Origin of the sequence: Chryseobacterium jejuense (genome assembly GCF_017877355.1) — a bacterium.
GTDB classification, from domain to species: Bacteria; Bacteroidota; Bacteroidia; order Flavobacteriales; family Weeksellaceae; genus Chryseobacterium; species Chryseobacterium jejuense_A.
Window position 1 is genome coordinate 57,672 of record NZ_JAGIPR010000005.1, and the last position, 115,343, is coordinate 173,014.

At 35.6% G+C, this 115,343-nt stretch carries 102 protein-coding genes and 5 tRNA genes (2 of these 107 cut by a window edge); 44 read left to right on the plus strand and 63 right to left on the minus strand.

What is annotated here, in order from left to right; all coding sequences use genetic code 11:
* Nucleotides 1-137, minus strand: partial view of an alpha/beta fold hydrolase gene (locus J2772_RS11500; RefSeq protein ID WP_209916743.1) — the 5' end (the start) only. Its footprint begins 625 nt before the window's first position; 137 of the gene's 762 nt are visible here — the first part of the coding sequence; its start codon is at nt 135-137; its stop codon lies off the left edge, out of view.
* A gap of 272 nt (nt 138-409) precedes the next feature.
* Here J2772_RS11500 and mraZ point away from each other — a divergent pair, with 272 nt between their 5' ends.
* The 16 genes from mraZ (at nt 410) to J2772_RS11580 (ending at nt 19,834) form a co-directional block, all read left to right on the plus strand.
* Entirely contained in the window at nt 410-868 is a 459-nt protein-coding gene (gene mraZ, locus J2772_RS11505; protein ID WP_045492316.1) for a division/cell wall cluster transcriptional repressor MraZ, read from the plus strand.
* A 47-nt stretch (nt 869-915) separates the two neighbouring features.
* Nucleotides 916-1,809 carry a 16S rRNA (cytosine(1402)-N(4))-methyltransferase RsmH gene (gene rsmH / locus J2772_RS11510; RefSeq protein ID WP_209916744.1) on the plus strand — a complete coding sequence of 298 codons (894 nt, stop codon included), beginning with the start codon at nt 916-918 and terminating at the stop codon, nt 1,807-1,809.
* Nucleotides 1,810-1,861: 52 nt separating this feature from the next.
* On the plus strand, nt 1,862-2,227 hold the full coding sequence (locus J2772_RS11515; protein WP_027372881.1) for an FtsL-like putative cell division protein: 366 nt from the start codon (nt 1,862-1,864) through the stop codon (nt 2,225-2,227).
* Nucleotides 2,211-4,202 carry a penicillin-binding transpeptidase domain-containing protein gene (locus tag J2772_RS11520; protein ID WP_209916746.1) on the plus strand — a complete coding sequence of 664 codons (1,992 nt, stop codon included), beginning with the start codon at nt 2,211-2,213 and terminating at the stop codon, nt 4,200-4,202. Before J2772_RS11515 ends, J2772_RS11520 begins: the two co-directional genes overlap by 17 nt.
* A 62-nt stretch (nt 4,203-4,264) precedes the next feature.
* Complete coding sequence (locus J2772_RS11525; RefSeq protein ID WP_209916747.1) at nt 4,265-5,725, plus strand: UDP-N-acetylmuramoyl-L-alanyl-D-glutamate--2,6-diaminopimelate ligase; 1,461 nt, start codon at nt 4,265-4,267, stop codon at nt 5,723-5,725.
* An 18-nt stretch (nt 5,726-5,743) separates the two neighbouring features.
* Nucleotides 5,744-6,985 carry a phospho-N-acetylmuramoyl-pentapeptide-transferase gene (gene mraY, locus J2772_RS11530; protein WP_160139016.1) on the plus strand — a complete coding sequence of 414 codons (1,242 nt, stop codon included), beginning with the start codon at nt 5,744-5,746 and terminating at the stop codon, nt 6,983-6,985.
* A 64-nt stretch (nt 6,986-7,049) separates the two neighbouring features.
* Nucleotides 7,050-8,375: a UDP-N-acetylmuramoyl-L-alanine--D-glutamate ligase gene (murD, locus tag J2772_RS11535; protein ID WP_209916750.1), complete on the plus strand. Its 1,326-nt coding sequence runs from the start codon at nt 7,050-7,052 to the stop codon at nt 8,373-8,375.
* Nucleotides 8,376-8,440: 65 nt separating this feature from the next.
* Nucleotides 8,441-9,679, plus strand: a complete 1,239-nt coding sequence (locus J2772_RS11540; protein WP_209917323.1) for an FtsW/RodA/SpoVE family cell cycle protein — start codon at nt 8,441-8,443, stop codon at nt 9,677-9,679.
* A gap of 59 nt (nt 9,680-9,738) precedes the next feature.
* Nucleotides 9,739-10,839: an undecaprenyldiphospho-muramoylpentapeptide beta-N-acetylglucosaminyltransferase gene (gene murG, locus J2772_RS11545; RefSeq protein WP_209916752.1), complete on the plus strand. Its 1,101-nt coding sequence runs from the start codon at nt 9,739-9,741 to the stop codon at nt 10,837-10,839.
* 105 nt (nt 10,840-10,944) lie between these two features.
* On the plus strand, nt 10,945-12,303 hold the full coding sequence (gene murC / locus J2772_RS11550; RefSeq protein WP_209916754.1) for a UDP-N-acetylmuramate--L-alanine ligase: 1,359 nt from the start codon (nt 10,945-10,947) through the stop codon (nt 12,301-12,303).
* Between the two features lie 65 nt (nt 12,304-12,368).
* Nucleotides 12,369-13,346 carry a cell division protein FtsQ/DivIB gene (locus tag J2772_RS11555; RefSeq protein ID WP_209916756.1) on the plus strand — a complete coding sequence of 326 codons (978 nt, stop codon included), beginning with the start codon at nt 12,369-12,371 and terminating at the stop codon, nt 13,344-13,346.
* An 85-nt stretch (nt 13,347-13,431) separates the two neighbouring features.
* Entirely contained in the window at nt 13,432-14,817 is a 1,386-nt protein-coding gene (gene ftsA, locus J2772_RS11560; RefSeq protein WP_209916758.1) for a cell division protein FtsA, read from the plus strand.
* Nucleotides 14,818-14,908: 91 nt separating this feature from the next.
* Nucleotides 14,909-16,813, plus strand: a complete 1,905-nt coding sequence (gene ftsZ, locus J2772_RS11565) for a cell division protein FtsZ (RefSeq protein ID WP_209916760.1) — start codon at nt 14,909-14,911, stop codon at nt 16,811-16,813.
* A gap of 95 nt (nt 16,814-16,908) precedes the next feature.
* Nucleotides 16,909-17,355 carry a GatB/YqeY domain-containing protein gene (locus J2772_RS11570; protein ID WP_209916762.1) on the plus strand — a complete coding sequence of 149 codons (447 nt, stop codon included), beginning with the start codon at nt 16,909-16,911 and terminating at the stop codon, nt 17,353-17,355.
* A 448-nt stretch (nt 17,356-17,803) separates the two neighbouring features.
* Nucleotides 17,804-18,214, plus strand: a complete 411-nt coding sequence (locus J2772_RS11575; RefSeq protein WP_045492287.1) for a BrxA/BrxB family bacilliredoxin — start codon at nt 17,804-17,806, stop codon at nt 18,212-18,214.
* A gap of 105 nt (nt 18,215-18,319) precedes the next feature.
* Nucleotides 18,320-19,834, plus strand: a complete 1,515-nt coding sequence (locus tag J2772_RS11580; RefSeq protein ID WP_209916764.1) for a GH3 auxin-responsive promoter family protein — start codon at nt 18,320-18,322, stop codon at nt 19,832-19,834.
* A 192-nt stretch (nt 19,835-20,026) separates the two neighbouring features.
* On the opposite strand, the gene J2772_RS11585 is transcribed toward J2772_RS11580, so the two are convergent.
* The 10 genes from J2772_RS11585 to J2772_RS11630 all read right to left on the minus strand — a co-directional run bounded on the left by J2772_RS11585 (nt 20,027) and on the right by J2772_RS11630 (nt 29,329).
* Entirely contained in the window at nt 20,027-20,440 is a 414-nt protein-coding gene (locus J2772_RS11585; RefSeq protein ID WP_209916766.1) for a hypothetical protein, read from the minus strand.
* Between the two features lie 30 nt (nt 20,441-20,470).
* The gene (locus J2772_RS11590) at nt 20,471-20,830 is read right to left on the minus strand and encodes a hypothetical protein (RefSeq protein ID WP_209916767.1); all 360 of its coding nucleotides are present in this window, start codon (nt 20,828-20,830) and stop codon (nt 20,471-20,473) included.
* 4 nt (nt 20,831-20,834) lie between these two features.
* Nucleotides 20,835-21,806: an endonuclease/exonuclease/phosphatase family protein gene (locus J2772_RS11595; protein ID WP_209916769.1), complete on the minus strand. Its 972-nt coding sequence runs from the start codon at nt 21,804-21,806 to the stop codon at nt 20,835-20,837.
* A gap of 73 nt (nt 21,807-21,879) precedes the next feature.
* Nucleotides 21,880-22,881, minus strand: a complete 1,002-nt coding sequence (locus tag J2772_RS11600; protein WP_209916771.1) for an endonuclease/exonuclease/phosphatase family protein — start codon at nt 22,879-22,881, stop codon at nt 21,880-21,882.
* Nucleotides 22,882-22,890: 9 nt separating this feature from the next.
* Nucleotides 22,891-23,619 (minus strand): rhomboid family intramembrane serine protease, encoded by a 729-nt coding sequence (locus tag J2772_RS11605; RefSeq protein ID WP_209916772.1) that lies wholly within the window; start codon nt 23,617-23,619, stop codon nt 22,891-22,893.
* 5 nt (nt 23,620-23,624) lie between these two features.
* Nucleotides 23,625-25,415 carry a DNA mismatch repair endonuclease MutL gene (gene mutL, locus J2772_RS11610; RefSeq protein ID WP_209916774.1) on the minus strand — a complete coding sequence of 597 codons (1,791 nt, stop codon included), beginning with the start codon at nt 25,413-25,415 and terminating at the stop codon, nt 23,625-23,627.
* Between the two features lie 246 nt (nt 25,416-25,661).
* Nucleotides 25,662-26,489 (minus strand): YoaK family protein, encoded by an 828-nt coding sequence (locus J2772_RS11615; protein WP_209916776.1) that lies wholly within the window; start codon nt 26,487-26,489, stop codon nt 25,662-25,664.
* A gap of 29 nt (nt 26,490-26,518) precedes the next feature.
* Entirely contained in the window at nt 26,519-27,013 is a 495-nt protein-coding gene (locus J2772_RS11620) for a hypothetical protein (RefSeq protein ID WP_209916778.1), read from the minus strand.
* A gap of 204 nt (nt 27,014-27,217) precedes the next feature.
* The gene (locus J2772_RS11625) at nt 27,218-28,618 is read right to left on the minus strand and encodes a sensor histidine kinase (RefSeq protein ID WP_209916780.1); all 1,401 of its coding nucleotides are present in this window, start codon (nt 28,616-28,618) and stop codon (nt 27,218-27,220) included.
* Between the two features lie 3 nt (nt 28,619-28,621).
* Nucleotides 28,622-29,329, minus strand: coding sequence for a response regulator transcription factor (locus J2772_RS11630; RefSeq protein WP_209916781.1), 708 nt, complete (start codon nt 29,327-29,329; stop codon nt 28,622-28,624).
* Between the two features lie 161 nt (nt 29,330-29,490).
* Between J2772_RS11630 and J2772_RS11635 the strand changes: the two genes are divergently transcribed.
* The 6 genes from J2772_RS11635 (at nt 29,491) to J2772_RS11660 (ending at nt 38,885) form a co-directional block, all read left to right on the plus strand.
* Nucleotides 29,491-30,060 (plus strand): helix-turn-helix domain-containing protein, encoded by a 570-nt coding sequence (locus J2772_RS11635; protein WP_209916783.1) that lies wholly within the window; start codon nt 29,491-29,493, stop codon nt 30,058-30,060.
* Between the two features lie 478 nt (nt 30,061-30,538).
* Nucleotides 30,539-33,364 (plus strand): TonB-dependent receptor, encoded by a 2,826-nt coding sequence (locus tag J2772_RS11640; RefSeq protein WP_209916785.1) that lies wholly within the window; start codon nt 30,539-30,541, stop codon nt 33,362-33,364.
* Between the two features lie 9 nt (nt 33,365-33,373).
* Complete coding sequence (locus tag J2772_RS11645) at nt 33,374-34,672, plus strand: DUF5690 family protein (protein ID WP_209916787.1); 1,299 nt, start codon at nt 33,374-33,376, stop codon at nt 34,670-34,672.
* 11 nt (nt 34,673-34,683) lie between these two features.
* Complete coding sequence (locus J2772_RS11650) at nt 34,684-35,838, plus strand: TIGR03364 family FAD-dependent oxidoreductase (protein WP_209916790.1); 1,155 nt, start codon at nt 34,684-34,686, stop codon at nt 35,836-35,838.
* Between the two features lie 6 nt (nt 35,839-35,844).
* Nucleotides 35,845-36,513, plus strand: a complete 669-nt coding sequence (locus J2772_RS11655) for an HAD-IA family hydrolase (RefSeq protein WP_209916792.1) — start codon at nt 35,845-35,847, stop codon at nt 36,511-36,513.
* Nucleotides 36,514-37,031: 518 nt separating this feature from the next.
* Complete coding sequence (locus J2772_RS11660) at nt 37,032-38,885, plus strand: alkaline phosphatase family protein (protein ID WP_209916794.1); 1,854 nt, start codon at nt 37,032-37,034, stop codon at nt 38,883-38,885.
* A gap of 75 nt (nt 38,886-38,960) precedes the next feature.
* Here the strand turns inward: J2772_RS11660 and J2772_RS11665 are convergent, their stop codons facing one another.
* From J2772_RS11665 to J2772_RS11675, 3 genes are read right to left on the minus strand one after another with little or no spacing between them, the layout of a single operon-like run.
* The gene (locus tag J2772_RS11665) at nt 38,961-39,440 is read right to left on the minus strand and encodes a GNAT family N-acetyltransferase (protein WP_209916796.1); all 480 of its coding nucleotides are present in this window, start codon (nt 39,438-39,440) and stop codon (nt 38,961-38,963) included.
* 13 nt (nt 39,441-39,453) lie between these two features.
* Nucleotides 39,454-40,869, minus strand: a complete 1,416-nt coding sequence (locus J2772_RS11670; protein ID WP_209916798.1) for a PLP-dependent aminotransferase family protein — start codon at nt 40,867-40,869, stop codon at nt 39,454-39,456.
* A 43-nt stretch (nt 40,870-40,912) separates the two neighbouring features.
* Nucleotides 40,913-41,278 carry a hypothetical protein gene (locus J2772_RS11675; RefSeq protein WP_209916800.1) on the minus strand — a complete coding sequence of 122 codons (366 nt, stop codon included), beginning with the start codon at nt 41,276-41,278 and terminating at the stop codon, nt 40,913-40,915.
* 186 nt (nt 41,279-41,464) lie between these two features.
* Between J2772_RS11675 and J2772_RS11680 the strand changes: the two genes are divergently transcribed.
* Nucleotides 41,465-42,076, plus strand: coding sequence for a helix-turn-helix domain-containing protein (locus tag J2772_RS11680; protein WP_209916802.1), 612 nt, complete (start codon nt 41,465-41,467; stop codon nt 42,074-42,076).
* Between the two features lie 153 nt (nt 42,077-42,229).
* Here the strand turns inward: J2772_RS11680 and J2772_RS11685 are convergent.
* The 5 genes from J2772_RS11685 to J2772_RS11705 form a co-directional block, all read right to left on the minus strand.
* Nucleotides 42,230-42,313, minus strand: a tRNA-Leu gene (locus tag J2772_RS11685).
* 52 nt (nt 42,314-42,365) lie between these two features.
* Nucleotides 42,366-42,447 (minus strand) — tRNA-Leu (locus tag J2772_RS11690).
* Nucleotides 42,448-42,571: 124 nt separating this feature from the next.
* Nucleotides 42,572-42,655 (minus strand) — tRNA-Leu (locus tag J2772_RS11695).
* A gap of 6 nt (nt 42,656-42,661) precedes the next feature.
* Nucleotides 42,662-42,737, minus strand: a tRNA-Gly gene (locus tag J2772_RS11700).
* Nucleotides 42,738-42,741: 4 nt separating this feature from the next.
* Nucleotides 42,742-42,823 (minus strand) — tRNA-Leu (locus J2772_RS11705).
* A 179-nt stretch (nt 42,824-43,002) separates the two neighbouring features.
* Between J2772_RS11705 and J2772_RS11710 the strand changes: the two genes are divergently transcribed.
* The 3 genes from J2772_RS11710 to J2772_RS11720 all read left to right on the plus strand — a co-directional run bounded on the left by J2772_RS11710 (nt 43,003) and on the right by J2772_RS11720 (nt 44,961).
* Nucleotides 43,003-43,380, plus strand: a complete 378-nt coding sequence (locus tag J2772_RS11710) for a DUF3127 domain-containing protein (RefSeq protein ID WP_045492249.1) — start codon at nt 43,003-43,005, stop codon at nt 43,378-43,380.
* Between the two features lie 62 nt (nt 43,381-43,442).
* A complete protein-coding gene (gene aat / locus J2772_RS11715) occupies nt 43,443-44,096 on the plus strand; it encodes a leucyl/phenylalanyl-tRNA--protein transferase (protein ID WP_209916804.1) in 654 nt (217 codons plus the stop codon).
* Nucleotides 44,083-44,961: a DMT family transporter gene (locus tag J2772_RS11720; RefSeq protein ID WP_209916806.1), complete on the plus strand. Its 879-nt coding sequence runs from the start codon at nt 44,083-44,085 to the stop codon at nt 44,959-44,961. The genes aat and J2772_RS11720 overlap by 14 nt, the downstream gene beginning before the upstream one ends.
* A 213-nt stretch (nt 44,962-45,174) precedes the next feature.
* On the opposite strand, the gene J2772_RS11725 is transcribed toward J2772_RS11720, so the two are convergent.
* The 5 genes from J2772_RS11725 to J2772_RS11745 form a co-directional block, all read right to left on the minus strand.
* The gene (locus J2772_RS11725; RefSeq protein ID WP_209916808.1) at nt 45,175-46,557 is read right to left on the minus strand and encodes a tetratricopeptide repeat protein; all 1,383 of its coding nucleotides are present in this window, start codon (nt 46,555-46,557) and stop codon (nt 45,175-45,177) included.
* 209 nt (nt 46,558-46,766) lie between these two features.
* Nucleotides 46,767-47,738 carry a zinc-binding alcohol dehydrogenase family protein gene (locus J2772_RS11730; RefSeq protein ID WP_209916810.1) on the minus strand — a complete coding sequence of 324 codons (972 nt, stop codon included), beginning with the start codon at nt 47,736-47,738 and terminating at the stop codon, nt 46,767-46,769.
* Between the two features lie 348 nt (nt 47,739-48,086).
* On the minus strand, nt 48,087-48,668 hold the full coding sequence (locus J2772_RS11735; RefSeq protein ID WP_209916812.1) for a Crp/Fnr family transcriptional regulator: 582 nt from the start codon (nt 48,666-48,668) through the stop codon (nt 48,087-48,089).
* Nucleotides 48,669-48,712: 44 nt separating this feature from the next.
* Entirely contained in the window at nt 48,713-50,095 is a 1,383-nt protein-coding gene (glmM, locus tag J2772_RS11740; protein ID WP_209916818.1) for a phosphoglucosamine mutase, read from the minus strand.
* 69 nt (nt 50,096-50,164) lie between these two features.
* A complete protein-coding gene (locus J2772_RS11745) occupies nt 50,165-51,178 on the minus strand; it encodes a DUF4421 family protein (protein ID WP_209916820.1) in 1,014 nt (337 codons plus the stop codon).
* A gap of 537 nt (nt 51,179-51,715) precedes the next feature.
* On the opposite strand from J2772_RS11745, the gene J2772_RS11750 reads away from it, so the two are divergent.
* Nucleotides 51,716-53,221 (plus strand): T9SS type A sorting domain-containing protein, encoded by a 1,506-nt coding sequence (locus J2772_RS11750; RefSeq protein WP_209916822.1) that lies wholly within the window; start codon nt 51,716-51,718, stop codon nt 53,219-53,221.
* A 304-nt stretch (nt 53,222-53,525) separates the two neighbouring features.
* Here J2772_RS11750 and feoB read toward each other — a convergent pair whose 3' ends face one another.
* The 3 genes from feoB to J2772_RS11765 form a co-directional block, all read right to left on the minus strand.
* Nucleotides 53,526-55,559, minus strand: coding sequence for a ferrous iron transport protein B (gene feoB / locus J2772_RS11755; RefSeq protein WP_209916824.1), 2,034 nt, complete (start codon nt 55,557-55,559; stop codon nt 53,526-53,528).
* A complete protein-coding gene (locus J2772_RS11760; RefSeq protein ID WP_209916826.1) occupies nt 55,559-55,813 on the minus strand; it encodes a ferrous iron transport protein A in 255 nt (84 codons plus the stop codon). Before J2772_RS11760 ends, feoB begins: the two co-directional genes overlap by 1 nt.
* 134 nt (nt 55,814-55,947) lie before the next feature.
* Nucleotides 55,948-56,847: a GLPGLI family protein gene (locus J2772_RS11765; RefSeq protein ID WP_209916828.1), complete on the minus strand. Its 900-nt coding sequence runs from the start codon at nt 56,845-56,847 to the stop codon at nt 55,948-55,950.
* A gap of 201 nt (nt 56,848-57,048) precedes the next feature.
* Here J2772_RS11765 and J2772_RS11770 point away from each other — a divergent pair, with 201 nt between their 5' ends.
* Nucleotides 57,049-57,546, plus strand: a complete 498-nt coding sequence (locus tag J2772_RS11770; protein WP_209916830.1) for a DinB family protein — start codon at nt 57,049-57,051, stop codon at nt 57,544-57,546.
* A gap of 54 nt (nt 57,547-57,600) precedes the next feature.
* Here J2772_RS11770 and J2772_RS11775 read toward each other — a convergent pair whose 3' ends face one another.
* The gene (locus tag J2772_RS11775) at nt 57,601-60,378 is read right to left on the minus strand and encodes a carboxypeptidase regulatory-like domain-containing protein (RefSeq protein WP_209916832.1); all 2,778 of its coding nucleotides are present in this window, start codon (nt 60,376-60,378) and stop codon (nt 57,601-57,603) included.
* 667 nt (nt 60,379-61,045) lie between these two features.
* Between J2772_RS11775 and J2772_RS11780 the strand changes: the two genes are divergently transcribed.
* Nucleotides 61,046-61,927: a cupin-like domain-containing protein gene (locus tag J2772_RS11780; protein WP_209916834.1), complete on the plus strand. Its 882-nt coding sequence runs from the start codon at nt 61,046-61,048 to the stop codon at nt 61,925-61,927.
* 61 nt (nt 61,928-61,988) lie between these two features.
* Here J2772_RS11780 and J2772_RS11785 read toward each other — a convergent pair whose 3' ends face one another.
* The gene (locus J2772_RS11785) at nt 61,989-63,713 is read right to left on the minus strand and encodes a hypothetical protein (protein ID WP_209917325.1); all 1,725 of its coding nucleotides are present in this window, start codon (nt 63,711-63,713) and stop codon (nt 61,989-61,991) included.
* 107 nt (nt 63,714-63,820) lie between these two features.
* Nucleotides 63,821-64,078, minus strand: a complete 258-nt coding sequence (locus J2772_RS11790; RefSeq protein ID WP_209916836.1) for a hypothetical protein — start codon at nt 64,076-64,078, stop codon at nt 63,821-63,823.
* Between the two features lie 138 nt (nt 64,079-64,216).
* Between J2772_RS11790 and J2772_RS11795 the strand changes: the two genes are divergently transcribed.
* Nucleotides 64,217-64,768: an SMI1/KNR4 family protein gene (locus J2772_RS11795; RefSeq protein ID WP_209916838.1), complete on the plus strand. Its 552-nt coding sequence runs from the start codon at nt 64,217-64,219 to the stop codon at nt 64,766-64,768.
* Between the two features lie 249 nt (nt 64,769-65,017).
* Here J2772_RS11795 and J2772_RS11800 read toward each other — a convergent pair whose 3' ends face one another.
* The 13 genes from J2772_RS11800 to J2772_RS11860 all read right to left on the minus strand — a co-directional run bounded on the left by J2772_RS11800 (nt 65,018) and on the right by J2772_RS11860 (nt 73,897).
* Nucleotides 65,018-65,764: a metallophosphoesterase family protein gene (locus J2772_RS11800; RefSeq protein ID WP_209916840.1), complete on the minus strand. Its 747-nt coding sequence runs from the start codon at nt 65,762-65,764 to the stop codon at nt 65,018-65,020.
* Between the two features lie 79 nt (nt 65,765-65,843).
* On the minus strand, nt 65,844-66,386 hold the full coding sequence (locus tag J2772_RS11805; RefSeq protein WP_209916842.1) for an RNA 2'-phosphotransferase: 543 nt from the start codon (nt 66,384-66,386) through the stop codon (nt 65,844-65,846).
* A 17-nt stretch (nt 66,387-66,403) separates the two neighbouring features.
* A complete protein-coding gene (locus J2772_RS11810; protein WP_209916844.1) occupies nt 66,404-66,883 on the minus strand; it encodes a hypothetical protein in 480 nt (159 codons plus the stop codon).
* Nucleotides 66,884-66,910: 27 nt separating this feature from the next.
* The gene (locus tag J2772_RS11815; protein WP_209916846.1) at nt 66,911-67,597 is read right to left on the minus strand and encodes an SIR2 family NAD-dependent protein deacylase; all 687 of its coding nucleotides are present in this window, start codon (nt 67,595-67,597) and stop codon (nt 66,911-66,913) included.
* A gap of 63 nt (nt 67,598-67,660) precedes the next feature.
* Nucleotides 67,661-68,176 (minus strand): O-acetyl-ADP-ribose deacetylase, encoded by a 516-nt coding sequence (locus J2772_RS11820; protein ID WP_209916848.1) that lies wholly within the window; start codon nt 68,174-68,176, stop codon nt 67,661-67,663.
* A 67-nt stretch (nt 68,177-68,243) separates the two neighbouring features.
* Entirely contained in the window at nt 68,244-68,672 is a 429-nt protein-coding gene (locus tag J2772_RS11825) for an ADP-ribosylation/crystallin J1 (protein WP_209916850.1), read from the minus strand.
* A gap of 10 nt (nt 68,673-68,682) precedes the next feature.
* On the minus strand, nt 68,683-69,279 hold the full coding sequence (locus J2772_RS11830; RefSeq protein ID WP_209916852.1) for a DUF4291 domain-containing protein: 597 nt from the start codon (nt 69,277-69,279) through the stop codon (nt 68,683-68,685).
* A gap of 80 nt (nt 69,280-69,359) precedes the next feature.
* The gene (locus tag J2772_RS11835) at nt 69,360-70,430 is read right to left on the minus strand and encodes an adenylosuccinate synthetase (protein ID WP_209916853.1); all 1,071 of its coding nucleotides are present in this window, start codon (nt 70,428-70,430) and stop codon (nt 69,360-69,362) included.
* Between the two features lie 44 nt (nt 70,431-70,474).
* A complete protein-coding gene (locus J2772_RS11840; protein WP_209916855.1) occupies nt 70,475-71,329 on the minus strand; it encodes a hypothetical protein in 855 nt (284 codons plus the stop codon).
* A gap of 2 nt (nt 71,330-71,331) precedes the next feature.
* Entirely contained in the window at nt 71,332-71,667 is a 336-nt protein-coding gene (locus J2772_RS11845; RefSeq protein WP_209916857.1) for a hypothetical protein, read from the minus strand.
* Nucleotides 71,668-71,735: 68 nt separating this feature from the next.
* Entirely contained in the window at nt 71,736-72,281 is a 546-nt protein-coding gene (locus J2772_RS11850) for a prolyl hydroxylase family protein (RefSeq protein ID WP_209916859.1), read from the minus strand.
* 31 nt (nt 72,282-72,312) lie between these two features.
* A complete protein-coding gene (locus J2772_RS11855; RefSeq protein ID WP_209916860.1) occupies nt 72,313-72,855 on the minus strand; it encodes an NADAR family protein in 543 nt (180 codons plus the stop codon).
* A 346-nt stretch (nt 72,856-73,201) separates the two neighbouring features.
* Nucleotides 73,202-73,897 carry an NUDIX hydrolase gene (locus tag J2772_RS11860; RefSeq protein WP_209916867.1) on the minus strand — a complete coding sequence of 232 codons (696 nt, stop codon included), beginning with the start codon at nt 73,895-73,897 and terminating at the stop codon, nt 73,202-73,204.
* A gap of 171 nt (nt 73,898-74,068) precedes the next feature.
* On the opposite strand from J2772_RS11860, the gene J2772_RS11865 reads away from it, so the two are divergent.
* Together J2772_RS11865 and J2772_RS11870 are read left to right on the plus strand one after the other, a co-directional pair.
* Nucleotides 74,069-76,240, plus strand: coding sequence for a glycosyl hydrolase family 28-related protein (locus J2772_RS11865; RefSeq protein WP_209916869.1), 2,172 nt, complete (start codon nt 74,069-74,071; stop codon nt 76,238-76,240).
* Between the two features lie 143 nt (nt 76,241-76,383).
* Nucleotides 76,384-77,028 carry a DUF1579 domain-containing protein gene (locus tag J2772_RS11870; protein ID WP_209916871.1) on the plus strand — a complete coding sequence of 215 codons (645 nt, stop codon included), beginning with the start codon at nt 76,384-76,386 and terminating at the stop codon, nt 77,026-77,028.
* Between the two features lie 53 nt (nt 77,029-77,081).
* On the opposite strand, the gene lepA is transcribed toward J2772_RS11870, so the two are convergent.
* From lepA to J2772_RS11895, 5 genes are all read right to left on the minus strand, one after another.
* Nucleotides 77,082-78,878, minus strand: a complete 1,797-nt coding sequence (gene lepA, locus J2772_RS11875) for a translation elongation factor 4 (protein ID WP_209916879.1) — start codon at nt 78,876-78,878, stop codon at nt 77,082-77,084.
* A gap of 128 nt (nt 78,879-79,006) precedes the next feature.
* The gene (locus J2772_RS11880) at nt 79,007-80,023 is read right to left on the minus strand and encodes a hypothetical protein (RefSeq protein ID WP_209916880.1); all 1,017 of its coding nucleotides are present in this window, start codon (nt 80,021-80,023) and stop codon (nt 79,007-79,009) included.
* 100 nt (nt 80,024-80,123) lie between these two features.
* Nucleotides 80,124-80,639, minus strand: coding sequence for a hypothetical protein (locus J2772_RS11885; protein ID WP_129058895.1), 516 nt, complete (start codon nt 80,637-80,639; stop codon nt 80,124-80,126).
* Between the two features lie 9 nt (nt 80,640-80,648).
* Complete coding sequence (locus J2772_RS11890) at nt 80,649-81,197, minus strand: hypothetical protein (protein ID WP_209916882.1); 549 nt, start codon at nt 81,195-81,197, stop codon at nt 80,649-80,651.
* 17 nt (nt 81,198-81,214) lie between these two features.
* Nucleotides 81,215-81,766, minus strand: coding sequence for an RNA polymerase sigma factor (locus J2772_RS11895; RefSeq protein ID WP_209916884.1), 552 nt, complete (start codon nt 81,764-81,766; stop codon nt 81,215-81,217).
* 182 nt (nt 81,767-81,948) lie between these two features.
* Between J2772_RS11895 and J2772_RS11900 the strand changes: the two genes are divergently transcribed.
* From J2772_RS11900 to J2772_RS11915, 4 genes are all read left to right on the plus strand, one after another.
* Nucleotides 81,949-82,701 (plus strand): Rossmann-like and DUF2520 domain-containing protein, encoded by a 753-nt coding sequence (locus J2772_RS11900; protein WP_209916891.1) that lies wholly within the window; start codon nt 81,949-81,951, stop codon nt 82,699-82,701.
* Nucleotides 82,691-83,209, plus strand: a complete 519-nt coding sequence (locus J2772_RS11905) for a KdsC family phosphatase (protein WP_209916894.1) — start codon at nt 82,691-82,693, stop codon at nt 83,207-83,209. Before J2772_RS11900 ends, J2772_RS11905 begins: the two co-directional genes overlap by 11 nt.
* Nucleotides 83,210-83,217: 8 nt before the next feature.
* Complete coding sequence (locus J2772_RS11910; protein WP_209916896.1) at nt 83,218-83,781, plus strand: Maf family protein; 564 nt, start codon at nt 83,218-83,220, stop codon at nt 83,779-83,781.
* Nucleotides 83,782-83,929: 148 nt separating this feature from the next.
* The gene (locus J2772_RS11915; RefSeq protein WP_209916898.1) at nt 83,930-86,527 is read left to right on the plus strand and encodes a tetratricopeptide repeat protein; all 2,598 of its coding nucleotides are present in this window, start codon (nt 83,930-83,932) and stop codon (nt 86,525-86,527) included.
* Between the two features lie 65 nt (nt 86,528-86,592).
* On the opposite strand, the gene tsaB is transcribed toward J2772_RS11915, so the two are convergent.
* From tsaB to rpiB, 7 genes are all read right to left on the minus strand, one after another.
* On the minus strand, nt 86,593-87,267 hold the full coding sequence (gene tsaB, locus J2772_RS11920) for a tRNA (adenosine(37)-N6)-threonylcarbamoyltransferase complex dimerization subunit type 1 TsaB (protein WP_209916901.1): 675 nt from the start codon (nt 87,265-87,267) through the stop codon (nt 86,593-86,595).
* An 87-nt stretch (nt 87,268-87,354) separates the two neighbouring features.
* Entirely contained in the window at nt 87,355-88,104 is a 750-nt protein-coding gene (locus J2772_RS11925) for an SDR family NAD(P)-dependent oxidoreductase (protein WP_209916903.1), read from the minus strand.
* A gap of 123 nt (nt 88,105-88,227) precedes the next feature.
* A complete protein-coding gene (locus J2772_RS11930; protein WP_209916905.1) occupies nt 88,228-88,599 on the minus strand; it encodes a YraN family protein in 372 nt (123 codons plus the stop codon).
* 40 nt (nt 88,600-88,639) lie between these two features.
* Nucleotides 88,640-89,569, minus strand: coding sequence for an LD-carboxypeptidase (locus tag J2772_RS11935; protein WP_209916907.1), 930 nt, complete (start codon nt 89,567-89,569; stop codon nt 88,640-88,642).
* Nucleotides 89,566-90,252: a LysE family translocator gene (locus J2772_RS11940; RefSeq protein ID WP_209916910.1), complete on the minus strand. Its 687-nt coding sequence runs from the start codon at nt 90,250-90,252 to the stop codon at nt 89,566-89,568. The genes J2772_RS11935 and J2772_RS11940 overlap by 4 nt, the downstream gene beginning before the upstream one ends.
* Before the next feature lie 283 nt (nt 90,253-90,535).
* On the minus strand, nt 90,536-92,689 hold the full coding sequence (rnr, locus tag J2772_RS11945) for a ribonuclease R (RefSeq protein WP_209916912.1): 2,154 nt from the start codon (nt 92,687-92,689) through the stop codon (nt 90,536-90,538).
* Nucleotides 92,690-93,222: 533 nt separating this feature from the next.
* Complete coding sequence (rpiB, locus tag J2772_RS11950; RefSeq protein WP_066695165.1) at nt 93,223-93,657, minus strand: ribose 5-phosphate isomerase B; 435 nt, start codon at nt 93,655-93,657, stop codon at nt 93,223-93,225.
* 643 nt (nt 93,658-94,300) lie between these two features.
* Here rpiB and J2772_RS11955 point away from each other — a divergent pair.
* Entirely contained in the window at nt 94,301-95,491 is a 1,191-nt protein-coding gene (locus J2772_RS11955; RefSeq protein WP_209916914.1) for a phosphoglycerate kinase, read from the plus strand.
* 1,973 nt (nt 95,492-97,464) lie between these two features.
* On the opposite strand, the gene J2772_RS11960 is transcribed toward J2772_RS11955, so the two are convergent.
* The 6 genes from J2772_RS11960 to J2772_RS11985 form a co-directional block, all read right to left on the minus strand.
* Entirely contained in the window at nt 97,465-98,286 is an 822-nt protein-coding gene (locus tag J2772_RS11960; protein WP_209916916.1) for a class I SAM-dependent methyltransferase, read from the minus strand.
* Between the two features lie 282 nt (nt 98,287-98,568).
* Nucleotides 98,569-100,431, minus strand: a complete 1,863-nt coding sequence (mnmG, locus tag J2772_RS11965) for a tRNA uridine-5-carboxymethylaminomethyl(34) synthesis enzyme MnmG (protein ID WP_209916918.1) — start codon at nt 100,429-100,431, stop codon at nt 98,569-98,571.
* A 145-nt stretch (nt 100,432-100,576) separates the two neighbouring features.
* Nucleotides 100,577-100,996 (minus strand): rRNA maturation RNase YbeY, encoded by a 420-nt coding sequence (gene ybeY / locus J2772_RS11970; RefSeq protein WP_209916926.1) that lies wholly within the window; start codon nt 100,994-100,996, stop codon nt 100,577-100,579.
* 4 nt (nt 100,997-101,000) lie between these two features.
* Nucleotides 101,001-103,157, minus strand: coding sequence for a patatin-like phospholipase family protein (locus tag J2772_RS11975; RefSeq protein WP_209916928.1), 2,157 nt, complete (start codon nt 103,155-103,157; stop codon nt 101,001-101,003).
* A 2-nt stretch (nt 103,158-103,159) separates the two neighbouring features.
* Nucleotides 103,160-105,604 (minus strand): bifunctional UDP-N-acetylmuramoyl-tripeptide:D-alanyl-D-alanine ligase/alanine racemase, encoded by a 2,445-nt coding sequence (locus J2772_RS11980; protein ID WP_209916930.1) that lies wholly within the window; start codon nt 105,602-105,604, stop codon nt 103,160-103,162.
* 184 nt (nt 105,605-105,788) lie between these two features.
* Complete coding sequence (locus tag J2772_RS11985) at nt 105,789-106,376, minus strand: thymidine kinase (RefSeq protein WP_209916932.1); 588 nt, start codon at nt 106,374-106,376, stop codon at nt 105,789-105,791.
* Nucleotides 106,377-106,437: 61 nt separating this feature from the next.
* On the opposite strand from J2772_RS11985, the gene J2772_RS11990 reads away from it, so the two are divergent.
* The 4 genes from J2772_RS11990 (at nt 106,438) to fabG (ending at nt 111,029) form a co-directional block, all read left to right on the plus strand.
* Nucleotides 106,438-107,919, plus strand: coding sequence for a hypothetical protein (locus J2772_RS11990; protein ID WP_209916934.1), 1,482 nt, complete (start codon nt 106,438-106,440; stop codon nt 107,917-107,919).
* Nucleotides 107,920-107,921: 2 nt separating this feature from the next.
* Nucleotides 107,922-108,596 carry a 16S rRNA (cytidine(1402)-2'-O)-methyltransferase gene (gene rsmI, locus J2772_RS11995; protein WP_209916936.1) on the plus strand — a complete coding sequence of 225 codons (675 nt, stop codon included), beginning with the start codon at nt 107,922-107,924 and terminating at the stop codon, nt 108,594-108,596.
* A 7-nt stretch (nt 108,597-108,603) separates the two neighbouring features.
* Nucleotides 108,604-110,115 carry a WG repeat-containing protein gene (locus J2772_RS12000; protein ID WP_209916938.1) on the plus strand — a complete coding sequence of 504 codons (1,512 nt, stop codon included), beginning with the start codon at nt 108,604-108,606 and terminating at the stop codon, nt 110,113-110,115.
* Between the two features lie 170 nt (nt 110,116-110,285).
* Nucleotides 110,286-111,029 carry a 3-oxoacyl-[acyl-carrier-protein] reductase gene (gene fabG / locus J2772_RS12005; protein WP_045492138.1) on the plus strand — a complete coding sequence of 248 codons (744 nt, stop codon included), beginning with the start codon at nt 110,286-110,288 and terminating at the stop codon, nt 111,027-111,029.
* A gap of 94 nt (nt 111,030-111,123) precedes the next feature.
* On the opposite strand, the gene J2772_RS12010 is transcribed toward fabG, so the two are convergent.
* Complete coding sequence (locus J2772_RS12010) at nt 111,124-112,161, minus strand: GMP reductase (RefSeq protein ID WP_209916939.1); 1,038 nt, start codon at nt 112,159-112,161, stop codon at nt 111,124-111,126.
* A 61-nt stretch (nt 112,162-112,222) separates the two neighbouring features.
* On the opposite strand from J2772_RS12010, the gene J2772_RS12015 reads away from it, so the two are divergent.
* The 3 genes from J2772_RS12015 to J2772_RS12025 are packed head-to-tail and all read left to right on the plus strand — an operon-like array spanning nt 112,223 to nt 114,624.
* Nucleotides 112,223-112,978, plus strand: a complete 756-nt coding sequence (locus tag J2772_RS12015) for a prolipoprotein diacylglyceryl transferase (protein ID WP_209916941.1) — start codon at nt 112,223-112,225, stop codon at nt 112,976-112,978.
* Nucleotides 112,975-113,202, plus strand: a complete 228-nt coding sequence (locus tag J2772_RS12020; RefSeq protein ID WP_209916943.1) for a hypothetical protein — start codon at nt 112,975-112,977, stop codon at nt 113,200-113,202. Before J2772_RS12015 ends, J2772_RS12020 begins: the two co-directional genes overlap by 4 nt.
* Nucleotides 113,203-113,220: 18 nt before the next feature.
* The gene (locus J2772_RS12025) at nt 113,221-114,624 is read left to right on the plus strand and encodes a radical SAM protein (RefSeq protein WP_209916945.1); all 1,404 of its coding nucleotides are present in this window, start codon (nt 113,221-113,223) and stop codon (nt 114,622-114,624) included.
* A 145-nt stretch (nt 114,625-114,769) separates the two neighbouring features.
* On the opposite strand, the gene surE is transcribed toward J2772_RS12025, so the two are convergent.
* Nucleotides 114,770-115,343 carry the 3' portion of a 5'/3'-nucleotidase SurE gene (gene surE, locus J2772_RS12030; RefSeq protein ID WP_209916947.1) on the minus strand. Its footprint extends 215 nt past the window's final position, so 574 of the gene's 789 nt are visible here — the last part of the coding sequence; the start codon falls outside the window, past its right edge; its stop codon occupies nt 114,770-114,772.

A 115,343-nucleotide genomic window follows, 5' to 3' on the forward strand; every position in this document is an offset into this window, starting at 1 on the left:
CCTCTATCCGAAAAAAAATCTACCATTTTATCGAAATTACTCAAACCACCCATTAACCCGTGCAACAGCACTAATGGACGTCCTTCCCCAGCCTCTACATAGGAATATTTCTTTTCTTTTTTTGTACTAAATATCATATAATGCCTTAATAAAGCCTTGCAAAAATACAAATTAAACCTCAAAAATATTTTGATTATCCTAATTTAAGATAAAAATAATATAATATTCCCCTTTTTAACTTTTTTTTTCAAAATCGCTTTATTATGGCTTAAATAACAGTTTTAACAACCGTCTACATATCAATTAATTACATTCTTAGAGCTCAATCTTTAATAAAACTTATTAACATTGAGTCAAAAAGTGGGAAAAAGTGGGAAATTTTGGAAATTATTATATAAATTTGTCCCAAATGAAAAATTTCATTGGGACATATGAGTGTAAAATTGACGATAAAGGCCGCTTAAAAGTTCCTTCATCTTTAATTAAACAGATGGAAAACTTCGACGATAAGGCGTTTGTAGTCAAAAGATCTGTGTTCCAACCCTGTCTGGAAGTCTATCCAATGAATGCATGGGATAAACTGATGGGCAAAATTAATAAACTGAACAGATTCATAAAAAAGAATGCTGATTTCATACGAATGTTTACGGCAGGAGTAAAAACAGTAGAACTGGACAATGCGGGGAGATTACAAATATCTAAAGACCTGATGACTTTTTCAAATCTTCAGAAAGATGTAGTAATCACCAGCGCAGGAGAACTTTTCGAAATTTGGGATAAAGAAGCCTATGAACAGGTAATTTCAACCAATGAAACTGATTTTGCCAGCCTCGCCGAGGATGTAATGGGCTCTTTTGACGAAGAATAACTGTAAAGGTTATTAAAGATTTTATGTAATAAAAAACACAATTAAGCATGTATCATAACCCCGTTTTGTTGAAGCAGAGTGTAGATGATTTGGTGACGAATCCTGACGGAATCTATGTGGACTGCACCTTTGGAGGTGGTGGCCACTCAAGAGAGATTTTGAGCAGACTTTCTGACAAAGGAAAACTGTTCAGCTTCGATCAGGATCTGGATGCGCTTAAAAATACAATTGATGATCCCAGATTTACATTGGTAAATCAGAATTTCAGATTTCTGGAAAATTCTTTACTGATGTATGGAATATCACAGATTGATGGTGTTTTGGCAGACTTAGGAGTTTCATCCCACCAGTTTGATGAAGCAGACAGAGGCTTCTCTACAAGAAGCAACGCTCCTTTGGACATGAGAATGAATGTGATGCAGAATCTTGATGCCAAAAGAGTAATTAATGAATATGGTGAAGAAGAGCTTGCAGATATTTTTTATCACTATGGAGAACTAAGAGAAGCAAGAAAACTGGCAAGGGATATTGTTCATCACAGAAAAACAAAAAGTATAGAAACCACTGAGGATTTGAAAAAGCTGTTCAGCTATCTTCCACCTCATAAAGTGAATAAATTCTATGCACAACTTTTTCAGGCTGTAAGAATAGAAGTAAATCAGGAACTTGAAGTATTAAAAGAAATGCTGGTTCAGGCTTACAATGTTTTAAAACCGGAAGGAAGATTAGTAGTAATCTCTTACCACTCTTTAGAAGACCGTTTGGTAAAAAGGTTCCTGAAAAACGGAATGTTCGAAGGAGAACCGGAAAGAGATATCTACGGAAATTATAAAAAGGCATTCGAGTTGGTGAAGAGCAAAGCAATCATTCCGGACGATCAGGAGATTGAAGAAAACTCAAGAGCAAGAAGTGCAAAAATGAGAACAGGAATTAAAGTATAAATGATAAAAGATAATTGATATTTTTTATCATTAATGAATTATAAGCAAAGCTTTGGCAAAAAGAACAACAAATCGCCCTCAGAAAAGACTCACTTTTATAGACATTATAAAAGGAAACTTTCTGAATCGTGATGAGATCAAAATACATTACAAGTATTTTCTCCTGTTGTTTATCTTGATGATGGCCATGATTTACAGTAATCATCTCGTCAACAAGAAAATTAAAATTGTAAACGCCTTAAAGGAAGAAACAGAAGAATACAAATCGAGAAACGCTTACGCCCAGAGTAAGCTAATCAAAGTGAAAATGGAATCAGAACTGGGGAAAGAGGTTGCGCGGGACTCTTTGATGACCCTCGAAAACCATCCTCATAAATTGCTAATAAAACTGGACAGTACAGATGCAAAAGCAAAATGAATACGACAACAAACGTAAAAAAACGTTACGATGGGGCTACCTCTTTGCAGTGGTAGCTTTGTGCGTGTTTGTAATGTTCTTGGCAAGGATTGTAATCCTTCAGAATACCAATGTTCAGGAAATTAAAGATGATTACATTAATAAAAATTATCGTGAAGCAACTCTAAAGGCTGCCCGTGGTAATTTATTTGCTTCCGATGGATCTATTTTAGCCACAACCGTGATGCGCTACGATATCTATCTTGACTTCAAAACGATGAAAGATACGATCTACAGCAATAACATCGGAGCATTAACAGATTCACTGAGCAAAATGTTCGGAAAGTCCAGAGGAGAGTTCAGACAAAAATTCGACGAACAGAAGAAAAAGAAAAACCAATATTATACCCTGGTAAAAGGACTTGATTTTGACCAATACGACAGAATCAGACAATTTCCAATCTTCAAAAGAGGTAAAAATAAAGGCGGATTCATTGTAGACAGAAACTACAAAAGAGAACTTGCAACCTCAGAAATTGGTGCCGGAACCATTGGTATGGATAACGGAGAACTGAAATCCGGATTGGAAGGAGCTTTCTCAAAGTATTTAACAGGTACTGATGGGAAAAGATTAGAACAAAGAATCAACTCTTCCCAATGGAAACCTATCGACTTCTGGAAAGTTCAGGAACCCATTGATGGAGAAGATGTATATACAACCTTAGATCTTAGAATTCAAGACATTGCACACTCTGCATTACAGAAGCAGCTAATCCATTACGAAGCCAAACACGGAACTGTAGTTGTGATGGAAGTAGAAACCGGAAAAGTGCGTGCCTTGGTTAACTTAAGAAGAACCGAATCAGGAGAATACGAAGATTCTTACAACTATGCGTTAAAAGATAATATCGAGCCGGGATCCACATTCAAAACCATTTCGCTTTTAGCAGCAATGGATGATGGATTCATCGATGAAAATTCAACGGTAAACGTAGGAAACGGAGTTTGGACCTATGCAAAACAAAGAATTTCTGATGGACACGGTGGAGGCACTTATGACATTAGTGATGTTTTAGCCAAATCCAGTAACGTAGGAACAGCGAAGCTCATCACAAAATTCTATGCTGAAAAACCGCAAATCTTCCTTGACCATTTGAAACGTTGGAAATTATTCGACAAAATGGATATCGAGCTTCCGGGAATCACAAAACCGAAGATCGTAACCCCAGAAAATAAAAGATGGAATGCCGCAACCCTAGCCTCTATCTCTTACGGATACTCTTCAAACATTAACCTGCTGCAGCTGGCAACATTCTACAACGGTGTAGCTAACGGAGGTAAAATGCTTAAGCCATTATTCATCGATAAGATCATGAAAGACGGAAAGGTAATGTACAATGCAAAACCTGAAGTAATGGTAAACAAAATGGCATCTGAGAAAGCAATCAAAATGATGACCAGTGCATTAACCAAGGCCGTAGAAAAAGGAACAGGACGAAGCATTTTCACTCCTAACCTTAAAATGGCAGGAAAAACAGGAACCGCAAGATTTGAATACTGGCTTCCCGGCCCAATGAAATATCGTGCATCATTCGCAGGATTTTATCCGGCTGATGCTCCAAAATATACATGTTATGTAATGGTGAGCGAGCCTAATACCTCCATTGGATTCTACGGAGGCCCGGTAGCAGCACCGGTATTTAAGGAAATAGCAGGAAAAACCTTCCTGAAAACACCGCAAAACATTGAAAAAGAAATGCTCGTAGACAAAAAGGTAAACCTGAGCAAAATGGTTGAGCCTAATGTAAAAGTAGCAGTCAATGATAAGCAAATGCCTAATGTAGTAGGATTGATTGGTAAAAACGTCATCCCACAATTGGAAAACTTAGGATACCGTGTCAATTTTAAAGGAGTTGGACGAATTAAAGAACAGTTCCCGTTAGAAGGCACAACAATCAGTAAGAACCAGAGAATATATTTATCTCTACAGAATTAGAAAAAACAGAGTCCCAAAGGGACGATTTAAGCCGAAATAGGATAAAGTCCTATTGATAAAAAATGATAATAACAGAATTAGTAAACAGAATCCCAGTAGTAGAAATCCACGGTGATAACAATCGTGAGGTATCCGAATTGGTGTTCGACAGCAGAAAGGTTACAGAAAACGCTCTTTACATTGCTATAAGAGGAACAGTGGTGGATGGACACTCATTCATTGCATCTTCTATTGAAAAAGGAGCAACAACAATTGTTTGTGAAGAATTCCCTGAAACGCTGGCAGAAAACGTAACTTATATCAAAGTGAAAGACTCTGCTAAAGCTTTAGGTCATCTTGCATCTAACTTCTATGGAAACCCTTCTCAGAAACTAAAACTGATAGGTGTTACAGGAACCAACGGAAAAACCTCTGTTTCTACTCTGCTTTTTGACGTATTCAAGAATTTAGGATATGATTCTGCTTTATTATCAACGGTTGAAATCAGAATTGGAGAAGAAATTATTCCAGCAACTCATACCACTCCGGATGTTATTACCATCAATAAAATTTTGGCTGAAGCAGTTGAGAAAGGATGTGAATTTGCATTCATGGAGGTAAGTTCACACGGAATTGCTCAAAACAGAATCGAAGGGTTACACTTCAAAGTTGCAGGATTTACCAATCTTACCCACGATCATTTAGATTACCACAAAACATTCGAAGAATACTTAAAAACGAAAAAAAGATTCTTTGACGAATTAGAAGATACAGCCATTGCTATCACCAATGCAGATGACAAAAATGGTAATGTCATGCTTCAGAATACAAAGGCTAAAAAAAAGTCTTACGCTTTGAAAACAATGGCAGACTACCACGGAAAATTATTGGAAGTGGATTTCAACGGAATGCTGCTGAACTTCAACGGAAAAGAGTTCTGGACAACATTGACAGGAAAATTCAATGTGTACAACCTATTGCTGGTTTTTGGAATTGCGGAAGAGCTTGGATTTGAGCAAGATGTCATTCTTCAGGCCATCAGTAAGTTAAAAAGAGTTTCCGGAAGATTTGAAACCTTTAAATCCGATGGCGGAATCTTCTTTATTGTAGACTATGCACACACTCCGGATGCCTTAGAAAACATACTGGACAGCATTAATGATATCAGAACCAAAAACGAAAGATTAATCACAGTTTTCGGTTGCGGAGGAGACAGAGATCACTCCAAGAGACCTGAAATGGGAAATATTGCCACCAAAAAATCAACATTGGCAATCATCACTTCAGATAACCCGAGAACAGAAGATCCAGGACAGATCATCAAGGAAATAGAAGCAGGTGTTGAACCTCAGAACTTCAGCAAATACACTTCAATTCCGGACAGAAAAGAAGCCATCAAAATGGCTATAAAATTTGCAGAACCTAAAGATATTGTTCTCGTAGCCGGAAAAGGACACGAAAACTATCAGGATATCAATGGGGTAAAACATCATTTTGATGACAAAGAAGTAATTAATGAGCTTTGGAAATTAATGAGCAAATAATTATTAACAATTGAAACTATGCTATACTATCTATACGAATATCTAACCGACCATGGAATTCACGTTCCGGGATTAGGAATGTTGAAATACATCTCCTTCCGTGCCGGAATGGCAGTATTGTTCTCTTTAATTATTGCTCTAGTCTACGGAAAAAGAGTCATCAACTATCTGAGAACAAAACAGATGGGTGAATTAGTCCGTGACCTTGGATTAGACGGCCAGAAACAAAAAGAAGGAACTCCTACAATGGGCGGGCTTATCATTATTTTGGCTACTATTATTCCCGTATTGCTTTTTACAAGAATTACGAACGTATATATTGTCTTACTTCTCGTTTCAATGTTTTGGATGGGAGCCATTGGCTTCCTGGATGATTATTTAAAGAAAATAAAGAAAAATAAAGACGGATTAAGTGGTAAATTCAAGATTGTAGGACAGGTTGGTCTAGGCTTAATTGTCGGCATTACAATGTATTTCCATCCGGACATCACCGTTAAAAGAAAATATGCAGATGCAAAAGTGGTGAACAGAAATAACGTAGAGCAAAACTTCATGCCTACAGAAAAAATCACAGTTTCTACAGTACCATTCGCAAAGAACAATGAGTTTGATTATAGCGGAATCCTGTTTTGGATGAATGAAAAAGATGCCCACGAATGGGCATGGATTGTCTTTATCCCTATTGTAATCTTCATTGTAACAGCCGTTTCAAACGGAGCCAATATCACCGATGGGATTGATGGGCTCGCTGCAGGAACCAGTGCCATAATACTGCTTACTCTTGCCCTTTTCGCCTACCTTTCAGGGAACATCATCTTTGCAGACTATCTCAATATCATGTTCCTTCCAAATATGGGTGAAACCACCATTTTTGCCGTCGCAATGGTAGGAGCCGTAATAGGGTTCTTCTGGTATAATACTTATCCTGCCCAGGTTTTTATGGGAGATACAGGAAGTTTGATGCTGGGAGGAGTAATTGCCGTTTTGGCCATTATTTTAAGAAAAGAATTGTTGATTCCTGTTCTATGCGGAATCTTCCTGATCGAAAACCTGTCTGTAATGCTTCAGGTTATCGTTTTCAAATACAGAAAGAAAAAATATGGGCTGGAATATGCCCAAAACAATAGACTATTCAAAATGTCACCATTACACCACCATTATCAGAAAGAAGGATTTCATGAAAGTAAAATCGTAAACAGAATGATTATTATCGGTGTAATACTGGCAATCGTTTGTCTGATCACCTTAAAAATGAGATAAAACTTAATTTAAAAATTGAAAGATTTAAACACTGAAGATCTTTTAATCATTAAATCAAAATAATATGAAAATAGTTGTTTTAGGAGGAGGAGAAAGCGGGTGTGGAGCTGCTTATTTGGCCAAAAAGAAAGGTCTGGAAGTATTTCTTTCAGATAAAGGAGCCATTAAAGATAACTATAAGCAGTTTCTTACCGAAAATGGAATTGAATTTGAAGAAGGAAACCACGATGAAGAAAGGATTTTAAATGCCGATTGGATCGTAAAAAGCCCGGGAATTCCGAAAAAGGCAGAGATCATCCACAAAATTCATGAAAAAGGAATCAGACTTTCCTCTGAAATTGAATTCGCTTCTGAATTTACAGATGCAAAGATTATTGCCATTACAGGAAGCAACGGAAAAACCACCACCACTTCCTTAATCTACTACATCCTGAAAAATGACGGATTAAACGTAGGGTTAGGAGGAAACATAGGATATAGCTTTGCAAAACAGGTTGCAGATGAAAACCATGAATATTATGTATTGGAAGTAAGCTCTTTCCAGTTAGATGATATTCAGAACTTCAGACCTTATATTTCTTTATTATTGAATCTGTCTCAGGATCACCTGGATCAGTACAACTACAACTATGAAGAATATGCATTGGCAAAATTCAGAATAACTGAAAATCAGGAAAATGACAACTTCTTCATCTACAATAAAGATGATGAAATGAGCAAAAGCCTGCTTGAAAAATTAGAAATAAAAGCGAAGATGATTCCTTTCTCCACAAAGGAACAACTGCCAGAGGGAGGTTTTGTAAACGACGATCAGATTGTGGTAAAAATGAAGGATGAATTCTCGATGAAAGTTGAAGAATTATCCCTACTTGGGAATCACAATGTAGCCAACAGCTTAGCCGCTTCTATAGCGGGTAAGATATTGAAGATCAATAATGAAAGCATAAGACATTCATTAATGACATTCCAGGCCGTAGAACACAGACTGGAATTCGTAACTGAAACGGATGGAGTAAAATACATTAATGACAGTAAAGCAACGAATGTGAACGCCACCTACTATGCTTTGGAAAGTATGAAAACACCGACCGTATGGATTGTTGGTGGATTAGATAAAGGAAATGACTATACCGAAATAGAAGATTTAGTCAAAAGAAAAGTAAAGGCAATTGTTTGTCTTGGAATTGACAATAAGAAGATCATAGATTTCTTCAAAGATAAAAAGGAGTTTATTTATGACACTTCAAGCATGGAAGAAGCGGTGAAAATATCAAAATCACTGGCTAAAAAAGGAGATACCGTTCTACTTTCTCCATGTTGCGCAAGCTTTGATTTATTCAAAAGCTATGAAGACAGAGGACGTCAGTTTAAAGAACAGGTATTAAAGTAAAAATGTAAAATGTCAGTTGTACAAAGTGGATGACACTTTATACAAAAAACATCAATACAAAACATATGGACGAGCAGAATACAGAAACCAGATTTGAATTTCTAAAGGGCGATAAAGTACTTTGGATGGTCATTCTTGTGATCTCCATTTTCTCTATTTTCCCTGTTTACTCTGCAAGTTCAAACCTGGAGTATATTGTGAATAACGGAACCACAACCGGTCACGTTATCAAACATATGTTCTTCGTAGTCCTGGGATTAGCAATTATGAGACTTGTGGGAACAATAAAATATGAATACATCGGAAAGCTCAGCAGTATCCTGCTCGGCCTGATGATCGTTCTATTGATTGTTACCATGTTTACCGGACAGACCATTGATGGGGCCAGTGCTTCCAGATGGCTGAAAATTCCGGGAACACCCATCTCATTCCAGCCTTCATCATTTGCCTTCCTGATGTTAATTATCTATTTATGCAGATATCTAACTAAGAAGATCACAAGAGAAAGACTTCCGATAGAGAACATCATGTATATTTTCGGACCAATTCTTCTTGTTTTTGTATTGGTGGCAAAAGATAACGGTTCTACAGCTTTAATGATTCTGATGGTTTCAGTAGTTGTTCTGGTTATCGGACAGTTACATTGGAAGTACATCGCAGGCTTTATTTCAGCCTCATTTGTAGCCATTGTATTCTTTCTGTTAATTGCACTGAATACAAACATGATCGGAGGAAACCGTGTTCACACATGGATGAGCCGTATTGAAACATTTACATCAAGTAAAGCAAAATCAGCAGATATTGATGATGAAAGTGTAAAAGCCAAGAACTATCAGGTAATGCAGGCCAAAGCAGCCATCGTACACGGCGGAATTACCGGAATGGGACCTGGAAAAAGTGCATTAAAACAAATGCTTCCACAATCTGCCTCTGACTTTATTTTCGCGGTAATTGTAGAAGAATATGGAGTAATTGGAGCCGCATTTTTGATCAGTCTCTATCTGATTATGATGATAAGGATTGTAATGATTGCCAGTAAAATGCCCGCATTCTTTGGATCATTGCTGGTGCTCAGTCTCGGAGTAATGATTTTTATACAGCTATCGGTAAATATTGCTGTCGCTGTCAATCTGATCCCGGTAACAGGTCAGCCGTTACCATTGATAAGTTACGGAGGAACCTCCATGTTGGTAACCTATTTACAACTAGGAATTATCTTAAATATAAGCTCCAGAATTCAGATTTACGATGAAGAAGGAATGGGCAAAAAACAAAGCATAGCAGAAATAAACGATATCGCATAAACCAAAAGAGTCCCAAAGGGACGATTTAACAAAAATCGGACGCAGTCCTATTAATTAAAATGAACAAAAAACTAAAAATACTACTATCAGGCGGAGGAACAGGAGGACACATCTTCCCTGCCATTGCCATCGCTGATGAAATCAAGAAAAGGTTTCCAGATGCAGAATTTTTGTTCATTGGAGCCAACGGAAAAATGGAAATGGAAAAAGTTCCACAAGCCGGTTACAAAATTGAAGGAATTGATATCGCCGGAATAGACAGAGGAAACCTATTATCCAACCTAGGACTTCCTTTCAAGATTCTAAAAAGTTTAAACAGATCAAAAGCGATTATCAAAGACTTTAAACCGGACGTTGCTATAGGAACAGGAGGGTTTGCAAGTGGACCCGCTTTATATGAAGCTACCAAATTAGGAGTGCCGGTCTTTATTCAGGAACAGAATGCTCATGCGGGAGTTACTAATAAGATTTTAAGCAAAGCAGCCAAAGCCATCTTTACAGCCTATCCAAAAGTAGCAGGCTTTCCGGTAGAAAAGATCAAGTTTCTGGGAAATCCAATCCGTTCTGTTATTATTTCAGGAATGCAGGAAACGGCTCAGGCAAAACAAAAAATGGGATTAAATAAAGATAAACTTACTATTTTATCGGTGGGTGGATCTTTAGGATCCAGAACATTGAATAATGCTTGGAAGTCTCATTTAAAACAAATTGTAGACAAAGATTATCAGCTGATCTGGCAGACAGGAAAGCTTGATTATAAAGATATTTTAGAAGAAACAAAAGATACTGATACCAGAAATATTCAGATCCGTGAATTCATAAAAGACATGGAACTTGCTTATTCTGCAGCAGATATCATCGTTTCAAGAGCCGGAGCCATTGCCATTTCAGAGCTGGCAGTAGCACAAAAGCCGGTATTATTGGTTCCTTTCCCTTTTGCAGCGGAAGACCATCAAACCAAAAATGCCATGAATCTGGTTGAAAAAAATGCAGCCAGAATGGTAAAAGACTCTGAAATGCAGGAAAAATTCTGGAATACATTATCAGAAATCTGCGAAAATGAAAGTGTGAGAAAAGAAATGTCCGACAATCTGAAATATTTTGCAAAGCCAGATGCTACAAAAGAGATTGTAGATGAGATATTTAAAATCATAAGATAAATGTGTAAAATTTGTCATTCTGAACGAAACATAGTGAAGTGAAGAATCTCTATTATCGAGATTCCTCGTTCCTCGGAATGACAAAATGAAAATTATTAATAAGTAATGAAGAATTTAGAAACATATCAAAACTTTTACTTCGTTGGAATCGGAGGTATAGGAATGAGTGCATTAGCACGCTATTTCCATGCTTCCGGAAAAAAAGTATTGGGTTACGATAAAACCAACACCAAGCTTACTCAAAATCTGATGAAAGAAGGAATCGATATTGTTTTCGAAGATCTTATTGATGAAAGGGTTACCTCCCTTCAAAAAGAAGATACATTGATCATTTACACGCCTGCGATCAAAACACTTGGTATTTTAGATTACTTCAATCAAAATCAGTTTGAAGTGTTGAAACGTGCAAAAGTATTAGGATTAATCACGGAAAATACAAACTGCATCGCAGTAGCAGGAACCCACGGTAAAACAACCACCTCTACGCTTGTTTCTCACTTATGCAAAGAAGCTGATTTACCATTCTCATGCTTTTTAGGAGGCATCTCTGAGAACTTTAAATCGAACTTCCTATATAATGGTTCCACGTATTCAGTAGTAGAAGCAGATGAATATGACAGAAGCTTCCTGAACCTTTTTCCAGATTGGGCAGTAGTTACTTCAACCGATGCAGACCATCTGGATATTTATGGTGATAAAAGCCATATTGAAGAAGGTTTCAGACAATTTGCAGCCTTAGTTCCTGAAGACAAACAGCTATTCGTAAGAAAAGGCATTGAAATCGGAAGAGGACATCAAACCTACGCTGTAAATGAAAAAGCTGATTACTATTCTGATAACCTGAGAATGGATCATGATAAAATTTATTTTGACTTCCATACTCCAACAGAAACAATAAAAGATTTTGTTTGGGAAATCCCGGGAATTCATAATGTGGAAAATGCAACAGTAGCATTAGCAATTTTACACAATTTGGGCGCAGATTTTGATACGCTGAAAAAGGCAATTGCCAATTTTAAGGGAATTAAAAGAAGATATACCAAGCATTTTTACGAAAATGGTAAAATTTATATAGATGATTATGCTCATCATCCAACAGAAATTAATGCGGTAATGGGCTCTATCAAAACATTTTATCCTGATAAAAAATTATTAGTGGTCTTCCAGCCACACTTGTTCAGCAGAACAAGAGATTTTGTAGATGGATTTGCTGAAAGCTTGAGCAATGCAGACGAGTTGATTCTTTTGGATATTTATCCGGCAAGAGAACTTCAGGAAAATTTTGAAGGAGTTACTTCAAACTGGCTGTTGGAAAAAGTAACATTAGATAAAAAAGAAGTCTCCACTTTATCCAATGCTTTTGAAAAAATAAAACAAAAGGATTTTGATATCCTTCTCACTGTAGGTGCCGGAAATATAGATACCCTATACGACCCTATCTGCGAATGGATGGCGAAAATTTAGATATAAACGCAGCGTACGCAAAGCAAGAACATAAAATTTGTTCGTAAAGGTGTTTAAAGAAAAATATGAAAAATAAGTACAGAATATTAAAAATTGTTATCACGGTAATCATCCTTGGATTGTTACTGAGTTTCTCCTTGAAGAGATTCGGCGGCCAAAAGATTACAGATAATAAGATTTCTGTAAAAATGAATGAAAAAACTCCCGTTTACTTTGTTGATGAAAAAGACATCAGAGAGATTGTAAAAAAGGAGAACCCATCAGGAAAAGTGGGAGATCTTAACATACCGGCTTTAGAGAAAAAGATTAACTCACTTCCTGCTGTAGACAGTGCCAATGTCTATCTGAACTTAAATGGAAAATTGAATCTGGATATCAAACAGAGAGTCCCGGTGTTCAGGCTCAATAAGGAAGGAAAAGACTTTTATGTGGACGAAAAAGGAGTTGAATTTCCTATTTCAAGGACCTATTCCCACCCATGTATGCTGGTTACAGGAAATGTACAGCCGGATGAATATGAAAAACTGGCAGACCTGGTTGGAAAAATTGATAAAGACGACTTCAGTAAGAAATTCTTCATTGGAATTTCAAAAAGTAAAGACAGCTACAATCTCCTCACCAGTGAAGGAAACTACAGAGTGGAACTTGGAGACCTGGAGAATATTGACTTTAAAGTAAAAGGATTTAAAACCTTTGTAGAAAAATACCTGGTTTATCAGGATCCTCAAAAATACAGCATGGTTTCTGTAAAATACCAGAACCAGATTGTGACCACTCTCAATCCACACTTCAAGGAAAACGACAGTATCCTGAAGGCTGGTAAATTAGAAATGGCAAAAGCTCCGGCACTTACAGCTGCAGCTAAAAAGACGGATGTAAAACCAAAGATTGCAGAAGTTAAAAAAACAAGCTCAACTCCGGCAAAACCGAAAGAGAGCACAAAACCTAAAACACAGGTAAAGGAAGTAAAGAAAACAGAGAAAAAAACAACGGCCCCGGCACAGTCCAAGCCAAAGCCGAAACCAAAGGTGAAAATAGAATAAAAAACAGTTCCGAAAGGACAATTTAACACAAAGCAGGACTTATTCCTGCATGGAAAAAGTAGAAAAAAATCAAATCGATATAAAAATGGAAAATCAAGAGTATTCAGTAGGTCTGGACATCGGGACAACAAAGATAGTCGCGATTGTCGGAAGAAGGAATGCACACGGGAAAATAGAAGTTCTCGGTGTAGGAAAAGCTAAAAGTCTTGGTGTTCATAAAGGTATTGTGAATAATATTTCACAAACTATTAATTCAATCAAGGCTGCAGTATCCGAGGCACAATCCAGTGCCGGGGTTCCTATCCGCAAAGTTACGGTAGGTATTGCAGGAAAACACATACGTTCTCTGCAGCACTCCGATTATATTATGCGTGAACATCCGGATAAATTCATCACAGATGATGATATTGAAGCATTAAAAGATCAGGTCAAGAAGCTGGTTATGCTTCCTGGAGAAGAAATTATCCATGTACTTCCACAAGAATATAAAGTAGATTCCGAAGGCGAAATTCAAGAGCCTGTCGGAATGCACGGAAAACGTTTAGAGGCCAACTTCCACGTTGTAGTCGGGCAAATGGGAAGTATCAGAAATATTGCAAGATGCGTTCGCGAAGCCGGATTAGAAATGGAAGCCCTTACTTTAGAACCATTAGCCTCTTCAGAAGCTGTTCTTACCAAAGAAGAAAAAGAAGCTGGAGTAGCTATTGTAGACATTGGAGGTGGTACCACAGATATTGCCATCTTCAAAGACAATATCATCCGTCATACCTGCGTAATCCCTTACGGAGGTGGTATTATTACGGAAGATATCAAAGAAGGATGCTCCATTATTGAAAAACATGCTGAACAATTGAAAGTAAAATTCGGTTCGGCTGTTCCCGAATTGGAAAAAGACAGTACTTTTGTAACAATTCCGGGACTTCATGGGCGACCAGATAAAGAAATTTCTTTAAAAACCCTTGCTCAGATCATCAATGCAAGAGTAGAAGAAGTTTTGGAAATGGTTAATACCGAGCTTAAAGCTTACGGAGCCTTTGAACAGAAGAAAAAATTGATTGCAGGAATCGTTCTTACAGGTGGTGGATCAAACCTTAAACACCTTAGACAGCTGGCCAACTATACCACAGGTTTTGACAGCAGAATTGGTTTTGCAAATGAATATATCGCCAACGATAAAAATCAGTACCTGAAAGGCCCTGAATTTGCTACGTCTATTGGGTTATTGATGGAGAGTTTGAAGATCAGGGATAAAAAACAGACTGTTGATGATATAGAAGAAGCTGTAAAAGAGCAAACTAAGCCCGAAGCAGCTCTTGTACAGGCAGAAACTGTTCAACCTATTCAGCAGACTGCGGCTACTGTTCAGGAACAGCAAACTGCTGATGAAAGACAGGAAAACAGAAAAGCGAAGTTGACCTTCGGGCAGTCGCTTATGGAAAAAGTAAAAAAATTCTTTGAAGAAGTAGAGTAAATTATAAATGGTGAATGATAAGCGATAAACGATCTTTTCCTTATCAATTATCATCAGTCAATTATCAATTATAATTATTAAAAGTATAGTTATGGAAAATATAGGTACACAAGGATTTTCATTTGACCTACCAAAAGGAAATTCATCCATCATAAAAGTAATCGGTGTAGGAGGCGGAGGAAACAACGCATTAAAGCACATGTATGAAAAAGGGATCCACGGTGTTGATTTCGTGATCTGTAATACAGACGCTCAGACCCTGGATAATAACCCTGTTGCCAATAAAGTTCAACTGGGAACTTCTATTACAGAAGGTCTTGGAGCTGGTGCTGATCCTGAAGTAGGAGAAAAATCGGCAATTGAAAGTATTGAAGATATTAAAGCTGCTATGGGACAGAACACAAAAATGGTGTTCATCACTGCCGGAATGGGTGGTGGTACAGGTACCGGAGCCGCACCTGTTATTGCTAAAGTAGCAAAAGACATGGGAATCTTAACTGTAGGTATTGTTACCGTACCTTTCAGCTTCGAAGGAAAAAGAAGATTGGAACAAGCCGAAAACGGACTTGACAAATTAAAAAATAATGTTGATTCATTAATTGTAATCAACAATGATAAACTGAGACAGCAATTTGGAAACCTTGGATTCAAACAGGGATTCTCTAAAGCGGATGAAGTGCTAGCTAATGCCGCTAAAGGAATGGCAGAAGTTATTACAGGTTACTTTGATGTAAACATTGACTTTAGAGATGCTAAATCTGTACTTCAGAACTCTGGTACTGCTCTAATGTCTACCGGTACAGCTTCAGGTGAAAATAAAGCTGAAGAAGCGGTAAGAAAAGCATTGGATTCTCCGCTATTGAATGACAATAAAATTACAGGTGCTAAAAATGTACTATTGTTGATAAGAAGTGGTGCAGAAGAAGTTACCATGGATGAAATCGGTATCATTATGGACCACATCCAGAAAGAAGCTGGAAATACAGCTGATATTATTTTCGGGGTGGGTGCTGATGAAGAACTGGGAGATGCAGTAAGCGTACTTGTTATTGCTACAGGATTCTCTAATGACAATAAGAAATTTTCAGGTCCTACAGAAAAGATCAGAATCAGTCTTAATGATAATTTAGAGTCCCCTAAATCTTCTCCTTTTAAAACAAGAGAAGAAAGAGAATCTGCTCCTGAAGTAACTCATGATTTCGGCGGAAAAAGCCTTTTCAGATTGGATGACGAAGACCACGACACTCCGTTCAACGTGACTTCTGCCGAAAAAAAAATGATTATTGAGGAAGAAGGAATCAGAACAGAAATAAAATTCTTTGATAAAGAAGAAAGTACAGTCAACTCTCCTGAACAAGGATGGAGAAAAGAAGATGAGCAGGAAGAATACAGCTTACTTTCTATTGAAGAAGAGGAAGAAGATCCAAACGATTTGGAAATTCAGTCTTTCTCATTTGATTTCGACAATAAAAAAGAAGAACCTCAGTCTGGGAATGTTTTCAACAACAGTTCTTCACAGGAAAAACCGGTTGAATTCAATTTCTTCGTTAATGAGCCTATCAGAAATGAGCCTAAGACAGATTACGGACAACCTAAAGCGGAATTTAATGCTCCGGCAAGTGCAGTAGCAGAACCCGCTCAGAAAATCGAAACCTTCTATCAAAAAGAGGAGCCAAAAACGGAAACAAGATCTACTTTTGAAACCAAAACAGAAATTGAAACTCCGAAAACTGAAGAATCAGAATTCACTTTCGTGAACAAAACGATCGATCAGGACAGAATTATAGAAAGAAGAAATAAATTAAAAGAATTCAATTCCCGTTATCAAAGCTTTGACAGCACAAGTGAATTCGAATCTATTCCTGCTTTCAAGAGAAAAAACATCTCTATTGACGGAACCAATCCATCAGATCAAAATATCAACACGTATATGTCTGACAACAATGGTTCTATGCAGATCAGAGAAAACAGGTTTTTAAATAAAGACGTAGACTAAAATAATGTAACAATGTACCAATCTAATAATGGAACAATTCTGTACATTTTATAATTGGTACATTGATACACTGTTACATTGGTAAATTAATTAAAATGAGTTTAGAAAATATAATAAGCGAAGCAATAAAAACAGCGATGAGAGAGAAAGACAGAGTTGCTTTAGACTCTCTTCGTGCTGTAAAATCTCAAATTCTTCTTTTACAAACAGAAGCCAGAGGTGCTGAAGTTTCTGCAGAACAGGAAATTGCCATTCTTCAGAGAATGATTAAGCAACGTAAAGATTCTTTTGAGCAGTTTTCTGCCCAAGGAAGACAGGACCTTGCAGAAGTGGAAGAAGCACAGATGAAAGTCATTGAAAAGTTTTTACCTAAACAGCTTTCTGCAGAAGAACTAGAAATAGAAATTAAAAACATTATTTCAGAAACCGGAGCTGAATCTATTAAAGATTTAGGAAAGGTAATGGGAGCTGCCTCAAAAGCATTAGCCGGAAAATCAGATGGAAAAAGCATTTCTGAGATGGTTAAAAAGCTTCTTTCATAATGTGATCCGGGTTCTGGAGTTCTGGTTTATTCCAACTCTCATAACACGCATCTCATTCCATAACTAAGGATATACAACCTTTGCATATCGATTTGATTAAGAAGCCCGGGACTTTTTGAGTCTCGGGCTTCATTTTTTTGGATATTAAAGTCTGTTGATTCAAAAAACTTTAAAAAAGAGTTTAGTTACGATCATATTTCAGATAGTATTAAGTGATTGATTGCTTGAGGGAAAGCCTTAAATGTTTTTTTCATGGTCGTTTGTTTTTCAGAATCATTTCAAATTTAATAAAAATATTTGATTATTCCTAATTTTAATTCACCCTTTTACGAATATTGTTATATTATTAATATTCAGTTAATTTTATATACCTAAACCTTTCATAGTTATTATATATTGAACAAACGTAAAGAATTGCTTAACTTTGTAGCGATAAAAAACAAAATATATGTATCCAACAGATTTAGTAATGCCTATGAAGGCTGAACTTACAGATAAAGGTTTCCAGGATTTAACAACTCCTGCTCAGGTAGAAGGTGCTTTGAAGCAGTCTGGAACTACATTATTAGTCATCAACTCTGTATGCGGATGTGCTGCAGGTGCTGCAAGACCGGGAGTAGTTTACTCTTTAACCGGAGACAAAAAGCCAGATCATTTAACAACTGTATTTGCAGGTTTTGATACTGAGGCTGTAGTAGAAGCAAGAAAACACCTTGCTCCATTCCCACCAAGTTCTCCTTGCGTAGCACTTTTCAAAGACGGAGAATTAGTTCACATGCTGGAAAGACACCACATTGAAGGAAATCCTGCAGGAGCAATCGCTGCAAACCTTCAGGCTGCTTATGATGAGTACTGCTAAGAAACAATAAACTAGATACTAAACCGTTACAAATTTTGTAACGGTTTTTTTATTTAACCCAACAAAAAATTCTCTAAACATTCAAATATCATTATATTTGTTGGAATGGCAACCAAGGCACTTTTTAATACTGTAGTCAACTGGTTCATCCGTCAAAGGATAGACCAGATTCAGAATTTCATGGATCATCCCATCGAAACTCAGAAGGGTATATTGTTTTCTCAACTGTTTCATGCGGAAGATACGGAATATGGTAAACTACATGGATTTAACTCTATTTCAAGCTATCAGGACTTTAAAAATAAAGTTCCTATTGTTACCTACGAAGAAATGGAGCCCTATATTGAAAAAGCAAGACAGGGACAAAAAGATGTAAGCTGGCCGGGACTGATTAAGCATTTCGCTAAGTCCTCCGGAACAACCAATGCTAAAAGCAAATTCATCCCTATTTCTGCAGAAAGCCTTGAATACTGTCACATGAAGGCCGGAAAAGACATGGTTTCCATTTATGCCAATAACCACCCGGAAAACCAGCTTTTTAATTATAAGAATTTACGTTTAGGTGGAAGTTCTGAGCTATATGCAGATTTTAACACAAAATTTGGAGATTTATCTGCTATTTTAATTGATAACCTCCCATTTTGGGTAGAAATTACCACCACTCCAAGTAAGAAGGTTTCCTTGATGGGTGAATGGGAAAGCAAGCTTAAAGCCATCACATCAGAAGTGAAAAATGAAGATGTGGGAAGCATACTTGGGGTACCCAGCTGGATGATGGTTCTTCTGCAAAAGGTATTGAATGAGACCAATGTTGACAATATTTCAGAGCTATGGCCTAATCTGGAGGTGTTTTTTCACGGCGGAATCAGTTTTAAACCCTACAGGGAGCAATACCGCAAGATCATCGGAAAAAACATCAATTACTATGAAATTTACAATGCTTCGGAAGGCTTCTTCGGAATACAGGACAGATCCAACAGCGATGAAATGCTTCTGATGCTTGATTATGGCATTTTCTATGAATTTATTCCAATGGATCAGTTCCATTTTTCCAATCCTAAAGTGGTAAGCCTTGAGGATGTGGAAATCGGGAAAAATTATGCCATGGTTATCACTACCAATGGTGGATTATGGAGATACCTGATTGGTGATACGGTGATATTTACCTCTACCAACCCTTTCAGAATAAAAATAACAGGAAGAACAAAGCATTATATCAATGCTTTTGGAGAAGAATTAATGATTACCAATGTAGAATCTGCCCTATCTAAAGCCTGTGAACTCACCGGTGCACAAATTACAGATTTTACCGGCGCTCCCGTCTTTATGAAGGAAAATGAAAGTGGTGCTCATGAATGGATCTTTGAGTTCAGCCAGTATCCTGATAACCTGGATAGCTTTGTTGATGCTTTTGACCAACATTTAAAGAAAATCAATTCAGATTATGAAGCGAAAAGGTACAATAATATAACGCTTAGAAGACCAATCGTTCATATCGCCAAAGATAATCTGTTTTATCATTGGCTGGAATCCAAGGGAAAGCTTGGTGGCCAGAATAAAGTACCTAGATTGAGTAATGACCGGGAATATATAGACCCGCTGTTAGAACTTAATAAATAATAGGAAAGGAAGATGGAGGCTGGAAGATGGAAGTTCTTGCAGTCTTTACAGAAATTCTATTGTGTAATGGTACTGAGAAATAAAACATACAGGGACTAAAGTTAGATAAAGGTGAAGCTTCCCAACTTCCCTCTTCTAATTTCCAACACCAATAAAAAAAACCGCAGTTGAAATCAGCTGCGGGTTTTTGTTTTATTTACTTAAATCTTCTTTTAATTTTTTAGCGGCGTCTTCTACTTTCGCAGCGCCTTTTCTTGCGGCATCTTTTGCATCCTTCCCTGCTTCCTGGGCTCCGGTTTTAATGTCTTTTCCTACTTTATCAAGATCTTGCTTTGTCTTATCTGCCGTAGCATCAATCTTATCTTTAGCATTTTGAGCGGCATTATCTATCTTATTTCCAGCCTGATCTAGCTTTGCATCAACTTTTTCTTTAGCTTCATTCACTTTTGCTGAATCAACAATGTGAGGAGATGTTTCAGAAACCGTTGTGGTTGTGGTAGTAACAGTTCCGTCTGCATTCTCTACCTGTTCTGTCTTTGTTGTGGATTTTGTGCAGGCAACCGCGAATACTGAAATCACTATTGCTGCAAGAATTTGCTTTTTCATATTGTATATTTTAAAAGATGTTTTTTTGATTTATTCTGTTTTGGTTGCAGGGGAAGATGGAGTTTCAGAAGTTTTCTTCTTTTCAGCATCTGCTTTTTTCTTTTCTTCCTCCTCTTTCTTTTTATTTTCTTTCTCCAGCTCCGCTTTAAGTTTCTGCTCTTCCTCCAAGGCCTTTTTAGCTTGTTTTACAGAGTCCAGATACTGGGGTGAAGACATTCTGATCTTGCGCGCAATATCTACGGAAACGGCACCATTAGAGAAAGAATCAACAGCCATTGTATCATAATGAATTTTCAGATCCTGTTCTGCCCCAAATCCTGGAGATTCCTTCTTGGAACAAGCCGTTAAAAGGAGTACAAAAATGAAAATTGCAGACAATAAATTTTTCATGGAACTAATTTAGCAGAAATTCTGCAATTACAGGATAGTGATCCGATAATTTCACAGACTGATCTACTTTATAGCTTAGCGGAATAATTGATTTTGAACTGAAAATATAATCAATTCTTAAAGGAATCTTATAATCATGAAAACTGGAAGCACTTCCCTTTCCTGCTGTTAAAAATGCATCCTGAAGGTCTTTTCCCAAACTATAATATTCATATGAATTAGGAACTGAATTAAAATCTCCAGCTACAATAACCGGATAAGGAGAAAAATCAATCGCTTTTCTGATCTTTTTAATTTGATCTTCATGAGCCTGAAAAGTAGGAATCATGCGCGAAAGAAGGGTAGAAACATTTCCAATTCCCATGGCGTCCAGTTTTGTAAACATAGTTTTCTGAAGTCGGAAAGGCTCCAGGTAAACATTTACAATTCTGATGATCTTTCCATTGATGTCTACATCTGCATAGAAAGAATTCCCTCTTGAATTATCTTCTATGATTTCTGCCTGTCTTAGAATTTTGTGTTTTGTTTTTAGAATTACAGAAGGATATTTTACAAGATCCTGTCTTAAAGCACGGTTGGTATCTTTTTCCTGTACCAGAATGATATCCGGATCCTGCTCTTTGATGTAGTTTTTCACTTTATCCCATCCGTAATCCCCATATTTTACATTAAAAGTAAGAACCTTGATGTCCCGTATTGTTTTAACGTTATCGGATTTTGGGGAAAAATTAACCCATCTTCTAATCGGATTATAAAAAAGCAATGTTCCCAATGCAAAGGCAATAGCAATTTTGTTTCTTTTGAAAATCCATACCAAAGTAAGAAGAATGTGTGCAGATATCAGATAGGGAAAACCAAGAGAAAGTAAATTAAGGTTCCCCAAAATATTAGGTGGAACCCATGCATTTCCCAATGTGCATAGCAGTAAAACAGCAATAGCAATATGTATAAATAGTAATATCTGATTCGACTTCATGAAAAACATTCTTGGTACCCGTTTCTTTAAGCAAAAACCCTACCAAGCAGTCAACCTTTAACTATTTTTATGATTATTTATCACTAATTGAAAGCTCAGAAATGACCGGATAATGATCTGAAATACTGACAGAACGGTCAACAACATAGGAAATAGCCTTCAATGATTTTGAATAAAAAACATAGTCTATTCTGATTGGGAATTTATAATCATGAAAACTGGTTGCACTTCCTCTTCCTGCTGTCATGAATGCATCTTCAAGACCTTCTGACAAGTAATAATATTCGTAAGAATTGGGAACCGAATTAAAATCTCCGGTTACAATAACAGGATATGGCGAATTTTCCACCCCTTGACGGATTTTCTTTACCTGATCCTCGTGTATTTTGAAAGTAGGAATTAATTTTTTTACAACGCCTTTTACTTTTCGCTCATTAGCTTCCGTATCTCCATCAAGCTTAACCATCTTCTTTTCAAACTGGAAAGGATAAAGGTAGACATCAACAAATCTATAGGTTTTACCTTTTATTTCAATATCTGCCTGAAGACCGCTTGGCAGGGTTACAACCTCATTTTCAGAAAAAATTAATTTTTCATTAGATAGGTTATGTTTCGTCAGAATAGTTAAAAAACCGTTCGATTTAGTTCTATTATAGCCTTTAAGCGTAGGATATTCCATGCCTCCATCTTCCTGCAAAAGGATAACATCTGCATCTTGGTCTTTGAGATAGTTTAAAACCTCATCCTTGCCCATAAGTCCCGCTTTTATATTGAAAGATACAACCTTTATAGCTCCGGAGCTTTCTTTCTTCTCTGAAGAGAAATTGACCCATCGTTTTACGGGATTAATAAATGCCAGCCCCACAAACATGAATACAAACGCTCTTTTTTTCCAGCTGAATACCCAAAATACCGTTAAAACAATATAAAGGCTCATAAGAACAGGAAATCCTAAAGAAAGCAGATTAAACCACGGAAATATTTTAGGCGGGATATAGTCATTCAATAGTGAACCTAGTAATAGGAACAGAATTCCTATATGCAGGATCAATAGTATAAGTCGGAAGATTTTCACAGGAAATGATTAATTGAATCTATATAAATGCTTTTTCCAGCTTATTGCCAACAGCCAGCCTACCAAAGCCCCTCCTACGTGAGCTAAGTGAGCAATTCCACCACCATTTCCGGAAATTCCCAGATATACAGAAACCACAATAACGATTGGTAAAAGGTATTTTACTTTTATCGGAACCGGAATAAACATAATCCCGATTTTTGAATCGGGATATAATGTGGCAAAAGCAGCTACCACTCCGAAAATAGCTCCGGAAGCGCCCACCATAGGGGTTGCTACAATTCCTTTTAAACTATCCAGTAATTCTTTCTGCTTCAGAATAGCATCTGCATTTCCGGCAAACTGTACACTTGCTCCGGACAAATAAGCATCTACATTAAATCCTAACTGTTGTAATTCGCTGGAAAGCTGCTGAGCTTCAACAAAATTCCACAAATTGAACAGAAAGAAGGCTCCCAAACCACTTAAAAAATATAGTATCAGATATTTTTTTTCTCCTAATGTTTGCTCCAGAATCGGCCCAAAACTAAAGAGCGTCATCATATTGAACAAAATATGCATGATACTTCCATGCATAAACATGTGAGTAATCACCTGCCATGAATGGAAGAAAGGAGAAAAAGGGTAAAAACCGGCAAGATAACCGATAACCTGATTCCCCATTAAAGAGGTAACAATAAATACGATCACATTGATAATGATAATATTCCTTGTAATTGGCGGTATATTGTTAAACATATTTTTTAAAATTTGTTTTTAAAATCATTAAACGGAACTTCATAGAAGCATCTTTTCCCATCTGGTAAAAATTCAGGAAATCCTAGTGCTGTAAAGTCTTTAATTACCTGCTCCGCATCTTTTTTATATATAAAGTCAAATCTTGATTTCGACTGCATTTTACTCCATTGATTGTGGTAATAATGCATGAATTCATCTTCTGTTTTATAATCCAGGATCTCGAAAAGGTTTTCCAGGAACTTCATGGCCTGTGTTTCCTTTAATCCTTCCGGAAGTGAATCAATTCTCAATACACTTTCATGAGCAATTTTCATGTCAAACCCAAGCTCTGGAAGATATTTTTTGATGGATTCATATTTACTTTTCTCAATCTCATTCATATGATATTCCAGAGAAAATAAGAGTGCGTGACTGTTTGTACTTGTATTTGATTTCCTGGTAGATTTATTATTTTCCGAAACCAACAATCTGTGCATTCTTCCTAAATCAAGCATCAAGGTAACATCTCCTTTATTGAACAGCCAGTATCCGTTTGGTAGTCTCATCAGATCCTCATCAAAGTCTTCATCTTCAAACAGATTGATCTTTGAAGGCTCTGCCGTAATATTCTGATGATACATTTCCGTAAGGTTCTGAATTTCTTCAGGATGTACTACATTCTTTTCTTCTAAAAAAGGGTTATAATCCCTGTCTACAATAATTTCAGGCATTTTAATAACACCACCACCGTTGCCCTTGCTTGGGATGGGTTTATTCATCATCTCATCCAATTCCGGATCTCTGTCGAAATCAAGGCTTGGAGAAACATTATAGATTCCCAGCGACCTCTTGATTGTAGAGCGAAGTAACGCGAAAATAAGGTGTTCATCTTCAAATTTCACTTCTGTTTTCTGCGGATGAATATTGACATCAATTTTCTCCGGGTCAAGCTCCAGATAAAGGAAAAATGACGGAACATATCCCGGTTGAAGCAGCCCTTCAAAGGCTTCCTGCACCGCTTTATTGAAATATGGACTCCTGAAATATCTTCCGTTAACAAAAAGGAACTGTTCACCTCTAGCTTTTTTAGCACCTTCAGGTTTAGCAACAAATCCGTGAAGTTTACACCAGATGATGTCTTCCTTGATAGGAATCAAAAGCGGTTGTAATTTTCTTCCGAAAACATCTACAATACGCTGCATCTGACTCCCTTTTCTTAATCTGAAAACAGCTTCATCATCATGAAACAGAGAAAACTCTAATCCTTCATGCGCTAATGCAACACGTTGAAATTCATCAATGACATGTCTGAATTCAATATTGTTGTTTTTCAGAAACTTTCTTCTGGCAGGAACATTATAAAAAAGATTCTTTACCAGAAAGTTTGATCCTTCAGCAGTCTGAACGGGATCCTGAAACTGAAAAACTCCTCCTTCAATATATATGTTGGTTCCAATGGAAGCCTCCCTTTGCTTTGTTCTCAGCTCTACCTGTGAAACAGCAGCAATAGAAGCCAGTGCTTCACCACGAAACCCTTTTGTTGCGATCTTAAAGATATCTTCCGTTCCTCTGATCTTAGAGGTAGCATGTCTTTCAAACGCTAGTCTGGCATCTGTATCAGACATTCCTTTTCCGTCATCTACGACTTGAATAAGGTTTTTGCCGGAATCCCTGATAATCAGTTCAATCTTTGTTGCATCTGCATCTATAGCGTTTTCCAAAAGTTCCTTCACGATGGATGCAGGTCTCTGCACCACCTCTCCTGCCGCAATTTGGTTGGCTACATGATCCGGTAAAAGCTGAATAATATCTGACATAAAAACGTAAATCAACTTACAAAAATAGTCAATGAAAATGGGAATTAAAACATTAAAAACGGGAATTAATATTTAATTATCAACATTTCAACAATACAGCTTTCTGCAAATTCTGCTCCAAACTGTTTGTGATATTAGCTTTCAAAGAGAACAATCCCCTATTGTTTTTATACCAATAGAGGATTGAACCAGCTAGTTTATACAAAAAATTAATAGTGATATTTACCCTGCACCAGGTATCTAATCCTAGTCTTCAAAGACCAGTTTTCTATTCTTTTTACTTTTAGGAATCCCATGGATCTTCTCATACAGATAAGCCAAAAGGTTCGGTTTTTTATAAATTCTGTTGTATCTGTACTTTGTATTGAAGTGCCTTACATGAATTTTATAAGCATCATATCCAATCACAATCATAAGACATATACTGATAACATAGAATACTCTAAATTCCAGATAGTAATAGGTTAATCCTGAGAATACAGCACCTAATACATAAGCTACCATAATACTCATGAGCAACTTTGCTCTTCCAATTAATTCCCCGTTTTTTCTGTATTTCTTTTGAGTAAACATGGAAACCAGAATTCCTAAATCAGTAGTTGTTCCCGTAAGGTGGGTAGTTTTAACGGAGAAGTTGGAAATACTGGCCGTTAAACCATTTTGCAACCCTGTGGCAAAAAGCATTACTGCTACTAAAACTTCCGTTTCTGCCAATGTTTTCTGATAATATAATTGCCCGTATACTCCTACTCCAAACAGACATAATATTTCCAATACCAGAGGCATTGCATGAGCAAAATACTTACTTTTCTTATTGAAATTAATCACTATGAAGTTGGACAGAAAACTTCCGAAGAAGAATAAAAAGATCCAGCTGCCCATTATTGCCACCTGAGACCAGTTTCCTTTACTGATTTCTGCAGCCAAAATTGCATAGTGACCTGTTACGTTTGATGTAAAAGAGAGAAATATAAGTAGGGATGCAATATTTATAGTACCTGCCGTAAAGGCAGTCAGCGTCCCCAACCTGATATTGTCTCCCAATGTTCTGCTGTTACTATAATTTCTTAACATTTTTTATCTTTTTTAAATTGTAATGATTATTAGACCTCTACAAAGATCTCTGCCAGTCTTCCTCTTTCCGGAAGTCTTTCTCTGATCTCAAAGGTGATTTCCACAGACTGAAGCTCTTTGCATTTTTTAATGTAAGGAACAAGGTCAAATTTTCCTTTACCTTTACTTTTAATAGAGGTAGAATAATAAGCCTCTTCAATATTATGGGCCTCTACATATTGGTTGAAGGTTCTCTGAAAACTCCCTGTGAAGATGTCGCAGACAATTTTATTAACTAGATGAGGGTATTTATTCCTAATGATTTCATAGCCGTCGCAGAACTCTACAGGCCTGATCTTGTTGAAAACCGTTGTCTTAGTATTGAATAAAAGATCTCTGATAGAATCTCCTGAATCATATCCTGAAACCAGAAGGATGTTATATTGGTTCTGATCTTCAGAAGTGTCTTTTTCTCTCAGTACTTTTTTCAATATGTTTAATGACTCAAGAGAGTAATCTGTTGCAATTAAAATTGTTTTAGCCATGTTCTTATTATTTTGTATTGTGTTTATCTTTTTTGATGATACAAAACTAGAACGGTCAGATTAGAAGTTCTTTGGAATAGAATTAAAATGTCATTAAAGAGATTAAAATGAGATTAGAAAATTGTTAACGGGTATTAATATGAAGAATAAAAAATCCTCAGAAAGCATTTGAAAAATAGAATTAACAAATTGATAATGTAAACATTACACTTCTTTCTGTGTACTGTAAAAGTTAGGAAAACGCATCTGTACTGTAGTTCCCTGATGTTCATTGGATGTCACAATCAGTTCTCCATGATGCATTCTTACAATGTTTCTTGCCAATGGAAGCCCTATTCCATAGCCTTCGTAATTATTGGTATTGGAAGCTCTGAAAAAAGGATCATAAATCTTGTTCATCTCCCGTTCCGGAATTCCGATCCCGTTATCTTTTATAATAATATAAACATCAGCATCAGTAGCACCAAGAGAAACTTTAACCTGCTGGAAATTAGAATATTTACAGCCATTACTGATGATATTAGCAACAGCGAGATGCAGAAGCTGCTCGTTACCCTGTACTTTTAATTTTTTAGGATTATCCGGAAGCATACTGATATCCAGATAAATATTATTTCTGGAATCAATTTTTCTCAGGGTTTCAATAACATCCCAAAGTAACTGATCCATTCTTACTTTATCCATTTTCTGGATCTTACCATCGAATCCGGTCTGGGCAATCATTAAAAGTGCCTTGATCTTTTTATCAAGCTTTTCAGCCTCATCCAGAATAATTTCCAGGGTTTCTTTATATTCTTCCGGTGTTCTGCTGATGGAAAGGGCAACATCCGCCTCTCCCATAATTGAAGTTAAAGGAGTTCGCAACTCGTGAGAAACATTTCCGATCAAATGGTTTTGGGTCTCAAAAGAGGTTTCAATACGGTTGAGCATGTCATTAAAAGTATCTACCAGCTCATTCAGCTCCTTATTGTCTGGTTGAGACTCTAATCGAAGGTGAAGGTTTTCAGAACTGATCTCTTTTACTTTTCCTGTAATTTTAAGAATAGGCTTAAAGAGTGTTTTCGACAGATAGAATGAGAAAATCATACTGAAGAACAGTGAAAGCACAATACAGGTAAGCAGTGTTCTTTTCAGGAACCCAAGGTAATAGATTACATAATGGTTTTTGGCGGAAGCAATAGCAATATAATCTTTATCATCATACTTAAAGCTCTGCCCAATATAATAGAATTCTTTATCGTTATAGTTGTCTTCTCCCTTTTTAAGGATGTTTTTAAAGAAATAATCAGGAATATGAACTTCCTGAGAAATTTTCTTAAAATTAGAATCCGTTGGAACGGCAAAAACATAGTCTTTTTCCATTGGAAGCTCTTCGTCATTCAGACTGCTGAGAATATAGTTTTCCGGAAGATCCAGATGATCTTTACTTTTTTCTATCTGAACAATAGTAGCCGTACGGATCTTTAAAAGTTCATAGAATCTCTGATGGGAAAAATTAACAATTGAAAAGTAAACCAAACCACTGAACAGCAATATAATGGCGGTAAAAACCAACATTAAAAGCACCATTGTTTTGGTCTGATTTGTAATCACTTTGTTAAACATTTATTATGCTTTTTTCAGAACGTAACCCATTCCTATCACGGTGTGAATCAATTTATTATCATCTCTGTCATCTAATTTCTTTCTTAGATAATTCACGTAGACATCTACCACGTTGGTTCCCAGTTCATAGTTTACTCCCCAGACAGCATCAAGTATTTCAGCTCTGGAAATCACTTTTTCAGGGTTATTAAGGAAGTAAAGCAATAACTTATATTCTGTAGAAGTGAGTGTAATTTCTTCTCCGGCGCGGGTTACCTTTTTCGTATAATCATTTACTGTTAAATCCGAGAATTGAAATACATGCTCATTATCAGGCTCCGGCTCCGTAATTTCCTGTGGAACTTTATTGTGGCTTCTTCTCAGTAAAGATTTTACACGGGCCACCAGTTCAATAAATTTGAAAGGCTTCACCAGATAGTCATCTCCACCACTTTCTAATCCCAGAACAATGTTTTCAGAAGTTCCCAAAGCTGTTAAGAATAAAATCGGAACACTCTGATTCGTTTTCCTGATCTCCTTACATACATCCAATCCGTTCATTTCCGGAAGCATAATATCTAAAATCACCAAATCGAAATCATTACCCTGCACCAGCTGCACACCGGTACGCCCGTCAAAAGCCACGGAAATTTCATATCCGTTTTCCTGAAGTCCTTTTTTAATGAAAGACACTACACTGGTTTCGTCTTCGATGAGAATTATTTTTTTCATAAATGAAATAAGGAGTTTTACAAAAATAGGGAAATTTTATTGGGATGGGCAAACCCGGAATCTCCTTCAGTCTTCTTATCATTTTACCTTTTTGTGAATTACTCTTTTTACCATACAACCTATAAAGAATAATATTACCTTTGCTTTTCATTGAATACAGCATGAATGACTTTTTAATAGGAATCGGAAAGAGATTAAAGGATATCAGAAAAAAGAATAATCTAACCATTCACGAACTGGCTTTCAGAGCTAATGTAAGTAATGGTCTTGTTTCCCGTATCGAAAATGGAAGAACAATTCCTTCACTTCCTGTTTTACTGGATCTTATTCAATCTTTGGATATTGATGCAAGCTATTTCTTTGAAGGAGTAGAGAAAAAATCCAATGCAAAATTCATTTATGTTCCTAAGGAAAGTCAACAGGTTATAGAGAAAGAAGTTGAAGCCGAAGGCTTTAAATACATGCATATCTTCAGCAAAAGTCTTCATTCTTTAGGTTTTGAAGCAGCATTACTTACGCTTGAACCCAATTCTAAAAGGGAAAAAGTAATTACAGATGCCTGGGAATTCAAGTATATCCTTAAGGGAGAAGTAAAATACATTATTGATAATGAGGAAGTCATCATGAAAGAAGGAGATTCTTTATATTTTAATGGAAAGTTTCCGCACGTTCCGGTAAGCATCAGTAATGAAAGCTGTGTGATGCTTGTTCTTTATTTTTACACCGCTTAGTCTCTCATTAGACAAAGTTTTTAGCCACTAATGCACGAATGATTTCTATGTGCCTATGTGGTGACATCTAATTTTTTAAACCACATAGATACATAGTTTTAAGAATGATGTATTAAAATTCAGAATTAAAACATTCACTTTCTCATAAACATTCCGCTTTCCTTTTATTAAAAAAGTTTACTATTTGTAAACTTTTAGTCTTATCATTTCTGTTTAAAATGAACGATATGTTAATCAAAAATCTCATTTAAACTGAAAATTACACTTTAAAAAATTAAGTTTTAATCCATTTATAACAATCTACAAATAAAGGATTTATTAAAAAACTATAGCCCTTCTTTTTCATATCAATAAAAATTCAGAAAGTAAAATTTGGGTAATAAATAGCCTCGATTTGTTAATCAATACTTAATACAAAATATTTATATATATTAAAATTATTAGCTTGATTTGCATAAAAAATTTAATATATGTAAAAATGAAAACAAATTTAGAGAAAATACTTACCCTTGCTTCTGTCTGTCTCGTCACTTTTGTTTCAGCACAAAAGCAGTTAATTATAGGAACTGTTCTTGACGACAGCCAGCCGCTTCCCGGCGCAATCGTCAAAATAAAAGGTTCATCCAAAAGTATAACCACGGATGTTGATGGAAAATTTACCATCAATGACATCAAGGAAGGAGAATATAGTTTACAGATCAGCTATATTGGTTATACTACTACTGATATCACCGTTAATTTAAAAACTGATGAAACTACAGATCTTGGAACAATAAAACTTTCACAACCCAGAAAGAATATTGACGAAGTTGTTGTTACCGGAACTTTAAAAAATACAGAGGCAAGAGCCTTAAACTTGCAGAAAAATGCCATTAACATCACCAATGTTATCGCTTCAGACGGAATCGGAAAACTTCCGGACAGAAATGCTGCAGAAACCGTACAGCGTGTGCAGGGAGTTTCTATTGAAAGAGATCAGGGAGAGGGAAGATTTGTTTCTCTAAGGGGACTTCCTCCATTCTGGGCCTCTACCACCATCAATGGGAACAGGCTTCCTACTGCCGAAGAAGAAACCACTTCAAGGGCTACTGCTTTTGACTTTTTCCCAACGGAGCTTATTTCTTACGTTCATGTCAACAAATCCTTTACTCCTGATCTTGAAGCAGATGGAATTGGCGGCGGAGTTAACTTTATTACCAAAACTCCCCCTATGAAAACGGAGTTTAAAGCCACATTAGGAAGTGGTTACAATGCTAAAGCAGATAAAGGAGTTTATAACATCGGCTTATTATATGGAGGGAGAACAAAGAATAAAAAATTTGGATATTTATTCAATTTTGCACATTTCATCAGAAACTGGTCTACGGATAATTTTGAAGCAAGGAGAAGTGGTGATGAAGGAGTTTTCAGAATGGAACTTCGTGATTATAACGGAGTAAGAAAGACAACCGGAATTAATGCTGCATTTGAGTATGTGCTTTCCCCCAAAAACATCTTATATCTGAAAGGAATGTATGGTACGTTGTCTGATGATGAAACGCATTACAAACACAGAGTAAGATTTGATAAGTTCAGTTCGGCCAACAATACAGCCAGAGTAGAACTTCAGAACATCCACAACTTATTGATTACAGAGCTTACTTCAGTTTCATTAGGTGGAGTTCATAATTTAAATAAAGGAAAAATTGACTGGGATTTATCCTATTATGACAATCAGTTTAAGTATGGTAATATTCCTGATAAACAGAATAATTCTTATTATGTAATTAAATACACCCAATCCGGAGTAGGCATTAATCCAGATTATATGTCTGATCGTGGAAATGGTCCAAGAGCTTATTGGAAAGCTGATGGCGGAAAATTAGATTACAAAAATCCTGATGCTTTATTTGGTTTCTACAGCAATCCAGACTTTAAAATGGATGCTACTCAGATGAAGTTTACCGATCTTGAATTTTACAAGGTTTTCGTACAAGAAAAGGATAAAATTGTAGCCGCTTTCAATCATGAGATCAATACCTCTGATAAACTGACCTTAAAATATGGTTTCAAATACAGAGATAAAGAGCGTAATGCCAAATTCTCTGATATTTTCTACAACTGGAGCAATGGAACCGCTCCTCTACTATCTGACTACGCTCAATTTATTACCACTCAGCCGAATGGTAGAAAGTATTTAAGCGAAATGAGCGCTCATATAGGAAACACATTCGGGCCTGTACTTTCTACGGGAGGAATGAACCAATTCTGGTATGACAATCGGGGAAAACTGAAAATCAATACTGCTGATTCTGAGTCGCTAGAATATAATAAAGCGCTGGGAAGAAACTTTGATGTTTTTGAAAAGCATGCTGATGCTTATGGAATGGCAACCTACAAACTGAATGATAAGATTACCCTTTTAGGAGGAATCAGACTTTCCAATACCAATACAAAGGTAAAAGGATATAATGTGATCGATGATGTGCTGACTCCTGTTGAACACACCAAAAATTACTTGGCCGTTCTTCCTATGCTTCATTTGAAATATACCTTAAATGATAAGACTAATCTTCGTTTTGCCGCAACCAGAACTTTTTCAAGACCTAATTTCGGAGATCTGACACCCGGTGGAACTTATAGTGAAGCGGATAATGAATTCAAAGGCGGAAATCCTAATCTTAATCCAACCTATTCATTGAATTTTGACCTGATGGGAGAATATTATTTCTCAAATGTCGGGATCCTGAGTGGTGGTGTTTTCTATAAATCCATTATAGACCCTATTTTCCAGGATTCTTTCATCGGAGAATATAATGGAATGAACGGAGTACAGTTTTCTGCTCCTAACAACGGAAATGCAGCATGGTTAGGTGGTATTGAATTAGGGATCAACAAAAGGTTTGATTTCTTACCAGGTTTCTTACAATATTTCGGGGCCCAGGTGAATGCCACTTTCATGACTTCTGAAATGGAAAAACCAAGCGGAAGAAAGGTAGCGCTTCCTTACCAGGCTAAAGAACTATATAACGTACAGTTATTCTTCGAGAAAAAAGGCTTCAATGCCAGAATTGCATACAACTATAAAGGAAAATATGCTGTAGAATATGCTGAGGACGACATCAATGATTCTTACTACGGAAAATACAGCAGTCTAGATTTCGGAGGATCTTATCAGTTTACCAAAAACATAGGGCTGTATATGGATATCAACAACATCCTGAACAAACCTCTGATCTACCACTTCGGGAAAAGCGAAGACCGTCCTGAACAGGTAGAATACTACGGAGTAAGATGTAACCTTGGAATAAAACTGAACTTCTAAACCATCACCATGGCCAGAACCATCAATAAAAAAACAGTAATAACCCTGAAGGCTGCTTTTGCCGCCTTCGGAGTTTACTTTTGCATGTACGGTTTCAGAAAACCATTTACGGTAGCCTCTTTTGAAGGACTCTCCTATTTCGGGGTTGATTATAAAATCCTTATTATCATTGCACAGGCTGTAGGCTATTTTATTTCCAAGTTTATCGGAATTCAATTTATTTCTGAATTAAAACCAGCAAAAAGACTGATTTACCTATTCTCCTTTATTGCTATGGCAGAGTTTTCTTTATTAGGATTCGCGGTAGTACCAGCTCCTTACAACATTCTTTTCATGTTTCTGAATGGTATTCCGTTAGGGATGATCTGGGGCATTGTCTTTTCATACATTGAAGGCCGCAAAACAACAGAAATCATAGGGCTTTTCCTTTGTTCAAGCTTTGTGGTTTCTTCAGGGTTTACAAAGTCTGTAGGAAAGTTTCTGATGGATACTTTTCCCATTTCAGAGTTCTGGATGCCTTTTTCAGCGGGAATGATTTTTATTATTCCGTTAATTCTTTTTGGACTTCTATTGGAAAAAATTCCAAAGCCCAATGAAGAGGATATAATGCTTAAAAGCAAAAGACAACCGTTAAATGGAGCTGAAAGAAAGGCTCTTGTTCAGCAGTTCTTTGTTCCCATTGTATGCATTATTTTTCTCTACATCTGCCTTACTGTTTTAAGGGATTTCAGAGATAATTTCAACCGGGAAATCTGGGATGGACTTCATTTTCGTTTTGACAGTTCTATTTTTACCCTGACTGAGATTCCCATTGCTATTATGGTTCTTCTGATCCTGAGCTTTATGGTGAAAGTAAAAAACAACAAAAAGGCTTTTGCTTATTATCATTACATTCTTTTTGCAGGAATTCTGACAGTAGGACTTTCCACTTATTTATTCCAACAGAATGTTTTATCTCCTTTCCTATGGATGACCGTTTCCGGTTTCGGAATGTACATCTGCTATATTCCGTTTAATGGAATTTACTTTGACAGAATGATTGCTGCATTTGATATTAAAGGAAATGTAGGATTCCTGATCTATATTGTAGATTCTTTCGGATATCTGGGAAGCGTTTTAATTCTGCTTTATAAAAACTTCGGTTCGGCTCAGACTTCATGGCTTCATTTTTATATCAGCCTGAATTATATTATCACCATCTGTGTTTTAATCCTTTCAATTATTGCTTTTCTGGCTTTCAGAAAGAAGGCAAAACCTAATTCAAATTCTAATCAATACATCAATTTCGATACTTCGAAAATCTTATAAATTATAGTACAATGAAAACAAAATTTGATTTACTCGTTGTGGGAGGCGGAATTTTAGGAACATTCCATGCGTATCATGCCCTGAAGAGAAATCTGAAAGTAGCGTTACTGGAAAGAAGCTCTATCCCCCAAGGTGCCACCGTACGAAATTTCGGACAGGTAGTTCCTTCCGGAATGGATCTTAAATGGCAAAATTTCGGAAGAGAAAGTCTCGCAATATATAATGAACTTCATGCTCAGGCAGATCTTACCATCAGACAAAACGGATCTGTGTACATTGCATCCAATGATGAGGAACTTCAGCTTATTGAAGAGCTGTATGAGATCAACAAAAACAATGATTATGAATCTGTTTTATTATCCAAAAGCGACTGCATCAAGAATTTTGACGGCCTCCGTTCCGATTATTGTAAAGGCGGATTGTTCTTTCCACAGGAACTTTCTGTAGATTCTGCAGATATGATTGTAAAACTTCACAAGCTTTTACAGGAAAAAATGGGGTTACAGATCATTTATAATACGACGGTTGTTGAAACCCATGAAGATGATCAAAAATGTATCGCTATCACAGCAGACGGAGAAGAATATACAGCTTCTAAGATCATTATTTGTGGCGGCCATGAGTTCAAAACTTTATACCCTAACATATTCAATGATAGTGACTTGGAAGTGAGTAAACTTCAGATGCTTCAAACCAAACCTCAGGGAATTTATTCTCTTCAGGGAAATATTCTGACAGGGCTTTCAATCAGACGATATGAGTCATTTAGTGAGTGTCCTTCTTTCCAGAAAATCAAATCGTTAGAAGATCCGAATTCATTTGAGAAGAAATTTGGGGTTCACATCCTGTTCAAGCAGGCATTAGACGGATCCATTATTCTTGGAGATTCTCATGAATATGCAGATGCCAAGAATACGGATGATCTTGGCTTTGATTTAAATATGGAAATTGATGAATTCATGATTCATGAAGCAAAGAAAATCATCGATTTACCAACTTATGAAATCCAGAGAAGATGGTTTGGAGTATACTCCCAGTGTAAAACAAAGGACATTTTTGAATACAGTCCGTCTCCGAATATTCATATTGTAACAGGCATCGGTGGAAAAGGAATGACAGGAAGCGGTGGCTTCTCTAAGTTTAACATAGACAAAATTTACGCATAAATTTCAATGAAAAATATAGAATTATTGGTTCTGGATATGGCCGGAACTACAGTGGATGAAGATAATGTAGTGTATAAAACCTTAACTGAAGCTGTTAATAAGCATGGATATCAGGTAAGTCTTGAGCAGGTTCTTACCACTTGTGCCGGAATGGAAAAACTGGAGGCTATCACTAGCTTATTAAAAGATATCGATGGAAATGAATCTGATGCTCCCATTATTTTTGAAAACTTCTCCGGGAAATTGAAGTATGCTTATCAGAATCTTGAGGTAAAACCTATCAACGGAACAGAAGATTTTCTCCTTAAAATGATAGCCCAGCATAAAAAAGTGGTACTTAACACGGGCTATACCTCTGAAATTGCTCAACAGCTTTTAGATAAACTGCAATGGAAAGAGAATGTACATTTCGATGCCTTAATCACCGCTGATGATGTTTCGGAAAGCAGGCCAAGCCCGGAAATGATTCATCTGGCCATGAAAAAATTCAATATTATGGAACCTGAAAAGGTTTTAAAAGCCGGAGATTCTGTGATTGATATTGAAGAGGGAAAAAATGCAGGCTGCGGATTGACTATTGCTGTACTTTCCGGAGCCCAGAACAGATCAGAACTGGAAAAGGCCGAACCTGATTATATTTTTAATACTATTTCTGAGGCTGAAAATATTCTTTAAATACTTGCTTTATACTTTGACACAAATGTTTTTACCAGGCATTTGTGTTTTTTTTAAGCCACCCCGTCAAATCTTCGATTTGCCACCCCTCTGCAGGAAGGAATTATCTCTCTCTTGACTGAATATTCACCTATCTACTCTGTCATTCTGAACACAGACAAAAGGTCTGCGAGCGTAGTTCAGAGATGGAGTGAAGAATCTCAAGTATTTTTAAGGTTAATCAACAATCGAAGAATGACATTTTTTGAATATTTGTCAACTTTAAAATTCTCAACAATTCTTAATTACACTTCTGCATGTATAGTCTTTTGCTCAAAAGCAACAAAAGAATTAAAACATTCATATACTTACAGTTAAAAACCAAATTCATTTCTCATATTTCATCTTCAAAACAATTTTTTAATTATCAAATAATTAATTTTCAGTTCACAAATGTTTATAAATAGTAAATTAAATTTACAATTATTAAAAAATAAATTACTATTTGTAAACTTTTACTTTCAAAACCCTTTTATCCTATGAAAACAAAACTATTCTCAATGGCTGTTGTAATGAGCTGTTTCCTTGGAGCTCAAACTAAAAAAGTCCTTTTTATTGGTATTGATGGATGCCGGGCAGATGTCATGATGTCTACCAACACTCCTAATATCAAAAGCCTTATCAGTCAATCCATTTATTCTCTCGATGGTTTATGTGCTGCCACAACCTGGAGCGGAAATGGCTGGAGTACCATGCTTACTGGTGTATGGCACACCAAACACAATGTACAGGACAATAATTTCACTAATCCAAACTATGCGAATTATCCTGACTTTCTAACCAGAGCGGAGAGTCACAACCCTAATCTGAGAACCATTTCACTCGCTCATTGGGCTCCTGTAAATGATAAAATTATCAAGAATGCAGATGTAAAAACCAATCTGGCAACCGATCTTGCGGTAAAAAATGCAGCGGTAAATGCTTTACAGAATGATAATCCGGATATTCTGTTCATAGATTTTGATGATGTAGACCATGCAGGACATTCTTACGGGTTCTCTTCTGCTGTTCCGCAGTATGTTTCATCTATTCAGACTACTGATACTTATATTGGTGAGATTGTAAATGCTATGAAAAACAGAGCAACCTACAATAATGAGGATTGGCTGGTAGTTTTAACAACAGATCATGGTGCTGTAGACAGTTCTCATGGTGGCGGAAACCTTTCTGAGCGAAATATCTTTACCATCTACTCTAACCCCGGATTTACCCCTCAACAAATCAGTAAAACAGTTCTTGAATCTAATAAAACCTTTAACCAATTTAATCTTCCTTCAGGAGCTTATGCAAAACCTGCTAACCAGACTTCATTCAACTTTGGAGCAAATCAGGATTTTACAATTGAATTTTGGGTAAAGCCTAATGCGGCTTACACCAGTGATCCCGTATTTCTTGGAAATAAGAACTGGAATAATGGAAAAAATAAAGGAATTATCTTCTCGGGATATTCCGGGCAGGCTTTTAAAATGAATATTGCAGATGGTACCAACCGTATTGATCTTGTAGGTGGAAAAGTAGAAACCAATAAATGGAAGCACATTGCCGCTAGTTTTGACAGAGACGGTCTAGTTACTTTATACGAAGACGGTGTTCCGGTTACGTTTGCTAAAATGAATACGATCGGAAATATTGATTCTATACTTCCATTAACCTTAAATCAGGACGGGACAAATACTTACAGTGTTAATCTTGCCGCTTCCTACAAAGATGTCAGGATCTGGAAATCTGCACTTCCGAATGATGTAATCGTGAATTGGGCGAACCAGGATATTACCGCATCTCATCCTTATTATGCTCAACTATTGGCTAATTGGAAGTGTAATGAGTCTTCAGGAAGCTCTTTAACGGATTCAAGCCCTAATGCTAATCATATGACTATTACAGGGTCTCCAACATATACCACCAATACATCAAATACTTTCAAAGTTTATGATTATACCTCAACTACAAGAGAAACAGATCATTTTCCAACGGTATTAAACTGGCTTTGTATTCCGGTACAGCCTTCATGGGGAATAGATGGCCTAAACAGAGGCCCAGACTGTTCAAAACAGGTATTATCAACCAAAGAAATCAAAACTACAACTGAGGACTTTAAAATATATCCTAATCCTGCCTCTACACAGATCAGCATCAGTTACAAATCAGAGGATAAGGAAATTAAAGCTGAAATTATTGATACAAAAGGATCGCTGATTTCCACCAAAAACTTAAGGTCTTTCAATGGAAATTATGAGGAAAAAATCAATACTGAAGATCTTCCGGCCGGAATGTATTTTATTAAACTTAATGGAAGTAAAAAGTCTCTGACGAAGGCTTTTATCAAGAAATAAAACAGTAAAACAATTAGATTTAAATTTGATATTGGAACAAGGATATTGCCATCCGAGTTCCAATATTTTTTTTGACTATGATTGAAGTTTCAATTCCATCTGTACATCTACTCGATCGTAACCAGGATTGATAATTGGCATATGTTTAAACCCTAGTTTTTCATATAACTTTATCGCAGGAACCAATACGGAATTGGTTTCCAGAAATACTTTTTCTGCTTTTAATTCTCGCGCTTTTTCAACAAGAGTATTGCCCAATAGGTAACCGATCTTCTTACCCTGTGCTTTGGGACTTACCGCCATTTTTGACAGTTCAAAAGCAAGAGGATCCTCATGAGCCTTTACTAAGGCACAAGTTCCTACGGCTTCGCCGTTCAACAACGCGAAAGCAATATATCCGCCTTTATCTAAAATCTCTTCTTCCGGATGATCCAACAGTTTATAGTCACTGGACTCCATGACAAAGAACGTTTTGATCCATTCTTCATTCAAGGCCTTAAAAGCTTCCTTATACTGAGGTTCATAGCTTATAATTTTTACTTCATTATCATTCATCTCTTTAAGTGTATTATATTCTGTTTTTTATCATTTTTCCCAATTTCTCCAGATCGCTTTCTACACGGTCTGTCCATTCCAAGGCATAATTTAATCGCATACAGTTCTGATACTGATTATATTGTGAAAACATTCTTCCCGGAGCAAAGTTTACTTTTTGGCTCACTGCTTCATCATACAAATCTTCAGTACAAATTCTTTTATCAAGTTCCAGCCACAGCATAAATCCACCCTTGGGTTCTGAAACTTTGGTATTATCAGGAAAATACTGGGTTACAGACTTCTGAATCTGTAAATAATTGGCATACAACTTCTTCCTGAACATTCTCAAATGATGATCGTAGCGGCCATGTTCAAGAAAATCAGCAATCACATCTGAAAATAAGGATGGACTTGATACCGTTTGTACTAGCTTTTGACGGATAATTTTTTCTTTAAACTTTCCCGGAGCTACCCAACCTACACGAAAGCCAGGTGCTAAAGTTTTGGATACTGAACCTACCCACATCACTATTCCGGCTTCATCATAAAATTTACATGGTTTTGGTCTTCCCGCTCCAAAATAAATATTTCCGTAGACGTCATCTTCTACCAAAGGAACGTTATGCTCAGTAAGCATTCTTACCAGTTCCTTCTTATTCTCATCCGGCATCTGAAACCCCAGCGGATTATTGTAATTCACAACAAAACAACAGGCAGAAAGCTTTGGCAATACCTTTTTTAGAGCATCCAGATCTACTCCGGTAATAGGATGGGTAGGAATCTCTACAGCCTTTAGTCCCAGCAGCTGAATCGCCTGCAGAATTCCAAAATAAACAGGACTTTCCACTGCTACAGAGTCTCCAGGCTGGGTAACCGCCATCAGGCAATTGTAAACCCCGTTCATTGCACCGGAAGTAATCACCAGATCATCTTCTGTAATTTTTCCTTCCATCACTATAGACCACTTGGCTATTTCACGACGGAGTTTTTCACTTCCTTGTACAGGTTCATAATTAGTTCCACTATCATGCTTCTCTTTTATTACATTAATCATGCATTTCTTCATCTGGGCAACAGGAAGAAGGCTTTTCCCGGGGATTCCCAGGGCAAACTGAGTAACATCCGTTCCCGCAATGGTGCCAAATACCTTCCCAACAAGATCTTCCGGGCTGTTTTTCCCTTCCCACACCTTCATTTTCGCCACAGAGGGTAACGCTAATTTTCGCTGAGACGTCTGGCTTACATAGTAGCCGTATTTTGGCCGTGACTCAACAAGAGAGCGACTCTCCAACTCCATATATGCCTGTTTAACAGTATTTAAACTAACATTATATAGTTTCTGTGCGCTCCTTAACGAAGGTAGCCTGTCCCCAAACTGTAACGTTTTGCTATTAATCTGCTCCGTAACAGAATTGGCTATTTTAAGATAAAGAACATCTTTAGGCATCGATCACTATTTTAAGTAAATTTACAACTTTATCTTTTGGGGGTTATTGATTTAGCCAGCTAACCATCCTGCAAATGCTATTTTTCAACTGTTCGGGGTTACGGAAATTAGCCGTATTATTCTTTTTAAAATAGCGCTCCACCCGGGAGAGAAAGTTATTCTTTTCAGAGTTCTGGACACCTGCTTTTTCATACATTTTAATGGCTATTCCTTCTTTTTCATTCATGACCAGACTCGCAAAGGCAATAACCTCTTCTTTCTTTTTAGCCAATAGGAAAGGGAGTCCAAATTCTGAGCTCACTTTTCCGGTATTCTGCGCCTGCAGAAATATATTTTTTAGTGCCAACATGTCTGAAATATAGACTTCTGCATATTGAAGCGGTTCCTGATATTGAACATTGGTTTCCATAATATTCTTCTTAACAAAACAAAATTATGGAGTCTTTCAGTTTGGATACAGATACAGAACAATAGAATATCATGGGTACAGATTTTCTTAACCTATTGTATACAAATAGTATAAGAATATTCCAATTACAGCTACTTTTATCACTCTTTGCAAAACATCTATCTTTGCAAAAAAGATTAGAAATAAATGAGCTTCTTTGGAACGAACATTAAGAAAATAAGACAGGTTAAAGGTTTGAGCCAGAAGACGTTTGCTGATTTACTTGATTTAAACAGAGGAGTGATAAGTTCCTATGAGGAAGGCCGTGCAGAACCGAAGATTGAGACCATACTAAAGGTGGCCAGTCATTTTAGTCTGGATTTGGATCAACTTCTGACGGAAACGCTTCAGGAAAATCAGCTGGCCAGTGTTTCTGATACTAATCAACTGATGCTTTTTCCGGAAATGGCCTTTAATGAAGATAAAGAAGCCGAAAATCTACGTGAGAATCATTCGGAGAACAGTACTATCCTTCAAAAAATATTAGCCTCTGTAGATCTGGTATATGAATTTACTGAAGAAAAACAATTGCTTTCTCCATATCATTACGGAGATATTTTATTTCTGAATAAAGCTGATCTGAAAAAAGACTCTAGCCATCATTTGCTAGTTTATACAAATGGATATTTAGAATATGCCGCCCACACTGACAACCGGGAACTTTATAAAATTGTAGGACACGTTTCTACTGCTGAAAAGAATATTTTTACCGATATTTTGGAAAGACTGGAAAGACTGGAGAGAGGTAGTAAAAAATAATTAATCCCTAAAAACCACACGAATAAAAAATATATTATAAAGCTCTTTACAATAAAATGCAGGGAGCTTATTTTTTTGTAGATGATTTTCTTTGAATAACAGATAATATAAAAAAACAAAAAACCCTCCGTATTCAAAATACAGAGGGTTTTGTACCCCAGACGGGACTTGAACCCGTACGTCCTTGCGGACACAGGATTTTAAGTCCTGCGTGTCTACCAGTTCCACCACCAGGGCCGGTGTGTGGTACAAAAAAAGGATTTGAAAGCAAATCCTGTTTTTTGTATTGTGCGGATGAAGGGACTCGAACCCCCACGCCTCACGGCACCAGATCCTAAGTCTGGCGTGGCTACCAATTACACCACATCCGCTCGTTATATTGCTCTGCTACCGCAGATACAATCGATAATTCCTACAAATATAAGAAATTTATTTAAAAGATCACTCTCTCTATTAAAACAAAAAACCCTCCGTAGCAAAATACAGAGGGCTTTGTACCCCAGACGGGACTTGAACCCGTACGTCCTTGCGGACACAGGATTTTAAGTCCTGCGTGTCTACCAGTTCCACCACCAGGGCATGGTGTGGAGCGAAAAACGGGATTCGAACCCGCGACCCCAACCTTGGCAAGGTTGTGCTCTACCAGCTGAGCTATTTTCGCATAGTGCGGATGAAGGGACTCGAACCCCCACGCCTCACGGCACCAGATCCTAAGTCTGGCGTGGCTACCAATTACACCACATCCGCTGGTTTTTTAATATTGTAAGTTTTAAAGAGCTTGCTTCGTTTTTGTGAGTGCAAATATAGGACAATTTCCCTTACCTCCAAACTTTTTCTAGAAAAAAATTAAAATTTCTAGATTTTTTTTCTGTGGCACCTATTATTACATTTCATTTTCTTACTTTTACAACGTTAATAATTACGATATGGAATTACAAGGAACGGTAAAGAAACTTTTTGAAACTCAAACTTTTGCAAGTGGATTTCAAAAAAGAGAATTGGTTATTTTAACCCAGGAACAGTATCCACAGCCGATAAACATAGAATTTTTATCTGATAAAATTAGTTTATTAGATAACCTTAAAGAAGGTGAAAACGTAAAAATAGGAATCAACATCAGAGGTAGAGAATGGGTTTCTCCACAAGGTGAAACTAAATACTTCAACTCTATTACAGGATGGAAAGTAGAGAAAGTTTTTGATAATGGATCAGAGCCTACTCAGGCTATGCCTCAGCAATCAGCTTCTCCTGTTTCCAATGAGAATCCGTTTGCCGGAGATGATGATGATGATTTACCTTTCTAATTAAAGAATTAAAATCAAATATAAATCCTGCTTTCTTAAAAGTGGGATTTTTTTGCTAAAAAATGGTCCGACTAGACGAAAACGAGATTTCATTTCCTGATCCTGAGGTGTATGATGGGCACGACGGGCTTATTGCCTATGGTGGAGATCTGTCTATAGAACGTATTTGGTTCGCCTACCAATTGGGTATTTTTCCCTGGTACAATCCGGGAGAGGAAATTCTATGGTGGTGTCCTGATCCGAGATTTGTTTTAGTTCCTGATGAAATAAAGGTTTCAAAGTCGATGAGAAAGATATTAAACAGGAATGTTTTTACTTTCTCAGAGAATAAAAACTTCAGAGAAGTCATCAAAAATTGTCAGCAAACTGAACGCAAAGGGCAATCCGGCACATGGCTTTCTGATGAACTGATGAATTCTTTCATCAAACTTCATGAATATGGTCTGGCAAGAAGCATTGAAGTTTGGCAGGATGGAGAACTTGTAGGGGGCTTTTACGGTTTACAGATCGGAAACGTTTTCTGTGGAGAGAGCATGTTTGCTAAAGTAAGCAATGCCTCAAAAGCAGGCTTTATTCACTTTGTGGAAAGCAATAAAAACAATATTGAATTAATTGACTGTCAGTCTCATACCGAACATCTGGAGAGCCTGGGGGCAAAAATGATTCCTAAAAAAGAATTTTTAAAAATCCTACACGAAAACAATGAACGCAGATAAAGAAAAATGGCTCCTTCTGGCTACCCTGAGCATTATTTGGGGATCTTCTTTTATTTTGATCAAAAAATCACTGGATCATTTCAGTCCGTACCAGGTAGGGTCACTAAGGGTCCTTATTGCTGGTATTATTTTGCTTCCGATTGCCATTTCCAATTATAAACTTTTTCCGAAGAAACATTTAAAATGGCTTATTCTGGCTGCCTTTACCGGAAATTTCATCCCAATGTTCCTCTTTCCGATTGCAGAAAAGGAGGTCACCAGCAGTATTGCAGGGATCATCAACTCTATGATGCCTATTTTTGTTATTATTGTGGGAGCTTTGGTATGGAAATTTGAAACCACCAAGAAACAAATCATAGGAACGCTCATAAGCTTTACAGGAGTCTGTATCCTGGCTTTTGGCGGTGGTGACAGTGGCGAGCTGAAGATGATTCCGATTTTGTTGCTGTTATTGGCTACTTTATGCTATGCTGTAAGTACAACAACAGTAAAATCAAAATTGATGGATGTTTCCTCCATTGTTTTATCTTCCTTTATATTTTCTTTTGTTTTAATTTTCCCATCAATCATTGCTCTTACCAGTACAGGATTCTTTTCTGAATTCAGCTTTTCAAAAGGCAATATGCTTGGATTGATGTTTGTAAGTTTACTTTCCATTTTTGGAACAGGGCTTGCCATGACCATGAATTATAGGCTGTTAAAAGTTTCCACTCCACTTTTTGCTTCAACAGTTACTCTTATAATGCCTATTGTAGCAATTATTTGGGGTATTATTGATGATGAAAAGCTAACTATTTTCCAATTTATAGGTGCCGGAGTTATTATTGCCGGACTAATCTTTTTAAGAAGCAATCCAAAAAAATAGATATAATTTAAAAGGCTGGAAGCTGGAAGAGGGAGGCTGGAAGTTACTTTCAGTAATATAATTACTAATGTCTTTTACAAAAAATCAAATAATAAACACTGATCTATTATTTATAGACTCCATAACTTCCTTCTTCCAGCTCCCGGCTTCGACTCTTTTTATCAATAAAAAAAGCCTGCATTGCTGCAGACTTTTTCGTTATTTGGAGTACGTTTAGTTCTTTTTCTTCACTTTACTCACCTTCACCTTTTTTACTTCTTCTTTGATAAACGGATATTTCTTTTGCATATCCTTTACCAGAGACGGATCCAGTTCTAAAGCTTTCTGAAGTGATTCTATTCCTTTATCCTGATCTTTCAGATTGAAAAAACAGTTGCTTAACTGATAATACAATTCAGCTCTGTCATGATGCTTTATCGCTGCATTTAAAACCGTTACAGCGTCTTCATATTCTCCTACAAGCATCAAAACTTCTGAGTAGGCATACCAATTATAGAATCTTGACGGCTCAGCATCTACCAGCTTTTTAAGACAGGAAAGACTTTCCTCAAATTTCCCGGAATCAATGAACAGGAATGCTAATCTTTTTTGATAGTCAAGATTATTTTCATTCAACTGTGTTGCTTCTTTGGCAAAATGAAGAGCTTCAGACATTCCACCCATTTCTTCATACAGATAAGACTGTTCCATCATGGCAAGATAAAACTGAGGGTCTTCTCTCAACGATTTCTGGAATGAATTTAAAGCTAAAATAGGCTGTTTTAATGCTTTATTACACAATCCGATTTTATAGAAAGTAAATGCCTTGGTATATTCCAGTTCAAGCATTTCTTCATAGGTTTCTATAGCTTTCTGGTATTGTCCTAAAGCTTCATAGCACGCTGCTTTATTAGCATATACTCCTACAGAATTTGAATTGATAGCCAATAAATAGTCGTATCCTTTTATGGCTTCATCAAAGTTCTTTCTGTTGAAGTAGAATTGTCCGTATTCAAACCAAGCGGTTTCAGAATAAGGGAATTCATCTAAATATTCATTAAGAAAGGCAATTGCCTCCTCACTCTTATTCAAGTCACTGAAACACACCATTGCGTTTTCCAGCGAATATTCGTCCGAAGGATCTTCTTTAAGTGCTTTTCTGTAATGTTTAAGAGCGTTAAAGGGATCACCCAGATTTATATATTCATCCGCAATAAAGTTGTGGAGGAAATTTTCTTCTTCCTCAAGTGTAAGGGCTTTTTTGCAGATTTCAATGGATTTTCTAGGGTTACCCAGGTTCGAATAATACTTAGCGTAGCAAACTAAAAAGTCTGTATGTTCCATAGAGGAGCCTTTCAGCTCGTCAATAAGATCTTTCGCCGTATTATATTCTTCCCACTCCAGAAGAATTTCAAGTCTTTTGATCTTGATATCTAATGAATTGGGGTGAAGCTTCAGTCCATAATTAACAGCCATATCAGCGTAATTAAAATCACCCAGCTCCAAATAATAAACAATGATATCTTCCAACTCTTCGGTATCGAAGTAGAATTCGTCATTGTTTTCCATCATTTCTTCGAACTTTTTTACAAGTTCATTTCCAAAATACTCTTCCAATAGTGTCCTCTTCGTCAGCCCAATGCCTGAATTTACTTACAGACCTCGGCAAACTTTATTAATTAATAATATATCTGAAACTGATATTCAAATATTTATGCAAAGTTGCAACTTTTTTTTGAATTTTCCATTTCATAAATTTCTATTATAAAAATAGTAAAAAAAGAAAACCGATAAAAGGATTGTGGATAAAAAAATAGAAATTAGGGTTAAATTCTTACTACGAGTCTTCTTCCGGTTTGTATCTCAGCATTCCACACGGCTTCGATATTTTTTATATCAACATTTTCAGTTTCTATTTTTATTTTTCCTTCCACGGCAGCCTGGAACATTTCGGGTATAATTTCAGAAAATAAAAGCGCTGATTCTTCTTTCGTCCAGCTTCCCAATCCTGATCCTGAAATTTGAATATCTGTTGCTCTAAGGATTTGTGAGGATAATTGGATGGTATCTCCACTCATTCCACCTATTGTAATCAGTTTCGTTTTATGGGAGAATGTTCCATCGCCTTTAAATGCTGATAAAATCATTTCTACAGAGTGTCCCCAGATATAGTCGATGATGATATCAATAGGACTCTCACTGTGAATTTCCTTTATTTTCTTTTTAAAATTTCCATTATTTAATTGTAGAGAAACCACCTCATCGGCTCCAAGTTCACGAAGTGCCTGCAAGGATTCTTCATTTCTTCCGGTAACAATAATTTTTGAGGCTCCATACACTCTGGCGATCTGAACAGCTATTCTTCCTGTAATTCCTGTGGCGCCGTTCACAAGAACAACATTCCCGGGCTGTATACCTGCTTTGAATTTTAATGCCATTGCTGATCCCATCACTGCATTGGGAAGAGCCGCTGCTATGGAGAAGTCCAAGCCTTCAGGAACAGGCACTATCATTTGCAGATTGGCGATTGCCCTTTCTGCAACGGTTCCTTTTTTACTGAAAAAATAAACTTTGGATCCATCTTCAAGATAGCCTACTCCGTCTGATCCTACAATTGTTGGCTGATGGGCCGCGTTTTCTGTAGAATAATGTTTTCCGCTGGCTCTTGCTTTATCAAGGTTTTTGATGGATGCTGCCTTTACAGTAACCAACACTTCGTTTTGGTTTGATATTTCCGGTTCTGGAAAATTGGCATATTGAGGAGTACTTCCTTTTTCAAATACTACTGCTGCTTTCATTACTTTTAAATTTTTATACAAAATTATGAGGGTGAAAGCCTATGAGCGATAACATTTGTTATCAGTTTTTAGGAGGAGGGAAGCTGGGAGTTATTGAAGTCAACAATTACAAATGATCGAATTTAAAACGCTAGTTTCGCAGGTTTTTTAATTATAGTGCTTTGTTTTTCGGTCGCTAAGGCACTTCGTTCAGCTAAGAATACGATCATGGCTAAGTGAAACACCCTTGCAAACCTTTTTATAATCATCATTTTGAAAATTCTTTGCGTCTTTTGCATTAAAAATTCAATACAATCAACTTTCTGCTGTATATCGTACTGGAGAAATTTCCAACATCCATCTTCCTGCCTAAGAATTATTTTCTTTCAATATTTTGCTCTTTATTCTGCTAAGATGCACTGTTGTAATCCCTAAATAAGAAGCGATATAATGCTGTGGAACTCTTTTGATGATCTCTGGTTTTTGTTGAGCGAGCTGAATATACCGTTGCTTGGGAGTGTCTTTAATGAATGAAAAGAAATGTTTCATATAGTCGAAGATTCTTTCGAAAAGAGCATCCATAAAAAAGGTTCTGAGTTCAGGATTCTCGTAAACTTCTTCCAGAAATGCTTCTACATCAGGTTTTCTAATTTTATATAAAATACAAGGTTCTACTGTTTCAAAAGAAACCATACTGGGAAGTCCTTTTTTAAAGCTTTCGAGGGAAGAAAACATGGTGTTTTCCAGAAAAAACTGAAAGGTAACGTCCTTGCCATCATTATTATACCATGCTCTCACAATTCCTTTTTCCAGATAGAAGGCATTATTTGAAACTTCACCTTCATTTAAAAGCAGGGCTTTAGCAGGGACTTCCATTCTTTCAAAACTACCTAAGAATTGTCTCCATTTTTCTTTTGGAAGGGGAAATCTGTTTTTGATATGTTCAAACATCAGGTATAAAAAAAGAACGGATTGAGTCCGTTCTTATGATTTATTTAAATTAAACTTTTAATCTTAGCAATGATATCATCTCCTAATTTATCCGCTTCTTCCTGAGATTTAGCTTCTGTATAAATTCTGATGATTGGCTCTGTGTTGGATTTTCTAAGGTGAACCCAATTGTTTTCAAAGTCTATTTTAACACCATCAACGGTAGAAACGTCTTCATTTTCATATTCTTTCTCCATTTTGCTTAAAATAGCATCTACATCAATTTCCGGAGTCAGTTCTATTTTCTTTTTCCCCATGAAATAGCTTGGATATCCTGCTCTAAGTTCTGAAACGGTTTTATTTTCCTTTGCCAGATGAGTCAGGAATAATGCTACTCCTACTAAAGAGTCTCTTCCGTAGTGAAGATCAGGATAGATAATTCCTCCGTTTCCTTCACCACCAATTACAGCATTTTTCTCTTTCATTAAAGTAACTACATTCACTTCTCCTACAGCACTTGCAAAGTATTCTGAATTGTGAGACTGGGCAACATCTCTCAAAGCACGGCTTGAAGAAAGGTTAGAGACGGCTGCTCCATTTTTATTTTTTAAGAGGTAATCTGCAACCGCTACTAATGTATATTCTTCACCGAACATTTCTCCTTTTTCATCAATCAGGGCTAGTCTGTCTACATCCGGATCTACCACAACTCCTAAATCTGCATTTTCTTTTTTAACCAGTTCACAGATGTCTCCTAAATGTTCTTTTAAAGGTTCAGGATTGTGAGGAAAATGACCTGTTGGTTCACAATATAATTTAACGGTTTCGCAACCTAATTTATCTAGTAACATTGGAATAGCGATTCCTCCTGTAGAGTTTACAGCATCCAATACCACTTTAAAGTTTTTAGCTTTAATGGCTTCAATATCTACCATTGGTAAATCAAGGATTTGCTGAATATGAATATCAAAAGCATCTTCTCTTGTTTCATACTTTCCAAGATTATCTACTTCTGCATAATTGAAGTCTTCACTTTCTGCTAAAGCAAGAACTTCTGCTCCATTTTCACCAGTGATGAATTCTCCTTTTTCGTTTAAAAGTTTAAGGGCATTCCATTGTTTTGGATTGTGGGATGCGGTAAGGATAATTCCTCCATCTGCTTTCAATTCAGGAACCATTATTTCAACGGTAGGCGTTGTAGAAAGACCTAAATCAACCACATTAATACCTAATCCCTGTAATGTGGCTGTAACCAGCGAAGAAACCATCTGGCCTGAGATTCTAGCATCTCTTCCGATGATTAAGGTTAAGTCTTTTTTATTTTTATTATTCTGAAGCCATGTTCCGAATGCGGAAGCAAATTTTACCACGTCAAGAGGTGTTAAGTTATCATTTACTTTTCCTCCTATAGTTCCGCGAATTCCCGAAATAGATTTTATTAACGACATTCTGTTTTATTTCTAATTGATTAGTGTAATAATTTATGCGGAACAAAGATACTTAAAAAGACAGTCACCTTATAAAACAGGGATCTTTTTTTGAATTTTATCATACGTATTCTCTACCACTCTTGGAGGCGCAAAGCGATACCCAATGTATAGCAAACCGTACATACTGTTATTTTCTACCACCTGGCTTCTCGTCTGATTATAGGTATACGCGCTGAAATTCATTTTTCCGCCAAACAGAAATCTGTCTGTATTGTATCCTACGTGCAGGCCGCCTTCCATTCTCAAGGTAAAATATTGGGCATTTGTTCTTGCATCATCACCCTGAACATTTCGATACGTTGAAAATTTTCCACCAAGACCAAGTGCTAAATAAGGTGCAATATTTACGTTTTTTCCAAGCACCCAATTGTAGAAATAACCCATATTGACGCCCACTTTATATTGAGTTTCTTTTAGGTTCTGTTCTTCAACTTTATTTCTGAAAATGGTAACATCATAATCGAGGAACGGAACCCAGCTGCCACTACTCTTCTTTTGCCATTCACCTTGAGTGTAAATACTTCTTGCGGAAAAATTTTCATTAAGAATGTAGGAAGTAGAGCCTCCAAAGCTTTGTACCCTTAAGTCTGGAAACTGTACATGGGGATCGCCTTCCTTCCAAGCCGGAAAGACCTCTTTCATATTTTCAATGTAGAAGCCTTTGACATTTTTGTAATAAAGAGTCTGAATAAATCTTTTGGGAAAAAATCTAATGCTGAAGTCTGTATAAGAACTGTTTCCTTTCAGATTATTGTCATTATTTTCTGAAAAAAATTTGGGGGCAAAGGATAAGGTGGCACTTATAATCCTATAATCGATGGACAGGGAAACTTTTGTCTTATTGTTGATAGAGAATATCTGTTGTTTTTGATTTCCTTCTTCACCTTCAGTAAAAACAAAGCTTTCAAGATTAGTATCAAGATTGGCGCGGATCATCACCTGATCTTTATAAGATTTGATATTTGTTGTATCTGTTTGTGCGCTGACCCGAATGGCCAACAAAGAAAACAACACAACAACTCCAACTCTTATAAGATTCAACCTGAATATTTTAAATTAAAAAATGAAATTACTACATTTTTTTTAATTTTCCGTTGAAATCTATGTTAAGAACAACCACAATCTTTATCACACCCCATTCTTTTGGAAGTGAACTTACTAGGGGCAAAATTCTTTTTAAGTACCTTGAATAAAGAGTAACAGGCAAATGCGACTATTAATGCAATCAGTACATATTGAAAAATTAATGAAGAATCCATTACTTTAAAATTTGATACACTATCATCGACACAAAATACGCCAAACCTATCATCATAGTCGCCTGAAAACCAATCCATTTACAGATTTCGGTTGTTTCTACGAAAACTTTTCTTGCCCGCGAAACTTGTAAGAATTCCTACCCATTTTCTGGGCATAATAGATTCTATTTATGGGAATGCCCTAAATCATTTTTTTAATACAACCACATTAATTTACAACAAAACAAATAAAAACAATAATATAAATCAAATATGTTTAGTAATTTAATATCTTAAATTACTGCTTTTATAATTTTATTACAAAAAAAACTTATTTACTATGGAAACAAATTTACCAACACGCAGATCTTTGATAAAAACAGCTCTGCTTACCTCATTATTATTCTTTATGAGTACATTAATTTTTGCACAAAAAGTGTATGCAAATAACCAAACTTCACAAATTTACGGAGGATGTCTTCTCTGTTCTATTCAAAATCCCCAAAATGCAGTGGGAAATAATGAAAATGATTACTCTACTATGCAGATTCCATTGGGCGTTTTTGCCAGACTTGAGCAGAGTCTGATTTTTCCTGCAACGACAAAACAAAATAAGATTGTCATTGGAATCGGAACCGACCAGGTATTATCTTTAGCTTTATTAGGAGGAATTGCAATAGAAACATTCAATGGTAGCACTTCAAATAATGATTATAAAATCATCACCAATGATTTACTCAAACTGGAAATATCAAATCCAAGCAGAGGAACTATTGAGGTTTTTGTTTCTAAACCGTATGATCGGCTAAAGATAACTTTAAACAGCGGTCTTCTTAACCTGAATAGTGTACTTAGGATATATTACATCTATCACAAACCTGAGGCCTGTACCTTTCCTCCTTTCGACCCCTTACATTATTATTCTTTTAATGGTAATATTAATGATGCTGCTAATGGCCACAATATGACAAGTACCACCAGTCCTATATTCCAAAATAATATGCCTTGTGGCCAAGGGCTCGGAACTACATCAGAGATTCCAAAATATAATCTGACAGCCGGATATAAAAAAGAAAATGGTAAAACACCAAGCGATTTAGCCCTTAATCATACTATTTCTTTTTGGGCGAAAACAGAAAAGAAGCAAGAAGGAAGTACATCGCCAAAGGTAGTCGTTGAGCCAATACTTGACAGGCTTATCATACTCCCGGATAGTCTAAGGCTAAAAATTTCGTCGGCATATCCAAGTTTCGGACTTTTCGAGAATGTAAAATTTAGCCAAGCGCTCAGCACATCGACATCTTTTGACCACTATGTAATTAATACAAAGGATGGCTTGATACTGGTATATAAAAATGGTCAGGAAATATTTAATAATGCAGAACCGTTCTATCTGGAATGGGGAACTGTGCCTACGCTCTTAAATTTATTAGAAAATAATGTTTCAAATATCATTACCCTCGACCGGGCACAAATTGATGAATTCGTAGTATATGACAAAGTTCTTACTCCGGAAGAGATTCAGATATTGTATACTTCATATAACTGGCCACCATCAGCTCCGTCTGATCCTGCTGTAAATGAAATAATGAAAAACCTCCCAACAAAAGAGCTATTCACTGTATCTCCCAATCCATCTACCGGCCAAATTACCTTAGATGGTAATATACTTCTACCAGACTCACACATCTCCCTCAGAAATCTTTCCGGAAAAGAAGTATATCATTCGAAATTGAGTTTTAAAACATTTGATCTGCCAGCTATTTTGCCAAACGGAGTGTATATCCTTAATCTTAAAACTACAGATGGTAAAGAATATACCCGTAAAATTATTCTGACAAGATAACAGGAATAATTAAAATACCTGTATGAGCGGTCTCCTATGCTTGCCAAATAAAGGAGATCGCATTTCTTTTTTTGTTTAATGGTATTTTCAAAATAGTAGCTTCTGACTTTCCAAAGCCTAGTATTTTTCATTAAAAAATGCAATTACTCATTTTAAGAGCAACCACAGTCTTTATCACACCCCGTTCTTTTGGAATTGAACTTACTAGGGGCAAAATTCTTTTTAAGCACCTTGAATAAAGAGTAACAGGCAAATGCTACTATTAATGCAATCAGTACATATTGAAAAATTAATGAAGAATCCATTACTTTAAAATTTGATATGCTATCATCGACACAAAGTATGCCAAACCTGTCATCATAGCCACCTGAAAGCCGGTCCATTTCCAGCTTTTGGTTTCTCTATAGACTACTGCCAGTGTAGAAACACACTGCATTGCAAATGCGTAGAACAGAAGAACGGAAATTCCGGTTGCAAAACTGAAGACTTTTTCTCCGTTTGGCTTTACATCTCTTCTCATTTTATCAATCACTTTTACTTCCGGAGCATCATCCTCAAGGCTATAAAGTGTTGACATGGTACCCACGAATACTTCTCTGGCTACAAAGCTGGTCAGGATTCCTACTCCCATTTTCCAGTCGTATCCCAGTGGTTCTATTATTGGTTCTATTCCTTTCCCCATTTTAGCTAAATAAGAATGGTCTAAATGAACATCTGATGCAAAAAGCTCATCTGCTTTTTGTTTAGGCCCGAAATAGCTTAAAACCCAGATTATAATACTTACAATAAAGATTATTTTCCCTGCTCCAGTGATGAAATCCCACACCTTACCCAAAACCATTTTAAAATCGTAGCCAAAAAGTGGTTTTTTATAGGCAGGAAGATCCATTACCAAATAGGTTTTACCTTTATCTTTAATAAATCCTTTAAGAATTGCTGCGGAAAATAATGCCACTAAGAATCCTAACAGATACATTCCCATCAGCACCAAAGCTTTATACTTTATTCCTAAAAATGATCCTTCCGAAATAATTAATCCAATAATGATGCTGTACACCGGAAGCCTTGCAGAACATGTCATAAACGGCGTTACCAATATCGTCAGCAATCTTTCTTTAACGTTCTCTATATTTCTTGTGGAAATAACGGCCGGAATTGCACAGGCAGTTCCTGAAACTAAGGGAACGATACTTTTTCCATTCAGTCCAAAAGGACGAAGAAGCCTGTCCATCAGGAAAACGACTCTTGCCATATATCCTGAATCTTCCAACAGATAAAGGAAATACAGTAGAATACCAATCTGTGGTGCAAAAACTACGATCCCTCCGATTCCCGGAACAATTCCGTTGGAGATCAAGGAATTGATAGGTCCTTCCGGAAGATGTTCGCTGGTAAAAGCCGCCAGCCATGAGAACGATTCTTCAATCCAGTTCATCGGATATTCTGCAAGGAAGAAAACACTTTGGAAGATTACCAATAAGATCAATAAGAAAACTATATATCCCCAGAACTTGTGAACCAAAACCTTATCCAGCTTTTCTGTTAACAATTCTTTGAATTGAAGTTTCTTGGAGATGACATTCTCCAGTATTTTATCTACATTCTGGTATCTCCTAACAGTTTCCTGAACCTGTAGTCTTTTCGGAACCAAACTTTTAGCATCAGACTCATTAATCTGATGCATAACAGATTCTATTTTGTCTAGATCTGTTCCCAAAGAAAGGCTCATCCAAGCCTTATATTCATTATCAAAACCTTTGTGAGCTGACAGTTTATGAATGAAATCTCTGTGCTCATTAGGAATTTCAAAAGATGCTTTCTCTATCTTTATAAATTCGTTGTTAAAGACTGCATCTTTCACTTCATTGATTCCAATCTGCTCCTTAGCATTGGTTTGAATGATCTTAATCCCTAATGCTTCTGAGAATTTCTGAATATCTATTGTAATTCCTCTTCTTTCTGCCTGATCAATCTGATTAACAATCAGAATCATAGGAATTCCAAGATCCTGAATCTGCTGGAATAGAAGAAGGCCTCTTTTTAAACTTAATGCTTCAAGAATATAAACAACTCCAGCGTAGTTTTTCTGCTCATCCAGAAGGTATTTTGAGAAAATAGCTTCATCTTCTGAGCTTGGATAAACGCTGTAAGAACCTGGAAGGTCAATAACTTCAACGTCCTCATTTTTATGGGTATAGTTTCCCGAGTGACTTGCAACGGTAACACCAGCATAATTTCCGGTTTTCTGCTTTTTATTACAAAGCGCATTAAAAACCGTTGATTTTCCTACATTAGGATTCCCGACTAAAAGTATCTGTTTTTTCTTGTTTGCCTGCATTAATTCAATTCTTCAACAATAATATAATCTCCTTCTTCCTCACGAAGAGCAATCCGGCTTTTCTCTGCTCCAAATTCCACATACATCGGTCCATTAAACGGAGCCTGGTATAAAATCCTGAAAACGGTCTCAGGAAGAAGCCCCATTTCAATGATTTTATTAGGCATATTCAGATGGTCATTATCATATCCCAATATCTTTCCCATTTTGTTTTTAGGAAATCCACTTAATTTATGTAATTGTTTCTCTTTCAAAGCCCTGATTTTTTGTAGTGCAAATATACGTTATTTAAATTTAATCTAAATAACGTTTTGGCGATAAAAAAATCAACCCAAATACATTTCTGTACCTGGGTTGATTCGGAATATAATTTAGTTGATATGAATGCTTATTTTTTCTTTTTATCAGAAGAAGCCTGATCTTTTTCAATCGGATTATCATTTGAGTTAAAGTAATCCTTCGCCATCTTTTCTTGCTTTTTAAGATTCTCTCCGACAGTTACGTCTGAGCCCGGCATTTTCATATTCATCATTTCTGGACTTACTTTTTGACGAATTTCAGCCATTGGATCTTGCTTAAAGCTTGCGTAGGCCTTATCAAATTTTTCTTTTGTAGTAGGTGTTACTGTATTGGAAACACCATATTTCGCATTGATCTTATCCGAATAGGATAGTTCATCATAATTTTCAATCTTCTTATTTCCGCTCAACATCCATGAATAGTTTTTCTCATCATCTTCAATCTTAACGATGAGCCCTGGAAGACCATAGAATTTAAACGGACCATCTTGAAAAGGAATATCTGAACTGAACCATGCGATCCATTTTCTGCCGCCGTATTCTGTGGTTGCTTTCTGGGTATTGTATTCTCCTATTTTCTGTTTTTCCGGTTGAATATTCCAAACAAACTTAACTGGGGCATCATATCCGAATAAATTCATGCTTACTCTATCAATATACTGCTCTTTCATTTCCGGATAAGTTTTTACAATCTTGTAAGCAAATTTAGGCGTCCTGATAAGTTTAGAAATATCTTTCCATGCTTTTGCTTTCTCCATTTCCTCAACAGCAAGCTTGATAATAGAATCCTGAGCAGGCATGGTATAATCCTGATAAATAGATTTTTTAGAAGTAATATCCAAAATCGTTATCACCTTATCCAGCTTTGCCGAGTCTTTTTTTGGCTTAAATGTAAGCTCATAAAAGAACCGGTTAGCCGTTTCTTTAGTTTCCTGAGCATTAGCAAAGGCAAAAAGTGCGATAAGAAATACTGAAAATAGCTTTTTCATTTCTCAAGTTTTAATAATTAGTAATCACTTTTGAAAATTTGTTACAGTTTTTCTTCATTTTTTTAAGAAAGAAGCCTGAAGATAGAGATTAGAAGTTAATATTGTTCGGACAATAACTATTCGTATTGAAAAATTATGATTCTCTTAAAACATTTTCAGCATTAAAAGCTTTAACTTTAATCCTCTCAAAAACAAAATATTATGGATACTTTATCACAATTTAAAAGTGAGTTGGAGGCCGAATACCAGACGACCAGAAAATTCTTTGAAACTTATCCTGACGGAAAAAATGACTATGCTCCGCATGAAAAAAGTATGAAAATGCTTCCTCTTGCCACTCACATTGCTGAAATTTTTGAATGGCCAAACACCATGCTCACCACTTCGGAACTTGATTTTGCCAGTGGAGATTATCAGCCTAAGCAACTTTCTACGAAGGAAGATCTTCTTCAAACTCTTGATCAGAACTTCAAATCAGGGAAAGAAGCTCTTGAAAATGCTAATGAGAGTGATCTTACTGCAAGCTGGGCATTGAAAAATAATGGTGAAGAGCTTGCAAAATGGTCTAAATATGAATCCATTCGTCATGCTTTGAACCAAATTACTCATCACAGAGCTCAACTAGGAGTTTATTACAGGATCAATGACATTCCTTTACCGGGAAGTTATGGCCCTTCTGCCGATCATCAAGCTTTTTAATCACTATATATCTCAACAAAAAACCAATCCGATCGGATTGGTTTTTATTTTATTTTATTTAAAGTTGAATTTTACGGTAAACATGACTTGGCTAGGGCGGAGCTGGATCTTCGTGTAAGAAGAACTATTTGTTGTCTGGTTGATATTATAGGTTTCAAAGAATTTTCTGTTGGCTATATTCAACCATTTGATTTCAAAATCTATTTTCTTTTTAGACCATGAAAACTGGTATGAAATATCGTAGAACGCATTCTTGTAGTTATTAATTCCATCACTTGTATTCACCTGATCCCAATTGAATCCTATCGTATGATTTTCTATTGGATAGAAGTAAACTGCCAAATTGTGATTAAATCCTGAATTTACTCCAAGCCTGCTTTGATTAGTGCTTAAACCAATATTATCCTGTTTGTTTCTTGATAAATTAAGCGTATAATCTATACTTGCCCAACTGAAGTAGGTATTATTGAACTTTAGTCCGTAAGTCTGTGTATTGTTTTTGCTTAAATATTGAGTATCATCCAGGAATGCATCAGATTTTGACAATGTATTTCCATAGCTTACAGAAGCATTGGTTTTGAATTTTGGAAAATATTTCCCCACCTCAACGCTGAATCTATTACTTTTTGAATGATTTTCTCTTTCAATGTATCGAATTAAAGTAGAACCCGTTGCTGCATCCAAAATTGGAGAAGAAAGCAAATTTCTTTTATTATCACTCAATGAATAATTAATATTAAAGAATAGATTGTTTAATGGGTTTCTGTATTCAATTCTTGAACCTGCGCTTTTTGAATTTGTCTGAGGAATTGGATTGTTTGGATCCATCACATTAAATCCTCTTGGGCTTAACAACATATATCCTGCATAAGCCGTCTGAATATCTCCAAAATTATTGCTGATGCTTCCGTTTAAACTTGCTTTCCAAAATGAAGCAAATGAATACTGAATAAATGCAATAGGAGTAAATGTTGTCTTATTTAATGATTTTGAAACTCCTCTTAAATCATCCTCAGCTTTAATACTGTTGAAATTTGCCGGAAAATTAGCAAAAATGCTCCAGGCTTCAGATTTATAATTGATGCCTAATGAAGCCGAAGGAACAATTTCTGTAAATTTCAGATTGTTTTCATACATACCATCATTGAAATTTGGCGGAACATCATTCGGAATTTCCGGATTTGGAATTGCCAGTCCATCAAAGTTTGTATTTAGCCTATCTGTAGAGAAATCAAATCCCACCTGAGGAGTGAATGTCCATCCTTTTGAAGAAAAACTGATATTTGCAGAGTGTGAAGTATCTAAAGTTTTTAGCCTGAATTGTTGTAAAGCTGAAGTTCCCGGTCCAAAATTTACAATTCCGTATTTATCTTTTTCATTCGGATCATTCGGATCTACCTTTGGAAGTTTGTAGGGCAACTGTAAATAATTGGCCGGATCTACTTTCAATTCCTGTTGATCATCCTGGTAACTGATATAAGATTTGAAATTTACCATCTTTTCTCCCCAGGGAATAATGGTACTCAATGAGTTTTGGAAAGAAGATGTAGGTGATTCAACAGCTTGATTTCCCAATCTTCCTGCTCTGTCTGCAAAAGCTCTGTCTGTATTCCAGAACTGGCTGAAACTTGTGGTATTTTTGAAGAACCCTTTCTTGGCATTCTTTGTAAAGATTAGTTCACCTTTTAGTTTATCTGTATAAAAATTATTTCTTGTACTCATTACCACAGTAGACTGTTGCGGTCTTTCGTTGGTTGGGAAATAAGTTGTTTCATTATAATCTTCTCTTTCCACTGCATTGTTGGTATAATTTGCATTAACCTTCAATTCCCATTCTTTCTTTTTATCAATATTAGTTAAATAGTTCGCAGACAAATAGTGAACATTATTCATTAAATATCTTTTAACCGGCAAATTCGGAGTGCTTGCTTTTTCAACATTCAGCCAGTTATTCTGAGAAGTATTAGATCTTTTCCCTTCCCATGCACTTCCGAAAGCAAGAATATTCCCTTCATTTTCCACCTGCTCACCCATATTGTTGGTTTTGTAATTAACTACCCATTGGCTTTTCTGTCCGAAAAACATAGGAGTCAGTTTTACATTCCATAGCCAAGGTTCTCCGAAGCCTGTTCCAACTTCTCCACGACCGGTCATTGTTACCGAATTCTTAAGCTTAATATTGATTGCCGCCTGATCTGAAGGCACTTTATCCTGAAGAATTTTTACCGGTTGGTGATTTTCAAGGACTTCTACTTTTTGTACGGCATCTTTTGGCAGCGAGTTATTGATGGTTCCATAGCCGCCTTCCATAAGGTCTTTACCATTGACATAGAATTTATTGATTGCATTTCCCTGATAGAGAATGGTTCCGTCTGTATTGACTTCTATTCCGGGGATTTTCTTCATTACGTCGGCCAGAGTTCTGTCATTTTTACTGTTGAATGCCTTAAGATCATAGGAAATGGTGTCTCCTCTTGCGGTGATCATTTTGGTTTTCAGCTGTACTTCCTTAATTTCTGTAGCTTCAGACTGCATTTTAAAATTCAGGGTCTGATCGCTGTTACTGATTTGTTTTGTAAGGGGTTTCTGATTGAAAGCTTTTACTTTAAGATCCACATTAGATTCCGGAGAAGTAAAGGTTACCTTGTATTCTCCTTTGGAATTGGTGATTCCGTATGCAAGAATAGCATCTTTCCCAGGTTCTTCAATAGTTACACTAGCACTAGGTATAGCTACTCCATCGTCATCAGTAATTTTTCCGGAAACTGTTTTCTGTGCAAAGGTGAATACCGTCATAAAGAGCATCAGAAATAAGAAAATATTTTTTTTCATATTCATATTTGAATAATTAGTTAATCATTGTGGTTTTTCGTTACACTTTCTTTAAAGATATATTTTTGCGTAAAAGGTTAAATTATATCACTATAAAAATAGTTATTATTTATCTTTTCAGAAAGAAAAATTTCTAGTAGCAGAAAATATCGTTTCAATTTGATGGAGAGAATTAAAATACAAGTGTACAATATTAAAAATCACCAACTGATGAATAATACTAAGAATAATACCTTGTTAATCAATAATTTGAAATTAAATTTCAAAAAAAGCAAACATTTTTTGAAATAAAAAAAATTCTCAGGTCATCAATTTTTAAAAATAAAATTTAAAAATATTTCCCCAAATATTGAATTGAAATAATATAACTCCTTTTTATTCTTGAATTTATCCGCTTTTTATAAAAATTATCTGTGAAATAAAAGTAATACCTTCGTATCAGAATGGATTTTTATTCATCTATTTTGTGTTTTTGCCCTGTGATTCTATTACAGGGTATTTTTTGTTCAAATTGCTAAGAAAATGAAACGTTAAATAAACAATTGTAAATATTTATATTTTTATTTAGACTAAATAATAAAAAATAAATTGGATTATATATTAAAAAAAAATTAAATTCTGGTTCATAAATATTTATTTAATAATTTTGTAACATAAAATTTACAAAATGGGAATTATTTTAAAGCCTATAGATGTTGTGGATGATATTTCTAAAGAGGAATTCTACGAAAAATATCTAAAGCCAAGAAGGCCCGTTGTCATCAAAAATATGGCAAAAAAATGGCCTGCTTACCAAAAATGGACGATGGAATATATGAAGGAGGTTGTAGGAGATGTGGAGGTCCCGTTATATGACAGTTCAAAGGCAGATCCTTCTGCTCCCATCAATGCTTCTGCAGCCCAAATGAAATTCGGTGATTATATAGATCTTATTCAGAGAGAGCCAACTGATCTTAGAATTTTCCTTTTTGACCCGATAAAATACGCCCCTAAACTTCTTGAAGATTATATTTCTCCTAAAGAGCTGATGGGAGGTTTCCTTGATAAATATCCCAATATGTTCTTCGGTGGAAAAGGATCTGTAACTTTCCTGCATTTCGATATAGATATGGCGCATATTTTCCATACGCATTTCAACGGAAGAAAACATATCCTTCTTTTTGATTATAAATGGAAAGAAAGATTATACCAGATCCCTTATGCAACCTATGCTTTGGAGGATTATGATATTGAAAACCCTGATTTCACAAAGTTCCCGGCGCTGGATGGTGTAGAAGGTATTGAATGTTTCCTTGAGCACGGAGACACTTTATTTATGCCTACAGGGTGGTGGCACTGGATGAAATACCTTGATGGTTCTTTCTCTATCTCATTAAGAGCCTGGGATAAATCATGGGCAGTAAAGGCACATTCTTTATGGAATCTTACGGTACAGCGTAAATTTGACGACATTATGAAGTCGAGTTTCAAAAAGAAATACATGGACTGGAAAGAGAGAATGGCCATTAAAAGAGCAGAAATAGCTTTAAAAAGAGGCTTACCCAGATAAGATAAAAAAAGATGTTTCAATGAAACGTCTTTTTTTATCTTATCTGTTTATTTTCAATTATTTACAAAACTCTATACACAGGATACTGTCTGAAAGTTTTTTCCTCAAAATAAGGAGAATGCCTGTACATCCAATCCAGCTGAGTTTCGCCATCTTCCGATAGTTTTTTATCTGATTTTTTTGCTGCTTCAAAAGCATCCTTTAATTTTTGATCTTTCTTGAGCAATTCTGCTGCTGTATCTTCAAAAATATAAGCAGAATAATACTCTTTCTGAGCGAGGATACCATCAAAGAAGTTCCAGTTAAAGAAAGAGTCTAACGCTTCAGGTTCAAGGGTTTCAATAATATATTTAACTCCAGATTGATTGGTAGAAACAATATAATCTCCTGCCATAAATACTCGATCTTTTTTGGATGCCTCAACAGTGGTTTCATAATGCAGATAATATCCTTCGTAAGGATTTTTTACAGTTTTAAAGTCTTTGATCTTGTAGGATTCTACGGCAATAGTGCTATCCTTTTGAATCAGCTTCATCTGAATTCCGTTTCTTTTAAATTCTTCAATAACTCTGTACTGCGATTGTGGGATCACATAGTATTTAGGAATGGTAATATACCCTGTAGGAACTGCTGTGTTAAAAAGCTTGATATTCTTTGTAAATGGTTTGTTTCTGTCATAATAAAGCCTTGGCTTACCTGAGATTTCACTTGGTTTGTATTTGCCTTCATAGCCTTTAAAATCCATGGTTGTATACTTAGTAGAATCTATTTTCCACCGGATTCCATATTGTTTCCCAGCCTCGTATTGCTTAAGGTTTTCTATACGAAGCTGTTTTATTTTCTGATAGTCTTTATCCAGATTTTGCAGGTTAACCAGCATATACTTGTAAGTTGCGTCTACTCTTTTGTCATAAGGCTTCAACATGTGAGTCTCAGGAACGGTTCCCAAAGAATTGAATAAGGTTGTATAGCCTGTAGAATATCTCGGAGAATCTTCGAATGAAGCAAAACCTACCTCGGGAACATCCCCATGAATATTGACATAAGGGGTACTTTCATAACCTAATTTCTTCATATCATCAAGATTTTTAGCCTGATAATCATTATAAAAATAAGCTCCCAACACATTTCCTAAGCGTTCTTTAAAGGTTGAAATATAGGTGAAAGTATATTGATAATCAGCGCCATTACTTACATGGTTATCAATAAAGACATCGGGTTTCAGCCATTGATAGATTTCCTGAAAGCTTCTTGCATTTTTAGAATCTGCTTTGATGAAATCCCGGTTCAGGTCGTAATTCCTTGCATTTCCCCTGAATCCGTATTGCTCCGGACCGTTCTGATTGGCTCTGGAATAGGAGCCTCTGTTCAGCATTCCACTGACATTGTAAGCAGAAATAGCGGCAATCATAAAGTTTTGTGGAGTTTTAATCTTCTTAGTTGCCAGATCTCTCATCAGCATCATGGTGGCATCAATCCCATCCGGTTCTCCCGGGTGAATTCCGTTGTTGACAAAGAGAATGGCTTTATCTTTTCTCAGTTTTTCAATATTCTTTTCAGGAAAAGGGTTGTACACCACCACATAAATAGGCTTTCCATTATCATCCTCTCCTTTTTTAAGGTATTGGATGGTATTAAAATTTTGGGCTAAATCCTGATAATAGGTATTCATTTCATCATAGGTAACAGTTTGGTTACCATTTCCCTTTTCAAAGGGGGTCTGAAATGTTTTTTGAGCAAAAACCAAGGATGAGCTTAGAACAAACAGCAGATATTTCAGTTTCATTATTGACATAATTTTCGGATTTAAAATTAATCAATATGATCCTGTCAAAAAAACAAAATAAAGATCAATACATTATTTTTTCTGCTTTCTTTTCAATCATAATGGGATTACAGATTTCTCGATTTGATTTCTTTATTCACCAAATTAAGGTTAATAAGTAAAGGCAGCATTGTTACAGGCATTATTATAAATGGAGTAAATGCAACAAAGGGAAAACCTTTAGCTCCTTTTATGGACAGAAGCACAATAAATGCTATGATTCCTAACAAAAAAATAATTCCGAAGCCGATAGAGACTCCTTTGAATGTATTTCTTTTTTTAATCAGCTCTTCATTGGTTAATGATTCATAGATATTTTTATTCATTGAATAGAGTTTTTACAAATATAACTGGTTTCCGGGACATAAAATACCGGAAAGAAAAGAGGAAAAATTACTAAGTTTGAACAGTGAATGCAATTCAAGAAGATCAGCGCTCACTAACCAGATTATATAGCCGTAATAATGAAGACAGAATTTATCAATGCTTTACATATAGTAAAAGAATGGGGTTCACAACAAGAAGTTATTCTGGAAACAAGCCAATGGAAAGATGGCCAGCAGATCATAGAATCAGAAAGCTTAAAATTTAATATTCAACCGATTTCACATATAGAAGTAGAAGAAATAAAAGCCTTTACCCAACATTTGCTTCCTGAATCTTATTATCATTTCTTAGCCGAAATTGGAAGTGGGCAGTTTTTAATAGGTAAATATTTACCCTGTTTTGAAATCTATAATTTAACTCAATTACAAGAGCATAACGCCCATGTTCAGCAAGAAATTGAAGAGGCAGAAGAAATAAATGATCATTTTATCATGATTGGCTCCCATTGTTCTATGGGCGATTGGATGGGGTTTTGTACCACCAGGAATGATAAAAGGAACTATGATGTTTATTGTCATGAATATCCTATTGGTGAATATGTTGAAACGTCGGATGAATTGAATTCATGGCGTACTTTTGAAGAATGGGTTATCAAAGCTGTTGAAACTAAAGGGAAAGAAACATTGTAAAATATATATAGGAACAACAGTACAGGGAAGGCCAGAAGAATTTATTATCCTTGAAAAAGAAGATTTGGCGGAAGACTGTTTTTCTTTCATGAAAGAGAAGAATATTTACAATCTTATTATTTCAGGGAAAGAAGCTGATCGGAATATTCTGTCTAACAGTAATTTTTCCGAAGTATTCAGTGAAATAAAAATATTACACCTAAGAGATATAGAAATTAATAAGAGTGAGGATCTTTATCAATTTCTATATCATTTACTTAGCATATCACCATTTCGCCCTTTTTCTGTAGGATATAAAGATGGAAGTGGATCGCTTTGCCAGAATTCATTGGTATCAATATCCATAATGGATAAGGCTCCTGTGAAAGCTGCACCGGTATCCATATTCCAGATATTGGCCTTATTGGTGGGTGTTGTACTTCCAATATAAAGTGTTGGAGTATGCCCGATAAATATCTCTTTGTAAAGAAGCAGTCTTTTAGGATAGAGCATAGAGTGTTTCTCCAATTTCTTATCCATGGCTACGGCTGTTTCCCAAAGGGTTCTGTCCCATCGGTAATTGCTTGAATAGACTTCTTTTTCAGGGCCATGCATGGAAGAATATCCGGCATGAATAAACAAACGATTCTGATCATCAACGTGATAACTTTTCATGCGTTGAAAAAACTCAAGATGGAGCTCCTGATCTTCAGGAGAATAATTCTCATAACTATCTACCGTACTTTTTCCACCATTGGAAAGCCAGACACCGGGCCCTTCTCCACGGGCCAGCCAGTCTTCACACCAAACATCATGATTTCCTTTGATAAAGATACATTCCTGCTTTTCGGAAAGGTCTATTAAAGATTGAATAACTTGGAAAGATTCGCTCCAGCCGTCTACATAATCTCCAAGAAAAATTAATTTGTCATTTTGGGTGACCTCAGCTCTTTCAAGCACCTGTTGCAATGCTCTAAAAGCGCCGTGAATATCTCCTATTACTAATGTTCTGTTCATGGTTTGCTTTCGTTGGTGAAAAGATAAACCATTATCTTTAAATAATGGCTTTGTTTTGGTTCAACGTTGAAGTTTTTTATTATTTTGAAATATATTTTGGATCTACAAACTCTGTAAGCCATACTCCGTTAGCTGATTGATAAAAAGCAATTCCTTCTTCATACATTATTCCGGTTCTGATGGTCAGAATTATGGGTTTTCCGTGTCTCATCCCCACCTTTGTAGCAGTCTCTTTATCAGCGCTTAAGTGTACATGCTGGCGGCTTCTTTTTTCTATTCCTTTTGCCATAATGGAAGAAATATTGGCTTCAGCAGTTCCATGATATAAAAAATCAGGAGGTTGTATTTCTTCCAAGGCTAAATCTATATTGATAGAATGGCCCTGACTGGCTCTGATCCTTGTTTTATCTTCGTTAAAGGCAAATCTTTTTTTATTATTGGTTTCAACCACCTCATCTAATTCTTCCAAAGAAAAATACACTCTCTTTTTAGCTGATTTTGTTCTTAGTTCTTCTACATCTGCCCATCCGTTTTCATCCAGCTTTAGGCCGATAGTTTCGGGTTGGTGCCTCAAAATAAGGCTTAAAAATTTACTTATTCTTTTTGTTTCTATTTCGTTCATTGTTTTTTGTGTTTTCATTAAGTGTTATAAAATTCCGGGGGGAAAATGACTGTAAACCCTGTTGTTTTATTGATTTCATCTGCATATTGATCAAAATAATAGGTGTCTGGTGCTATTGAAAGCATTACAGATACACTATTATGAAGATAGAGGAATAAATCAGATTCTCCTGGTCCTTTTCCCTTCAATATATTTTGAATTTCAAATCCATTGATCTTATTTAAAGGAACTAATAAAGTCTTCTTTTGATCTGAAAACCCCAGCAGGCTATTTTGATTATCTATCCAAAGGAAGGTCTTATCCTTTACCCTATTCAGTACTTCAACCGGAGTCTGAAATGTATAATCCGGAGAATAATGAACACCACAATTTCCAACTTCTACCGCTTTATTGATTTCAATTTTTCCATGATATTTCTTCAAAGGGAAATTCGCAATATCATTATCAGGATCATATTTGGAAAATATACCGGTCAGGATTTTTAGGATAGACTTCATTGGTTTACAGAGTATAGTTTTTTAATATTAGGCAAGATTTACCAGTTTATCAAATAAGAGCTTCATTCCCTGTGTTGCTGTTTCTTTCATTACTACTGCTCTTTCTCCGTAGCCAAAACCTGTTTCATTAGGATTGATAACGATTAAAAGGCAGTCATCTTTGATATCGTGGATCAGCCCGGCAGCAGGATATACCTGTAAAGAAGTTCCGATCACCAATAAAATATCTGAATCTTTTACCATTTCTCTGGCATCCTGATATAAAGGAACATCTTCTCCAAACCATACGATAAATGGTCTTAATTGAGCACCATCTTCAGCTTTATCTCCTAGTTTTATATCGTCTTTTTGTTCGTAGATCAGTTTTTTGTTATTGCAAGAACAAGACTTGAACAGTTCTCCATGGATGTGAAGGATCTTAGAGGAACCGGCTCTTTCATGCAGATCATCAATGTTTTGGGTAATAATTTGTACCTCAAAATATTTTTCCAGTTCTGCTACTAGTTTGTGGGCTTCATTAGGTTCTACTTCATGCAACTGACGTCTTCTCTGATTGTAAAATTCCAACACCAGGGCTCTGTCTTTTCTCCATCCTTCCGGACTGGCCACATCAGTTACACTATGATTTTCCCAAAGGCCATCTCCGTCTCTGAAGGTTTGAATTCCACTTTCGGCACTGATTCCTGCTCCGCTTAATATGGTTAGTTTTTTCATTGGTTTTAAATTTTGTTTTGTACACTGTGTTTTTTGGCCACTAATGCACGAATATAATTGATTCTAAATAGGAGATTCTAAAAGGGCTTTATAAATTTCTTCATTCTCTTCATCAAAACAGACAAAAATAACTTTCTCTATGATATCTGATTGAAATTTTCTTAGTTCATTGACAGCAATTTCTCCTGCCAGTTCTTTTGGAAACCTATAAATTCCTGTACTGATATTAGGAAAAGCTATTGTTTTAACACCAAGATTTTCTGCTACCAGTAAAGAGTTCTTATAACAATCTGATAAAAGCTTTGAGCTTTTTTCTTTATTATCATTCCAAACTGGTCCTACTGTATGAATAACATATTGTGCAGAAAGATTGCCTGCTGTTGTTACTACTGCTTCCCCTGTTTTACACTTACCCTGCCTGTTTCTGATCGCTCTGCATTCTTCCAGAATTTGTGGCCCTCCTGCACGATGAATAGCACCATCTACACCGCCACCACCCAATAAGGAAGAATTAGCTGCATTGACAATGGCGTCTGCATTAATTTTTGTGATGTCTCCTTTTATAACTTCAATTTTCATTATATTTCTTCAAATGGCTTCAGCATCTCTTCTTTTTAGCCGCGAAAGCACGAATGTTTTTACAATATTATGGATTCGTGGTGGTTATTTTTAAAGTGTTTACCAAGCTTCCTATTTCTGTATTTACTGATCCTTTAAAATCATTTCCTACAAACACTTTAATAACTTCTATATTTCCCACAATGGCCTGATTGAATCTCTCCAGCTCTTCTGAGGGAACCCACAGCTCATTATGATTTCTTGCTCCTACATTCTGTGCCGGATATTGATTGGCAACTTCCTCTGAAACATCAAAACGGGTTACAAAACCAAGATAGTTTCCAAACTCATCTCTGGTATTCCATTTCTCAGCAATTTCTGAGGCATAGTCTTCATCCAGTACCGGATAAAAGATTGGTTGCCATTCCAGTCTGGGCGGAAATTTTTTGTATTCATTCTCTATAATCAATACCATTTCCTTCTCTCCTACCGGTCTGTAAAGTCTTGTTGTTTTCATCTTGTTCATCTTAATTTTCTGATCCTATCCTCTGAGCAATTTCATAGGATAACGGATATATTTTTTCTATGGGCAATAGTTTCTTTGCTTTATTAAATTCTCCTTGTTTGGTAAGGTTTAAAATCTTTTTTACCAGAGGCGAATAATCTTCTATTTTTACAATCCAGTCTTCATTAAATTCTTCTATCAGATAGCGACTGATTCCAATCTGAATGGAACGATATTCCAATTTGTTTCCTTTAATATTTCTTTCAGGATCCCATTGTACATACACTTTCGCATTTTCAAATTCTTCTTCCCAAATTTTGGGATTGGGATATACTCTTTTTTCAGGAGAGGTTAAAATTGCCAGTTTCAAAGCTTTTTCCCATGCTTCCCGCTTAATATGTATAGCAAGAGTACATTCCTGATTGGATTTCTGTCCATAATTACTTCGTTCCATCATCCAAAGAAAAGAAGGTTTAATCCATGTCATCCTGCTGAATGAAAAAGGAGCGCTAAACTTCTGATTTTCTACTGCAGCTTTTGCAATGGCTTTATTATAAGCCTGATATACAACAATGGTATCACGGGTGTAATCTGCTCTTATTTCAAATTCTTTCATCATTTATTAATCAAAATCATAGACATATACTTCAACGTTCTATTTCCCCCTTAAATATAAAATTAAAATCTCTGTATTCAGTATTAAATCAGTCTTTTAAAATCTTTTGAATAAGGAGAATAAGACCCGAAAATAGTATCAAATTTCATGTCCAGCTTATCAAACTTAAACTCCTCATCAATCTGATCCAGACAGGTTATCACTAAATACTTTTTAGTTGAATTGACATAAGCTCCATCCAATTTTAAGGCATAATTCAGCAGACTATAATCTAAATCACCCAACCTTAATTCTTTCTGATACTCATTAAAGGTACAGGTTTCTTCTTCATTATTTCTCAACATCATCTCTTTTTCATTGCTCATCCAGCCATTTCCGTGGCGTGTTGCATAGCTTCTGGTCACATAATACATTTCAATATCTTCAATATCTAGCTTTTTACAGATCTTATAAGCATTTTTTGAGGTTGTGTGAGCATAGGTTACGTTCGGAAAAACCCCATGATCCATATCTAATAAAATACCCTGGCTGCCTTCAAAAATGAGATTTTCAAATGAATTCAGATAGCCATAATCATCAATCTTCCAATCTATTTTCTCAATAGCTTCTAGAAAAGGAGCAATCTTTTCATTAATCTGATCTTTATCCATAAAACCGTAGTAATAACCTATTCCTTTCAGCTTTTCAATCAACATATCTCTTGGAGCAATAAGATCAATTGCAAATAGTTTGTATGGGCTTTCATTTCTTTTCATCGTTGCTCCTACTCCTTTTCCACAGGTTCCGTGTTCCAGATTTTTTGAACTGCTCCTGTTTTGCCAAACATCAAAAGGCGTGGTTACCTTCGCTAATGGATGAATATGAAGCTCCAGATTTCCGTTTTTTGCCTTTAATTCTTCTCTTTCATTGAATAGAAATAGAGGATGAATCGTACAATGTTCCGTAAAATAAGACGGTAATCCGCGAAGAGCCCCGCTTGCAAAGCTGGAATGAACGTGTTTTCTATCCTCCATCATTACGGTATGAGCTGCCTGTTGTCCCCCCGAAAATCTGATAACCACAGATTCGGGGTTTTGCTGAGCCAGAAAATCGGTAGTGATTCCTTTTCCTTCATCTCCGAAACCTAATCCTATAACTATTTGCGCCTTTTTCATGTTTAGCATTTTCTTAATTATTGCCCTTCCGGCAAATTGGTGTTCTAAAGCATCTGTACGTTGTCTAACCCATCCAGATTTGGTGTTCCAAAGGTTTTATCTTTATACTTTTCGCAGATAATCCTTTTAATAACCTCCGGAATCTCTCTGTGGTCTTCTATCGATATACAATTCTGACCTAGCAGCTCTTTCCAGCCTCTGTCTGCTCTTATGGACTGATCGGAATGTAAAACACTGATGTGATATACCTCGTATCGTTTTTTAGCTTCTTCCAACAGTTCACCATGAGTATAAGTTTGTTGTCCTGAACCCATAATTTCCCTGATGGCTGATGCCGGAAGTACTTTCAGACAAGGTTCGTCACCTACAGTAAACAATAATCCTTTCTGATTTCTTTTTTCAAAGGCATCTGTTCTGGTGTGGAATGCCGCAAAATACCATGCTAAAAGATAGCTTTCACCTGCATTTCCTCCGCCTCCAGATTCAATATAAGTACGGGTAAGCCACATATCCAGTTCTTCATCTCCAGACTCAAACTGCCCTACCTGAAGCGGATAACTATCACATTCATGATCTCCTATTCCCAGGAAAAGCAATGCCGGATCCGGAACTCCGCTTTGGATAATTCCACCCATCAGCTTAGGTAAGCCTTCTCTGATGAGTTCATGAGGAATATGTCCCATACTTCCGGTGACATCCAATCCCAGAATAATAGGAACTGAATTAGGGTGCACTTCAGAGTCTCTGGATTCCCTGAAAGAAATTCCGTTAGGCATCATTGAGGGATGTGCCTGTCTTTTGGCATTCTGTGTGAAAATTTCACCTGCAGATTTTGTTTTGTAACCTGCTTTGCTTGCTCTGTCATAACGAGCATCTATATCGTATCTTGTACTTCCCATGACTAAAATGTTTTTCCAAATAAATATTCAAATCTCTTCTGAGTAACTTCTAGTTGAATATTTAGATTTCTGATTGTTAATGATAATTCCATGTCTTTCTGAACGAATGCTTCGGGATTAAAATCCGCGAAAGTCAAGCTGTTTCTGTCCAAAGGACTGATATCAATAAGTCCTTCCTGTTCCCGCTCGAGTCTTTTTATTTTTAACTCGATATCTTCTACCTTGCGCCTGTAAATCAATTCTGAATCTTCTCCGATCGTTCGCGCACGGTCTTCTCTGATCTGATCATTATTTCTTTGTAATGATTCGATAAATCTTGGTTTTAATTCATCTTCCATATCTGACCATTTTTTGTGTTATTATTACGCTAATTGAAAAGAACATAGCTATGCTTCCTGCATTCATTTTAACAGGAATACATTACATCAGTTCTTAAAACATATTTTAATCCGCTAATCAAGGTTTTTCCTTCGTGTCTTAAAGGATGATAAAAGATTAAGGCAGTCCCTTTTTTAGGAGCTACTGTGAAAAGGTTTTCGAATTCTGTTTCTCCGCCTTCAAAATCATCATTCAGATAGATTAAAAACGTATAGAAACTTTTTTCTTTTTCGTTTCTGATGTAGCTTCCATCACGATGCATTTTAAATTGCTGGCCAGGAGAATACTTGTAAACCCTGAACATCTCATTAAAATTCAGAAGCCTGAAATTTTCATGTTCCTGTGGAAGAAATTCAGCGGCTTTTTTGAAAAGATCTTCTGCAAGATCATTGTCGAAAATCATCAGCCTGTCATTATTTCTGATTCCTTTGCTCATCATCTGGCGTCCGCCAACATTGATCTTGGCTTCTTCAAAATCTTTTCCTTGAGATAAGGCAATGTATTCGTCACATTCGGCTTCTGAAAGAAAGTCCTCAATCAGAAATATCTGCGGATGTAGGTCTGTTTTTTCCATGATTACTATTTTGTGACTGGTTATTGTGTTTTTACCCTCTTAATTCATCTCTAACTTCCATTAAAGCAAATCCTAAAAGGTTTTCTCCGTTCCATAATAAAGGATTTTCTGCTCTTGAGTCTGTTTCCAGCATTCCTATCCCCCAGATGGTATCATAAGGACTGGCTTCTACAAGGATTTTATCCCCTGTTGATAAAAGAAAGTCTTTATACTTTTTGTTCTCAGAAAATTTTAAAAGATTTCCTTGTTTTACAATCTCATATTTGTGTTCATCCCAGACTTTCGGATCAAAATTCTTTACTTTTCTTCCCAGACTTTTAACCTGATTAGGAGTGGCTGCCTGCACTATTTTTTCTAAGGTTTCAGCATCATTGAATAATCTTGCCTTACCAGCCATCATATAATGTTCTGCTGTTTTGTAAACAATCCCATTTTCTTCAAACTTTCCTGTAAACCATTGGCTAAAGCAGGACTTGGTGATTTCATCTTTAACCGTATGCCCCCAGAAAAACAAAAATTTTATCCTTTGCTTTTTCTGAAATCTGTCTTTAATATTTTGTATGGTGTATTTCATATTGTGTTATTTATACGCAAATATAATACAATATCATTTTCCAAACCAAATTTATTTGTGTTATTTTTACGCTAATAAACATAAACAACTGATTATCAATAATAAAATTTAATTAATAAAAATACGAATACTATAAATATTATGACCCCAATACCACGAATCTATAAGGTTTAAGCTAAAGCCGGTGGAATGCTGGTATATAAAAAAACAGGCTAAAGCCCGTTTCTATTGAATATCTCTTCTGAATATCTTTTATAAAATACCTGATGTAATTCTTAATAATACACTTACTGATAAATTTTGTGATTATTCGTGTAAAATATTTGTGCGATTTGTGGTTAAAAAACTATTTGATTTCGAAGTAGAAGCCCTGTTCTTCCAACTCTTTATATTTTTCCTGATTGAAAGTAAAAAGCTTTCCGGGTCTTCCGCTTCCTTCTTTTTTAACGTTATTGGTTTCATTAAGCAAACCATAGCTCATAATTTTTTTACGGAAGTTTCTGCGGTCAATTTCTTGTCCCACAATAGTTTTGTAAAGGTTTTCAAGGTCTGAGAAAGGAAATTCTTCATTGAGAAGATTAAAGCCGATTGGCTGATATTGAATTTTGGTGCGAAGCCTTTTTAAAGCAATATCAATGATGCTTTTGTGATCGAAGGCTACAGTTGGAAGTGCATTGACACTGAACCATTGTGCATCATCTGCATCAGAGTCTGCAAACAGCTCGTGGTAAGAAGGGTTCACCAATCCCAAATAAGCCACTGAAACCACTCTGTTTCTTGGATCGCGGCCCACATTGCCAAAGGTGTAGAGTTGTTCTAAAAAATCGGGTTTTATGCCCGCCTCTTCATGTAATTCTCTCTTTACGGCATCATCGAGGTTTTCATCATCAAGAACAAGACCTCCCGGAAGCGCCCAACCGCCTTTAAAGGGTTCAATATTTCTTTTGATTAAAAGGATTTGAAGATCTTTTTTATCGAAATATCCAAAAATGACTGCATCTACAGCCACTTTGATATCCTGTAATTTTTTTGGTGAGCCCATATACTAATTTGCGTTACGAATACGCAAATATACAATTTTTTAATTTAACCCAAATGATAATCTTTTATTTTATACGTCAAGTTCTGTCGTTATCAGCAATTATTTTTGCCATACAAAGTTCAATTATTCTGTAGAATAATAACATCAAATTAATCACCTAATATTAAAAAAATGGCAGACTTATTAATTATTGACCAATATACCGGCGAACAATGTGGGTATTTAGAAACACAGGTATGGTATGACAACACAACTCCTATGAGTGATGCTCTTTGTGACCAAGTAGTATATATAAAACGTGAGAATAAGTATTATAAAAGAGTATTAAATGATTACCTAACCGTTAAAATGTTTGGTGCTGTTGGGGACGGATTAGCCAATGATTCCAGTGCCATCCAAAAAGCAGTTGATTTTTGTGAAACCACTTCTCAGAAAACTCTGTTTTTCCCTCCCGGAGATTATCTGTTGAATACTCCTATTCAAATCTCAAGAGGTGGAGTAAAATTTCTGGGTTCCGGTGCATTATTAAGAGAAGAAAGCTGGTTTCCTAACTCACCTGTTTATTCTTCATTTCCCAAACCTCCATTTTCAGGATGTTCATTGATTATTCCTAAGAATAGCAGTGCTATTGTTTTTAAAGGCAGTGTAGTTGATCCCATTAGTATTGAAGCTATTCAATTTTTGGCAAAAGAAGGTAGAACAGTTGGAGAAACTTATGCTATCAATTTTAAATCAGAGTTTACAGGACCTACATGGCCTTTTGTTATCAAGGATTGTCACTTTAGAGGCTTTAACCGAGCCCTATCCTTTAAGAGCGACACGGCTTATAATGTTGCCTGGGTGCAAATTACGGGTTCCGCTTTTTCTCAAAATGATGAATGTGTATATTTTGATTTTGCAAGTGATAAACAACGTAATTTATCTTGGGGATTTTTATTTGAGAATAATAAATGTCATGATAATACCAGGGTTATTTATGGTTATTTTGCTAAAGATCTGGTAAAAATCGTGAATAATAATTTTGAAGGTTCTATCCCTTACTCCAATGACCCTTATATTGTATTGCCCGACCCGGTTAAAGAGAAAGCCCACTACCATGATTATTATAGTATCGATATAGAAATTGATAATGCCGTTGTCCAGTTTTTTGGAAACCATTTTGAGGGCATGAAAAATCATGCTGTTTATATTTCTTCATTAAGAAAAGATATTCAAGGGAACTATATGCCTACTTTTGGCTCAACATCTCTTTCCAATAAAAACAAGGTCGAAATTTTTGGAAATAATATGGATGGAATGACTGTGAATGAGCAAATAAAGTTCAACCTAACCGGTGTTCAGGTCATCAATAAAGATGATGTTCCTTTATCTGTTCACGCATGCGAAATTCTTGAAAATAATGCTACCAGTGCAAACATCTTTTTAAATCCCGAAGCTAAAAAAAATGGTACAATTATTAAGTTTTCAGATACTGATGGTTCTTCCTATTTATTCAATAATACATTAGATAATTATGGTGTTAGAAAAATTCCTGCAACTCCGAAATCATTACTGATTGATGGTGAACAATATGAAAGTAAAGGGAATAATACTTCAGATAATAATAATAATAATCATTATTGGGGAGGCAGTACTTTAGCATTCAATTCGATTCCAAAATATCTTGGAGCTTCCTTTAAAATTAAAAGCAGATTAGATATTTTTGCAGCAAGTGTATTTTTCAATATTTTTCATCTTAATGGATCAAATCCAAGCGAGACATACGCCAAAGATATTCCGGGAACATTATTTCAAAAAGGTGGAGATTCGTTAATTGTAGCGATCATTCCTAATGATAATTATTATCCTGATGTAACAACTAAAAATGTATTCTCTGCAGGGCTTTCAATAGGCAATTTGGAACAAAAAAACATATTGGTGTCCACAGATGTTACTTATTTTACTTTTTCTTCAGAAAATCCCAGTATTTTACCTTATTATGCAAAATCTAATCTTGTAGAAAAATTCGGCACTTTCACAGAAGGACAACATTTTGTAGATATGAATCATAAAATAAATATTGTCACTGAAAGTGGAACCATTGACCGGGAAAATTTCCTCTTGGATGTAACTATTTCTGGAACAGCCGGGGATAATTTCATTACAGCCGTAAATCATCCGCGAAAATTGACAACAGGGCAATATATTAAAATACCTAATCCACAGGCCCTTCTGAAATACGATGAATATAAGATCACAGGATGTGAAAATGGACAAAAGTTTTATTTAGATAAAGCTTTATTGAACTCGTTTACCAATTCCACTGTCTCTTTCAAAGAGCCAACTATTACTATAGTTAACTAATTATACTCAATCAAGAAAGAGGCTATCTTCTATCTTAAAAAAGGAGATAGCTTCTTTCTATTAAATTATATTTTATCTGTACCCTTATAATAAAAGTTCATACCTTTAAGGTATTATTATAACCAACTTAAAATTAATTATTTATGAAAAATTTACTAGCAATCATCCCTATCGTTTTATTACTTTCATCATGTGAAAAAGGAAAAAACGTTACCTCTGAAAATTCAGATAAAAAAGATTCTGCTGCCACAACATCTGAATGGAAGCCTGTAGATTCAGCTACTGCAACCAAAGCATGGATGGAATTTGCAACCCCAGGCGAAATGCATAAAATGCTGGCCAAATTTGACGGAAACTGGACCGGAGCTACCAGTATGTGGATGGATGACAGTGGAAAAGCAGCAACAAGCACTTCTGAATGCACTAATAAAATGATCTTCGATGCCCGCTATCAGGTAAGCAATTACAAAGGAAATTTCATGGGAATGCCTTTTGAAGGTATGAGTATTATGGGCTATGATAATGCCAAAAAAAAGTTTGTAAGCACATGGATAGACAATATGGGAACAGGTTTAATGCATGCAGAAGGAGATTGGAATCCCGCTAAGAAATCTATTGATTTTAAAGGTAAAATGACAGATCCAAGCCAACCGGGCAAAGAATGTGAAGTAAGAGAAGTTTATACATTTACTGATGATAACAACCATACTTTGGAAATGTATGGACCTAATCCTAAAACAGGAAAGGAAATGAAAACGATGGAAATAAAATTCACACGCAAAAAGTAAAAACAAAAAAACCGCTTCTTAATTGAAGCGGTTTCTGTTTTATAGTGAATGAATTAATCATTAAGCTTTAATACAGCCATGAATGCAGATTGTGGAACTTCCACTCTTCCGATCTGCTTCATTTTCTTCTTACCTTCTTTCTGCTTTTCCAATAGCTTACGCTTTCTGGAAATATCTCCTCCGTAACATTTTGCAGTAACGTCTTTTCTTAAGGCTTTGATAGTTTCTCTTGCAATAACCTTCGTTCCCAATGCTGCCTGAACAGCAATATCAAACTGCTGTCTCGGGATCAGTTCACGAAGCTTCTCACACATTCTCTTACCAATATAATAAGCATTACTGTCGTGAATCAAAGATGAAAGAGCATCTACCATGTCACCGTTAATCAGGATATCCATTTTCACAAGCTTGGAAGCTCTGAATCCGATTGGGTGGTAATCAAATGATGCATATCCTTTAGAGATTGATTTTAATCTGTCGTAAAAGTCGAAAACAACTTCTGCCAAAGGCATATTGAAAATTAATTCAACTCTTTCTGATGTTAAATAACTTTGGTTAACAATCTCTCCTCTTTTCTCGATACATAAAGTCATTACAGCACCTACGAAATCAGATTTTGTAATGATAGAAGCCTTAATGAAAGGTTCTTCTACTCTATCCATTGTGGAAGGATCCATCATTTCAGACGGGTTGTTAATCAAAATCGGAACCTCAGGTTCTTTTTTAGTATACCCGAAGTAAGATACGTTAGGTACCGTAGTAATTACGTTCATATTGAACTCTCTGTCAAGACGTTCCTGAACAATTTCCATGTGAAGCATTCCTAAGAATCCGCAACGGAATCCAAAACCAAGAGCAGCTGAGCTTTCCGGTTCGAAAACCAAAGAAGCGTCATTCAATCTTAGCTTTTCAAGAGAGAATCTCAACTCTTCAAAATCCTCAGAATCAATTGGATAAATACCTGCGAATACCATTGGTTTTACTTCTTCAAAACCATCAATAGGACCGTCTGCAGGCTTCTCGAAAGAAGTAATAGTATCTCCTACTTTTACTTCACGAGCATCTTTAATCCCTGAAACCAAATATCCTACATCACCACACTGAATCGTTTTCTTTGGAACCTGCTTCAGTTTTAGAGTCCCCACCTCATCTGCGCCATATTCTTTTCCTGTTGCAAAGAATTTGATCTTTTCATTTTTGGTGATGCTACCGTTTACTATTTTGAAGTAAGCTTCAATTCCTCTGAACGGGTTGTAAACAGAGTCAAAGATCAAAGCCTGAAGAGGCCCATCAGGATTTCCTACCGGTGCAGGAATTCTTTCAACAATCTGCTCCAATAAGTGATGAACTCCTTCTCCTGTTTTTCCTGAAACTCTCAAAACATCTTCATATTCACATCCGATAAGATTCATGATCTCATCAGTTACTTCTTCAGGGTTCGCAGACGGAAGGTCAATTTTATTTAAAATCGGAATAATTGTTAAATCATTTTCCAATGCTAAATATAAATTACTGATCGTTTGTGCCTGAATGCTTTGTGCTGCATCCACAATAAGAAGAGCTCCTTCGCAGGCAGCAATAGAACGGGAAACTTCATAAGAGAAGTCTACGTGTCCCGGTGTATCAATCAGGTTTAGAATATATTTTTCTCCTTTATATTCATAATCCATCTGGATCGCGTGAGACTTGATGGTGATCCCACGTTCCTTTTCCAAATCCATATCATCAAGCGTCTGAGACTGTAGTTCTCTTTGAGTAACCGTATTAGTATACTCCAAAAGACGGTCTGCCAAGGTACTTTTACCATGGTCGATATGAGCGATTATGCAAAAATTTCGTATGTTTTTCATTTAAGAATCTTGTAATTTGCAAAGATAAAAAAAAGAGAGAGATTATTGTCTTTCATCATCTTATTGTATCAATTTATTTAAAATAAGTGATAAGAACTATCAATATAGCCGAGTATTTTCTCTTTAAATTAATTAAAAATATAACTTCCGGTTAATGAATCCAGATATACATTTGGCATTTCCGAAGTATCAACATTTTTACTTCTTCTACCAGGCCCAGAATCAATGGCTGCACCAATCACCGCTCCTATAATTCCTCCTGCCATCACTCCAATCATCGCTCCATTTCCATTATTGGCCGGATACAGTTCTGTTTTAGTAGCAATAACATAAAACCCTTTATCGTCTTTTATCATTTCTAGATATCCTACCGGGGTAGATCTGTAAGCTTTACCATTTTCTATATACCCAAATACCTCTTCATTACCAATAACCTCGTTGTTTATATTTGCATTAGTATCTTTAATATTGATTACTCTTCCTTTTTTATTTTTATCTGTAACGTAATTCGGTTCGGGTTTCTGCCCATAAAATGATCTGAAATCTTTATACACTCCGTCTTTTAATTCCGTGCTACCAAAAAGCAGAGAATTTTCAGTAAGATATTTCTCGTAATTCGTTAAATCTACTTCAGACATTGCACTTCCTAAAGGCAAGCTCACATAAGATTCCCTAATCATCCCGGTTACAACATTAGATATCTGGCTTGCGATATATTTAGGAAAATTGGAATCGGATGTGATAACGTTTTGAATACGGTTTAGAAAGTAATACTTATTGTTTCTTTTGATAAAACTTGAAAATTTAAATTTGATTTTTGTCATGGAAGTTTTTTCTTCCGGATCCTCATTATAAACCTTTAAGTCTTCCAGCATTAAAACAATATCATTATTACCTTTTACTTTGTTATCTTTTGAAAACCAATCTTCAATATACTTTTTCAAATCATCATTGGCAAATTTAAGAGTAAAGGTTTCTTTACGATAAGGTATATTTCCTATTTCTTTATCTGGTCTGTTATCAATAACTGTTATTGATTTTGTAGTTCCTTTTCGGTCTTTAATACTTTGCTTCAATTCTACTACTTCTGTTTTCTGTGCTGATAATGAAACCGCCATCATTAAGAAGAAAAATACTTTTTTCATTTATTATTTTTCCGGCAAAAGTATAGATTTAAAGGTAAAAATTAAACGGCTCTCACAAAAAAGGGTTGTAAGAGCCGTCTAACATTAAAAAAATAAACTATTATGGGTTTTGTTTAGGTCCCGAAGTATTATTGTGTACATGAGGTTTTCTTTCATTCATTTTATCTCTCATCATCCCCTCAGATTGAAACAGCTTCAGAACTTTCTGGCAGGGAATCACCTGCTGCATTTTCTCTGCATATCTTTTTCTGTTATCCAAAAGCTTCTGTCCTATTTCGAAGCTTTGCTGTAATTTAGCTTTGGCTTCATCGTCTGATAAAGTTTCAGGATTAAAGCCTGGATCAAACTGACTTTTTATCTGTTTCTGACTGTCAAGATACTCGTTATAAAGCTGTGTAAATTCTGCCTTATCTCCCGGATCTACATTCAGATTATCCATGATCATATTATTCCTGAATTTTTTAAGGAGTTCCTTTCTTTCTTCAGGAGAAAGATTGTTGATGACCTCCTTTCTTTGTTTAGGATCCATCTTTTTCCAGTCGTAATCGGTTCTTTGAGCATTTAAGCCAAGACTAAAACCATAAATAATAAAAAACGTCAATAGTATCTTTTTCATCTTTCTTTATTAATTATATAAATCCAAATAAACATCCTGAGTCGAGTTGCTCGCCAGTTCTGCAATTTCAGAATTGGAGAACGAATCCAGATATTCATTCATCCGTGTTTCTTCTTTTTTAGTTACAGGTTTCACTATTTTTTGTGAAACAGTTTTCTTGTCGTTTCCTCCTTCGCTTTTCACAGCAAAAGAAGCATTATTTTTCTGATTTCCAACTGTTTGATTATTATTTTCAACAGAAGTTAAATCTCTTTTCAACGTTTCATAAGCAAGCTCACCCTCCGTTGTAGGCTCTCCTTTATGATTGGCATATGTATCTTTTGAATTCAGATTTTTATCAGCCGAATCATTATTGACATTAAAAATAAAAGTTACGCCAAAGATCAAAGCCAATGATGCAGCGGCTGCATACATCCAATTTAACTTAAAGACCGGCGCAGGTGCTTCTTGCTCCGGCTTTATATCATTCATAACCCTCTCCTGAATATTTTCAAACAAATTTTCAGGGACTGTGTAAATGTTTTTACGTTCCAGTTTTTCTATGTCGAACTCTTTCATCTTTGTTTTCTCAAAAATTATCTTTCGTAATTTTCCTTAATATAATCTTCTATTTTCTGTTTGGCATAATGATAATTTGTTTTCAAAGTTCCTACCGACATATCTACAATCTTAGATATTTCTTCATAGGGCAAATCATCATAATACCGCATCATAAATACCAGTTTCTGCTTTTCCGGCAGGCTTTGTATGGCATTCTGCAGTAAAATTTGTATTTCTTCGGCATCTCCTTCCACATTATCAGCCACCAGGTTCTGCAAGTGATACTCCGGATCTTCATCTGTCTTCTGCATTTTCTTCAGTTTATTAACCTGCTGTAACGCTTCGTTGGTTGCAATCCTATACAGCCATGTATACAACTGGCTATCGTTTTTAAACTGATGAAAATTTTGATAAGCTTTAATAAAAGTTTCCTGCAAAGTATCCTGAGCAAGATCTCCGTCCACAATAATTCTTCGTATGTGCCAGTACAATCTGCTTTGATAGGCATCCATCAAGGCACGAACACCTTTATTCTGTGTCCGTGGATCCTGCATCAACGAAATAATTTCCGCGTCCTTAATCTTCATAAGATGCCTTTCACTGTTTTGGATTACAAAAATAACTGAAAGTTAAATTAAATATTCAATTTTCAATTTAAATATTAAAAATAATATGAGACAGTTACGCAATAAACGTGCCTCTATTTAGGTTTTGGGTTTCTGTACTGTTCTTCCTTTCCCGACTCGTCTTAAAATCTTATATTTGTTAGATGCAAATTGTAATAATCGGTTCCGGAAATGTGGCTTATCACATGGCAAAAGCTTTCAGTTTGAATGGCATTTCCCTTGCTCAGATTTTTGGGCGGAACGAAAAAGAATTGAGTAAAATCTCCGAAGAGCTGAGTATTCCTTGTTCTACGGAACATCTGGAAGATGCAGATTTGTATATCATCTGTGTAAGTGATAATTCTGTAGGAGAAGTCTCGAAAATGATTACCAAAAAAGATTGTCTGGTGGCTCATACTTCCGGTTCTCTTCCTAAAGAAACATTAAGCGGAGCATACAGAAAGGCTAGTTTTTATCCGTTACAGACCTTTTCAAAATCCAAAGAACTGGAATATGATAAGATCCCGTTTTTTATTGAAGCTGAGCACGAAGAGGATACCAGAATACTTTTTGAATTGGCAACCAGGATTTCAAAAAATGTAATGGAAAGCAATCATGAAAAAAGAAAATACATTCATTTGACAGCCGTTTTTGCCTGCAATTTTGTAAATCATCTTTTTTCAAGAGCTAAGGAAATTTCAGATTCTCAGGAAATCCCATTCGATTATTTTTTACCCCTGATTGAGGAAACCGTTCAGAAGATCCATGAAATAGAACCTAAACAGGCTCAAACAGGACCAGCAGTAAGAAATGACCTTAGGGTTTTAGAATTACATGAGCAGCTATTACAAAACGAAGAAAGTATTAGCATTTATAAGACAATGAATCATTCTATTCAAAAAATGTATGAGTTATAAAGAGAAATTAAAGGATATTAAGGCCTTTGTATTTGATGTAGACGGTGTTTTTACGGACGGGAGTGTCTATCTGATGCCGGGAGGAAATATGTGCAGGGTAATGAATGTACTGGATGGCTATGCCGTGGTTAAAGCCTTAAAAAACGACTATTTAATAGGAGTTATTACAGGAGGCAATGATGAAATGGTAAAACACAGAATCAATTATCTTGGTATCCAGGATTATTATCCGAAATCTCATAATAAAATTGAGGATTTTGAAGATTTTAAAAAGAAATATAATCTTAAAAATGAGGAAATTCTGACCATGGGAGATGATCTTCCGGATATTCATATCATGGAAAGTTCTGCTATTGCGGCATGTCCTGAAAACGCAGTTCCTGAAGTAAAAGGGATATCTGATTATATTTCTACGAAGAAAGGAGGAAGCGGTGCTGTACGAGACGTTATTGAACAGGTAATGAAAGTTCAGGGAAACTGGCATGATGATAACACCCAATCTGTATAACGGTACTTATGAAATTACTTTTAGCATCCCAATCACCAAGAAGAAAAGAACTTCTTTCCAGCCTTGGTTTTGAATTTGAAGTGGTAAAAATCGACTGTGAGGAAATTATCCCCGACTCTATTAAAATAGAAAATGCTGCGGCTTATTTATCTGAATTAAAGGCTGATGCTTTCAGAAGTCTGACGGCAGATGAAGTTTTACTGACTGCAGACACAATTGTAGCTATAGATCAGCAGATTCTGGGTAAACCAAAAGATGAGGCTGATGCTCAGAATATGCTTAGAAACCTTTCGGGAAGAACTCATCAGGTGTACACAGGAATTACCATCAAAACTGCAGCTAACACATTTACTGAAACGGATGTTGCAGATGTTACTTTTGATGAAATTACTGATGAAGAAATCCGGTATTATATTCAAAAGTATAAGCCTTTTGATAAAGCTGGAAGTTATGGGATTCAGGAATGGCTGGGAATGGCAAAAATTAAAAGCCTGACAGGTAGTTTTTATACTATTATGGGGCTCCCTACCCATCTTATTTACAAAATTTTAAAAGAGATCTCAGTTATTTAAAAATCATAACGGTTTCTGAACTCCATCAAAGATGAAATAAAATATTTCCGGAAGAAATATAAATATTATTCATTATAAAATTTTATTATTTTTACAAAATCATCAAACTGCTGATAATAAAAAGCAGATTAGCAAGTTATATTGAATAATGAAAAAGAATATATTGTTCCTTTTAGTGATTTGTCTCATTGCTTCCTGTGCTACCAAAACAAAGAAGCCGGAGCAGCGTTCAAAATTATTGAAAGGATTTTCCACATATTATAACACGCTGTTTAATGCCAAGGATGCCTTAAACAGTGAATTTACAGCCAGAGATAAGGGACATAAGGACAATTTTTATGCGCCTTATATTCCTATTCTTACGTTTGAAGAACAACCTTTAGGAAGTGACTTAGGGCAATCGACAGCTTTTGCAGAAAACTCCATGAAAATGGCAGAGGTTGCCAACAGACCATCCGGGAGAAACTCCGGAATTCCGAATATGCCAAACGGCCCGGTAAATGATTCTTCCAATCCTGATGGAGGCGCTCCAGCTAAAGGAGCAACCACTCTGGAAATTGCTGAAGCTAAAGCATTAAAGGCCATCAATAAATATTCTGTTACCAGAAATGGGGAAGAAAAAAATAAGCAGATTTTTGATGCTTATATCATCTTGGCCCAATCCAGAATCTATAGAAATAAACCGTTGGAAGCACTGGATGCCCTTAATTATCTTTTCACTCGTATGAAGAATGATAAAAGGATTCCATTGGCAAGAATTTATCAGGGTGTAGCTTATGATAAAATCAAAGACTACCACAGAGCTCATGAAACTTTTGCGAAGCTAAAGAGTGACGGAATCAATAAGACTTACTCCAAACTGCTGAGTATTTATTATGCTGAATCACTTTTGGATGCCGGAAAAAAAGAAGATGCGGCCAAAGAACTTGATGTGGCTTTTGAACTGAACTCCAACAGAAAACTGAAGAGCAGAATTGCTTACTTAAGAGGTCAGGTTCTTGAAAATCTGGGACAAAATGACAAGGCAAGAGAAAGCTATACAGCTGCCTACAAATATTCCAATGATTTTGAATTTGAAGTAAAATCTCAGATTGCCATTGCCAAAACTTTCAATGGTAAAGGAGACTACAACGGAGCAAAAAATTATCTGGAAGGAATCAGTAAAAAAGGAACTTATGGTTCCAGGAAAAATGAATTTTACTATGCTTTAGGACTTATGGCCAATAAAGCAGGAAAGCAGGATGAAGCACAGCAGTTTTTCAGAAAATCCTTATTTGAGAAGGTTTCTGACCCTCAAATCCGCGGGTTGGCTTATTATGAAATAGGGAAAAGTTATCTTGAAAAGAATGATTATATCGGTGCCGGAACTTATTATGATTCTGCCCTTGCCGTAATGACCTATGAGCCTTCAAAGATTTTATTAAAGGATCAGTCTGCATACATTAAAAAGATTTCTAAGAACTATTATCTGATTAAAAAGAATGACAGTATCCTTTCTTTAGCCAAGATGGATAATGCTCAAAGAACTGATTTTTTCTCTAAACATATTGCCAAATTAAAGATCAAAGAAGAGAAAGAGGAACAGGAAAGAAAACGTGCAGAACGAAACAAGGGATTTGATACCGGAGATTATAATTCAAATTCTATTTTCGCCAATAATAATTCGAGTTCATTTGAAGATTTTGGAGTAACTACAAAAGGTTTTTATTTCAACAATACCGGAACCATAAGTAAAGGAACTTCTTCATTTAAGCAGGTATGGGGAGAAAGAGCGCTTTCTGATAACTGGCGTTTTTCTAAGAAAATGGCTTCTATTGAGGATATGAAAAGTGAAGCTCTTGGGGTAACAACTGCTCCTAATCCGAGACGTTTTGAACCGGCTTATTATATTGAGCAAATTCCAACGAATCAGGAAAAACTTTCACAACTTAAAAAGGATAGAGATACTGCATCTTTGGGTCTTGGTATTATGTATCAGAATTATTTTACCAATACTCCTCTGGCTACCAAAACTTTGTATGATCTTGTAGATGTAAAACCGGAAGAAAAGGTAATGCTTCAGGCATTGTATGAGATTTTTGCCATGAATTATGAGCGAACTCCTCAGGCTGCGGAAAGAGCAAAACAAATTCTGTTAGCCGACTATCCTTATACTTCATACGCTGAATTTGCAAGAAACCCTAAAAATAATTCCTTCGTAAAATCAACAGCAGATGTAGAGAATGAGTATAAAAAGGCCTATGCTTTATATGAATCTGAGAAATTTGTGGAAAGTAAGGAGGTTATTGACCAAACGATCCAAAAGTATCCGAAAGATGCTTTAGTTCCAAAATTATATCTCTTGAATGCTTTTAATACTGGAAAAGCCAGCGGTAAGGAAGTAATGATCCTTCAGCTCGAACAGATTGCTCTAAACTATTCCAAAACACCAGAAGGAATAAGAGCTAAAGAAATGCTAAATTATCTGAAAAGTGACCTCAGCTTCCAGGCTACCGACAATAAAGGAAATTCAGTTCCTCAACAGCCGGGCTCTCCTACCCCATCTGCTAACAAAAACAAAAATATTCCGGATATGGCAAATGGTCAGCTTAATAGCCAAGGAAATTTAAAAGTCAACAATTCTGATGTCAAACAGGTACAACCTATGCCAACAACAGAGAATATGATGAACAATACTCCTCAACAAAAATCTGATACCCCTAAAAGAAGGAACAAGAATATCCCTGATGGGCCACAAAAACAATAAAACAAAAAAGCGAAGACTAGATCTTCGCTTTTTTTATATATTTTTTTCTCAGATTGCTTAGAATTCTATGACCCCTTTTTCTTTACCCCATGGAAATCTTTAAGATAAAAAGGTTCGAAATAAGCCATATTTTCAAATTCTTTCTTTTCTATTTTCTCCAGAGTCTTTTTAATCAGGTATTGTGCGGATGGATAAATATCTTCCCTAAAGTCTGCATTAGGTAGATTTAAAATATCTTTGGCCTTCTTAGCACCATCTCCTACAAAGACTACTTTCTTATCTCTGAATTCTTCAAAAGAAGTTTCATCTAAAATTTTTGCTTCAGTTACAGAGATTTCCTTTCCTGTAGAACCGTCATAAACGGCTGTATAAACCTCCATTCTCCTTGCGTCTATCAATGGCACTATAAATTCATAGTTTTGTCCTAAAAAAGGCTCTATCATGCTTTCAAGAGAATTAATAGCAATAAACGGAATCTTCAGTCCGTAACAGAACCCTTTTGCAGAAGCGGCCCCAATTCTTAATCCTGTATAAGAACCTGGCCCTTTTCCTAATGAAACGGCTTGAATGTCTTTCAGTGAAATTCCTGCACCTTCCAGAGCCCATTCTACGTAGGTATGAAGGCTTTCAGATTGTTTATAGTTTTCAGAAACCTCTTCACATACGCATAGCAGCTTTTCGTTATCTGATACGGCTACTGAACAGTTTTTAGATGATGTTTCAAGATATAGAATTTTCATTTTCTTGTTTTAAGCTAAAATGGCAACCTTGCAGAAAGGCAAAATCGCTTTTAAAATTTTCTGCAAATTTAGTCCTTTATTTTGATACTATTTTTTATAGATCGTTCTTGGTTCAGCCTGAGCACTTGGGTAGATACACATGTCAGCAATGGTAACGTGTTTTGGAGCATTAACACAATATGCAATAGCATCTGCAATATCCTCGGCTTTTAAGGCTTCATAACCCGCATATACTGTTGCAGCCTTTTCACTATCTCCTTTGAATCTTACCAATGAAAAATCTGTTTCTACAGCTCCCGGTTGAATATTGGTTACTTTGATTCCGAATTCAGTAAGCTCCAGTCTCATTCCTTCAGAAATAACGTCTACTGCTTTTTTGGTAGCACAGTACACTACTCCATTGGCATATGTTTGTCTTGCTGCCACAGAACTAATATTCACAATATGACCTAAATTTTTAGTTTTCATCTCGGGAATAATCATTTTAGAAACATAAAGGAGTCCTTTCACATTACCGTCAATCATAGAATCCCAGTCATCTGTCTTTCCAGATGAAAGTGGATCCAGTCCATGGGCATTCCCAGCATTATTAATCAGAACATCAATATCTTTCCATTCTTTGGGAAGCGAATTAATTGCAGTTTCTACTTGTTCAAGATTCCTGACATCAAACTTTAAACTAAATATTTCGGTAAATTGAGATAATTCGTCATTTAAAGATTTAAGTACATCCTCTCTCCTTCCACAAATGATTATTCTGTTTCCTTGCTTTGCCAGAAGTTCTGCAGTGGATTTACCGATACCGGAAGTAGCCCCGGTGATTAATATTGTTTTCATAAAACTGATTATTTATTTAATGTAACAATGTATCAGTCTAACAATTTACCAATGCCCGGATATTATCTGTTACACTGATATTTTGCTACACTGATACATTATTTATTGTTATTTTATATTTGATTAATTTGCATCCAATGCCTGGAAAGCATCGATTATATGATCTATTATTAAGTTTTTGTTTTCATCAGGCAAAACAGATATGATATCAAATCTCACCTCATTCTGCTTATCAAATTTTTCCAAATAATGGTTCGCTGCCAGGACAATGGATCTGATCTTTGTTTTGGTTACTGCTTCCTGAGGCAGCATAAAGGCATCAGTTGATCTTGCCTTCACTTCAACAATGATGATTAATCCATCCTTTTCAGCAGTGATATCAATCTCTGCTTTCTGAAATCTGAAGTTTCTGGCCAGAATTTTATACCCGTTTTTCTGAAGATAGTCAGCAGCCATATCTTCAGCTATCTTTCCAAAGTCATTATGATCTGCCATATCTTATACATTCAATAAGTGAATAGAAGGGTAGTAGTCTTTAAAACTCAATCTTAACTTTAGTATCGGTCTTTATTTTAACGGTTCCACCAATTAAAAGTGGTCGGTTGTCTTTGATATGTCCATTAGGGAAACCAAATACTACAGGGAATTTGTATTTTGAAATTCTTTCGGAGATCATTTTATAGACAAATTCGTCAAAGCTGGATTCATATTCTTTATTCTCTTTTTCATCCCCCATATTGGTCATTCCACCTACGATAAGTCCTTTGATCTTATTGAAAACACCTGCCAATTCAAGGCTCATAATCATACGGTCCAGAGCATAGAAGTTTTCTCCGATATCTTCGATAAATAAGATTTTATCTTTAAAGTCAAAGGAATACTTTGTTCCCAGAAGCGCATAGATAAGGGCTAAATTTCCTCCAACCAATTCTCCTTCAATATTCCCCTTTTTATTTAATGGATGATATTTTAAGCTGTATTTAGGCGTTTTGCCTTTTAAAATATCGAAGATCAGATCATAGCTTTCATCAGTCACACCAAAACTGGATGTTTTGATGGTCTGCCCATGAATGGAAGCAAAACCTTTTTTCAACAGATAGCTTTGAATAACTGTATTATCAGAATATCCAATGTACCATTTCGGGTTTTCTGTAAAGTTTTTCAATTTCAGATGCTGAACCAGGTGCTGACATCCGTAACCGCCTCTCGAAGCCCAGATTGCACCAATCTCTTTATCGTTTAAAGCCCAGTTGATATCTTTTATTCTTTCCTTTTCTGTTCCGGCGTAATTGTATCCGTTTGAAAATTTGGTGTAAAGATGTTCTCCCAAAACAGGTTCAAATCCTTTACTTTTAATCAATTCTATTCCCTTTTCAAGTTGAGACACATCTACGGCTCCTGCAGGGGAAATAACAGCTATTTTGGCTCCTTTTTTAAGAGCTTTTGGAAAGATAATTTTTTTCATTTTGTTTGTTGATATTTTACTTCTTTTTTCTCAGCTTCTTCCAGTTGTCTGTCAAATTGATTGAACTTTTTAAAGCTCTGCAGGAAGATAAAGAAACTGAAAACAATAAGAATTACTCCTACAACCCTTCTGATCCTATTGGCCAGTTTTTGGGTAAGTTTATCGTGAAACTGTTTCGCCAGAAATATTTTGGCAAGGTCAATCCCCAGATAAGTTCCTATTACAATGCTTATATATAAAATAAAACTGCTGGTGTCCGGATATTGATTCCTTACGGAAATTACCGTTACCAGCCAGAAAAGGATGACTCCAACATTTAAAAGGTTAAAGAAAAAACCATTGAAAAAGGTTTTAATATAGTTCTGGCTAATGATCTTGTCTTCACCGGGCATATGCATTTTGGTCTTTGTAACCAGCATCACAATCCCATAAACAAAAATCAGAATAGAAGTAATCCTATAAAACCCCGGATGTTTGTCTATGAGGGTAACAATATCTGCACTAGCATAATAGGCTGCTACAATACAAAGTAAATCTGCAGTAATTACTCCAAGATCCAATGACAAGGCATGTTTTGGGCCTCTTGAGAAACTGGTCTCTATTAACAGGAAGAATATAGGCCCTATAAAAACCAGACTCAACATGAATCCTAAAATAACGGCAGATAGTACAAGTTCAAGCATTTAATAAATTTTAAAATGAAAAAAATTTCATTCCGTTTTATACAAAGTTATACTTTATGATTTAATTATTCAATAAAGATGTGATATATCAACTTTTATTTTAACTGCTATTTGTGACAAATTTTTTAGAAAGGAAGCGGGAAGCGGGGAGAAGGGAAGCTATGATAGTTTGAAAAAACTACGGTAATTTAAAGCATTATTTTTTTTAACTTTCAAAAAAATAAAGAGGTTATTCCTATTTCGGAACAACCTCTTTTTATTGCTATTTTTTGAATTACTTACATTATTCAACAATCTTAAAGTCCAATTGTTTTTGGATCAGATTTGCTTTTACAACTTTGATCTGAACCTGATCTCCCAACTGGTATTTATTTCCGTGTCTTACTCCGTATACGGCATGTGTTTTTGCATCATACATATAAGAGTCATCTACTAGATCTCTTAATTTGATAAGACCTTCAGCTCCGTTTTCAGGAATTTCTACCCAGAATCCAAATTCTGCTACTCCGGAAATAACTCCTGTGAAAGTTTCGCCAAGATGTTTTTCCATAAATTTCACCTGCATGAACTTGATGGAATCTCTTTCTGCATCAGCCGCTAGTCTTTCCATAGAACTGCAGTGTTTTGCTTTTTCTTCCAGTTCAGATCTGCTTGGAGATTTTCCTCCGTCCAGATAATGTTGAAGAAGACGGTGAGCAAGCAAATCCGGATAACGACGGATAGGAGAGGTGAAGTGGCTATAATAATTAAATCCAAGTCCGTAATGTCCGATAGGTTCTGTAGAATATACCGCCTTACTCATACTTCTCATAGCAAGGGTTTCGATCATATTCTCTTCTCCTTTTCCTTTTACATCGTGAAGAAGTTTATTCAAGGATTCTGCAACTTTTTTGGTATTAGCCAGATCCATCTTATATCCGAATGTAGAAACAAAATCTCTTAATGATTCCAACTTAGCAGGATCCGGATCATCGTGAACTCTATAGATGAATGTATTATTAGTGATTTCTCCTTTTCTAGTTAAGGAAATAAACTCAGATACCTTTTTGTTCGCTAAAAGCATGAATTCCTCAATCAGGTGGTTGGAGTCTTTGCTAATCTTAAAGTATACTCCGATTGGCTGATTATTTTCATCCAAGTTGAATCTTACTTCACTTCTGTCAAAAGTAATGGCTCCATTTCTGATACGCTCGTTACGCATGATCTTAGCCAATCTGTCAAGAACATTGATTTCCTCAGCCAAATCTCCTTGGCCAGTTTCAATACGTTCCTGAGCTTCTTCATAGGTAAATCTTCTGTCTGAATGAATTACTGTTCTTCCAAACCATTGCTTTTGGATTTCTGCCTGATCGTTCAGTTCAAAAACCGCAGAGAAAGTATATTTATCTTCATGCGGACGAAGAGAACACACATCATTACTCAATACTTCCGGCAGCATTGGAACCACTCTGTCTACTAAATAAACCGAAGTTGCTCTCTGGTATGCTTCATCATCAAGAATTGTCCCTGGAACTACATAATGGGAGACATCAGCAATGTGAACCCCGATTTCCCAGTTTCCGTTTTCCATTTTTCTGATAGATAGCGCATCATCAAAGTCTTTCGCATCTTTAGGGTCAATGGTAAATGTACAAATATTACGCATATCCCAACGTTTTGCTACTTCTTCATCCGTAATACTTCTGTCAATTTTATCTGCATCCTGTTCTACTTCCTGTGGAAACTCATAAGGTAAGCCGTATTCTGCAAGAATAGAGTGGATCTCTGTTTCATGTTCTCCGGGAACACCCAGCACCTGTGTGATTTCTCCTTCAGGATTTTTATCTCCGGGTTTCCATTCTGTCATCTTTACAATAACCTTATCTCCATCCTCTGCATTATTGAATTTTGTCTTCGGAATAAAGATATCTGTATTGATTGATCTTTTGTCGCAAACCACAAACCCAAAATCCTTGTGAGCCACCTTTTGAAAAGTTCCCACAAACTCTGTTCTGCTTCTCTCCAAAACCTCCAAAACAGACCCTTCCAGTTTCTTCCCTTTATAATTATAAGTTATAATAAGAACCTTATCTCCCTGTAGGGCATCCTTTACATTTTTGGCGTGAACGAAGACATCATCTTCAATTCCCTCAACATTTACGTAAGCATTTCCACTTTGGTTGAAATCTATAATTCCGGTTAATGTTCCTGCAATTTTCAGGTTTACAATATACTTTCCTCTTTCTACTTCTTTGATCTTTTCAGATCCTTGAAGCTTATGCAGTGCCTGGATTACAAGTTCTCTTTGTCTTGGATTTTTGTAATCTATTCCGTCGGCAATCTGCTTATAATTATAAATTTTTGATGCGTTAGCATTCATGAAACGAAGGATCAGTCTTCCGATTTCCATCAGTTTCAAATCATTTTTATGACTTATATATTTTCTTTTTTTTGGCATTTTAATTTTTTTAATTACTTAAGTCGCTATATTCTGAAGGTGAAATTTCGTTAATTCCGGACTTCTTAAATTCAAAATAATAGTCTTTATTATTTACCCAAACTCCTGCTTTATTTTTATTCACTTTCGTAGACAAAGCTATAAAATCTTTGTCAGGACTTTGGATGTCTTCTATATTATTATATATGTTTTTTACAAAGTTCTTTTTTACATTTTTTAAGGTATCCTGATCTATTGCTTCTTATAATTTAAAACAATTTATCATTAAAAAAATACTACAGAAACTTTTATTCTTATCAAATCTTAATGTTTAATTTAATCTTATTATTCTAAATCTACTTTATAACGGAAGCTTTAGTTTTGTATAAATTTAATACAAATTTGGAGAAGAAAAGAGAAAAACCTTTTATAAAATATCTTTTAAATATTACAAAGGTTCAGGAGAAGTATAGAATGTAATTTCTATTGAACACTGCAAATGTACAAATAAAAAATAAATAAGGCCTGCAATCAAATTACAGGCCTCAGTATATTTAGCAAACAGCAATTTTATCAACTCTGTTCTGGTGTCTTCCACCTTCAAATTCTGTTGAAAGAAATTTGTCTACAATTTCAATCGCTAGTTCCTTTGATATAAACCTTGCCGGCATGGAAATCATATTCGCATCATTATGCTGTCTTGCCAGTGTTGCAATCTCCGGCATCCAGCAAAGTGCACATCTGATCTTCTGATGTTTGTTCGCAGTAATCTGAACCCCGTTTCCACTTCCACAGATCAAAATTCCCAGCTCATTTTCTCCGTTTTCCACAGAGGTTGCAGCAGGGTGGACAAAGTCTGGATAATCCACACTGTTTGTGGAAAACGTTCCAAAGTCTTGAACCTCAAATTTTTCTGAAAGATAGTTCTTAACAATCTCCTTATATTCATAGCCTGCATGGTCCGCTGCGATAGCAATTTTTCTTTTCATAATACTCTTATTAAGCTTTTTTAGATTTTATTTCCTTACAAAGGTAAGAATAATAACAATTCGTGTTAGTAAACCGTGAGTTAATTGTGAAAAGGTATGTTAATAACTGTGGAAAACTTTTTTCAACTTTCTATTTTCAAAGATGAAATTATTTCGTAATAGAAAATCTTTCCGAAAGTTTTTCCCAGAACTTTCCAGATCTTTTCTCAAACTATCCCCAGGTTTTTCCATAATAAAATAACTAATAATGCTTTGTTCACAAAGTTATCAACAATTGTGAATAAGTGCCTGAATATACAGGTTTACAGAGATTTATATTGTGAGTTATTTATGAGTTGTATACTAGTTGAGTATTATCAACTTTATGCCTAAAACTTATCCCCGTTACTAACAATACATAACAACAACTACATTATTTTTTTTTATAAAGAGAAAAGAATTGTTGATTAATGGGTGATTGGCTTCGGGGAAAGTTTTTGAAAACTTTTATTTCGATCAATCTGTTGAAAAAGTTTAAAACCTTACATTTGTGAAACGAAAAATCAAAGAAATTTATGAAGTTGACCCCTGCCGCAATTTGCTGAAATGTAACCTGCCCGAAAGAGGGAACTGCATGAAATCTTGAAAAAAAATAAATATAAAAATGAAAACAATTAACGACTTCAATTTTAAAGATAAGAAAGCTCTTGTAAGAGTTGACTTCAATGTTCCACAGGATGACCAGCTGAATGTGAGTGATAATACCAGAATTGTAGCGGTGAAACCAACCGTTGAAAAAATCCTTAAGGATGGCGGTTCTGTTATTTTAATGACACACCTTGGAAGACCAAAAGGAGAGGTGAAGGATGAGTTTTCTCTAAAACATATTATTGGTGAAGTTTCAAATGTTCTTGGACAGGAAGTGAAATTCGTTGATGAATGCATAGGAGAGAAAGCTGAGCAGGCTGCTGCAGATTTGAAGCCAGGTGAAATTTTATTACTGGAGAATGTTCGTTTTCATAATGAAGAAGAAAAAGGAGATGAAGGTTTCGCAGAGCAGCTTTCTAAATTAGGAGATGCTTATGTAAATGATGCTTTTGGAACGGCACACAGAGCCCATGCTTCTACAGCTGTTATTGCTAAATTCTTCCATTCAACTAAATTCTTCGGTTTGCTAATGGCTAAAGAGCTTCAGGCAATAGATAAAGTTTTGAAGAGTGGTGAGAAACCGGTTACCGCTATCTTGGGTGGATCTAAGGTTTCAACTAAGATTACCATTATAGAAAATATTCTTCCTGCGGTAGATAATTTGATTATCGGAGGTGGAATGGCTTTCACATTTATTAAGGCATTAGGAGGTAAAATCGGGAACTCATTAGTAGAAGAAGACAAACTTCCTTTAGCATTGGAAATTTTAGGAAAAGCAAAAGAACATAAAGTAAAAGTATACCTTCCGTCTGATGCTATCATTGCTGAAAGTTTTAATAATGATGTTGAAAGAAAAGAAGTAGATATCTATGCAATTCCTGAAGGATGGATGGGGTTGGATGCTGGTCACAAATCAAGAGATCAGTTCAACGATGTATTGTTAAATTCAAGAACGATTCTTTGGAATGGGCCAATTGGTGTTTTTGAAATGTCTCACTTTGCCGGAGGAACTATTGCTCTTGGAGATAGTATTGCTGAAGCAACAAGATTAGGGGCTTTCTCTTTAGTTGGAGGTGGTGACAGCGTTGCATTCGTTAAGCAATTCGGATATGCTGATAAAGTAAGTTATGTTTCTACAGGTGGGGGTGCAATGCTTGAAAGTCTTGAAGGACTTGAGCTTCCTGGTGTAGCTGCAATCAACAATTAATAGAGAATAAAAATTCAATATTTGAAGTCTGCTAATATTATTAGCAGGCTTTTTTTAGCTTAAATTTTCATTGAGAAATCCTGAATTGGGAGAGTGTTTTATAATTTTTAGATATAACCTAAGGTTATATTAAGTGGTATGTTTTGATACACTGAAAGTTGCGTTTTCATGTCTATGAATAAAGGAAAATTCCAACAATTGATCTTTATATTTTGGGAGAATAAGTAGTATTTAATCACATAATTTTCTCTGTAAGGTATTGTCTATTCTGTTTGAATTTTATAATTTTTTGAATGGTAGAAGAACAAGTTCTGATCGCTTAAAATTATTTTTTACATGATATTTTATCAATCTTTAAATGTTTTTTTAGTAGTAAAAAAATAATTTTTATCATTTTAATTTTAATGTTTCATACCGAAAATATAGAAGCTGTTAAACCTCATTTCCTATTAAAATTATTATAAATGCATCTTGAGTAATTGTAGAAAAAAGTAGTCTTTAGAGTTTATTTTTGAATGTATGCTATGGTAATATTGGGAGAGGTATTTATGATTTTTTTGATATTTAGTCTTAGTGATTTGCAATTATTATACTTTGAAATATTTAGGATTAATCTTAATACAGAATTTATAGAGTAATTACAAAACGTAAGGATTTGTGAAGGGGTAAAAATAGAGTAGACATTATAAGGGACCCAAACCCATATTCTTCATTCTGAACTTTCTTCGGTAAGTATATTTTTGATGCTGGATGAACAGTGTATATCAAATTTGCTGGCATAACTTTAACTGTTTTACTAGTAAATAAGAAATGACTTAGTAATCTGATTTTTAATCGTTAATATGATAATTCAATACATTGCCATTTTTTATTTCCTGAATATTGCTTTGGCTTAATTGTATGTTGTTTTTGTTAATATATTTATTTGTATTTCAGTGTTTTAGCTTTATTTATTGGTGTATTTATTTATTTTTTTTACCAATTATGTACTTGTTTTTTTCTTGAAATTTACTTTTATTTTTCTTTCCATGATATCTGTATTTTAATTATCTGTAAAACAGTGTTTAAACTTACTTTTTAATGATTTTAAATTTAAAATATAAGCTTAAAACAAGTGGATTTGCATTTGAATGAGATTTTTATTTTTTAAAGGCTATGAAAAATACAACGTATTTTTTATTTCACGTATTTTGCCTTCCTAAGAGAATCAAAATTTTTTTCTCCAGTTGGATTTTCTTTACAATTATTTTTCAAACTCTCAATATTGAGAGTTTGAAAAATATCTGACCTTCATAAATTCTGCTTAAACCGAATTACTGATTTTGTATGAATTATTTTTTGATCTTTACTGAAAGAAATAAGGACAGTTAATTTGTAAAGATTTTTCGAACCCTTATTTTTTAGAGATAAGCCTTTTCATTTTTATAAAAGAGGAAAGAAATTTTTTTTTCTTAAAACTGGCCATTCATTTAATGTGTAGTGAAAATTTAAATTTTATTTTTGAGGGGTGTCAGGATTTTATTTTAGCTTTCTTTGATAAAACCTCAAAAAACGGCTTTTATAAATGTGGTAAAAATTGAAAAACTATAATTTTCCGAGTCTTTGTATGTAAATTGAAAATAACAGCTTAAATGAGGTGTTTTTGTTAGAATTGATGTTCTGAAATCCATTTTTTAATCTTTGTGAGGCTAATTTCTCTCCTTTTTTAAATGAGTAAGTTTTTAGACATTGTATTTTTTGTTGATACTGATTTCGTCACTTTAAAAAAATGAGTTCTGTTAAAAACGGAGTAGGGGAGTTTGAAAAATTGTTTTTTGAAATTTGTTTTTAATTTTTGAAATAAAAACTGAGAGTATCATATATAAGAGGGTTTTCAAAAAATAAAAACCCAGGATATAAATTTCCTGAGTTTTTTAAATTTTTTGCTCAAAGCGCTGAAAATGGCTTTCAGAAATGGCTTAAAAATCGATTATCTATCTTTTTTCGATAACATATATCAAACTCGAAAATTCGTTCGAAAAAATGGCTTTTATGTTCGAAATTGTTCCGTATATAGTTGCTTTTAGCCAGAATAGAGGAGATTTTTTATATTTTTCGCTTAACATGGAGATGTAGTAGGAATCAAGAAACAAAGGTTTGATCTTTCTCATTTTCCAGTCCGGTTTTTTAGAAATCAGATTTTCCATTCCATTTTTAGAAAAATGATAGATGTGTCTTGGTACATCATATGCTGCCCAATACTCTTTATAATGTTTCGCATCATAAGACGTAGGGTTGGGGACTGCAATAATAAGGAGTCCTTTGTCTTTTAATTTTCCATGAAAAATACTCAACATTTCATCCTGGTTTTCTACATGTTCAAATACATGCCACAAGGTAATTGCATCTAAACTTTTATCTTCAATTTTTTGAATATCATCCAGAATCTTGGCTTTTGTTATTTTTCCTTGAGCTGCTTTTCTTGCGTCTGCATCAGGTTCAAAACCGAAAGTTTCAAAATCATTTTCTATATATTTTACAAATTCTCCGGCACCGCATCCATAGTCTAATACTTTAGCTCCTTTTTGAATTCTGTCAACAAGAATGTTTTTCTTGTATTGCAGATTAAAGGACTGAAGAAACTTGTATAATTTTTCTTTCAGGCTTCCGGAATCCTGGTGATGGGAAATGTAATCTTCACTTTCATAGTATATGGAAATATTGGATGGGATAGGGGAGGTTTTGTATACTCCCTTGGTTTCTGTTTCTTTAATTTCAAATATTTCCTGTGAAAGAAAATGATCTTTTATTTTCATTGAATTCGCTATCTGTTATATTAAAAAATAATAAGTATATACAAATCTACATTTGTTTTATATCATTCCGAATACAGTCCGAGGGTTTACGATCATAGTTCAGAAAGTGAAATGAAGGATCTAATCTATGTCTGAGATTCTTTATTCGGAGGAATAACGGTAGGTAGGCAACAGTATATATTCATCTAAAAAATTAAGATATTCATAAACTTTTATAAGCTTTATAAATACCTTAATTTTCGTTTTTATTGTAAGAAATGTTTCACGTGAAACATTTTTATTTTAACGTCCTAAATATACTAGTAAAACGTTAATGTCGGCTGGGGAAACACCGCTTATCCTTCCAGCTTGCGCTATTGTCTTAGGACGTACGTTAGACATCTTCTGTTTTGCTTCTGTAGAAAGGCTTGAAAGCTTCGTATAATCAAAATCTTCCGGAATTTTAATGTTTTCCAGACGGTTTAACTTAGCCACATTCTCCTTTTCTTTTTCAATATATCCTTTATACTTGATGTTGATCTCAGCTTGTTCTCTTACTTCTTCGTTATATTGAGAAGATATTTCTTTAATGAAATCAATTCCATCAAGTTTTTCTAGAGTTATATTAGGCCTTGTAAGGATTTGAGCGGCTCTGTAAGCCTGATCTACAGGGTTGCTTTCTATTGATTCTAAAATAGGGTTGATTACACCCGGTTTTAAAGAAGTTTCACGTAGAAATTCTTCAAGTTTCTGACTTTCAGATATTTTCGCTTCAACTTTTCTTAATCTTTCTTCTTTTGCAAGTCCAAGGTGGTATGCTTTCTCGGTTAATCTGATATCTGCATTATCTTGTCTCAGTAGAAGTCTGTATTCTGCACGTGAAGTAAACATTCTATATGGCTCTTCAGTTCCTTTTGTAATCAAATCATCAATTAGGACTCCAATATAAGCTTCGTCTCTGTTCAGAATAAAGTCACCTTTCTCGTGCACCTTGTTGTGAGCATTGATTCCTGCAATCAGACCTTGACCTGCTGCTTCCTCATATCCTGTAGTTCCATTGATCTGTCCTGCGAAATATAAATTGTCAATCAATTTTGTTTCTAAGGTATGCTTCAATTGGGTAGGAGGGAAGTAGTCATATTCAATAGCATATCCCGGACGGAAAACTTTTACATTTTCAAATCCTGGAATATGTTTCATCGCTTTGATCTGTACATCCTCCGGAAGTGAAGAACTAAATCCGTTTACATAGATCTCAACAGTTTTCCATCCTTCCGGTTCTACAAAAAGCTGGTGTCTGTTTCTTTCTGCAAAACGATTAATTTTATCTTCAATACTTGGACAGTATCTTGGACCTAAACTTTGAATGGTCCCATTAAACATTGGACTTCTATCGAAGCCTTCACGAAGAATATCATGAACAATTTCGTTGGTATATACAATATGACAACTTAATTGTTTGGTTAATTTTGGAGTATCTAGGTAACTAAATTTCTGTGGATTTTCGTCACCTTTCTGTTCTTCCATTTTTGAATAATCCAAACTTCTTCCGTCAACTCTAGGTGGAGTACCGGTTTTCATTCTTCCTGCTTCAAAACCTAAGCTTACTAATTGCTCAGTGATCCCAAATGCTCTTGGTTCACCCATTCTTCCACCACCTAGTTGTTTGTCTCCAACGTGAATTAATCCGTTCAAGAAAGTTCCGTTTGTAAGTACAACTGATTTTGCTTTTATCTCAATTCCTAAAGAAGTAATTACTCCGGTTACTTTATTATTTTCAACAATAAGTTGTTTCACCATATCCTGAAAGAAATCAAGATTAGGAGTATTCTCTAAAGCTAGTCGCCATTCTTCGGCAAAAAGCATTCTGTCATTCTGGGTTCTTGGCGACCACATGGCAGGACCTTTTGAAAGATTGAGCATTTTGAATTGGATGGCAGATTTGTCTGCTACGATTCCGGAGTATCCACCCATTGCATCAATTTCTCTTACGATTTGTCCCTTTGCGATTCCACCCATTGCCGGGTTGCAACTCATCTGTCCGATGGTCTGCATATTCATTGTAACCAATAGTGTTTTTGAACCCAGGTTGGCTGCTGCTGCTGCTGCTTCACATCCTGCGTGTCCTGCACCTACTACGATTACGTCATATATTTCTGAAATCATTTTTATCTCGCTATTTAAGCTTTAAACCTTAACTTTAACTATCAATGTTTCACGTGAAACATTTTTGAAGAATGCACTCTAGGTAAATGTATATTGTTGCTAGAATTGAGTACTTTAGATATCAGACTTTAAGTGATTATTTAATTTATCCTTTTAAATCTCTATACTTCATTAAGTACAAATCTTCCATTCTTCGCATCTCTTTTTCCTCTTCCTCCGTCTTGTCTTTATAGCCTATAAGGTGTAAAATTCCGTGGGCTAAAACCCTTCTTAATTCATCTTCATAATCTCGGGAAAGGGTAGAGGCGTTATCAGAAATGCGTTGCAAAGATACGAAAATCTCAGCGCTTATTGTCTTGCCTTTTACATAATCAAAAGTGATGATATCGGTATAATAATCATGCTGTAAATAATCCTGATTAATCTTTAGAAGATATTCGTCATCACAGAAAATATAGTTGATTTCTCCTAGTTTTTTTCCTTCTGAAAGAATTAAATCTTCCAGCCATTGTTTGTAATCTGTATCTACCGACTCTGGTAAATTTTCGTAAAAGAATTGTATCATTGTATTAAAACCAGTGTCCTAAAATAACACTGAATATGCCTTTTTGATTGTTTTTAAGTGAATGGCTAAAGTTTACTTTAATCTGTCCGAAAGGAGATTTGTAACCAGCTGTAATGCCCAGCGAGCTATAATTTACTTTAACTGCATCTTCAAATTTAATGTCATTAGAAAGGTTGGCAAAGCTAAAATTTCCGCTGATAAAATAGTTTTTATTAAATCTGAACTGAAGATCATTGGATGCCAAAATTACGTTATTCGTATGTAACTGGGCAAAATAGAAACCACCAAAACGTTTGAAATTGATGATATTCTGTTCAAATATTCCACCCAGTCTATATTGATAATAGGGTGGAAGATGTTCTCCAAGAGTAATTCCTCCGAATAAATTAAGACGATAAGTAAATTGTTTTCCCAATGGAATATTGATTTTTAAATCTGCCTTTATCTGAACGATTCTTTTTTCTACTTCAGATTTTAAAAGATCTATTACTTTTCCTTCCGCTGCAAAGTATACTCCTTTTGTCGGAAATTCCTTGTCATCCTGAGTGTCTGTCTTCAGGAATATATAGGGATTTAAAAAACGGCTGTAACGCCTATTGTCACCATTGATTTCTGCTTTAAAATAGTCGTGGCTTATACCACCGCCAATAGCGTATTTATCCTTCCATACAGACTGTATATAGGCTTCGTTTCTCATCCATTCCCATTTGTCGATGATATTATTATCTGCATTTTTCAGATCAAAGCTCATTCCTGATGAATAAATACCAAATCCAGGAATATATCCGTTATCAATAAAATAATTCAGATAATATCTTAGTTTATCACCTACAACTACATCTACCGAAAGGTTAGAATTTTTAAATAAGAGTCTTTTTGCGGAATAGTTCAGAAGCAAACCTGTTTTGAAAACTTCATCATAATGCAATCCAAATTTCAAGAAATGCCTAGCTTCATCTTCTGTTACATAAAGCTTTAAATAATTGGTATCATTCTCCTGAACAATGTCATAGTTAATGAACTTGTAATTATTTGTGGCAACAAGTTTGTCCACCATTTTATTGATATTTCCATAGGTCTGCAAAGAGGGGAGACGTAATCCCATCTTCCCGAGAGTATAGTTTTTACCATATATTTTGCTTCCTTCTATAGAAATGTTGTCTATTTTATATACGTTGGAATATATTGGATTTACACTTTGTCTTAGACGGTCAAACTGACGTTTAGGAAGTTGATCCAGAACCTGAGAGTATTTTAAACCTTCTACATAGCCACTGTCAAGAATTTTCTTCTTCTCATCATAGCTTGTAGCAGACATCCCTTTAAGGTTAGGCTTAATATTAATGTCTGTATATTTATATTGTTTTCTAGTATCTCTTTTGATTCCGAAATCAATAACCTGGTTCAGAATGGATATAATATTGTTTAAATCCTCTCTTTTGGATAGATCCTGGTTCAGGTCCACTCCAATAACGATATCAATTCCTCGGTCCTTTAAGGGTTTTGATGGATAATTTACGGTCATGGCTCCATCAATATAAATACTGTCGCCTATTTTCACAGGATCCATTAAAGAAGGAAAAGCAGAACTGGCCATGATAGACTGTACCAAATCTCCCTTTTCGAAGATCTGCATATTGCCGCTTTCAAGGTTGGTAGCAACACATAAAAATGGAATAGGCATTTTAGAAAAGTCTTCAATATTGTCAACATTTTTCAAAAGTTCCTTCAAAAGATAAACATTTCTCTGTCCTGTACTGATGGAAGAGGGAAGTGTAATTTTCCCGTTTTTTAATGGAATAGATAAAAGATATTTATCTACAGATTTGTTGAAAAAGCTGGCTTCCTGTCTGGATTTCGGATCCATAATTAAAGAATAGAAATCCGTATCCATCACGATTTTTTCTATTTCTTTACCAGAATATCCGGAAGCGTACAGGCCACCAACAATGGCACCCATACTGGTTCCGGCAATATAATCTACTTTTACTCCTAATGAATCTAATACTTTAAGTACTCCTATATGTGAAAAACCTTTAGCACCACCACCGGCAAGCGACAGTCCTATTTTGGGGTTCTTCGGAATCACCAGGTCTTTCTTTACCTGAGATTGGATCCATAGTAATGGGAATATGAAAAGAAGAATCAGGAGTTTTCTCATAGTTAATCTTTTATATAAATCCGTTTCACCCGAGGCGAAATGGATGTTAATACTTCATAGGTTATCGTTTTGCAGTAGCCTGCGAATTCTTTTAAACTTGGTTTTGCATTAAAGACGGTTACCATGTCGCCTTCCTTTACATTCGGAACATTCTCCACATTAATCATCATCATATCCATGCAGAGATTCCCAACAATCGGAGCCAATGTTTTATTTACACCCAGGCTTCCCACCTGGTTTCCTATCAATCTCGGTATACCGTCAGCATATCCGACAGGGATTGTAGCGATCTTTGTTAGATGATCTGCTTTAAATCTTCTGCTGTATCCAACAGACTCACCGTTTTCAACCATTGATATCTGTGAAATTACGGTTTTAAAACTTACCACAGACTGTAATTGTTTCTGAATTTCAGAATCCGGAGATTCTCCAAGCATTCCGATACCAATTCTTACCATATCATATTGGTGATCTGTATAGCTTGTAATTCCTGAGGAATTTAAAATATGTCGAAGAGGAGCATAGCCTAGTTTTTCTATCAGATAGCTGGAATTCTTATCAAATACCTTGAATTGTTCCATTGTAAATTCCTTTTCCTCAGGCATATCCGAAGAAGATAAATGACTGAACATACTCTGAACTTTAAGATTTTTTTCACTTAAAGTTTCACTCAATTCATCCAGTTCAAAATCTTTAAATCCAAGACGGTGCATTCCGGTTTCCAATTTAATATGAATAGGATATTTTTTATCATATCCTGATTTCTGAACAGCTTCATAGAACAGCTCTAAAACCCTGAAACTATAAATCTCAGGTTCAAGATTATATTCTATGATGGTTTGGTAACTGTGTTGCTCAGGATTCATTATAATAATAGGAGTGGTGATCCCTTTTTTACGAAGTTCTACACCCTCATCTGCAAAAGCCACTCCCAGATAATCGATGTGGTGATGCTGTAAAAATTCTGAAATTTCATAACTCCCCAAACCGTAAGCATTGGCTTTTACCATAGCCATCATTTTTGTTGTTGGTTTCAGAAGCGATTTGTGGTAATTGATATTATGAAGAATAGCATTCAGGTTAATTTCTAAAACTGTATCATGTTTTCTGAGCTCAAGAACATCTTTTAGTTTTTCAATTTCAAATTTTCTGGCTCCTTTCAGAAGAATAATCTGATTTTCGATTTCAGAAAGATGTTTGCTTTCGATGAGTTCTTTGGTATCTATGAAAGTATGTGTTTTGGATTTAAATAATTCACTAAACTTTGATATTTCATCGCCAATTAGGAATACAAAATCGAAATGTTGCTCATTCACCAATTCAGAAACTTCTTCATACAATTCCTGAGAATTGGCATTTACCCCTACGATGTCTGTTAAGACCAGAGATTTTTTGGGCTTGTTATATTCCTTTAAAAATTGAAGGGCAGTTTTCAAAGAATCAAGATCTAGGTTGAAAGAATCGTTGATGACAATATTGCCTTTAATTCCTTCGATTGCTTCAAGCCTCATTTCGACGGCCTTTAAAAGGTTGATTTTTTCAACGATCTTTTTATTTTCGATCTGTAACACCTTAAGAACTGCGATAAGCGCTGTAGCATTGGTTAGCGTGGATTCGTCTCTCTGATGAGCAGGAAAACTGATTTCTTCACCAAAATAATCAACGATGATATTTTCATCCTTAGTATTTTTTTTAATGAAGACCTGATTTTCTTTTTTGAATCCGTAAGAGATTAATTTTTTATCTGAGTATAAATTTTTTATTTTCTGATCAACCAAAGAATGGTCCCCATTATAAATGATAACCTCAGAATTTTTGAAAAGTTTAATCTTTTCATCAATCAGTTCTTCTTCGGAAGAAAAGTTAGCCGCATGAGCATTTCCGATATGCGTTAACAACCCGATCTGAGGATGGAAAATATTTTCCAGTTTTTCCATTTCATTCGGATGAGAAATTCCTACTTCAAAAATTCCCAATTGATGAGAATCATTAATTTGAAGGAGGGAAAGAGGAAGTCCTATCTGAGAATTAAAACTCTTCGGACTTTTTACGGTTGGGAATTCATTCCACAGGCATTGGTATAGCCATTCCTTTACAATGGTTTTTCCATTACTTCCTGTGATTCCGATGGATTGCAAATGAGAATTTTCGAAATGATACTTTGCTAATTGTTGTAGAAAATCCACAGAACTCTTAACAATAATCCACGTTATATTATCAGACTGCGGATATTGATGTTCAGAAATAATAATATTGATCCCTCTGTCTATAGCAGCTTCAATGAACTTTTCACCAGAGTTTTTATGGGTGTTGATCGCAATAAAAGCAGTATTCTTAATTGAATAAATAATCCTGCTGTCATAGGCTATATTTTTAACCACTAAATTTTTGTCTCCAATAACCTCGGCATTGGTGATCTTTGCAATTTGTTGTACTGTATAATTCATTGGTACCCTTTCTGCTTTATTTTTAAGACGAAATAGCAAAAAGGTAAAATAGCAAAGAGGGTAGAAGAGCTCATTATTTTAAGCAGATCTCCTTTTTGAAATTTTACAATATTGCTTTTTCGTTTTTCATTTATATTATATGAAGTGAATATATTTTTATGGTTTCGAGCTTTATCTCTTTCAATTACTTCCTTTTTGAAAGTACTTCATCAATAAAAACACGACGGCTTACGGCTTCGTAGCTTTCAGTTTCACCCAGCTCTACCAGATTATCTCCCTGCGAGGTTCTCATGGAGTAGTTGGCAAGGTTACCTGTTCTCTTGCAAATAGCATGCACTTTCGTTACATATTCTGCAGTAGCCATTAAATTGGGCATTGGCCCAAAAGGACGTCCCAGAAAATCCATGTCTAGTCCTGCAATTACCACTCTCACACCACTGTTGGCCAGTTGATTGGCTATTTCAACAATGCTTTCGTCGAAAAACTGAGCTTCATCAATTGCCACTACATCACAATTGGATGCCAATAGAAGAATCTCATTCGGATTATCTACTGCGGTACTGCGGATTTTATTCTGATTATGAGAAACAACGTCCTCTTCAGAATACCGGATATCCAGTTTCGGTTTAAAAATTTCTACATTCTGTCCTGCCATTTCTGCTCTACGTAATCTTCGGATCAACTCCTCGGTTTTACCCGAAAACATAGAGCCACAAATCACTTCCATCCAACCACTTTGTTTGGAATGATTAATTGTATTTTCTAAAAACATTTGTTAAATTAGCCGTATATTTTCAACATCAAAAGTAAGCAATTTTAATAAGAATCTTATCATGCAAAATATCCAAGATTTAAAGGAAAAGATTTTATTTGAGGCTAAGAATATCATTGATAATCTTGACAAAATAAATAACGTAGACGAATTACTTTCCAAGCAAGATCTTGTAGATGAGCTTGCTAACAGGATTTCATTTTTGAAATTGCTGGAAAAAAATATTGAATACTTTGTTCCTGAAGAACCTGTTCAACATTCAGACAGTTTTTCTGCTTCATTGGCTTCAGGAGAGTCGGATCATCACGACTCAGGAAATGAAGTAACGGAAGAAGAAGCCATTTTTAATAATGAACTGAATGAAATTGATGAGCATGAAAATGATAATTTTATCAGTGGAATTGATGAAGAAGAGGTTTTTAATAACCAGTTGAATGAGATTGTTGAAAATGAATTTCATGAAAATATCATAAGTTTTGTAGATGAAAGTAATGGAGAAAAGGCTGTTGAAATTGTTCAGACTCCTGTTGCTTTTGAAGAGGTCACGGAAGAAGAGGCCATTTTCAATAATCAATTGAATGAAATTGATGAAAACGAACATTCCATTGCTCCTGAAGCTGTTCTAAGCTTTGTGGATGAAGAGAAAATTCTTGCTGATGCTCACCCAGATTCGGATGAAGATATTAATGAAGATATGTTTGAGACTGAAGTGACAGAGGAAGAAGCGATCTTTAATAATCAACTGAATGAAATAGATGTTGATGATGAAGCTGAAAAGAAAAATGAAGTTGATTATGCAGCAGTAAATGAAACACGGGAAAATAAAGTTACAGAGACCATTCCTAGTATTTTTGATACTGAAATGCTTGATGATGAAATGCTGATTGAAGAGAGTGAAGAACAATTTGTAGCTTCCAATATCTCCTTAGAACAGGGAGAACTGGCAACCGATACTTCTAATGTAGAAAATATTGTGAACGACATTAAAAATGACCATTCTACAGAAGAAAAACAGGAAGAAAATGTTCTTGCTGAACTATATGACAGAAGAAAAATTGTTGAAATAGATAAACCTGTTCCTGAAGAAACAGAAAGACATCCTTCTGATGAGAGTTTTGAAAATTTAGACGAATATCATCAGGAGAAAAAAATAAAATTAGCCAATATCAAAGGATTGAAAGCAGTTCAGTCCCTGTTTGATGATGATCCGCTGGAAAGAGATTTTCCAAAAGAAAACCAGCCTGAATCTGTAAAAGAAGATGCCGGAAGTATTCTGAAATCTAATATTCCTACCAACTTCATGGAAGCTGAAAAGCCAAAACCGGAATTGAGATTAGATTTGAATGACAGAATAGCTTTTTCAAAAATGTTATTTGAAGGAAGCCAGGCAGATCTGAATGATACAGTTGCACAGTTGAATCATTTCAGAACACTGGAGGAGGCCAAAGAATACCTGAGCGACCTTTATTACGAAAGAAAATGGAGTAAAGTGGATGAATATGCACAGCGACTTTGGATATTGGTGGAAAATAAATTCTTATAATTTTGAGCGGAATCCTATATTTTGTTCCCACACCCGTTGGGAATCTGGAAGATATGACTTTCAGAGCAATCAATGTCCTTAAAGATGTAGATTATATTTTATGTGAAGATACCAGAACTTCTGGAATACTTTTAAAACACTTTGAAATCTCCAAGCCTTTAAAATCCTATCATTTACACAATGAGCATCAGGCAACGGAGAAAGTAATGACAGACCTTAAAAACGGTCAGAATATCGCAATCATAACTGATGCGGGAACCCCTGGGATTTCAGATCCGGGGTATTTATTGGCAAAAGCAGGATCAGACAATGATATAGAAATGATCTGCCTTCCCGGAGCAACAGCTTTAATTCCAGCTTTAGTGGTTTCCGGGCTTCCGAATAATGAATTTTTATTTGCCGGATTTTTACCCCAAAAAAAGGGAAGACAAACCAAGTTAAAGCAGCTTGCTGAAGAAAAGAAAACCATTGTACTGTACGAAAGTCCACACAAGATTAATACTACATTAGAACAGATCAAGGAATTCTTTGGTGAAAATACCAAGGCAAGTTTAAGCCGTGAAATCTCTAAGAAATTTGAAGAAACCAAACGCGGAACAATCAGTGAGTTAATTGAATTTTCCAAGAGTAAAACTTTAAAAGGAGAGATTGTTCTTATTGTCAATAATTCTATTTGATTTTTAATTGAAAAAACTAGTTTTTGTATTGTGTTCTACAGTTTGTATAGCGCAAACTAACCAATACACTAAGGTTCTTCTTTCCAAAAAGACTGGGAAGGAGGTAAGCTCGTACTCTGATGGTTTTGGAATAGCCTATGATCCTGTTTCTAAAAAGCAGGGCATTGTAGATGCTAAGGGAAATATTACCTTCGAATCTTCGAATAGAGGGGGAATTTCTCACATTTTTAAAAACAGGTTTATTCTTTATTCTGAGGAAGGAAATAAAAGAAAGTCAGCCATTATTGACGAAAAAGGGAATGAACTGCTTCCTCTTGAAGATCAGGACTTCAATACCCCTTGGTGGAGTAAAGAACGTATTATTGCTTCCAGATATGGAAAAGAAGCGGTTTATGACTATAATGGGAAACTCATTATTCCTGATTCAGACAAGATCCGGTTTGCCGGAAAGGATGCCTTCTTTGTTTTAAAGGAAAAAAAATGGTTCCTGTATGACTTTAATGGGAAACAGCTTAGCGATAGGGAATTTAAGGATGATTACAGTTTTGAAAATGGAAAAGCTCTTATCAGTAATGAAGAAAATCAGAGCGAGATCATTGGGAAAAACGGGGAAACCTTACATAAGTTTTCAAAGAATGTGGTAGATATGAATGGCTACCCTTATCTGATTACCCAAAATAAAAGCACAGGAAAATATGGTCTGATTGATGCAGAAGATAACATCATTGCTGACGAAGTCTATAGTGATATCACTCCAGAATACTTTGGCCAAAAAGAATATATCTATCTCAGAAAAAGCAATAAAATAACCATTTTTTATAAGAAAGACCAAAAGCTTTATCCTAATAATTTTAAATACTTATACGCATTATCCAATCATTTTTTCAGAATTTACAGTGATAAATCAGATCAATCGGGTATTGTAGATCTGCAGGGGAATATAGTAGTTCCTCAGGAGTATGATTTTATTAAAAAATTTACCATCTCGGGAAAGGATTTTATTTATCTTAAAAAAGGAAATGAAGAAAAATTTTTAGATAATGAACTTAAAAATATCCTGAATGAAGGCGATCAGATTGTCGGGTTTTATCCTGAAAATCTGATTATCCGAAGACAAGATCGTTATTATCGATTTTCGGCGACCAACAAGGCTACAGTTGAACTTAAGGAGGTGAAACAGATAAAGAATCAGGATATTGAATACTTTACTATTCTGAATGAGTATTCAAAACCTCTTGTCTGCATGAATAATGCTAATCTTTATGGTATTCTGGATGCGAAGGGTACGGAAATTGTTCCCTTTGCTTATGAAGATATTATTGCCTTTGAAAATTTTGAAAATGAAATTGTTGTAAAGAAAGAAGGGAAATATGGGGTTTTAAATTTTCAGAATGAACCTTTAACAGAGATTATTTACGATAAATATACCTGGATGAAAGAAGTTTTGAAATTGAATAAAGATAAAAAAACAGACTTAATTTATTTCACCAGATTTAGAAATGATACTACAGAACTATAGCAAAATCATAGAAATTGAACAAAAAAGTTCAGTATTTTCATGTTTTCAATGTGTTGAATAACAATTTATAATATCTTTGCAAACCGTTTAATTCTGAAAAGGAATTATTATACTAAGTGAGTCAGCTTTCACTAGCTGAGAGAGTTATAAAAAAATAATCGTCAAGAGATATGAAATTATTAGAAGGAAAGGTAGCACTAATTACCGGAGCTACGAGAGGAATCGGGAAGGGTATTGCTGAAATGTATGCTCAACAGGGAGCAAAAGTAGCATTTACTTATGCCGGTTCTGTAGACAAAGCTAAAGAATTAGAAGCAGCTTTAAGTTCTGTAACCCAAATTAAAGGATATCAGTCTGACGCATCAGATTATGATGCCGCTCAAAAATTGGTAGAGGAAGTAATGGCAGAGTTTGGGCAAATTGATATTTTGGTAAACAATGCAGGGATTACAAAAGATAACTTATTATTGAGAATGTCTAAAGAAGATTGGGATCAGGTAATTAAAGTAAACCTTGATTCAGTTTTCAACCTTACAAAAGCGGTTATCAAGCCGATGATGAAGGCAAGATCAGGATCTATCATTAATATGACTTCTGTAGTAGGAATTCAGGGACATGCAGGACAAGCGAACTATGCCGCTTCTAAAGCAGGTGTAATTGGATTTACAAAATCTGTTGCATTAGAACTAGGTTCCAGAAATATCAGATGTAACGCTATTGCTCCGGGATTCATTGAAACGGAAATGACTGCTATTCTGGATGAAAAAATAGTTCAGGAATGGAGAGACGGAATTCCAATGAAAAAAGGAGGACAACCTGCTGATGTAGCAAATGCCTGCGTTTTCTTAGGAAGTGAAATGGCATCGTACATTACCGGACAGACATTAAACGTTGACGGAGGAATGTTAACTTAATAATATAAAGAGGCTATACATTTTGTGTAGCCTCTTTTTTTGTTTTCTTTGACGCAAACCTTAAATCTGAAAAATCTGCGTGTGAAAATAATTATCAGTTAAAAATCTGATTTTCCTGTTCCTGAACCCTGATAAAAGTGGTTCTTTTAGATAGTTCCTTAAGCTTAGACGCTCCTACATAAGTACAAGTAGACCGTACTCCTCCTAAAATATCCTTCACGGTTTCGGCAACAGGACCTTTATAAGCAACTTTTACTGTTTTTCCTTCTGAGGCACGGTATTCAGCTACACCGCCTGAATGTTTATCCATGGCTGTTTTTGAACTCATTCCGTAGAATAAACGGTATTTCTTACCATTCTCTTCAATCATTTCACCTCCACTTTCATCATGACCGGCAAACATTCCGCCCAGCATGACGAAGTCTGCGCCGCCACCAAAAGCTTTAGCAACGTCTCCCGGAACTTTACAGCCACCGTCTGCAATGATTTGCCCTCCTAAACCATGAGCAGCATCAGCACATTCAATAATGGCAGATAATTGCGGATAACCAACTCCTGTTTTTACACGGGTTGTACATACAGAACCAGGGCCGATGCCAACTTTAATGATATCTGCCCCTACTAAAAGAAGTTCTTCTACCATTTCTCCTGTTACTACGTTTCCTGCAATAATAATCTTATCAGGGAAATTAGCTCTTGCGGTTTTCACAAACTGAACGAAATGCTCAGAATAACCATTGGCAACATCTATACAGAGAAACTCTATTTTTGGATGCTTTTCAAGGATCAATCTGATTTTCTCTTCATCTGCTTTGCCTGTTCCTGTACTTAAGGCAATATACTGATGAATACTTTCAGGCTGGCTTTGCAGGAACTGATCCCATTCCTCCGGAGTATAATGTTTATGAATGGCTGTGATGATCTTATCTTTAGCCAATTCTACAGCCATTTCAAAAGTTCCTACGGTGTCCATATTGGCAGCAATAACGGGAACTCCTTTCCATTTCTTTCGGGTATGTTTAAAGATAAATTCTCTTTCCAGGTTTACTTCTGAGCGGGACTTCAATGTAGAACGCTTAGGGCGGAACATTACATCCTTAAATCCCAGTTTTATGTCATTTTCTATACGCATTTTGTAATTATTTGTCAGAATAAAGGTAGTAAATAATCTGAAATGGATTATTTTTGAAGCAATGGATTTTCCTGTAACCTTTCATATTTTCGGCCAAACCATTCTTGCCCATCCTCTTTTTGAGGCGGTTGGAATGTTTCTGGGTATGCGGTATTATTTTTTCCTAAAAAGAAAATCAAAGGAGAAACTATCTTTCAATAGTTCTGCTGCCGTTTTGATAGGGGCAACAGCTGGTGCATTATTAGGATCCAAACTCATTGGAAATTTGGAAAATCCCTACACCATGTTTGACAATTTCAGCTTTCAGAAGTTTTGGTCCAGCAATACAATTGTTGGAGGACTGACGTTTGGACTCTTGGGTGTAGAATTGGCTAAGAAAGTAGTCGGTCATAAAGAAAGTACAGGAGATCTGATTGTTTTCCCCTTAATGCTAGCCATAATTATCGGAAGAATTGGCTGTTTTCTTACAGGAATTCATGAGGAAACTTATGGAATTCCAACAGATTCTGTTTTTGGGATGCATTTGGGAGATCAATATCTGAGGCACCCTGTTGCTTTGTATGAGATAGGCTTTTTGATTGGGCTTTGGATCGTTTTGAAATATGTTCAGAAACAGAAGAAGTATCCATCAGGGTTTCTTTTTCAGCTCTTTATGCTAAGTTATTTTATATTCAGGTTCTTTTTAGACTTTATTAAACCAAGGGTTGAAATTGTGGGAAACCTCGGGACGATTCAACTTGTATGTATTTGTGTAATTATTTACTACATTTATACTGTTAAAAATACTCAAACCACATATTTAAAATATTCAAGATGAAAACTTTAACTTTTTTAGAAGGCGGTAGCCTTGCAGGTGTTTTTGTTATGATCGTTGGGATGATGGTTATAGGCGCTCTGTTTTTTTCTATTATTGTTACATTTATAACGAAGCTGATCTATGAAAGTAAGGATAGCAGAAAATTCAGTAGAAAACAGTTTATACAGACTTTTGTTATTTGTTTATTGGTCTGTGGCCTGATCAGCGGATATATTTGTGGATAAGCATTTTAAAAATTAATTATGCCAGTAAGAAACTATACCTATTACGATTATACAATCAGTCTTTGTCCGGAATGCCTGAAAAGAGTAGGGGCGAAGATCATTATAGAAGATGAAGCCGTTTTCATGACCAAAAGATGTCCGGATCATGGCTTTTTCAAAACAAAAATTGCTTCTGATGTTCATTATTACAAAAACATAAGAAATTATAATAAAGCTTCGGAAATGCCAATTCATTTCGGAACTGATGTAGAATACGGATGTCCTTATGATTGTGGTCTTTGTGTAGATCACGAGCAGCATAGCTGTCTTTCCATCGTGGAAGTTACAGATCGTTGTAACCTGACTTGTCCAACTTGTTATGCCATGTCTTCCCCACACTATGGAAGTCATAGAAGTTTAGAGGAAATTGAGGCCATGTTTGATGTGATTGTTAAAAATGAAGGCGAACCCGATGTTGTTCAAATCAGTGGTGGGGAACCTACTATTCATCCGGAGTTTTTCAAAATTATGGATATTGCCAAGTCAAAACCCATTAAACATTTGATGTTGAATACCAATGGGATAAGAATTGCCAATGATCCGGGTTTTGCTGAAAAACTGGCAACCTATGCCCCCGAATTTGAAGTATATCTTCAGTTTGATTCTTTTAAAGCGGAAGTTTTGGAAGATTTCAGAGGTAAAGATCTTACTTCTGTAAGGATGAAAGCTTTGGAAAAACTTAATGAACTCAATCTTTCTACCACTTTGGTGATTGTCCTTCAAAAAGATAAAAATATTGATGAGATAGGAAAGATTATTGAATTTGCTTTAAAACAGAAATGTGTAAGAGGAATTACCTTCCAACCGGTAGAAATTGCAGGAAGAAACAGAGATGATTCTGCACACGAAAAAATTACTTTAACCGAGGTTAGACAGGAAATTCTAAATCAGTTTCCCCTCTTAAATTCTGATGATATTATTCCGGTTCCGTGTAATCCGGATGCTTTGGCTATGGGATATATTTTAAAACTTCAGGGAGAAATTATTCCTCTAACCCGATATATCAATCCTGCCGATCTTCTGAATAATGAATCTAAAAATACCATTGTCTATGAACAGGATGTAGGACTTCATATGCAGTTGCTGGATATCTTCAGTACCGGTATTTCAGTAGATAAAGTAAAACCTAAAGTTAACCAGTTACTTTGTTGTTTGCCGGAAGTATGTGCGCCGGATCTGGATTATGATAATCTCTTTAGAATTATAATTATGAATTTTATGGATGCCCATGATTTTGATGTAAGAGCAGTGAAAAAGTCCTGTGTTCATATTGTTAATAAAGACCTGAAATTAATCCCGTTTGAAACCATGAACCTTTTCTACCGTGATGACAAGAAAAGTTATCTGGAAGAACTAAGAAAGGAAGATAAGGTGTTATTTTAAACACAGAAATAAGCATAATTCCTGGTTAATCTCTGTATTTTCTGAGGCGCAAGCATCTGTGTTTATCTGCTCAATCTGTGAGAAATAAAAAAACAAAAAAGCGTGGAAATCACATTTCACGCTTTTTCTATCTTTAAATAACAGATTATTTAGCTTCTTTTACGGTGTCGAAAATCATTACTTCCTCCAATGTTTTCATATACTCGTAAGCTGTAAGGTCGAATTTCACTGGTACAATTGAAATGTATCCGTTAGCCAAAGCAGTTTCATCAGCATCTTCAGAATCATCCATATTGTTGAAGTACCCTGTTAACCAGTAATACTTTTTCCCGTGTGGGTTTACTCTCTCATCAAAGCTTTCTTCCCATTTAGCATTAGCTTGTTTGCAAACTTTTACCCCTTTTATTTCTGATGCAGGAAGTTTTGGGATATTGACATTTAGAACAATTCCTTTGGGCATTGGATTTTCAAGAGTTCTTCTTACAATATTCTGAATAAACTCTTTAGCCTGAATAAAATCTGCTTCCCAACTAAAATCCAGTAATGAGAACCCAATCGCAGGAATTCCTTCCACACCAGCTTCTACAGCTGCAGACATTGTTCCTGAATAGATTACATTGATGGATGAATTGGCGCCATGATTAATCCCTGAAACGACAATATCGGGTTTTCTTGTCAGAATTTTATCAAGAGCCATTTTTACGCAATCTACAGGAGTT

What these genes read in the sequence shown, in the direction of transcription:
- mraZ (WP_045492316.1), top strand. Translation starts at nt 410, where the DNA reads ATGAAAAATTTCATTGGGACATATGAGTGTAAAATTGACGATAAAGGC.
- rsmH (WP_209916744.1), top strand. Translation starts at nt 916, where the DNA reads ATGTATCATAACCCCGTTTTGTTGAAGCAGAGTGTAGATGATTTGGTG.
- J2772_RS11520 (WP_209916746.1), top strand. Translation starts at nt 2,211, where the DNA reads ATGCAAAAGCAAAATGAATACGACAACAAACGTAAAAAAACGTTACGA.
- J2772_RS11525 (WP_209916747.1), top strand. Translation starts at nt 4,265, where the DNA reads ATGATAATAACAGAATTAGTAAACAGAATCCCAGTAGTAGAAATCCAC.
- mraY (WP_160139016.1), top strand. Translation starts at nt 5,744, where the DNA reads ATGCTATACTATCTATACGAATATCTAACCGACCATGGAATTCACGTT.
- murD (WP_209916750.1), top strand. Translation starts at nt 7,050, where the DNA reads ATGAAAATAGTTGTTTTAGGAGGAGGAGAAAGCGGGTGTGGAGCTGCT.
- J2772_RS11540 (WP_209917323.1), top strand. Translation starts at nt 8,441, where the DNA reads ATGGACGAGCAGAATACAGAAACCAGATTTGAATTTCTAAAGGGCGAT.
- murG (WP_209916752.1), top strand. Translation starts at nt 9,739, where the DNA reads ATGAACAAAAAACTAAAAATACTACTATCAGGCGGAGGAACAGGAGGA.
- murC (WP_209916754.1), top strand. Translation starts at nt 10,945, where the DNA reads ATGAAGAATTTAGAAACATATCAAAACTTTTACTTCGTTGGAATCGGA.
- J2772_RS11555 (WP_209916756.1), top strand. Translation starts at nt 12,369, where the DNA reads ATGAAAAATAAGTACAGAATATTAAAAATTGTTATCACGGTAATCATC.
- ftsA (WP_209916758.1), top strand. Translation starts at nt 13,432, where the DNA reads ATGGAAAATCAAGAGTATTCAGTAGGTCTGGACATCGGGACAACAAAG.
- ftsZ (WP_209916760.1), top strand. Translation starts at nt 14,909, where the DNA reads ATGGAAAATATAGGTACACAAGGATTTTCATTTGACCTACCAAAAGGA.
- J2772_RS11570 (WP_209916762.1), top strand. Translation starts at nt 16,909, where the DNA reads ATGAGTTTAGAAAATATAATAAGCGAAGCAATAAAAACAGCGATGAGA.
- J2772_RS11575 (WP_045492287.1), top strand. Translation starts at nt 17,804, where the DNA reads ATGTATCCAACAGATTTAGTAATGCCTATGAAGGCTGAACTTACAGAT.
- J2772_RS11580 (WP_209916764.1), top strand. Translation starts at nt 18,320, where the DNA reads ATGGCAACCAAGGCACTTTTTAATACTGTAGTCAACTGGTTCATCCGT.
- J2772_RS11585 (WP_209916766.1), bottom strand. Translation starts at nt 20,440, where the DNA reads ATGAAAAAGCAAATTCTTGCAGCAATAGTGATTTCAGTATTCGCGGTT.
- J2772_RS11590 (WP_209916767.1), bottom strand. Translation starts at nt 20,830, where the DNA reads ATGAAAAATTTATTGTCTGCAATTTTCATTTTTGTACTCCTTTTAACG.
- J2772_RS11595 (WP_209916769.1), bottom strand. Translation starts at nt 21,806, where the DNA reads ATGAAGTCGAATCAGATATTACTATTTATACATATTGCTATTGCTGTT.
- J2772_RS11605 (WP_209916772.1), bottom strand. Translation starts at nt 23,619, where the DNA reads ATGTTTAACAATATACCGCCAATTACAAGGAATATTATCATTATCAAT.
- mutL (WP_209916774.1), bottom strand. Translation starts at nt 25,415, where the DNA reads ATGTCAGATATTATTCAGCTTTTACCGGATCATGTAGCCAACCAAATT.
- J2772_RS11615 (WP_209916776.1), bottom strand. Translation starts at nt 26,489, where the DNA reads ATGTTAAGAAATTATAGTAACAGCAGAACATTGGGAGACAATATCAGG.
- J2772_RS11620 (WP_209916778.1), bottom strand. Translation starts at nt 27,013, where the DNA reads ATGGCTAAAACAATTTTAATTGCAACAGATTACTCTCTTGAGTCATTA.
- J2772_RS11625 (WP_209916780.1), bottom strand. Translation starts at nt 28,618, where the DNA reads ATGTTTAACAAAGTGATTACAAATCAGACCAAAACAATGGTGCTTTTA.
- J2772_RS11630 (WP_209916781.1), bottom strand. Translation starts at nt 29,329, where the DNA reads ATGAAAAAAATAATTCTCATCGAAGACGAAACCAGTGTAGTGTCTTTC.
- J2772_RS11635 (WP_209916783.1), top strand. Translation starts at nt 29,491, where the DNA reads ATGAATGACTTTTTAATAGGAATCGGAAAGAGATTAAAGGATATCAGA.
- J2772_RS11640 (WP_209916785.1), top strand. Translation starts at nt 30,539, where the DNA reads ATGAAAACAAATTTAGAGAAAATACTTACCCTTGCTTCTGTCTGTCTC.
- J2772_RS11645 (WP_209916787.1), top strand. Translation starts at nt 33,374, where the DNA reads ATGGCCAGAACCATCAATAAAAAAACAGTAATAACCCTGAAGGCTGCT.
- J2772_RS11650 (WP_209916790.1), top strand. Translation starts at nt 34,684, where the DNA reads ATGAAAACAAAATTTGATTTACTCGTTGTGGGAGGCGGAATTTTAGGA.
- J2772_RS11655 (WP_209916792.1), top strand. Translation starts at nt 35,845, where the DNA reads ATGAAAAATATAGAATTATTGGTTCTGGATATGGCCGGAACTACAGTG.
- J2772_RS11660 (WP_209916794.1), top strand. Translation starts at nt 37,032, where the DNA reads ATGAAAACAAAACTATTCTCAATGGCTGTTGTAATGAGCTGTTTCCTT.
- J2772_RS11665 (WP_209916796.1), bottom strand. Translation starts at nt 39,440, where the DNA reads ATGAATGATAATGAAGTAAAAATTATAAGCTATGAACCTCAGTATAAG.
- J2772_RS11670 (WP_209916798.1), bottom strand. Translation starts at nt 40,869, where the DNA reads ATGCCTAAAGATGTTCTTTATCTTAAAATAGCCAATTCTGTTACGGAG.
- J2772_RS11675 (WP_209916800.1), bottom strand. Translation starts at nt 41,278, where the DNA reads ATGGAAACCAATGTTCAATATCAGGAACCGCTTCAATATGCAGAAGTC.
- J2772_RS11680 (WP_209916802.1), top strand. Translation starts at nt 41,465, where the DNA reads ATGAGCTTCTTTGGAACGAACATTAAGAAAATAAGACAGGTTAAAGGT.
- J2772_RS11710 (WP_045492249.1), top strand. Translation starts at nt 43,003, where the DNA reads ATGGAATTACAAGGAACGGTAAAGAAACTTTTTGAAACTCAAACTTTT.
- aat (WP_209916804.1), top strand. Translation starts at nt 43,443, where the DNA reads ATGGTCCGACTAGACGAAAACGAGATTTCATTTCCTGATCCTGAGGTG.
- J2772_RS11720 (WP_209916806.1), top strand. Translation starts at nt 44,083, where the DNA reads ATGAACGCAGATAAAGAAAAATGGCTCCTTCTGGCTACCCTGAGCATT.
- J2772_RS11730 (WP_209916810.1), bottom strand. Translation starts at nt 47,738, where the DNA reads ATGAAAGCAGCAGTAGTATTTGAAAAAGGAAGTACTCCTCAATATGCC.
- J2772_RS11735 (WP_209916812.1), bottom strand. Translation starts at nt 48,668, where the DNA reads ATGTTTGAACATATCAAAAACAGATTTCCCCTTCCAAAAGAAAAATGG.
- glmM (WP_209916818.1), bottom strand. Translation starts at nt 50,095, where the DNA reads ATGTCGTTAATAAAATCTATTTCGGGAATTCGCGGAACTATAGGAGGA.
- J2772_RS11750 (WP_209916822.1), top strand. Translation starts at nt 51,716, where the DNA reads ATGGAAACAAATTTACCAACACGCAGATCTTTGATAAAAACAGCTCTG.
- feoB (WP_209916824.1), bottom strand. Translation starts at nt 55,559, where the DNA reads ATGCAGGCAAACAAGAAAAAACAGATACTTTTAGTCGGGAATCCTAAT.
- J2772_RS11765 (WP_209916828.1), bottom strand. Translation starts at nt 56,847, where the DNA reads ATGAAAAAGCTATTTTCAGTATTTCTTATCGCACTTTTTGCCTTTGCT.
- J2772_RS11770 (WP_209916830.1), top strand. Translation starts at nt 57,049, where the DNA reads ATGGATACTTTATCACAATTTAAAAGTGAGTTGGAGGCCGAATACCAG.
- J2772_RS11775 (WP_209916832.1), bottom strand. Translation starts at nt 60,378, where the DNA reads ATGAAAAAAAATATTTTCTTATTTCTGATGCTCTTTATGACGGTATTC.
- J2772_RS11780 (WP_209916834.1), top strand. Translation starts at nt 61,046, where the DNA reads ATGGGAATTATTTTAAAGCCTATAGATGTTGTGGATGATATTTCTAAA.
- J2772_RS11785 (WP_209917325.1), bottom strand. Translation starts at nt 63,713, where the DNA reads ATGAAACTGAAATATCTGCTGTTTGTTCTAAGCTCATCCTTGGTTTTT.
- J2772_RS11790 (WP_209916836.1), bottom strand. Translation starts at nt 64,078, where the DNA reads ATGAATAAAAATATCTATGAATCATTAACCAATGAAGAGCTGATTAAA.
- J2772_RS11795 (WP_209916838.1), top strand. Translation starts at nt 64,217, where the DNA reads ATGAAGACAGAATTTATCAATGCTTTACATATAGTAAAAGAATGGGGT.
- J2772_RS11800 (WP_209916840.1), bottom strand. Translation starts at nt 65,764, where the DNA reads ATGAACAGAACATTAGTAATAGGAGATATTCACGGCGCTTTTAGAGCA.
- J2772_RS11805 (WP_209916842.1), bottom strand. Translation starts at nt 66,386, where the DNA reads ATGAACGAAATAGAAACAAAAAGAATAAGTAAATTTTTAAGCCTTATT.
- J2772_RS11810 (WP_209916844.1), bottom strand. Translation starts at nt 66,883, where the DNA reads ATGAAGTCTATCCTAAAAATCCTGACCGGTATATTTTCCAAATATGAT.
- J2772_RS11815 (WP_209916846.1), bottom strand. Translation starts at nt 67,597, where the DNA reads ATGAAAAAACTAACCATATTAAGCGGAGCAGGAATCAGTGCCGAAAGT.
- J2772_RS11820 (WP_209916848.1), bottom strand. Translation starts at nt 68,176, where the DNA reads ATGAAAATTGAAGTTATAAAAGGAGACATCACAAAAATTAATGCAGAC.
- J2772_RS11825 (WP_209916850.1), bottom strand. Translation starts at nt 68,672, where the DNA reads ATGAAAACAACAAGACTTTACAGACCGGTAGGAGAGAAGGAAATGGTA.
- J2772_RS11830 (WP_209916852.1), bottom strand. Translation starts at nt 69,279, where the DNA reads ATGATGAAAGAATTTGAAATAAGAGCAGATTACACCCGTGATACCATT.
- J2772_RS11835 (WP_209916853.1), bottom strand. Translation starts at nt 70,430, where the DNA reads ATGAAAAAGGCGCAAATAGTTATAGGATTAGGTTTCGGAGATGAAGGA.
- J2772_RS11840 (WP_209916855.1), bottom strand. Translation starts at nt 71,329, where the DNA reads ATGGGAAGTACAAGATACGATATAGATGCTCGTTATGACAGAGCAAGC.
- J2772_RS11845 (WP_209916857.1), bottom strand. Translation starts at nt 71,667, where the DNA reads ATGGAAGATGAATTAAAACCAAGATTTATCGAATCATTACAAAGAAAT.
- J2772_RS11850 (WP_209916859.1), bottom strand. Translation starts at nt 72,281, where the DNA reads ATGGAAAAAACAGACCTACATCCGCAGATATTTCTGATTGAGGACTTT.
- J2772_RS11855 (WP_209916860.1), bottom strand. Translation starts at nt 72,855, where the DNA reads ATGAAATACACCATACAAAATATTAAAGACAGATTTCAGAAAAAGCAA.
- J2772_RS11860 (WP_209916867.1), bottom strand. Translation starts at nt 73,897, where the DNA reads ATGGGCTCACCAAAAAAATTACAGGATATCAAAGTGGCTGTAGATGCA.
- J2772_RS11865 (WP_209916869.1), top strand. Translation starts at nt 74,069, where the DNA reads ATGGCAGACTTATTAATTATTGACCAATATACCGGCGAACAATGTGGG.
- J2772_RS11870 (WP_209916871.1), top strand. Translation starts at nt 76,384, where the DNA reads ATGAAAAATTTACTAGCAATCATCCCTATCGTTTTATTACTTTCATCA.
- lepA (WP_209916879.1), bottom strand. Translation starts at nt 78,878, where the DNA reads ATGAAAAACATACGAAATTTTTGCATAATCGCTCATATCGACCATGGT.
- J2772_RS11880 (WP_209916880.1), bottom strand. Translation starts at nt 80,023, where the DNA reads ATGAAAAAAGTATTTTTCTTCTTAATGATGGCGGTTTCATTATCAGCA.
- J2772_RS11885 (WP_129058895.1), bottom strand. Translation starts at nt 80,639, where the DNA reads ATGAAAAAGATACTATTGACGTTTTTTATTATTTATGGTTTTAGTCTT.
- J2772_RS11890 (WP_209916882.1), bottom strand. Translation starts at nt 81,197, where the DNA reads ATGAAAGAGTTCGACATAGAAAAACTGGAACGTAAAAACATTTACACA.
- J2772_RS11895 (WP_209916884.1), bottom strand. Translation starts at nt 81,766, where the DNA reads ATGAAGATTAAGGACGCGGAAATTATTTCGTTGATGCAGGATCCACGG.
- J2772_RS11900 (WP_209916891.1), top strand. Translation starts at nt 81,949, where the DNA reads ATGCAAATTGTAATAATCGGTTCCGGAAATGTGGCTTATCACATGGCA.
- J2772_RS11905 (WP_209916894.1), top strand. Translation starts at nt 82,691, where the DNA reads ATGAGTTATAAAGAGAAATTAAAGGATATTAAGGCCTTTGTATTTGAT.
- J2772_RS11910 (WP_209916896.1), top strand. Translation starts at nt 83,218, where the DNA reads ATGAAATTACTTTTAGCATCCCAATCACCAAGAAGAAAAGAACTTCTT.
- J2772_RS11915 (WP_209916898.1), top strand. Translation starts at nt 83,930, where the DNA reads ATGAAAAAGAATATATTGTTCCTTTTAGTGATTTGTCTCATTGCTTCC.
- tsaB (WP_209916901.1), bottom strand. Translation starts at nt 87,267, where the DNA reads ATGAAAATTCTATATCTTGAAACATCATCTAAAAACTGTTCAGTAGCC.
- J2772_RS11925 (WP_209916903.1), bottom strand. Translation starts at nt 88,104, where the DNA reads ATGAAAACAATATTAATCACCGGGGCTACTTCCGGTATCGGTAAATCC.
- J2772_RS11930 (WP_209916905.1), bottom strand. Translation starts at nt 88,599, where the DNA reads ATGGCAGATCATAATGACTTTGGAAAGATAGCTGAAGATATGGCTGCT.
- J2772_RS11935 (WP_209916907.1), bottom strand. Translation starts at nt 89,569, where the DNA reads ATGAAAAAAATTATCTTTCCAAAAGCTCTTAAAAAAGGAGCCAAAATA.
- J2772_RS11940 (WP_209916910.1), bottom strand. Translation starts at nt 90,252, where the DNA reads ATGCTTGAACTTGTACTATCTGCCGTTATTTTAGGATTCATGTTGAGT.
- rnr (WP_209916912.1), bottom strand. Translation starts at nt 92,689, where the DNA reads ATGCCAAAAAAAAGAAAATATATAAGTCATAAAAATGATTTGAAACTG.
- rpiB (WP_066695165.1), bottom strand. Translation starts at nt 93,657, where the DNA reads ATGAAAAGAAAAATTGCTATCGCAGCGGACCATGCAGGCTATGAATAT.
- J2772_RS11955 (WP_209916914.1), top strand. Translation starts at nt 94,301, where the DNA reads ATGAAAACAATTAACGACTTCAATTTTAAAGATAAGAAAGCTCTTGTA.
- J2772_RS11960 (WP_209916916.1), bottom strand. Translation starts at nt 98,286, where the DNA reads ATGAAAATAAAAGATCATTTTCTTTCACAGGAAATATTTGAAATTAAA.
- mnmG (WP_209916918.1), bottom strand. Translation starts at nt 100,431, where the DNA reads ATGATTTCAGAAATATATGACGTAATCGTAGTAGGTGCAGGACACGCA.
- ybeY (WP_209916926.1), bottom strand. Translation starts at nt 100,996, where the DNA reads ATGATACAATTCTTTTACGAAAATTTACCAGAGTCGGTAGATACAGAT.
- J2772_RS11975 (WP_209916928.1), bottom strand. Translation starts at nt 103,157, where the DNA reads ATGAGAAAACTCCTGATTCTTCTTTTCATATTCCCATTACTATGGATC.
- J2772_RS11980 (WP_209916930.1), bottom strand. Translation starts at nt 105,604, where the DNA reads ATGAATTATACAGTACAACAAATTGCAAAGATCACCAATGCCGAGGTT.
- J2772_RS11985 (WP_209916932.1), bottom strand. Translation starts at nt 106,376, where the DNA reads ATGTTTTTAGAAAATACAATTAATCATTCCAAACAAAGTGGTTGGATG.
- J2772_RS11990 (WP_209916934.1), top strand. Translation starts at nt 106,438, where the DNA reads ATGCAAAATATCCAAGATTTAAAGGAAAAGATTTTATTTGAGGCTAAG.
- fabG (WP_045492138.1), top strand. Translation starts at nt 110,286, where the DNA reads ATGAAATTATTAGAAGGAAAGGTAGCACTAATTACCGGAGCTACGAGA.
- J2772_RS12010 (WP_209916939.1), bottom strand. Translation starts at nt 112,161, where the DNA reads ATGCGTATAGAAAATGACATAAAACTGGGATTTAAGGATGTAATGTTC.
- J2772_RS12015 (WP_209916941.1), top strand. Translation starts at nt 112,223, where the DNA reads ATGGATTTTCCTGTAACCTTTCATATTTTCGGCCAAACCATTCTTGCC.
- J2772_RS12020 (WP_209916943.1), top strand. Translation starts at nt 112,975, where the DNA reads ATGAAAACTTTAACTTTTTTAGAAGGCGGTAGCCTTGCAGGTGTTTTT.
- J2772_RS12025 (WP_209916945.1), top strand. Translation starts at nt 113,221, where the DNA reads ATGCCAGTAAGAAACTATACCTATTACGATTATACAATCAGTCTTTGT.